This window comes from Micromonospora parva (genome assembly GCF_040649675.1).
In the GTDB taxonomy this organism is placed as follows: Bacteria; Actinomycetota; Actinomycetes; order Mycobacteriales; family Micromonosporaceae; genus Micromonospora; species Micromonospora parva.
This window is the reverse complement of record NZ_JBEZFX010000001.1, coordinates 285337-400679: the sequence shown is the minus strand read 5'-3', so window position 1 is coordinate 400679 and position 115343 is coordinate 285337. Positions and strand designations below refer to the sequence as shown.

General features: G+C 69.1%; 96 protein-coding genes, 1 tRNA gene and 1 pseudogene (2 of these 98 only partly in view). 46 read left to right on the top strand and 52 right to left on the bottom strand.

The features are described 5' to 3' along the window. The 5 genes in view from AB0C03_RS01765 to AB0C03_RS01745 are tightly spaced (at most 53 nt apart) and all read left to right on the top strand, a layout consistent with a single transcriptional unit that may run on beyond the window. Positions 1 to 273: the 3' end of an ABC transporter ATP-binding protein gene (locus tag AB0C03_RS01765; protein ID WP_357633549.1), read on the top strand. The gene continues 510 nt to the left of window position 1, outside the view; 273 of the gene's 783 nt are visible here — the last part of the coding sequence; the start codon falls outside the window, past its left edge; the stop codon is at positions 271 to 273. Further along, positions 270 to 1268 carry an aliphatic sulfonate ABC transporter substrate-binding protein gene (locus AB0C03_RS01760; RefSeq protein ID WP_357633546.1) on the top strand — a complete coding sequence of 333 codons (999 nt, stop codon included), beginning with the start codon at positions 270 to 272 and terminating at the stop codon, positions 1266 to 1268. Before AB0C03_RS01765 ends, AB0C03_RS01760 begins: the two co-directional genes overlap by 4 nt. Positions 1269 to 1290: 22 nt before the next feature. Beyond that, complete coding sequence (locus tag AB0C03_RS01755; protein ID WP_357633542.1) at positions 1291 to 2703, top strand: sulfatase family protein; 1413 nt, start codon at positions 1291 to 1293, stop codon at positions 2701 to 2703. 53 nt (positions 2704 to 2756) lie between these two features. Further along, entirely contained in the window at positions 2757 to 3068 is a 312-nt protein-coding gene (locus AB0C03_RS01750; RefSeq protein WP_357633540.1) for a YidH family protein, read from the top strand. 1 nt (position 3069) lies between these two features. Beyond that, on the top strand, positions 3070 to 3393 hold the full coding sequence (locus tag AB0C03_RS01745; protein ID WP_051708608.1) for a DUF202 domain-containing protein: 324 nt from the start codon (positions 3070 to 3072) through the stop codon (positions 3391 to 3393). 58 nt (positions 3394 to 3451) lie between these two features. Here the strand turns inward: AB0C03_RS01745 and AB0C03_RS01740 are convergent, their stop codons facing one another. The 4 genes from AB0C03_RS01740 to AB0C03_RS01725 form a co-directional block, all read right to left on the bottom strand. Beyond that, a complete protein-coding gene (locus tag AB0C03_RS01740; protein ID WP_357633535.1) occupies positions 3452 to 6085 on the bottom strand; it encodes a discoidin domain-containing protein in 2634 nt (877 codons plus the stop codon). A 75-nt stretch (positions 6086 to 6160) separates the two neighbouring features. After that, entirely contained in the window at positions 6161 to 8440 is a 2280-nt protein-coding gene (locus AB0C03_RS01735; RefSeq protein WP_357633532.1) for a family 20 glycosylhydrolase, read from the bottom strand. A gap of 31 nt (positions 8441 to 8471) precedes the next feature. Then, complete coding sequence (locus AB0C03_RS01730) at positions 8472 to 11258, bottom strand: alpha-L-fucosidase (RefSeq protein WP_357633529.1); 2787 nt, start codon at positions 11256 to 11258, stop codon at positions 8472 to 8474. 65 nt (positions 11259 to 11323) lie between these two features. Continuing rightward, positions 11324 to 14116, bottom strand: a complete 2793-nt coding sequence (locus tag AB0C03_RS01725) for a glycosyl hydrolase family 95 catalytic domain-containing protein (RefSeq protein WP_357633526.1) — start codon at positions 14114 to 14116, stop codon at positions 11324 to 11326. 391 nt (positions 14117 to 14507) lie between these two features. Between AB0C03_RS01725 and AB0C03_RS01720 the strand changes: the two genes are divergently transcribed. After that, positions 14508 to 15179, top strand: coding sequence for a FadR/GntR family transcriptional regulator (locus tag AB0C03_RS01720; protein ID WP_030333654.1), 672 nt, complete (start codon positions 14508 to 14510; stop codon positions 15177 to 15179). Positions 15180 to 15322: 143 nt separating this feature from the next. Here AB0C03_RS01720 and AB0C03_RS01715 read toward each other — a convergent pair whose 3' ends face one another. After that, the gene (locus AB0C03_RS01715; RefSeq protein WP_030333656.1) at positions 15323 to 16054 is read right to left on the bottom strand and encodes a FadR/GntR family transcriptional regulator; all 732 of its coding nucleotides are present in this window, start codon (positions 16052 to 16054) and stop codon (positions 15323 to 15325) included. Between the two features lie 138 nt (positions 16055 to 16192). Here AB0C03_RS01715 and AB0C03_RS01710 point away from each other — a divergent pair, with 138 nt between their 5' ends. From AB0C03_RS01710 to AB0C03_RS01675, 8 genes are all read left to right on the top strand, one after another. Beyond that, a complete protein-coding gene (locus AB0C03_RS01710; RefSeq protein WP_357633523.1) occupies positions 16193 to 17818 on the top strand; it encodes an ABC transporter substrate-binding protein in 1626 nt (541 codons plus the stop codon). 105 nt (positions 17819 to 17923) lie between these two features. Continuing rightward, positions 17924 to 18880 carry an ABC transporter permease gene (locus AB0C03_RS01705; protein WP_357633520.1) on the top strand — a complete coding sequence of 319 codons (957 nt, stop codon included), beginning with the start codon at positions 17924 to 17926 and terminating at the stop codon, positions 18878 to 18880. Further along, entirely contained in the window at positions 18880 to 20838 is a 1959-nt protein-coding gene (locus AB0C03_RS01700) for a dipeptide/oligopeptide/nickel ABC transporter permease/ATP-binding protein (RefSeq protein ID WP_357633517.1), read from the top strand. The genes AB0C03_RS01705 and AB0C03_RS01700 overlap by 1 nt, the downstream gene beginning before the upstream one ends. Then, on the top strand, positions 20835 to 21902 hold the full coding sequence (locus AB0C03_RS01695; RefSeq protein WP_030333665.1) for an oligopeptide/dipeptide ABC transporter ATP-binding protein: 1068 nt from the start codon (positions 20835 to 20837) through the stop codon (positions 21900 to 21902). Before AB0C03_RS01700 ends, AB0C03_RS01695 begins: the two co-directional genes overlap by 4 nt. After that, positions 21899 to 22837, top strand: a complete 939-nt coding sequence (locus AB0C03_RS01690; RefSeq protein WP_210863453.1) for a dihydrodipicolinate synthase family protein — start codon at positions 21899 to 21901, stop codon at positions 22835 to 22837. Before AB0C03_RS01695 ends, AB0C03_RS01690 begins: the two co-directional genes overlap by 4 nt. A 2-nt stretch (positions 22838 to 22839) precedes the next feature. Beyond that, complete coding sequence (locus AB0C03_RS01685) at positions 22840 to 23775, top strand: ROK family protein (protein ID WP_030333669.1); 936 nt, start codon at positions 22840 to 22842, stop codon at positions 23773 to 23775. Next, a complete protein-coding gene (locus AB0C03_RS01680; RefSeq protein WP_030333671.1) occupies positions 23772 to 24470 on the top strand; it encodes an N-acetylmannosamine-6-phosphate 2-epimerase in 699 nt (232 codons plus the stop codon). Before AB0C03_RS01685 ends, AB0C03_RS01680 begins: the two co-directional genes overlap by 4 nt. A 27-nt stretch (positions 24471 to 24497) precedes the next feature. Further along, on the top strand, positions 24498 to 25463 hold the full coding sequence (locus AB0C03_RS01675; RefSeq protein ID WP_357633512.1) for an acetylxylan esterase: 966 nt from the start codon (positions 24498 to 24500) through the stop codon (positions 25461 to 25463). Positions 25464 to 25484: 21 nt separating this feature from the next. Here AB0C03_RS01675 and AB0C03_RS01670 read toward each other — a convergent pair whose 3' ends face one another. Together AB0C03_RS01670 and AB0C03_RS01665 are read right to left on the bottom strand one after the other, a co-directional pair. Next, positions 25485 to 25940 carry an RrF2 family transcriptional regulator gene (locus AB0C03_RS01670; protein WP_030333674.1) on the bottom strand — a complete coding sequence of 152 codons (456 nt, stop codon included), beginning with the start codon at positions 25938 to 25940 and terminating at the stop codon, positions 25485 to 25487. Positions 25941 to 25947: 7 nt separating this feature from the next. After that, positions 25948 to 26940, bottom strand: coding sequence for a helix-turn-helix transcriptional regulator (locus AB0C03_RS01665; protein ID WP_030333676.1), 993 nt, complete (start codon positions 26938 to 26940; stop codon positions 25948 to 25950). Positions 26941 to 27143: 203 nt separating this feature from the next. Between AB0C03_RS01665 and AB0C03_RS01660 the strand changes: the two genes are divergently transcribed. Beyond that, complete coding sequence (locus AB0C03_RS01660) at positions 27144 to 27920, top strand: glucose 1-dehydrogenase (protein ID WP_357633507.1); 777 nt, start codon at positions 27144 to 27146, stop codon at positions 27918 to 27920. 115 nt (positions 27921 to 28035) lie between these two features. Here AB0C03_RS01660 and AB0C03_RS01655 read toward each other — a convergent pair whose 3' ends face one another. Beyond that, complete coding sequence (locus tag AB0C03_RS01655) at positions 28036 to 28467, bottom strand: SsgA family sporulation/cell division regulator (RefSeq protein ID WP_007457244.1); 432 nt, start codon at positions 28465 to 28467, stop codon at positions 28036 to 28038. Between the two features lie 294 nt (positions 28468 to 28761). Here AB0C03_RS01655 and AB0C03_RS01650 point away from each other — a divergent pair, with 294 nt between their 5' ends. Further along, a complete protein-coding gene (locus AB0C03_RS01650; RefSeq protein ID WP_400447582.1) occupies positions 28762 to 29385 on the top strand; it encodes a PGPGW domain-containing protein in 624 nt (207 codons plus the stop codon). Positions 29386 to 29435: 50 nt separating this feature from the next. Further along, positions 29436 to 29507: transfer RNA gene (locus AB0C03_RS01645), tRNA-Val, on the top strand. 210 nt (positions 29508 to 29717) lie between these two features. Here AB0C03_RS01645 and AB0C03_RS01640 read toward each other — a convergent pair. The 6 genes from AB0C03_RS01640 to AB0C03_RS01615 all read right to left on the bottom strand — a co-directional run bounded on the left by AB0C03_RS01640 (position 29718) and on the right by AB0C03_RS01615 (position 35453). Continuing rightward, positions 29718 to 30536: an aminoglycoside phosphotransferase gene (locus AB0C03_RS01640; RefSeq protein WP_357633504.1), complete on the bottom strand. Its 819-nt coding sequence runs from the start codon at positions 30534 to 30536 to the stop codon at positions 29718 to 29720. 131 nt (positions 30537 to 30667) lie between these two features. Further along, complete coding sequence (locus AB0C03_RS01635; RefSeq protein ID WP_357633502.1) at positions 30668 to 31321, bottom strand: GNAT family N-acetyltransferase; 654 nt, start codon at positions 31319 to 31321, stop codon at positions 30668 to 30670. A 34-nt stretch (positions 31322 to 31355) separates the two neighbouring features. Then, on the bottom strand, positions 31356 to 32003 hold the full coding sequence (locus AB0C03_RS01630; RefSeq protein WP_357633499.1) for a hypothetical protein: 648 nt from the start codon (positions 32001 to 32003) through the stop codon (positions 31356 to 31358). 347 nt (positions 32004 to 32350) lie between these two features. Next, a complete protein-coding gene (locus AB0C03_RS01625; protein ID WP_357633497.1) occupies positions 32351 to 33028 on the bottom strand; it encodes a GOLPH3/VPS74 family protein in 678 nt (225 codons plus the stop codon). A gap of 11 nt (positions 33029 to 33039) precedes the next feature. After that, on the bottom strand, positions 33040 to 34053 hold the full coding sequence (locus AB0C03_RS01620) for an acetamidase/formamidase family protein (protein ID WP_357633494.1): 1014 nt from the start codon (positions 34051 to 34053) through the stop codon (positions 33040 to 33042). Further along, entirely contained in the window at positions 34050 to 35453 is a 1404-nt protein-coding gene (locus tag AB0C03_RS01615) for an APC family permease (protein ID WP_357633492.1), read from the bottom strand. Before AB0C03_RS01615 ends, AB0C03_RS01620 begins: the two co-directional genes overlap by 4 nt. 555 nt (positions 35454 to 36008) lie before the next feature. Here AB0C03_RS01615 and AB0C03_RS01610 point away from each other — a divergent pair. Continuing rightward, positions 36009 to 36614, top strand: a complete 606-nt coding sequence (locus tag AB0C03_RS01610) for a hypothetical protein (protein WP_357633488.1) — start codon at positions 36009 to 36011, stop codon at positions 36612 to 36614. Here AB0C03_RS01610 and AB0C03_RS01605 read toward each other — a convergent pair. Next, a complete protein-coding gene (locus AB0C03_RS01605; protein ID WP_357633485.1) occupies positions 36604 to 36873 on the bottom strand; it encodes a hypothetical protein in 270 nt (89 codons plus the stop codon). The two genes, AB0C03_RS01610 and AB0C03_RS01605, sit on opposite strands and share 11 nt — an antisense overlap. A gap of 213 nt (positions 36874 to 37086) precedes the next feature. On the opposite strand from AB0C03_RS01605, the gene AB0C03_RS01600 reads away from it, so the two are divergent. Next, entirely contained in the window at positions 37087 to 37674 is a 588-nt protein-coding gene (locus AB0C03_RS01600) for an HD domain-containing protein (RefSeq protein ID WP_357633482.1), read from the top strand. 8 nt (positions 37675 to 37682) lie between these two features. Further along, positions 37683 to 38651, top strand: a complete 969-nt coding sequence (locus tag AB0C03_RS01595) for an aminoglycoside phosphotransferase family protein (RefSeq protein WP_357633479.1) — start codon at positions 37683 to 37685, stop codon at positions 38649 to 38651. A 212-nt stretch (positions 38652 to 38863) separates the two neighbouring features. Here the strand turns inward: AB0C03_RS01595 and AB0C03_RS01590 are convergent, their stop codons facing one another. The 3 genes from AB0C03_RS01590 to AB0C03_RS01580 form a co-directional block, all read right to left on the bottom strand. Further along, positions 38864 to 39529: a 2'-5' RNA ligase family protein gene (locus tag AB0C03_RS01590; RefSeq protein WP_357633476.1), complete on the bottom strand. Its 666-nt coding sequence runs from the start codon at positions 39527 to 39529 to the stop codon at positions 38864 to 38866. Further along, entirely contained in the window at positions 39526 to 40881 is a 1356-nt protein-coding gene (locus AB0C03_RS01585) for a helix-turn-helix domain-containing protein (RefSeq protein ID WP_357633473.1), read from the bottom strand. Before AB0C03_RS01585 ends, AB0C03_RS01590 begins: the two co-directional genes overlap by 4 nt. 458 nt (positions 40882 to 41339) lie before the next feature. Next, positions 41340 to 42683 (bottom strand): hypothetical protein, encoded by a 1344-nt coding sequence (locus AB0C03_RS01580; RefSeq protein ID WP_357633470.1) that lies wholly within the window; start codon positions 42681 to 42683, stop codon positions 41340 to 41342. A gap of 1058 nt (positions 42684 to 43741) precedes the next feature. Here AB0C03_RS01580 and AB0C03_RS01575 point away from each other — a divergent pair. The 3 genes from AB0C03_RS01575 (at position 43742) to AB0C03_RS01565 (ending at position 47415) form a co-directional block, all read left to right on the top strand. Continuing rightward, positions 43742 to 45424 (top strand): Eco57I restriction-modification methylase domain-containing protein, encoded by a 1683-nt coding sequence (locus AB0C03_RS01575; RefSeq protein WP_357634458.1) that lies wholly within the window; start codon positions 43742 to 43744, stop codon positions 45422 to 45424. A 36-nt stretch (positions 45425 to 45460) separates the two neighbouring features. Beyond that, positions 45461 to 46183: a PaeR7I family type II restriction endonuclease gene (locus AB0C03_RS01570; RefSeq protein ID WP_357633467.1), complete on the top strand. Its 723-nt coding sequence runs from the start codon at positions 45461 to 45463 to the stop codon at positions 46181 to 46183. 473 nt (positions 46184 to 46656) lie between these two features. Then, complete coding sequence (locus tag AB0C03_RS01565) at positions 46657 to 47415, top strand: PaeR7I family type II restriction endonuclease (protein ID WP_357633464.1); 759 nt, start codon at positions 46657 to 46659, stop codon at positions 47413 to 47415. Positions 47416 to 48111: 696 nt separating this feature from the next. Here the strand turns inward: AB0C03_RS01565 and AB0C03_RS01560 are convergent. Genes AB0C03_RS01560 through AB0C03_RS01545 form a run of 4 tightly spaced genes read right to left on the bottom strand, consistent with a single transcriptional unit; the run spans position 48112 to position 52920 of the window. Next, a complete protein-coding gene (locus tag AB0C03_RS01560; protein WP_357633461.1) occupies positions 48112 to 49497 on the bottom strand; it encodes an AAA family ATPase in 1386 nt (461 codons plus the stop codon). Further along, positions 49494 to 50954 carry a hypothetical protein gene (locus tag AB0C03_RS01555; protein ID WP_357633458.1) on the bottom strand — a complete coding sequence of 487 codons (1461 nt, stop codon included), beginning with the start codon at positions 50952 to 50954 and terminating at the stop codon, positions 49494 to 49496. Before AB0C03_RS01555 ends, AB0C03_RS01560 begins: the two co-directional genes overlap by 4 nt. Further along, positions 50951 to 52147 (bottom strand): hypothetical protein, encoded by a 1197-nt coding sequence (locus AB0C03_RS01550; protein WP_357633455.1) that lies wholly within the window; start codon positions 52145 to 52147, stop codon positions 50951 to 50953. The genes AB0C03_RS01555 and AB0C03_RS01550 overlap by 4 nt, the downstream gene beginning before the upstream one ends. Beyond that, positions 52144 to 52920, bottom strand: a complete 777-nt coding sequence (locus AB0C03_RS01545; protein WP_357633452.1) for a hypothetical protein — start codon at positions 52918 to 52920, stop codon at positions 52144 to 52146. The genes AB0C03_RS01550 and AB0C03_RS01545 overlap by 4 nt, the downstream gene beginning before the upstream one ends. A gap of 360 nt (positions 52921 to 53280) precedes the next feature. Between AB0C03_RS01545 and AB0C03_RS01540 the strand changes: the two are divergent. The 3 genes and pseudogenes from AB0C03_RS01540 to AB0C03_RS01530 form a co-directional block, all read left to right on the top strand. Then, a pseudogene (locus tag AB0C03_RS01540) lies at positions 53281 to 53406 on the top strand (AAA family ATPase); the annotation flags it as partial. A 60-nt stretch (positions 53407 to 53466) separates the two neighbouring features. Further along, positions 53467 to 55152: an ATP-dependent nuclease gene (locus AB0C03_RS01535; protein WP_357634455.1), complete on the top strand. Its 1686-nt coding sequence runs from the start codon at positions 53467 to 53469 to the stop codon at positions 55150 to 55152. Further along, on the top strand, positions 55149 to 56867 hold the full coding sequence (locus AB0C03_RS01530) for a UvrD-helicase domain-containing protein (protein WP_357633449.1): 1719 nt from the start codon (positions 55149 to 55151) through the stop codon (positions 56865 to 56867). The genes AB0C03_RS01535 and AB0C03_RS01530 overlap by 4 nt, the downstream gene beginning before the upstream one ends. Positions 56868 to 57570: 703 nt before the next feature. Here the strand turns inward: AB0C03_RS01530 and AB0C03_RS01525 are convergent. After that, the gene (locus tag AB0C03_RS01525) at positions 57571 to 58068 is read right to left on the bottom strand and encodes a hypothetical protein (RefSeq protein WP_357633446.1); all 498 of its coding nucleotides are present in this window, start codon (positions 58066 to 58068) and stop codon (positions 57571 to 57573) included. Between the two features lie 842 nt (positions 58069 to 58910). Here AB0C03_RS01525 and AB0C03_RS01520 point away from each other — a divergent pair. Then, positions 58911 to 59210 (top strand): NIPSNAP family containing protein, encoded by a 300-nt coding sequence (locus AB0C03_RS01520; RefSeq protein ID WP_357633443.1) that lies wholly within the window; start codon positions 58911 to 58913, stop codon positions 59208 to 59210. Here AB0C03_RS01520 and AB0C03_RS01515 read toward each other — a convergent pair. Beyond that, on the bottom strand, positions 59205 to 62726 hold the full coding sequence (locus tag AB0C03_RS01515; RefSeq protein WP_357633440.1) for an nSTAND1 domain-containing NTPase: 3522 nt from the start codon (positions 62724 to 62726) through the stop codon (positions 59205 to 59207). The two genes, AB0C03_RS01520 and AB0C03_RS01515, sit on opposite strands and share 6 nt — an antisense overlap. A 443-nt stretch (positions 62727 to 63169) precedes the next feature. Between AB0C03_RS01515 and AB0C03_RS01510 the strand changes: the two genes are divergently transcribed. After that, positions 63170 to 63838 (top strand): HNH endonuclease family protein, encoded by a 669-nt coding sequence (locus AB0C03_RS01510; protein WP_357633437.1) that lies wholly within the window; start codon positions 63170 to 63172, stop codon positions 63836 to 63838. A gap of 56 nt (positions 63839 to 63894) precedes the next feature. Here the strand turns inward: AB0C03_RS01510 and AB0C03_RS01505 are convergent, their stop codons facing one another. Beyond that, positions 63895 to 64020 (bottom strand): hypothetical protein, encoded by a 126-nt coding sequence (locus tag AB0C03_RS01505; protein ID WP_357633434.1) that lies wholly within the window; start codon positions 64018 to 64020, stop codon positions 63895 to 63897. A 558-nt stretch (positions 64021 to 64578) separates the two neighbouring features. Between AB0C03_RS01505 and AB0C03_RS01500 the strand changes: the two genes are divergently transcribed. From AB0C03_RS01500 to AB0C03_RS01470, 6 genes are all read left to right on the top strand, one after another. Then, positions 64579 to 64926: a hypothetical protein gene (locus AB0C03_RS01500; RefSeq protein ID WP_357633431.1), complete on the top strand. Its 348-nt coding sequence runs from the start codon at positions 64579 to 64581 to the stop codon at positions 64924 to 64926. A 216-nt stretch (positions 64927 to 65142) separates the two neighbouring features. Next, positions 65143 to 66882, top strand: coding sequence for an Hsp70 family protein (locus AB0C03_RS01495; protein ID WP_357633428.1), 1740 nt, complete (start codon positions 65143 to 65145; stop codon positions 66880 to 66882). A gap of 1 nt (position 66883) precedes the next feature. After that, positions 66884 to 68980 carry an AfsR/SARP family transcriptional regulator gene (locus AB0C03_RS01490; RefSeq protein WP_357633425.1) on the top strand — a complete coding sequence of 699 codons (2097 nt, stop codon included), beginning with the start codon at positions 66884 to 66886 and terminating at the stop codon, positions 68978 to 68980. Positions 68981 to 70294: 1314 nt separating this feature from the next. Then, positions 70295 to 72463, top strand: coding sequence for an AfsR/SARP family transcriptional regulator (locus AB0C03_RS01480; RefSeq protein WP_357634452.1), 2169 nt, complete (start codon positions 70295 to 70297; stop codon positions 72461 to 72463). 215 nt (positions 72464 to 72678) lie between these two features. Next, complete coding sequence (locus AB0C03_RS01475) at positions 72679 to 73983, top strand: hypothetical protein (protein ID WP_357633422.1); 1305 nt, start codon at positions 72679 to 72681, stop codon at positions 73981 to 73983. 141 nt (positions 73984 to 74124) lie between these two features. Beyond that, the gene (locus AB0C03_RS01470) at positions 74125 to 74919 is read left to right on the top strand and encodes a hypothetical protein (RefSeq protein WP_357633419.1); all 795 of its coding nucleotides are present in this window, start codon (positions 74125 to 74127) and stop codon (positions 74917 to 74919) included. A 30-nt stretch (positions 74920 to 74949) separates the two neighbouring features. Here the strand turns inward: AB0C03_RS01470 and AB0C03_RS01465 are convergent, their stop codons facing one another. From AB0C03_RS01465 to AB0C03_RS01360, 22 genes are all read right to left on the bottom strand, one after another. Next, complete coding sequence (locus AB0C03_RS01465; protein WP_357633416.1) at positions 74950 to 75771, bottom strand: HNH endonuclease; 822 nt, start codon at positions 75769 to 75771, stop codon at positions 74950 to 74952. 445 nt (positions 75772 to 76216) lie between these two features. Then, positions 76217 to 76570 carry a hypothetical protein gene (locus AB0C03_RS01460; protein ID WP_357633413.1) on the bottom strand — a complete coding sequence of 118 codons (354 nt, stop codon included), beginning with the start codon at positions 76568 to 76570 and terminating at the stop codon, positions 76217 to 76219. Positions 76571 to 77632: 1062 nt separating this feature from the next. Continuing rightward, positions 77633 to 79264 carry a VWA domain-containing protein gene (locus tag AB0C03_RS01455; protein ID WP_357633410.1) on the bottom strand — a complete coding sequence of 544 codons (1632 nt, stop codon included), beginning with the start codon at positions 79262 to 79264 and terminating at the stop codon, positions 77633 to 77635. Positions 79265 to 79275: 11 nt separating this feature from the next. Then, entirely contained in the window at positions 79276 to 80424 is a 1149-nt protein-coding gene (locus tag AB0C03_RS01450) for an AAA family ATPase (RefSeq protein ID WP_357633407.1), read from the bottom strand. A gap of 412 nt (positions 80425 to 80836) precedes the next feature. Beyond that, a complete protein-coding gene (locus AB0C03_RS01445; protein WP_357633404.1) occupies positions 80837 to 81931 on the bottom strand; it encodes a DUF4314 domain-containing protein in 1095 nt (364 codons plus the stop codon). Between the two features lie 68 nt (positions 81932 to 81999). Continuing rightward, positions 82000 to 82671, bottom strand: coding sequence for a hypothetical protein (locus AB0C03_RS01440; RefSeq protein WP_357633401.1), 672 nt, complete (start codon positions 82669 to 82671; stop codon positions 82000 to 82002). Between the two features lie 100 nt (positions 82672 to 82771). Continuing rightward, positions 82772 to 83863 carry a peptidoglycan DD-metalloendopeptidase family protein gene (locus AB0C03_RS01435; RefSeq protein WP_357634449.1) on the bottom strand — a complete coding sequence of 364 codons (1092 nt, stop codon included), beginning with the start codon at positions 83861 to 83863 and terminating at the stop codon, positions 82772 to 82774. 114 nt (positions 83864 to 83977) lie between these two features. Continuing rightward, the gene (locus AB0C03_RS01430) at positions 83978 to 84391 is read right to left on the bottom strand and encodes a hypothetical protein (protein ID WP_357633398.1); all 414 of its coding nucleotides are present in this window, start codon (positions 84389 to 84391) and stop codon (positions 83978 to 83980) included. 136 nt (positions 84392 to 84527) lie between these two features. Continuing rightward, positions 84528 to 84926: a hypothetical protein gene (locus tag AB0C03_RS01425; protein ID WP_357633396.1), complete on the bottom strand. Its 399-nt coding sequence runs from the start codon at positions 84924 to 84926 to the stop codon at positions 84528 to 84530. Positions 84927 to 85144: 218 nt separating this feature from the next. Then, positions 85145 to 85732, bottom strand: a complete 588-nt coding sequence (locus AB0C03_RS01420) for a hypothetical protein (RefSeq protein ID WP_357633394.1) — start codon at positions 85730 to 85732, stop codon at positions 85145 to 85147. 106 nt (positions 85733 to 85838) lie between these two features. After that, positions 85839 to 86516, bottom strand: coding sequence for a GGDEF domain-containing protein (locus tag AB0C03_RS01415; RefSeq protein ID WP_357633391.1), 678 nt, complete (start codon positions 86514 to 86516; stop codon positions 85839 to 85841). A gap of 94 nt (positions 86517 to 86610) precedes the next feature. Further along, positions 86611 to 87519 carry a MarR family transcriptional regulator gene (locus AB0C03_RS01410; RefSeq protein WP_357633388.1) on the bottom strand — a complete coding sequence of 303 codons (909 nt, stop codon included), beginning with the start codon at positions 87517 to 87519 and terminating at the stop codon, positions 86611 to 86613. Between the two features lie 158 nt (positions 87520 to 87677). Then, positions 87678 to 88070, bottom strand: coding sequence for a hypothetical protein (locus AB0C03_RS01405; RefSeq protein WP_357633385.1), 393 nt, complete (start codon positions 88068 to 88070; stop codon positions 87678 to 87680). Next, a complete protein-coding gene (locus tag AB0C03_RS01400; protein WP_357633382.1) occupies positions 88057 to 88779 on the bottom strand; it encodes a hypothetical protein in 723 nt (240 codons plus the stop codon). The genes AB0C03_RS01405 and AB0C03_RS01400 overlap by 14 nt, the downstream gene beginning before the upstream one ends. Before the next feature lie 354 nt (positions 88780 to 89133). Then, positions 89134 to 89850: a hypothetical protein gene (locus AB0C03_RS01395; protein WP_357633379.1), complete on the bottom strand. Its 717-nt coding sequence runs from the start codon at positions 89848 to 89850 to the stop codon at positions 89134 to 89136. Between the two features lie 473 nt (positions 89851 to 90323). Further along, on the bottom strand, positions 90324 to 91199 hold the full coding sequence (locus AB0C03_RS01390; RefSeq protein ID WP_357633375.1) for a replication-relaxation family protein: 876 nt from the start codon (positions 91197 to 91199) through the stop codon (positions 90324 to 90326). A gap of 210 nt (positions 91200 to 91409) precedes the next feature. Further along, complete coding sequence (locus AB0C03_RS01385; RefSeq protein ID WP_435823357.1) at positions 91410 to 93857, bottom strand: type IV secretory system conjugative DNA transfer family protein; 2448 nt, start codon at positions 93855 to 93857, stop codon at positions 91410 to 91412. Positions 93858 to 93913: 56 nt separating this feature from the next. Beyond that, positions 93914 to 95704: a VirB4 family type IV secretion system protein gene (locus AB0C03_RS01380; RefSeq protein ID WP_357633369.1), complete on the bottom strand. Its 1791-nt coding sequence runs from the start codon at positions 95702 to 95704 to the stop codon at positions 93914 to 93916. Further along, on the bottom strand, positions 95701 to 96624 hold the full coding sequence (locus AB0C03_RS01375) for a PrgI family protein (protein WP_357634447.1): 924 nt from the start codon (positions 96622 to 96624) through the stop codon (positions 95701 to 95703). The genes AB0C03_RS01380 and AB0C03_RS01375 overlap by 4 nt, the downstream gene beginning before the upstream one ends. 35 nt (positions 96625 to 96659) lie before the next feature. Next, positions 96660 to 97574, bottom strand: coding sequence for a conjugal transfer protein TrbL family protein (locus AB0C03_RS01370; protein ID WP_357633366.1), 915 nt, complete (start codon positions 97572 to 97574; stop codon positions 96660 to 96662). Positions 97575 to 97579: 5 nt separating this feature from the next. Continuing rightward, on the bottom strand, positions 97580 to 97960 hold the full coding sequence (locus tag AB0C03_RS01365; RefSeq protein ID WP_357633363.1) for a pilin: 381 nt from the start codon (positions 97958 to 97960) through the stop codon (positions 97580 to 97582). Between the two features lie 745 nt (positions 97961 to 98705). Then, positions 98706 to 99584, bottom strand: a complete 879-nt coding sequence (locus tag AB0C03_RS01360) for a hypothetical protein (protein WP_357633360.1) — start codon at positions 99582 to 99584, stop codon at positions 98706 to 98708. Between the two features lie 814 nt (positions 99585 to 100398). Between AB0C03_RS01360 and AB0C03_RS01355 the strand changes: the two genes are divergently transcribed. The 8 genes from AB0C03_RS01355 to AB0C03_RS01320 all read left to right on the top strand — a co-directional run bounded on the left by AB0C03_RS01355 (position 100399) and on the right by AB0C03_RS01320 (position 107355). Further along, positions 100399 to 101331: a class I SAM-dependent methyltransferase gene (locus AB0C03_RS01355; RefSeq protein WP_357633357.1), complete on the top strand. Its 933-nt coding sequence runs from the start codon at positions 100399 to 100401 to the stop codon at positions 101329 to 101331. Beyond that, a complete protein-coding gene (locus tag AB0C03_RS01350; protein WP_357634444.1) occupies positions 101315 to 102304 on the top strand; it encodes a TRM11 family SAM-dependent methyltransferase in 990 nt (329 codons plus the stop codon). Before AB0C03_RS01355 ends, AB0C03_RS01350 begins: the two co-directional genes overlap by 17 nt. Further along, positions 102301 to 104040 (top strand): hypothetical protein, encoded by a 1740-nt coding sequence (locus AB0C03_RS01345; RefSeq protein WP_357633354.1) that lies wholly within the window; start codon positions 102301 to 102303, stop codon positions 104038 to 104040. The genes AB0C03_RS01350 and AB0C03_RS01345 overlap by 4 nt, the downstream gene beginning before the upstream one ends. Continuing rightward, entirely contained in the window at positions 104037 to 104588 is a 552-nt protein-coding gene (locus tag AB0C03_RS01340) for a DNA cytosine methyltransferase (RefSeq protein WP_357633351.1), read from the top strand. The genes AB0C03_RS01345 and AB0C03_RS01340 overlap by 4 nt, the downstream gene beginning before the upstream one ends. 223 nt (positions 104589 to 104811) lie before the next feature. Next, positions 104812 to 105282, top strand: coding sequence for a hypothetical protein (locus tag AB0C03_RS01335; protein ID WP_357633348.1), 471 nt, complete (start codon positions 104812 to 104814; stop codon positions 105280 to 105282). Between the two features lie 109 nt (positions 105283 to 105391). Then, positions 105392 to 105775 carry a helix-turn-helix domain-containing protein gene (locus AB0C03_RS01330; RefSeq protein WP_357633345.1) on the top strand — a complete coding sequence of 128 codons (384 nt, stop codon included), beginning with the start codon at positions 105392 to 105394 and terminating at the stop codon, positions 105773 to 105775. Then, a complete protein-coding gene (locus AB0C03_RS01325; RefSeq protein ID WP_357633342.1) occupies positions 105763 to 106899 on the top strand; it encodes a tyrosine-type recombinase/integrase in 1137 nt (378 codons plus the stop codon). The genes AB0C03_RS01330 and AB0C03_RS01325 overlap by 13 nt, the downstream gene beginning before the upstream one ends. 18 nt (positions 106900 to 106917) lie before the next feature. Then, positions 106918 to 107355: a hypothetical protein gene (locus AB0C03_RS01320; protein ID WP_357633339.1), complete on the top strand. Its 438-nt coding sequence runs from the start codon at positions 106918 to 106920 to the stop codon at positions 107353 to 107355. Between the two features lie 76 nt (positions 107356 to 107431). On the opposite strand, the gene AB0C03_RS01315 is transcribed toward AB0C03_RS01320, so the two are convergent. Both AB0C03_RS01315 and AB0C03_RS01310 read right to left on the bottom strand, forming a co-directional pair. Continuing rightward, on the bottom strand, positions 107432 to 107938 hold the full coding sequence (locus tag AB0C03_RS01315; RefSeq protein WP_357633336.1) for a hypothetical protein: 507 nt from the start codon (positions 107936 to 107938) through the stop codon (positions 107432 to 107434). A 106-nt stretch (positions 107939 to 108044) separates the two neighbouring features. Then, positions 108045 to 108296 (bottom strand): transcriptional regulator, encoded by a 252-nt coding sequence (locus tag AB0C03_RS01310; protein ID WP_357633333.1) that lies wholly within the window; start codon positions 108294 to 108296, stop codon positions 108045 to 108047. A 53-nt stretch (positions 108297 to 108349) separates the two neighbouring features. Between AB0C03_RS01310 and AB0C03_RS01305 the strand changes: the two genes are divergently transcribed. Beyond that, positions 108350 to 108997 (top strand): hypothetical protein, encoded by a 648-nt coding sequence (locus AB0C03_RS01305; protein WP_357633330.1) that lies wholly within the window; start codon positions 108350 to 108352, stop codon positions 108995 to 108997. A gap of 9 nt (positions 108998 to 109006) precedes the next feature. On the opposite strand, the gene AB0C03_RS01300 is transcribed toward AB0C03_RS01305, so the two are convergent. Genes AB0C03_RS01300 through AB0C03_RS01290 form a run of 3 tightly spaced genes read right to left on the bottom strand, consistent with a single transcriptional unit; the run spans position 109007 to position 110768 of the window. Then, the gene (locus AB0C03_RS01300) at positions 109007 to 109756 is read right to left on the bottom strand and encodes a hypothetical protein (protein ID WP_357633327.1); all 750 of its coding nucleotides are present in this window, start codon (positions 109754 to 109756) and stop codon (positions 109007 to 109009) included. A gap of 36 nt (positions 109757 to 109792) precedes the next feature. Beyond that, on the bottom strand, positions 109793 to 110110 hold the full coding sequence (locus AB0C03_RS01295) for a hypothetical protein (RefSeq protein WP_357633324.1): 318 nt from the start codon (positions 110108 to 110110) through the stop codon (positions 109793 to 109795). Next, a complete protein-coding gene (locus AB0C03_RS01290; protein ID WP_357633321.1) occupies positions 110103 to 110768 on the bottom strand; it encodes a hypothetical protein in 666 nt (221 codons plus the stop codon). Before AB0C03_RS01290 ends, AB0C03_RS01295 begins: the two co-directional genes overlap by 8 nt. A 1119-nt stretch (positions 110769 to 111887) precedes the next feature. On the opposite strand from AB0C03_RS01290, the gene AB0C03_RS01285 reads away from it, so the two are divergent. The 3 genes in view from AB0C03_RS01285 to AB0C03_RS01275 are tightly spaced (at most 2 nt apart) and all read left to right on the top strand, a layout consistent with a single transcriptional unit that may run on beyond the window. Continuing rightward, positions 111888 to 112658, top strand: a complete 771-nt coding sequence (locus AB0C03_RS01285) for a hypothetical protein (protein WP_357633318.1) — start codon at positions 111888 to 111890, stop codon at positions 112656 to 112658. Beyond that, positions 112655 to 113977: a ParB N-terminal domain-containing protein gene (locus AB0C03_RS01280; RefSeq protein WP_357633315.1), complete on the top strand. Its 1323-nt coding sequence runs from the start codon at positions 112655 to 112657 to the stop codon at positions 113975 to 113977. Before AB0C03_RS01285 ends, AB0C03_RS01280 begins: the two co-directional genes overlap by 4 nt. Before the next feature lie 2 nt (positions 113978 to 113979). Next, a protein-coding gene (locus AB0C03_RS01275) for a DEAD/DEAH box helicase (RefSeq protein WP_357633313.1) crosses the window boundary here: on the top strand, positions 113980 to 115343 show its 5' portion. The gene runs 526 nt beyond the window's last position; 1364 of the gene's 1890 nt are visible here — the first part of the coding sequence; it begins with the start codon at positions 113980 to 113982; its stop codon lies off the right edge, out of view.

Sequence of the window (115343 nt, the reverse complement as noted above, 5' to 3'; positions counted from 1 at the left end):
CGGGTGCAGATGCAGGACCAGTTACTGGACACCTGGGGCACCGAGCGGCGAACGGTCATGTTCATCACCCATGACGTCGACGAGGCCGTCTACCTCGCCAACCGGGTCGTCGTCATGGCCGCCCGTCCAGGTCGGGTGCACGAGGTCATCGACGTCGACCTGCCGTACCCGCGTACCGAAGCGGTCCGTCTCTCCCCGGAATTCTCCCGGATCCGCAATCGGGTCTGGCGCGCCGTCTACCACCAGACCCCTCAGGAAGGTGCATCCCGATGAACCCTCTCTCCCGTCGTGCCGTGCTGGCCGGCATCGCCGGTCTCGGCGCCACCGCGGCCCTCGCCGCCTGCGGCGACGACGAGTCCGGATCCGGCGGTTCCGCCAGCGAACCGGTGAAGCTCGGCTACATCGCCGACTTCACCGGCGCGAGCCTGATGGCGATCGCCGACGACAAGAAGCTGTGGGACAAGCACGGGCTCAAGCCGGACCTGAAGGTCTTCACCAACGGCCCCCTGCAGGTGCAGGCGCTCGGCGCCGGAGACCTCGACTTCGGCTACCTGGGCCCGGGTGCGATGTGGCTGCCGGCCTCCGGCAAGGCCCGGGTCATCGCCATCAACTCGCTCGGCTTCGCCGACCGGGTCATCGCCAAGCCGGGCATCACCTCCGTCGCCGCTCTCAAGGGCAAGAAGGTCGGTGTGCCGGAGGGCACCTCCGGCGACATGATCGTCCGGTTGGCCCTGCGGCGTGCCGGGCTCTCCATCGACGACGTCGAGAAGGTCACGATGGACGCCAGCACGGTGGTCACCGCGTTCGGGTCCGGCCAGATCGACGCGGCCGGCATCTGGTACCCGCTGATCGGCACCATCAAGAAGCGGGTGCCGGACCTGATCGAGCTGGCCAAGAACGAGGACTTCTACCCGGACATCAGCTTTCCGTCCGCCTACGTCGGGCGCAACGACGTGGTCACCGGCAAGCCGGAGCTGGTCAAGAAGGTGCTCGCGGTGCTGCGCGCCGCCAACGACGAGCGGGCTGCCGACGTGGACCGTGCCGTCGAGGTGACCGCGAAGTTCCTCAAGTCGGCGCCGGTCGACCAGCTGCGCGCCGAAGCCACCAACGCCCGGTTCCTGCCCTCGGCCGAACTCGCCGCCAAGTCCACCGACGGCACCGTCGCGGGCTGGCTCACCGGCCTCAACGGCCTGTTCAAGGACCTGGGCAAGCTGCCGGACGTGGTCGACCCGAGCGCCTACTACGACGCCGCCGCGTACGCGTCCTGAACCGGTGAGAAAGGACCAACCCGTGCGGCCCAACATCGTCTTCATCATGGCCGACGACCACGCCGCGCACGCTGTGGGCGCCTACGGAAGCAAGATCAACGAGACGCCGCACATCGACCGCATCGCGGCCGGCGGCGCCCTGCTGGAGAACTGCTTCTGCACCAACTCGCTCTGCGCGCCCAGCCGGGCCACCATCCTCACCGGCACCTACAACCACGTCAACGGCGTGCAGACGTTGTCGACCGAGTTCGACAACCGGCAGCTCGTCTTCCCGGAGCTGCTGCGCCGTGCCGGCTACCAGACCGCGCTGGTCGGCAAGTGGCACCTCGGGCACGGCCCGGAGCACGACCCCCGGGGTTTCGACTACTGGGAGGTCGTGCCCGGTCAGGGTCGCTACCGCGACCCCGTGTTCATCGGCATGGACGGCACCGAGCAGGTCCGCCCCGGCTACTGCACGACCATCATCACCGACCTGGCCGTCGACTGGCTCGACCAGCGCGACCAGCAGCGCCCCTTCTGCCTGCTCGTGCACCACAAGGCCCCGCACCGCAACTGGGAGCCCGACGACAAACACCGCGACATGTACGTCGACGACGTGGCCGTACCGGGCTCGTTCGACGACGACCACTCGGGGCACGCCGCCGCCGCCCGGGCCGCCCGGATGCGGGTGGACCGGGACCTGACCGCCAACGACATCAAGGAGATGCTGCCGCCGCACCTGGACCCGGACGAGGCCGCGCTCTGGACCTACCAGCGGTACATCAAGGACTACCTGCGCTGCGTCGCCAGCGTCGACGACAACGTGGGCCGCCTGCTCGACTACCTCGACGAGCACGGGCTGACCGACGACACCATCGTCGTCTACACCTCCGACCAGGGCTTCTTCCTCGGCGACCACGGCTGGTACGACAAGCGGTTCATGTACGAGGAGTCGCTGCGGATGCCGTTTCTGATCCGCTACCCGGCGGAGATCCCGGCCGGCTCCACCACCGGCGCGCTCGCCATGAACGTCGACTTCGCCCAGACGTTCCTCGACTACGCCGGCGTGCCGGCCGACGGCCGCATGCAGGGGCGCTCACTGCGACCGCTGCTGCGCGGCGAGGCCGTCGACGACTGGCGGCAGTCCGTGTACTACCGCTACTGGGAGCACGACGACGACGAGCACCACGTGTGGGCGCACTACGGCGTACGCACCCACGACCACAAGCTGGTCTACTACTACGCCGACGGGCTGGGGCTGCCCGGCACCTCCGCGACGGCACAGGAGCCGGAGTGGGAGCTGTTCGACCTGCGGGCCGACCCGTGGGAGATGCGCAGCGTCTACGACGACCCGGCGTACGCGCGGATCCGGACGACGCTCACCGACGAGCTCGCCCGGGTCCAGCGGGAGTGTGGCGACACCCCGTGGCAGCCGTCGGCACCGGTCACCGGGTGACGGAGGAACCGACGGGACGAGCCGACCGCCGCTGGCCACGGCGGGTGTACGGGGTGGGCACGGAGCCGGACCCGCGCTTCACCCTCGCCAACGAGCGCACGTTCCTCGCGTGGCTGCGGACCGCGCTGGGTCTCATGGTGGCCGCCGCGGCGGTCAAGGCCTTCGGTGCGGACGGCGCGCAGTGGGCGGCGGTCGTGCTGGCGGTGCTCGCCGTCGGGGTGGCCGTCGAGGCGTTTCCCCGGTGGAGCCGCAACGAACGGGCGCTGCGGCTCCAGCTGCCGCTGCCGTCCACCCCCGTCGTCGCCGTGTCGGCGGCGGGGGTGGTCGTGGCCGGCGTGACGATCGTCGTCGTGGTGCTGATCTGAGGTGACGGAGCCGCCGCGTCTCGCCGACCGGGGGGCGCAGGCCGAACGCACCCTGCTCGCGTGGCTGCGCACCGCGCTGGCGACCGCCGCCGTGCTGCTGGCCGTCGGCCGGGAGCTGGTGCCCCGTCATCCGATCGCCGCGGGGCTCGTGCTGGCCTGCGCGCCGCTCGCCGCCGCGGTGGCCGTGCTGGCGCGACGCCGGTATCGCACCGTACGGCTGCCCACGCACCTGGGCCACCCGGAGGGCGCCGCCCTGCTGGCCGTCGGCACCGTGCTGGTGGTGGCGGGGGGCGTGGCGGTCCTCGCCCATGTCCTCGCCAGGTGAGGTGGGATGCGGCCGTCCCGGGGCGGCGATAGGGGCGCCCCGGGACGGCCGGTACCGGTCAGGCCGTCGATCCGTACAGATTGATCTCGGCGGCGGAGGCGTACCCGGCCCCGTTCGTGGCGCGGGTGGTGCGCAGGCGTACCTGCCGGGCCGTGGTGGGCGTGAAGACCGCTGTCTTCACTGTGCTGCCGGCGCCGAAGGTGCCGGCGGTGACCTGGGTCCAGGTGGTGCCGTCGGTGCTGGTCAGGATCTGGTAGTCGGCGATGGTGCCGTTGGTGCCGCCGTCCTGGCGGGGTAGGTAGTCGAGCCTGTCGATGCGATGGTTGCCGCCGAGGTCGATGGTGATCTGGTGCGGCATGGCGGCGACCCCGCCGACGTAGCGGGTGTGCCAGATGGTGGCCGGGTTGCCGTCGATGGCGTTGGCGGCGACGCCGTTCTCGCCGACGGTCTCGACGCTGTCCGCCGTCGCTGTCCACCGGGTGCGGGGCAGTTGCGGGCTGCTGCCGCCGCCGATCGGCTCGTCGGTCGGGGTGGCCTGGAAGACGGCGACCTCGAACGGCGCGAGGGTGATGCTCACCGGTGCGGCCGGACCCGACACGAAGCCGCCGCGCCGCCCGTCACGCTCGGTGAACCGGTACCGCTGGTGGGTGCCACCGGGCAGCTCGAAGACCGTCTGCGGGTTGACGGTGAAGCTCTGCGCGGACGCCGACGGGTTGCGCAGCATCAGCATCCCCTTCGACGCGCCGGCCGAGGAGTTCCAGGCGGCAGTGCCGTAGACCGCCCCGGCGGCCGGGTCACCGCCGACCCAGTGCACGTCGCTGAGCAACCCCTGGTTGGCCCGTGCCCACCGGGCGTTGGCCGCCACGGTGTCCCAGAACCAGGCCGCGCCCGGCCGGTTCGCGTCGACCAGTGTGTTGCGGACGTACAGCTCCTGGAGGCTGAGCCCGAGCGCGAAATAGGCGCGGATGTCCTGCGACACCTCGGCCTGGACACTGGGCTTGGTCAGGTCGTAGTCGGCGGTGAACTGGGGTGTCCGGTCGGAGAAGATGATGCCGTGGTTCATCAGGCTCAGGATCGGAAACAGCGGGTTCTGTCTGGTGTTGTTGCGGAACGTCTCCGAGTCGCGGTAGTTGACGTAGCGCTGCTGCGCGCTGCCCGCGCCGACCAGGCCCGCGTCGTGCCCGTCACGCCAGATCGAGTCGGTGAACCACAACCAGTACGGCGACCCCCAGGTGCCGACCGTGGCGTTGACGAACACGTCCTTCTGGTGCGCGCGCAGGTCGCCGGTCAACCCGAGCAGGGCCTCGTAGTCGGCGATGTAGTTCGCGTTCGGGCCGGACTGGTAGAGCCCGCCGCCGATGCCGTCCAGCTTGAAGCCGCGTACCCCCTGGTTGTCCATCATGTCGAAGGCGACCGACCGGAACCGGTCGTAGTAGCGGTCGCCGCCGAGCTTGAACTGGCCGCCGCTGTGGGTTTCCAACCGCTGGTCGGCGGGTTTGCTCGCGTTGATGGCCTGGCGGGTGGCGGCGCTGGTGCCGTACCCGCCGAAGGGTGACATCCACACCGACATCGAGGCCCCGTACTGCGCGGCGGCGGCCTTCTGCGGCGCGAAGCCGGTGGGGAACTGGGTCGGGTCGAACGACCACACGTTCAGGTTCGTCTCGTCGACCCGGGGCGTACGCAGATAGTCCCAGCCGTCGTCGACCCAGAAGCTGTCGATGGTGGCCCCCCGGTTGCGCAGCTGGGTGCCGAACAGGTTGATGGCCCGGGTCAGCTCGGCGCTGTCGATGACCTCGCCGGGTGGTTTGAGGTCCAGCCAGCTCTGGTAGTGCAGGAACGTCCGCCGGTCGTGGGCCCGCTCGCGTTGCAGGTAGTACTGGAACGAGCGGCGTAGCTGCCCGGCCGGGGAGACACCGGTGGAGGCGGTGTAGACCCAGGACGTGCCGGCGGTGAGGTCACCGGCGCGGGGCACCGCGATGTCGACGGCGGACCCGTTCACAGTGGCCTTCGCCATCGGGTTCTCGATGCCGACGAACACCGTCTCGCTGCCGGCCGCGCCGTGCACCACCGGGCTGCCGTCGTCGCTGCCCAGCACCCGGGCGTTGGTGAGACCCAGTTCGACCAGGCGCACCGACGTCACGTCGAACGTGCCGGCCACCGAGCGCACGGTGAAGCTGTGCTGCACCGAGTTGGCCCCGCCGCGCAGCCGTACCTGCCACTGCACGTCGAGCGTCCGGGTGCCGCCGCCGTACCGGAAGGTGGTGGTCACCGCCTTGCCGGCGAAGCGTTCCGCCAGCCGTGCCGACCCGGCGTTCGCCGCCAGGTCGCTGACCACCGGACCGGCGGAGACGCTCGTGTTCGCCGCCGTGATGGTGCTGCCGTCGGCCAGGGTGAGGGTGAAGAGCCCGCGCAGGCTCATCGGGACTGTGGCGTTCGCGGCCCGGTTGTCGAACCGGGTCAGCGACACCGTGCTGCCCTGCACGCTCCACGTGCTCGACAGCGCCGCGTTGGCCAGTGTGAAGCTGCCGCCGGAGAGCGACGCCGTCGCCGCGCCCGGCTGGACACCGGGGAAGACCAGGCCGGCGGCGTCGGTGTAGGTCGGGTCCGCCGGGACCGCCGCGCCGGCCGGGGCCGGCTGGCCCCCGACCGTCGCGACGGCACCGGCGACCAGAGTCAGGACGATGGTGGGCACGACGAGCCGCCGTGGCCGTGGTGGGGATGGGGGTGGCAGTGGCGTGTCGTGCGGCATCGTGCCTCCATCGGTGGGTCAGGCGGTGGGGGTGCTCCAGCGCTGGTTGGCGCCGTTGGTGCACGGCCAGAGGATGAGGCGGGTGCCGTTGGCGGTCCCGCCGCCGTTGGCGTCGAGGCACTTGCCGCCGGTGCGGTAGCTGCTGGTGGCGGCGTCGTAGGTCCAGCGCTGGTACGTGGCGGTGGAACAGGTGCGGATCACGATCGCGGTGCCGTCGGTGAGGCTTCCGTTCGCCGGCTCCAGGCACTTGCCCAGTGCGGTGAGGGTGCCGTCGTTGCGGTGGGTCCACGTCTGGTTGGGCCCGCTGTTGCAGTCCCAGAGGTTCACCGCGGTGCCGTCGGTGGTGTTGCTGCCGGGGATGTCGACGCAGCGGCCACTGGCGGTGCCGGTGATGGCGCCCTTCTTCGGCCCGTAGACCTCGAACTCCCAGAGCGAGTAGCCGAAGGTGGTGGCCCGTTGCGTGCCCTGCATGCGCACGTACCGGGCGGTGGTGTTGAGGGCGTGTTCGTCCACCCCGCCGTCCCCGGCGGTGACGGTCACCGCCGTGGTCCAGGTGGTGCCGTTGGTGGAGGTCTGGATCTGGTACGCCCGCGCGTAGGCGGCCTCCCAGCGCAGTGCGACGCGGGACAGTTCCTGGCTGCTGCCGAGGTCGACCTGGATCCAGCTCGGGTCGGTGTAGGCCGACGACCAGCGGGTGCTGATGTCGCCGTCCACCGCCGCCGACGCCGGGAAGCTGGCCGTCTCGGTCGACGACGCGGTCACCGGGCGGTTGGTCGCCAGGTTGCCGGTCGCCACCGCCGGGCCGCCGGGAGCCCGACCGATGCGGTCGATGATCGGGGTGAAGGCGGTGTACGTGGCGACCGGCTTCGGTGAACCCCAGGTCTGCTGGGCGATGACGCGCAGGATGGTCCGGATGCCGGCGGCGATCTGGTCCTCGGTCTCCGCGTCCGGGTAGTCACACCAGATGTGCAGCACCGTGCCGAGGTTGCGGGACGGAGCGTTGACGGTGTTGTTGCCCTGGAAGCGCTCCGGGGTCCAGGTCTCGTACGCCCACGTCACGTTCGGCTTGCTGATGGCGGGGACGTAGTAGGTGGGATCCCACGCCTGGTTGGAGATGGTGTGCCCGCGGTCCAGCAGGGCCTGCGGGGTGATGCCGTAGTTGTACCAGACCTCGACGTGGATGTTGGACGCCGGCCGGATGGTGCCGTCGGTGCCGATGCCGTCGTTCCACATGCGGGTGGTCTTGCCGCCGGCGCGGACGATGTCGTTGGCCCAGTTGATGAAGCCGTAGTAGGTGTCCTTGGCGGTGGCGTTCGTCCCGTAGGTCGCGCGGGCGTACGTCAGCAGCTGCGGGTAGGCAGCGTAGTTGCCGACGTACTCGTCCGCGCCGATGTGCCAGTACCGGCCGGGGAACAGCGGCAGGAACTCGGTGATGAGGTCCCGGGTGAGGGTGTACGCGCCCGGCTTGGACAGGTCGAGGTAGTAGGGGTTGCGGTTGCCGTTGGTGTCGGCGAGTTGCAGGTCCGGGTGGTCGGCCAGGATGGCGTTCATGTGTCCCGGCATGTCGATCTCGGGAATGACCTCGATGTGGTACTGCGCGGCCAGGGCGATGAGGTCGCGGATCTGCTGTTTGGTGTAGTACTGCTCCGACACCACCTCCGGGTGGGTGGTGCTCTCCAACCGGAACCCGAACGTGTCGGACAGGTGCAGGTGCAGCCGGTTCATCTTCAGGTAGGCGAGCTCCTTGACGTGCTTGCGGAGCCAGTCGACGGTGAAGTACTTGCGTCCGACGTCGACCATCATGCCGCGTTCGGACTTGGTCGGGGCGTCGGTGGTCGTACCGGCCGGCACCGTGCTGGACTGCTTGAGCAGTTGCAGCACCGTCCGCGTGCCGTAGAAGGCGCCGGTGTCGGTCGAGCCCTGGATGGCGATGCTCGACCCGACGGTCATCGTGTAACCCTCGGCGGGTTGGCTGCCGCCCAGGGTCAGCCGGATGTCGCCGGTGGCCGCGGTTCCGGTGGTGACCGCGACGGTGCGGCCGGTCAGGTCCCGCAGGTCGGCGGCGAAGGTGGCCGCGTCGTCGTTGAGCTGGGCGGTGTAGGCGGGGTCGACAACGATGCGGGTGGCGGCCCCGAAGGTGTAGCTGCCGGTGCCCGCCGTCCACTGCTTCAGTGCCGGGATCACCTGGAGGTCACCCGGTACGGCCGAGGCCGGGGTGACCGCCGTGACCGGCACGGTCAGCAGCGCGGCGGCCAGTGCTCCCACCGCTCCGGTGACGCTGATACGTCGAAGACGCATGAACCGTTCCTCTCGGGAAAAGGGTTGGGAATCAGCAGGACGCCGGGTTGGCGGTGCTGTCGGTCGCGTACGCGGTGAGCGTCGCGATCTGCGGTACGCCGCGCGCGGCGGTGACCCGCAGCCGCAGCCGGTCACTCGTCACGGCGGTGGACAGCGCAACGATCCGCTTGTAGCCGACCGTCGCGGCGGCGGCGACCTGTTGCCAGCCCCCGTTGATCCAGGCGTCCACGGCGAACGCCTCGACGCGCTGGCCGTTGCCGACCGACTCCTGCACCAGGACCCGGTCGAACGTGCGGGCCCGGCAGGCGGTCAGCTCGACCGCGCCGGTGAGGGCGCCGCCCGAGGGCGACCAGGACGTGCCCAGGCCCGCGTCGGTGAGGGCGGCGTGGGTGCCGGTCGCACCCGCCTTGGCGAACAGCTCCCGGCCGTACCGGGCGCGTTGCGCGGTGCCGAACCCGTCGAGGGCGCTGACGTCCGGCGCGTCGATCACGCCGGCCCGGTTCGGCGGGACGTTGAGCAGGAGGTTGGCGTTGCGGCCCACCGCGTTCTCGTAGAGCTGCATCAGGGCGGCCGGCTGCTTGACCGAGCCGTTCTGGCCGGAGTGCCAGAACCAGCCGGGCCGGATCGACACGTCCGCCTCGGCCGGGTACCACGACAGGTAGGTGATCGAGCCCAGGTTGCGGCCGATCAGCGCGCTGGAACCCAGGTCACTCGACGCGGCGCCGGTGAGCATGTCGTCGTCCCGGTTGAGCGCACCGGGATCGGTGCCCCGGAACGGCAGCGCGCTCCACTCGTCGGCCCGGAACGCCCCGGACTCGGAACCGACCCAGCGCACGTCCGGCCCGTTGATCGCGATCGTGGCGTTCGGTTGCAGGGCCCGGATCAGGCGGTACCAGTCACCGACCTGGTACGGCTGCGGGTACGCGGTGTACGGGTTGGCGCCGTCGAACCACACCTCGGCCATCGGCCCGTACTCGGTGAGCAGCTCGTAGAGCTGGTTGAGGAAGTAGGCGTTGTAGTCGTCGGCCTGGTACGCGTACGTCTGGGTCGGGGTGCGGGTGTCCCCGGCGACGAGCGTCGGGATGGTGACGCTCCGTTTGGCGCTGCCGTTGCCGAACCGGTCGCCACCGCGTCGGCCGGGGATCTCCGCGCCGTCGGCGGGGGAGAGGTAGAAGCCGACGGCGAGACCTGCCGCGCGGGCGGCGTCGACGGTGGCCCGCAGGATGTCGCTCTGGCTGGTACGACCCCACCAGGGGCTGCTGCGCACCGAGTGGGTGCTGTAGCGCGACGGGTAGAGCAGGAACCCGTCGTGGTGCTTGACGGTGAGGATGACCTGCTTGAACCCGTTGCGCTTGAGCACGTCTATCCACTGGGCGGGGTTGACTGTCGTCGGGTTGAACTGGGCCGGGTCCTCGTTCCCGCTGCCCCACTCGACGTCGGTGAAGGTGTTCATGCCGTAGTGCAGGAACGCCGTCAGCTCCCGTTGCTGCCAGGCCAGTTGGGCGGCCGACGGGGTGACCTGGGCGGCCTTCTGCCGGATCCGGTCGAGGGTGTCGCACCGCTCGACGGTGATGACGGTGGCCGGGGTGACCGGGCCGCTGCTGCCCGGGTCGCCCGCGCAGCCGGGCGGCGGCGGGGTGCCCCCGCAGACCGGCGCGTCGAGCTGGAAGTCGACCGGACCGGCGGCGCCGGTCATCGTCGCGAGGGCGATGGCGTCCACAGTGCCGTGCCAGCCACGGTTGCGGGTTCCGGCGTCGTTGCCGAAGGTCAGCAGACCCTGCGACGCGTTGGCCGCGGCCACCGGTGTGGTGACGGTGCTGCCCACCTGGCAGCCGTTGACGTACGCGACGAGCCGGGCCGCGGTGTCGCTCACGTACTCGTAGGCCAACGCCACGTGGGTGTCCTGCGTGTCGGCCAGGTTCGGCCCGCTCTGCCGGGTGTCGTGGTACGGCGCGTCCGGTCCGTACATACCGAACTCGGTGGTGGTCTGCGAGCCGTTGGAGTAGCGGTAGTAGCCCCCGCCGGCGAGGCTGAGCACCGTGTCGAAGCTCAGCGTGGCGGCGCTCTGGCGGCGTACCACCGCCTCGGCCAGCAGGCTCCGGTTGACGTACTTCGTGCTGGTCACCGGGATTCGTGGGGAGAACCCGACGCCGGTGCCACCCCCGGTGAGCGTGACGGCCGAACCGCTGATCGTCTCGCTGCCGGCCAGTCGGGTGAGCTGCCCGTCGACCAGCTCACCCGTCGACGGCGTGTAACCGGTGGTGGAGGTGAAGGTGCCGCTGAAGCCGACGTCGAGAAGCGGTTGGTAGTCGGCGGCGGCGACCCGCCACTGCTGGTTGGTGGCCGTGCCGCAGGGCCAGAGGATGACGGCGGTGTTGTTGGTGGTGCCGCCGCCGTTGGCGTCGAGGCAGGTGCCGGTGGCCTGGTTGCGCAGCGTTCTCGCGGTGGTGTCGTACGTCCATCGTTGGCTGGTGGCGGTGCCGCAGGTGGTGATGGTTGCTGCGGCACCGTTGGTGGTGCTCGCGGCGGCGAGGCACTTGCCACGGTTGCGGATGGTGTTGTCGGCCTGTCGGGTCCAGATCTGGTTGGTGGCGGCGGTGCAGTCCCAGAGGATGAGGGCGGTGCCGTCGGCGGTGGCACCGCCGGGCACGTCGACGCAGCGCCCACTGGCCACCCCCGTGATCGTGGCGTTCCCCGGGGCGGCGGCGGCCGGTGCCGCCGGTGGGGTGAGCTGGACCAGGCAGGTGGCGAGCACTGCCAGAGCGGCCAGGGCGGCACCGCTCGCGCGCGCGGGATGGCGGCGCAGGGTACGGGTCATGGTGGTGTCCTCTCCGGGAACGGGCAGGGAGGGGCGGTGCGGGTGGGTGGCGGCTGGGCCCGGCGCTACATCAGCCACTGCTGGTTGGTGGCGGTGGTGCAGGGCCAGAGGATGACGGCGGTGTTGTTGGCGGTGCCGCCGCCGTTGGCGTCGAGGCAGGTGCCGGTGGCCTGGTTGCGCAGCGTTCTCGCGGTGGGGTCGTACGTCCATCGTTGGCTGGTGGCGGTGCCGCAGGTGGTGATGGTTGCGGCGGCACCGTTGGTGGTGCTCGCGGCGGCGAGGCACTTGCCACGGTTACGGATGGTGTTGTCGGCCTCGCGGGTCCAGACCTGGTTGGCCGCTCCGGAGCAGTCCCACAGGATGAGTGCGGTCCCGTCGGCGGTGGCCGCACCCGGCACGTCGACGCAGCGTCCACTCGCCACACCGGCGATCGTGCCGGTCGCGGCCGTGGAGACGGCCTGGTAGCGGTGCCCGGCCACGGCTGTGAACGTCACCTGGCTGCCCGATCGGGTCACCGGCACGGTCTGGTTGGTGGTCAGGTCGACCAGCGACGCGGTCGCCAGCATCGGGTTACGAACCGTCAGGGTGCCGCCGCTGCCGGCGGTCAGCGTGATCCGCGTGGCCAGCCGGTTGCGCCACTCGGTGTCCACAGTGACGTTGCCGCGTGCCCGCAGACCGCTGACCGAGCCGGTGGGCCAGGCCGCCGGCACGGCGGGCAGGACGTCGACGACGCCGTTCTGGCTCTGCAACAGCATCTCCGCCATTCCGGCGGTGGCCCCGAAGTTGCCGTCGATCTGGAACGGCGGGTGGGTGTCGAACAGGTTGGCGAGCGTGCTGCTCTTGAGCTGCTCGCTGAGCATCTTGTGGGCGTGGTCGCCGTCGAGCAGCCGAGCCCAGAAATTGATCTTCCAGGCCTTGCTCCAGCCGGTGCCACCGTCACCGCGTGCGGTGAGGGACACCTTGGCGGCGTTGGCCAGGGCCGGGGTGGTCAGCGGTGAGATCTGCCGGCCCGGGTGCAGGGCGTACAGGTGCGAGACGTGCCGGTGGTCGTTCGTGGGGCTGTCCCAGTCCGCCTTCCATTCCTGCAACTGGCCCCAGGATCCGACCCGCAGGCCGGGGTCGAGTTTGCTCAGCGTGGTCTGCCACTGGGCGCGCAGGGTGGTGTCGACGCCGAGCGTGCTGCTCGCCTCGATGGTGTTGGTGAGCAGGTCCCAGACGATCTGCTCGCTCATCGCCGCGCCGGCCGAGAAATCACCCTGCTCGGGCGAGTAGCTGGGCGTCACGACCAGTTTGCCGTCGCGCGGGTCGACGCGCAGGTTGGCCCGCCAGAACTCGGCGGCCTCCTTCATCGCCGGGTACGCCTGATCGCGCAGGAACGTGGTGTCGCGGGTGAAGCGGTAGTGCTCGTAGAGGTGCTGGCACAACCACGCGGCAGCCTCCGGGAACCAGAAGGCGGTGGCCCAGTCCTGCACGCCGGTGAAGCCGTACGGGTTGGTGCTGAGGTGGGTGACCCAGCCGGTCGTGCCGTAGATGTTCTGCGCGGTGGCCCGGCCGGGTGCCCGCAGCGCGTCGATGAAGTCGAACAGTGGCGTGGCGGTCTCGGTGAGGTTCGTGGTCTCCGCCGGCCAGTAGTTCATCTGGACGTTGATGTTGGTGTGGTAGTCGGCCTGCCAGGGCGGGTTGTTGGAGTTGTTCCAGATGCCCTGGAGGTTGGCCGGCAGCGAGCCACCGCGCGACGACGCGATGAGCAGATACCGGCCGAAGGAGAAGTACAGCGACTCCAGCGCCCGGTCCTGGGCCCGTCCGGCGGCGCCCGTGTACGCCGACCGCAGTTCGTCGGTCGGGATGTTCGGCATCTGCCCGCCCACGTTGAGCCGGACGCGGTCGAAGAGGTTCTTGTAGTCGGCGAGATGGGCCGCGCGCAGCGCTGCCCAGGTGGAGGCCGCCGCGCCGTCGACCGCCTGGGTGACCCGGGCGTGCGGGTCCGCGCCGCGGTAGGTGGGGTAGGTGTCGGCGTACGACGTCGCGGCGGACAGCACGATGAACGCCGAGTCGGCGCCGGTGACGGTGATCCGGTCGGTGCCGTCGGTCCGGGTGCCGCCGGTGGTCACCACCCGGTACTGGGTCTCGTGGATCAGCCCGTTGCCGGGCAGTGCGCCCCGGGTGGTGATCCGGCCGTTGGCCACCGTCACGGTGGTGCCGGACTGGGCCGAGACGGGACGCAGGACGAAGGAGACCTTCCCGGTCTGGCTGGCCGAGAGCCGGGAGGCGATCACGTTGCGCGGGTAGCTGGCGAAGTACTCCCGCTGGTAGGTCACCCCGCCGTGGGAGTACGCGACGCGGGCGGTGCCCTCGGCGAGGTCCAGCTCGCGTCGGTAGTCGCTCACGGTGGCCGGGGCGCCGGTCATGTCGAGGTACATGTCGGCGAGGTTCTGGTAGGAGCCGAACCCGGTCGCCGGTTGCCCGAGCGCGGTGGCGACCGCGCCGGGCGCCATCCGTCCGTCCCGGTCGATCTGGGCCTGCACGCCGGCCAGGGCTCCGGGCCGTGGTGACGTCCAGTTGCCGTGGTGGTATCCGGTGGCGCCGGGTCCACCCGTCCACAGGCTCTTCTCGTTGAGCTGAAGGCGTTCGGTCTGGACGCCCCCGAAGATCATGGCGCCGAGCGCGCCGTTGCCCACCGGCAGCGCGTTGCTCTCCCAGTTGGCGGCGGGTTCGTCGTACCAGAGCGCGAGGGCGGGGTCGCTGGCGGCGGCCCCGGCTGGAGCCGCGCTGACGGACACGGACGTCAGGCACGCGGCCACGAGAAGGGATGCGGCTGCGGCCCGCAGGACCGTCCGGAAACTGCCGGTCTCGAACATAGGGCCTCCTCTATGTGAGAGGAGTTAACATGGGATGTTTATTTTTGTCAATGGATCGGATTCGTCCACATGATGCGCTGACTTGCGGAGAGGCGGCGACCTTGACGGGCAGCCCGTCAGGTCATCTCGATCTGTTGCCGGATGGGCGAACACCTGATACACATCAGATGTCGGAGGTCGTAGACGCGGAAACACCCGATGTTTGCGGGAGGCGGCTGGTCCTGTGGGTTGACCTGACCGGCCCCGGGGCGGGGGCCGGCGTCACGGCTTTCGACTGCCGATCTGCCTGCTCGCCGGCAGCTGCGGGCGGGGGCACCGCCGCGCGCGTCTGCCAGCTCAGGGTGTAATCCTCCCGGTCACGGCAACGGCTCACCCCTACCCGGAGGCAGCGATGGCGCTCACCGACGAGGCGATCGGCAAGATCAAGAACATGATCACCTCGGGCGAACTCGGCCCCGGCGATCGACTGCCCAAGGAGGCGGACCTGGCCCGCCGGCTCGGCCTGTCCCGCAACTCCCTACGGGAAGCGGTGAAGGCGCTGTCCATCATCCGTGTCCTGGACGTCCGCCAGGGCGACGGCACCTATGTCACCAGCCTCGCCCCACAGTTGCTGCTCGACATGCTCGGCTTCGTCGTGGATTTCCACCGCGACGACACCGTGCTGGAGTTCCTGGAGGTCCGGCGGATCCTCGAGCCCGCCGCCACGGCGTTGGCAGCGCAACGGATGGGTGCCGAGGCGATCGCCAACCTTCAGGCCGTCCTCGACGACGTCGGCGACACCAGCGACGTGGAGACGCTGGTCGCCAACGACCTGGAATTCCACCGCCAGATCGCCGTCGGCGCCGGAAACGCCGTGCTGTGCTCGCTGCTTGACGGGCTCTCCGGCTCCACCACCCGGGCCCGCATCTGGCGTGGTGTCACCCAGGAGGGCGCCGTCACCCGAACCCGTGAGCAGCACCAGGCGATCGTCGACGCGATCACGGCCGGGCAGGCCGATCTGGCGCGCTCCTGGGCCACAGTGCACGTCGCCGGTGTCGAGGAGTGGCTCCGCCGGGCACTGTGACCGATCCCGCTCGGTGCCGCGGCGATCCCGGCGCTGCGGTGACGGTTCGTCGAACGTCTCAGGGCGGCGACGGTCTCCTGTGTACGAGACACAGGGGACGGTGCGCCGCCGCTGGACCGCGGATGGACGGCGGGTGCCCGACGTCAGGCCCGCACGACGCGGGCGATGCTGGCCCGGATGGGCGCGTAGTGCTCGGCGATGGCAGCCTGCAGACGCGCCACGTCCCCGGCGGCGACCGCCTGCACGATCGCCCGGTGCCGCTGGGCGGTGATCAACCGGTCCTCCGGCTCGGTGCGCAGCGTCGGAGCGACGATGGCCTGCACCTGCCAGAACGCCTCGGTCAGCTGGAGGATCAGGTCGTTGCCGAGGGGTTCCAGCAGCTTCACGTGGAAGGCTCGGTCGACGTCGAGGAAGTCCATGCCCTGGGCGGCCAGGCTCTCCATCTCGTCGGCGAGCGCGGAGAGGGCGGCCTGGTGCTCGCTGTCGAGGACGGCGATGACCTGGGCCGCCAGCCCCTGTTCGAGGGTCTGCCGGACGTCGACGACCTGCCCCAGCACGTGATGGTCCTCCTCGCCGCTGAGCAGGCCGCGGAAGGTCAGGCCCTCCACGAGCGCGGCGAGGGACATGCGGCCGACGAAGGTGCCGTGCCCGTGCCGCACCTCGACGATGTCGAGGGCGGAGAGAATCTTGACGGCCTCGCGGACGCTTGAGCGGCTCGCGCCCACCGCCTCGCACAGCTCCGCCTCGGTGGGCAGGATGTCCCCCGGCTTGAGGCGGTTGCGCAGGATGTACTCCTTGATCTTGGCCCCCACCTCCTGCCGGCGGGGACCGGGGCGCTCCGCACCGCGTAGCGGGGATGCGTCAATGGTCGTCATCTGCCACTTGCCCTTCGTTCACGGATCTGACACGCTCACCCTATCGGCATCAGATGTCTGACGTCAGACCCCATTATCTTCGAATCCCTCAGCGCGAGCAGCACCGCGAGCGCATGAAGAGCCTATGGAGGCAGCTACGTGAGCACCACCATTGAGCCAAAGGAGAGTCGGCGCTGCCCCCCGCGCCGGCTCCGTTCGTTGGCAGTCGCGTCCACCGCGGCAACCCTCGCTCTCGGACTCGTCGCCTGCAGCGGCGGCCCGGCCTCGACCAACGCCGTCGAGGGAAGCGGGGGGAAGAAGTCCATCGAGACCACCCTCGCGTTCACCCTCTCTAGCGGGTTCGACCCGGGGAACGCCTCGTCGGCGGTGGCGACGGCGGTCAACCAGCACATCTTCGAGGGCCTGATCGATCTTGACCCGGTTACCCGGGAACCTTACCGCGCGCTCGCCAAGGAAGACCCGGTGGCCAGCGCCGACGGGCTCACCTACACGGTGGCGGTGCGCGACGGCGCCAAGTTCTCCGACGGCACCCCCGTCACCGCCGAGGACGTCGCCTGGTCCTTCACCCGCGTGCTGAAGCCGGCCGACCCCAAGGCCCCGCCGCTGATGCAGGGGTTCGTGTCGTTCATCGACTCGGTGACCGCCAAGGACGCGACGACGGCCGAGTTCAAGCTCAAGTACCCGTTCGCCCTGTTCGCCGAGCGGATCGCCGTCATCAAGGTGCTGCCGAAGGCGAAGACCGCCGACCCGGCCGCGTCGAAGGCGTTCGACACGGCGCCGATCGGCTCCGGCCCGTTCAAGCTGGACAGCGCGTCCAAGGAATCGGGCGTCAAGCTCAGCACGAACCCGAACTACAACGGCCCGCGTCCGGCCAAGGTCGAGACGATGACCTGGAACACCACCTCCGAGGCCTCCGCCCGGGTGTCGGACCTGCAGGGCGGTCGTGTCCAGGCCATCGAGTCGGTGCCGTACCTGAACGTCGACTCGCTCAAGGACAAGTACACCGTCGATGTGAAGCAGGCCTTCAACCAGGTCTTCCTCATGTTCAACTCGTCGGCGGCGCCGTTCAGCGACAAGCGGGTGCGCCAGGCGCTGCACTACGCGATCAACAAGGACGAGGTCATCAAGACCGCCCTCAACGGCTACGGCACCCCGGCGACGAGCTACCTGGACGAGGGCAACAAGGACTACCAGAAGGCCGCCACCGTCTACGACTACAACCTGGAGAAGGCCAAGAGCCTGCTTCAGGAGGCCGGTGTCACGAACCTGTCGTTCCAGCTCGACACCACCGACAACTCGGTAGTGAAGGACGTCGCGCCGCTGGTCATCGAGCAGTGGAAGAAGATCGGCGTCACCGCCAGCCTCAACACGGTGCCGTCCTCGGCCATCTACGGTGACATCGTCCCGAAGGACACCTTCCGGGTGCTGATGGCCACCGGTGACCCCAGCGTCTTCGGCGTCGACACCGACCTGCTGATGCGCTGGTTCTACTACGGCGAGACCTGGCCGGGGCAGCGTTACCGGTGGAGCGCCGCGGACCGCAAGGCCATGGCCGACCTGCTCGACAAGGCGGCGCAGACCTCCGACGAGGCGGCCCGCAAGGCGCTGTGGAAGCAGGCCCTGGACAAGGTGGCCGACGAGGCCCCGCTGTACCCGATCCTGCACACCAAGGTCGTCACCGCGTACGACCCGGCGAAGCTCTCCGACTTCTCGGGCGCGGCGACCACCGGTCTGTACTTCCTGGGCTCCAGCCGAAAGGGCTGAGCTCCGCCTCGGGGGCCCGGACCCCGACCCCTCCGCGTCCCGCCCAGCCCCTGTCCCTCGGGCTGGGCGGGACGTCCCGGCGGCCCTCGACGAGAGAAAGACACCATGCTGAGCGTTCTGAGCCTGGTCACGCGACGACTCCTGACCCTGATACCGCTGGTGCTGGGCATCACGATCTTCGTATTCGTGATCATGCAGTTCTCCCCGATCGATCCCGCGCTGTCCGTCCTCGGTGACCAGGCGACCCCCGCACAGGTGGCCGCGTTCAAGGCCGCCAACGGGCTCGACGACCCGCTGCCCCTGCGCTACCTGCACTTCCTGGGTGACCTGCTCCGGGGTGATCTCGGCGTGACCTTCCCGCCGTCCGTCCCGGTCGCCGACAAGATCGCCACCGCGCTGCCGCTGACCATCCAGCTGACGGCCCTCGGGATCGTCGGCGCGCTGGTCATCGCGCTGGCCCTCGGCATCCCCGCCGCGCTGTACCGCGACCGCTGGCCCGACCAGGTCATCCGGTTCGTCTCGATGGCCGGCATCGCCATGCCGTCGTTCTGGCTCGCCCTCCTGCTCATCCAGGAGCTGTCGGTCCGCCGCCCCGTCTTCCCGACCGGTGGGTACGTCAACCCCGGCGACTCGTTCTCCCTCTGGTTGCAGTCCCTCGCCATGCCCGCGCTGGCGCTCGCCGTGCCGGTCGGCTGCTCACTGGCCAGAATCGTGCGCACGTCCATGGTCGAGGAACTCGACAAGGACTACGTGCGTACCGCCATCGGCGCCGGGCTGCCGCCCCGCGTGGTGATCGGACGCAACGTGCTGCGCAACGCGCTCGTCAATCCGCTCACCGTGCTGGGCCTGCGGATCGGCTACCTGCTGGGCGGCACCGTCGTGATCGAGGCGATCTTCTCGTTGCCCGGCATGGGCACCCAGATCATGAGCGCGGTGCAGCAGAACGACACAGCCCTCGCGCAGGGCACCGTGCTGACCATCGCCATCTGCTTCGTCCTCGTGAACCTGGTGGTCGACATCCTCTACCTCTTCGCCAACCCTCGACTGCGCGGAGCCCACTGATGCGTCGCACACTCACCGCCCGGCTGTCGACCCCCGGCATCGCCTTCAAACGGCTCAGCGTCACGGCCCGGATCGCACTGAGCTTCGTCCTGCTCATCGTCGTCGTGGGCATCTTCGCGCCGCTGATCCTGCGGCACGACCCCGCGCAGGCCGGGCTCGGTCCCGCGCTCACCGGGCCGAACGGTGACTACTGGTTCGGCCTGGACAAGCTCGGACGCGACGTGTTCTCGCGGCTGGTCGCCGGCACCCGACGGTCGTTGATCGTGGGCTTCGGCAGCGCCGGTATCGCCCTGGTGGTCGGCGCCATCCTGGGCGCGCTGGCCGGAACCAGCCGGCCCGCCGTCGACGAGGTGGTGATGCGCTGCCTCGACGTCGTCATGGCCTTCCCCGCCATCGTGCTCTCCGCCCTGCTGATCATCTCGTTCGGCAAGAACAGCCTCGTGGTCCTCGTGGTCGCGATCGGCTTCGTCTTCGTGCCGTCGATCGCGCGGATCGTGCGCGCCAACGTGCTCTCGCAGTACCGCGAGGACTACGTCGCGGCCGAACGGATCATCGGCGCGCGGCGACCGCACATCCTCTGGCGGCACATCCTGCGCAACTGCGCCGCCCCGATCCTCGTCTTCGTCACCGTCATGGTCGCCGACGCCATCGTGTTCGAGGCGTCGCTCTCCTTCATCGGTGGCGGGCTGGCACCCCAGGAGGCGGCGTCCTCGTGGGGCTCGGTGATCGCCTTCGGCAAGGAGATGGTCCAGATCGGTGGCTGGTGGGCCACGTTCTTCCCCGGCCTGCTGATCCTGCTCACCGTGCTCGCCCTGAACGTGCTCTCCGAGGGGATGTCCGACGCCTGGGCCGCCCCGGCGGCGCGGCGCGCCACCACCACGAAGAAGGGCGACGCGCAGGAGGAGGCGCAGCCCGGCTCCGGTGAGGTGGTGCAACTGCCCGGCCTGGCCGAGGCGGCGCAGCGGCTGCGCGAGCGGGCCCGCCCGCTCCCGCAGGGCGAGCCCGTCCTGGAGGTCCGCAACCTGTCGATCGGGTTCGAGGGGCGCCACCGCGGCGTCGACATCGTCGACGACCTGACCTTCGACGTGCGCCCCGGCGAGGTCCTCGGCCTGGTGGGGGAGTCCGGCTCCGGCAAGTCGCTGACCTCCCTCGCCGTGATGGGCCTGCTGCCGCAGGGCGCCCGGGTACGCGGCGAGGTCCGCTTCGCGGGCACCGACCTGCTGACGGTGAGCACCAAACGACGCCGTGCCCTGATGGGGCGCGAGATCGCGATGGTCTACCAGGACGCCCTCTCGGCGTTGAACCCGTCACTGCGCATCGGCCCCCAGCTCGCGCAGATGATCAGCCGTGGCGGCACCCGGTCGGCCCAGGAGCTGATGGAACTGGTCGGTCTGGACGCGCAGCGCACCCTGTCCGCGTACCCGCACGAACTCTCCGGTGGGCAGCGGCAGCGTGTCGTGATCGCGATGGCGCTGTCCCGGGACCCGCGGCTCATCATCGCCGACGAGCCGACCACCGCGCTCGACGTCACGGTCCAGGCGCAGGTCATGGAGCTGCTGCTGCGGCTGCGCGGCCAGCTCGGCTTCGCGCTGATCCTGGTCAGCCACGACCTCGCGCTGGTCAGCGACGTCGCGGACCGGGTCGTGGTGATGTACGGCGGGCAGATCGTCGAGAGCGGCGTCACCGCCGACGTGGTCGGCGCGCCGGCGCACCACTACGCGCGTGGACTTCTCGGTTCCGTGCTGTCCCTGGAGGCCGGCGCGGACCGGCTCACCCAGATCCGCGGTGTGGTGCCGTCGCCAGCCGACTTCCCGGCGGGGTGCCGGTTCGCCGACCGCTGCCCGATGGCCAGCGAGGTCTGCCGGGAACAGACGCCCCGGCTGGAGGGCGACGCCGCCCACCGGTACGCCTGCCACTACCCCGCCGTCACCGTCAGGGAAGAGGAGCTGACCCGATGAGCGCGTCCCACCAGTCGATCGTCGAACTGCGTGACGTGCACGTGGTCCACCGCACCCGAGGGGGTGGCCTGTTCGGCCGCGAGCGGGTGTACGCCCTCACCGGCGCGGACCTGAGCGTGCGTGCCGGCGAGACGATCGGCGTCGTCGGCGAGTCCGGCTGCGGCAAGTCCACGATGGCCAAGGTTCTGGTGGGCCTGCAACGGCCGACGAGCGGCACTGTCGCCTTCGCCGGCAAGGACGTGTGGTCGATGAGCGCGGCGGAACGCCGACTGCACATCGGCGCCGGCGTCGGCATGATCTTCCAGGATCCGGCCACGTCGCTGAACCGGCGGATGCCGGTCCGCGACATCCTGCGCGACCCGCTCGACGTGCACCGTCGCGGCACCCGCACCACCCGCGAGGAGCGGGTCAGGGAACTGATGGCGCTGGTGGGGCTGCCCCGGTCGGTCGCCGACGTGCTGCCCAGCCAGCTCTCCGGTGGCCAACGCCAGCGGGTGTCCATCGCGCGCGCCCTGGCCCTGGAGCCGGGGCTGGTCATCGCCGACGAGCCGACCAGCGCCCTCGACGTGTCGGTCCGGGCGCAGATCCTCAACCTGCTCCTGGACCTCAAGGAGCGGCTGAACCTGGCCATGGTCTTCGTCTCGCACGACATCCAGACGGTCAAGCGGATCAGTGACCGGGTGGTCACCATGTACCTCGGCCGGATCGTGGAGCAGACACCCGCCGCCGGGCTCCCCGAGGTCGCCCAGCACCCGTACACCCGGGCGCTCTTCTCCGCCACGCCGGGGCTGCTCTCGCCGCTCGACCCGATCCCGCTCGTCGGCCCCGTCCCGCTCGCGACCCGCCCGCCCACCGGCTGCCCGTTCCGCACCCGCTGCTGGAAGGCCACTGACGGCTGCGCCATCGAGATGCCACCACCCACGACGGGCGACGGTGGCGCCGGTTACCACGAGTTCCGGTGCTACCACCCCGTTCCCGCGGGATCCAGCAACGCCGAACTGGTCGAGCTCGCCCGAGCGTCGACCGGTCGCACCACCCCCCTACATGTCGAGGAGTCAGCGTGACCACCCCTGCCCCGCGGTTCGCCGGAGTCGTGCCGCCGGTCGTCACCCCCCTGACCGAGGAGGGCGCTGTCGACGTCGCCTCGCTTGAGCGACTCGTCGAGCGGATGCTCGCCGCCGGCGTCGACGGCATCTTCGCCCTCGGCAGCTCCGGCGAGACGGTGTTCCTCACCGACAGTCAGCGGGACCAGGCTCTGGAAACCGTGGTGAAGACCGTCGGCGGGACCGTACCCGTCATCGCCGGGTGCATCGAGCCGACCACCCGCCGGGTGCTCGACCGGGCCGACGCGTCGACGCGGCTGGGTGTCGACGGGCTGGTGGCCACCGCCCCCTTCTACGCCATCGTCGGCCCGCACGAGGTCGAGCGGCACTTCCGGTCGCTCGCCGCGTCGGTCGAGCTGCCGCTGCTGGCGTACGACATTCCGGTCTGCGTGCACACCAAGCTGTCGCCGGGTCTGCTGAGCCGGCTCGCCGTGGAGGGCGTCCTCGCGGGCGTCAAGGATTCCAGCGGCGACGACGTCTCCTTCCGCCAGCTGGTGCTGTCCATCGCGGAACACGCGCCGGACGCCGGCTTCAGCCTGTTGACCGGCCACGAGGTGGTGGTCGACGCGATGATGCTCGCCGGTGCCTCCGGTTCCGTCCCCGGCCTGGGCAACGTGGACCCGGAGGGTTACGTGCGACTGCACCGGGCCTGCGTGGCCGCCGACTGGGACACCGCCCGCGCGGAGCAGGACCGACTGACCCGGTTGTTCCGGATCGTCGACGCTGCCGACCCGGCGACGGCGGCGGGGGCGACCCGGGGCGTGGGCGCGTTCAAGACCGCCCTGGCCCTGCTCGGCGTCATCGACAGCAACGCCGTGTCGCTTCCGCTGCGACCGCTCGACGCGGACGAGACGGCGCGGGTGCGGGGCCACCTGGAACTGGCGGGACTGCTCTAACCATGTCCGAGGTACGCACGCCCCCGGTTGTCGCCGCGCTCGACATCGGGGGCACCAAGACGGCCGCCGCCCTGGTGACCCGCCAGGGTGAGGTCGTCGACCGGATCACCGTCCCCACCCCCGGCCGGGCCGGGGCGACCGCCATCATCGACACCGCGGCCGACCTCGTCGCTCGGCTGCGGGCGAGGGCGATGGGAACCCGCGTCAGTGCCCTCGGCGTCGGCAGCGCCGGGGTGATCGACCACCGGACGGGTCGGGTGCTGTCGGCCACCGACGCCCTGGCCGGGTGGGCCGGCACCGACCTGAGCGGCCGGCTGCGGGCCCTGCTCGACCTGCCCGTCACCGCCATCAACGACGTGCACGCGCACGCCCTCGGCGAGGCGCGGCACGGCGCGGCGGCCGGCCACCAGACGCTGCTCCTGATCGCGGTCGGCACCGGTATCGGTGCCTCGTTCGTCGTCGACGGCAGCGCGCTGACCGGTGCCCACTCCGCCGCCGGCCACGCCGGCCACCAACCCTCGCCGTACGCCGGGCGGTTGCGGTGCACCTGCGGCGGGCAGGGGCACCTGGAGGCGATCGCCTCCGGGCCCGGCCTGGCCGAGGAGTACGCGCGGCGGACCGGCCAGCCGGTCGGTGACCTGCGCGCGGTGGCCGTACGCGCGGCAGACGGCGACCCGATCGCCCGGGAGGTGGTCCTGCTGGGCGGGGCCGCCGTCGGCTCGGCGGTCGGCGGGCTGGTCAACATGCTCGACCCCGCTGTCGTCGTCATCGGCGGCGGTGTCGCCGGCCTCGGCGACGCCTGGTGGCAGGCGCTGCGCGACGCCGTACGGCGGGAGACGTTGCCCGTCCTGGACGACGTGCCCGTCCTGGCCTCGACCCTCGGATCGGACGCCCCACTTCTCGGCGCCGCCGCACTCGCCTGGGAGGGCACCGCATGAACACGCTGATCGCGCAGCTCCGGCACCGCCTCGTCGTCTCCTGCCAGGCGTACCCGGGCGAGCCGATGCGCAGCCCGGACACGATGCGCCGGGTGGCCCTCGCCGCCGCCCACGGGGGCGCCGCCGGCATCCGCGCCCAGGGCCTGGCGGACATCTCGGCCATCCGGGGGGCGGTCGACCTGCCACTGATAGGGCTGTGGAAGGACGGGGACGACGACGTCTTCATCACCCCCACGCTGGAGCACGCGCTGTCGGTGGCGCGGGCCGGCGCGCACATCGTCGCCCTCGACGGCACCGCGCGACCCCGGCCGGACGGCCGCACCCTCGCCGACACCATCGCCGCCGTCCACCAGCTGACCGGGGCTCTGGTGATGGCCGACTGTTCCACCCTCGCCGAGGGGATCGACGCCGCGGCGGCGGGTGCCGACCTGGTCGGCACCACCCTGTCCGGCTACACCGCGTACACCAGCAAGCAGCCCGGCCCGGACCTGGACCTGGTGGCCCGGCTCGCCAGCTCGGTCGACGTGCCGGTGGTCGCGGAGGGCCGGATCCACACACCGGCCCACGCGGCCCAGGCGCTGCGGGCCGGGGCGTGGACGGTGGTGGTGGGTACGGCGATCACCCATCCCAGCACCATCACCGGGTGGTTCGCGGCGGCGATGGCGAGCGTCGCACCCACCCCCACGAACATCTGACAATCCTGCTGCCGTGGAGGCGAAGCTGTGGCTCTGAGCGATCTCACCGTCGCCGACTGCTGGGCGTACCGACCCGACCTGACGGTTCCGGACGACCTGGACGCGTTCTGGAAGCGGACGCTCGGTGCCGCCGAGGCCGGGGCGGCGACGTACGAGCCCGTCGACACCGGGCTCACCCAGATCCGCACCTTCTCGGTCACCGTCCCCGGCTTCGGCGACGAGCCGGTGCACGGCTGGCTGCACCTGCCGGCGACCGCCACCGGGCCGCTGGCGTGCGTGGTCGAATACCTCGGGTACGGCCGGGGCCGGGGCCTGCCGCACGAGAAGCTCTTCTGGGCCTCGGCGGGCTTCGCGCACCTCATCATGGACACCCGGGGGCAGGGCTGGAGTGCCGCGCCCGGCAGCACCGCCGACTCGCACCGGTACCCGGCGGGCACCGTTCCGGGGTTCCTCACCCGTGGGGTCACCAGCCCGGAGGACTTCTACTACCGCAGGCTGATCACCGACGCGGTCCGGTTCGCCCAGGCCGCCCAGGAGCATCCCGCCGTCGACCCCGACCGGGTCGTCGTCACCGGCATCAGCCAGGGAGGGGGCCTGTCGCTGGCGGTGGCCGCGTTGTTCCCGGGCGTGGCGGCGGTCATGCCCGACGTGCCGTTCCTGTGTGACTTCCCGCGCGCCGTCCGGGTCGCCACCGAGGGCCCCTACGGCGAGGTCGCCGAGTATCTCGCGCTGCACCGCGACCAGAGCAGCCAGGTGTTCCGCACGTTGTCGTACGTCGACGCCGCGGTGCTCGCACCCGGCGCGACAGCGCCCGCGCTGTTCTCCGTCGCGATGATGGACCGGACCTGCCCACCCTCGACCTGCTTCGCCGCCTACCACCGCTACGGGGGCGACAAGGACGTGCGCGTGTACGAGTTCAACGACCACGAGGGTGGCGAGGCGCACCAGCAGCTCGAACAGCTCGCCTGGCTGCACAAGCTCTTCGGCCGCTGAGGCGGTGGCCGGCGGCTGGCGTCAGCGCGGCTCCCACGCGTCGGGCAGCGCGGTGAGCTTGCGGACGTGCGCGGGCAGTCGACCGCTGACGATCTCGGCGAGGCTCACCTCGTCGACGACCCGCCGCACCGCCGCCCGGACGGCCACCCACAGGCCGGGCAGGTTCTCCGCGGAGCCTTCGTAGCGGGTTTCCTCGGGACGCAGCCCGCGTACCCCGGCCAGGGGACCCTCAACTGCGCGCAGCACCGCGCCGACCGTCACCTCGCGGGGCGGGCGGGCGAGCGTGTAGCCGCCCTCGGCGCCGCGTTGGGCGCGGACGATGCCGGCCCGGCGCAGATCAGCCAGGACCGCCTCCAGGAACTTGCGGGGCATGTCCTGCTCCGCGGCGATGGCCTGGGTGGACAGCAGCGAGGGGTACGCGGTGGCGAGGCTCAACGCCGCCCGTACCGCGTAGTCGCCGCGCGCGGAGATCTGCACCCTGTCATCATGCCCGGCCGGTGACGCCCGGCCCTCCGGCGGGCGGCAGTGGTCTCATCGGGTGCTCACCGTTGGCGGAGTCACCGGCGCTGCCGAGGCGGAATCTGCCCCCGTTGGCGGCCGTCGACTCGGCCGGCGGTCGCTGTCGGATCACCCGATTGGCCGCCGGTTGGTCCCGTGCGGCCCGGAACGCGCCGGGGCTGACGCCGATTTCGCGGGTGAAGAAGCGGCCGAAGTTGGTGGGTTCGGAGAAGCCGAGCCGCCGGCCGATCTCGGCGATCGGCAGATCCGTGGTGGCGAGTAACCGGCCGGCCTGCAACGCGACCCGCTCGTCGATGACCTGCTTGGCGCTGCGCCCGGTGACGGCCAGGCAGGCCCGGGTCAGGGTCCGCACGGAGCAGCCCAGCTCGGCCGCGTAGTCCTCGACCCGCCGGGTGTGCGCATAGCCGTGCTCCACCTCGCGGCGGAACCGGTGGAACGTCTCGTCCTCGGGCCGCGACGACGGCCGGTCGGCGTGCGGCAGGGCCAGCCGCAGCAGCAGCACGGCCAGCTGGTGCCGGAGCAGCACGCGGGCGGTGGGACCGTCGGGGTGCCGCCGACAGTCCACCGCCAACTGGCTCACCTCGCTGATCACCGCGTCCTCGTCCTCACCGGCCAACTGCCGCCAGGTCGCGGTGGCGCTCAGGTCGACGTCGAAGTCGCGTACCGCCTCGGGATCCCAGGCGACCACCGTGGCGTCGAACTGGGGGCCTGCGCAGCGCAGCACCTGGCCGGGGCGGACCCGCAGCAGCGTGCCGGGCCGGCACAGCAGCAGGTGAAAGTCGAGCTCGGCGTCGCCGTGCCCCCGGGTGGTGAGAATCAACAGCTCCCGCTCGACGATCACCGGCCGACGCCAGCCCGGGTCGCCGGCAAGGTCGGCCAGCGCGAACGTGGCTATCTCGTCGGGCACGCGAGACGCCGTTCCGATCGATGGCGCGGGGGAGGGATCGGTGGAGACCATCGCCTGCGACGGTAGCCCGAACCGCAGGTCACCGCATCCCGGTCACCGTTCGGAGCGGAATCCGCGGTGCGCCCCGGGCTTGTTTCGGTCCTGGCGGCCAAGCTACGTTACCCGACGGTAGCGCCGCCGGTCCGCGGTCCACCCGGCACTCGCCGGTCACCCCGGCCGGCCGGCGGCCCCCGCCGACTCGCGATGGGATGGGCATGACGCAGCTGTTCTCGGTCGAAGGTAAGACGGTCCTGGTCACCGGCGGGTCGCGGGGGATCGGGCTGATGATCGCCCAGGGCTTCGTCCGGGCCGGCGCACACGTGATCATCTCGTCGCGTAAGGCGGACGTCTGCGAGGCGGTCGCCACCACCCTCTCCGCCGAGGGGCGCTGCGAGGCCATCCCCGCCGACCTCAGCGACGACGCCGGCGCCGAGACACTGGCCGCCGCCGTGCGCGAGCGCTTCGGTCAGCTCGACGTGCTGGTCAACAACGCGGGCGCGACCTGGGGCGCACCGCTGGAGGACTACCCCGAGGCCGCGTTCGACAAGCTCTGGGCGGTCAACGTCAAGGCCGTCTTCCGGCTCACCACCGCGCTGCTGCCGGCGCTGCGCGCCGCCGCCAGCGCCGACGACCCGGCCCGCGTGATCAACATCGGGTCGATCGACGGCATCCGGGTGCCGATGATGGAGGTGTACGCGTACTCGGCCACCAAGGCGGCCGTGCACATGCTCACCCGCAGCCTCGCCCACCAGCTCGCCGGTGAGCAGATCACCGTCAACGCGATAGCGCCCGGCCCGTTCGAGAGCAAGATGATGGCGTTCGCGCTCGACGACCCGGCGAGCCGGGCCGCCATCGAGCAGCAGGTGCCACTGGGCCGCATCGGACGCCCCGAGGACATGGCCGGCACGGCCATCTACCTCTCGTCACGCGCCGGCGCGTACCTCACCGGCGCGGTCATCCCCGTCGACGGCGGCATCACCACGCACGGCTGAGCACCGGCCGACCCGGGGCGCGCTGTCCGCGTACCCGATGGGCGTGTGCCGGGGCCGCGCGGACTCGGCAGATCCGCGCGGCCCCGGTGTGGCCGGTGTTGCAGTTTTCGGTTGGTCAGCGACCGGCGAGCAGCCGGTTCACCGCCGTGTCGACGTCCAGGTGCTCGGCCTCACGGCCGCGCGGGACGACGACGTAGGTCCGTCGAAGGAAACGCACCAGGACGCTGCGCGGCACCTCGAAGAGGGCGTTGCCGTCCGGTGACGAGAGGGCCAGCGCGACGAAATCGCCGCGCGGTGTGGCCCAGGGCCAGACCCGCACATCCCCGATGCCGGCCGGCTCGTCCAGGCCGGTGACCAGAAGTTCGCGAGCGAACGACCAACTCACCGCCTCGCCCCCGGCCGATTCGGCATGGAACAGGACATGGACCGCATACGGGTCAGCAGGGTCGTAACGCAGACTGGCACGCACCGGCAAGGCGGTGGCGTCAGGTGCGACGAGCCTTAGCGACGTCTCGACCTCTACGGTCGTCGGTCGGATGACACTCATGGACGTTCTCCCCCCGGCACCGCTGCGGAACGCGCGTGTCCCGCTTTTCCCATACTCAGGTGCTACTCCTGGCTACGCTCCGCCATACGCTGACTTCACCCAGTGGTGGGAAGGGGGACGGAAAGGCCGCGTGAATGTGAGCATTCATGTAGGATTTCCGGTTCTGCCCAGTGCGTGATCCCGCCCGGCATCGGGTGGCTCAGTCGTCGACTTACTCCGGTAACGTCCAGTCGGCCGTTGCAGTGACGGGCCCGAGCGACACTGGGGGGTGAAATGGTGACGAAGCAATCCTCATTGGATGCGGCGGCGGCGCCCGGCCCGCCGAAAGTCGCGGTCCGAGCAGCCGAAAAGCGGGGGTACGGAGTGCCGATGAAGCAGCCCGAACGGGCCGGTCGGCCGGCGTCCGACGCCGGTCGTTCCGGTGGCGATGACGCCGGTGCCGGTCGTCGTGGTGGCGCCGGTGCGGATCGCGGCAGCGATGCCGGTGGCGGCGTCGTCGCCGTGCAGGACCCACCGCGCCGCCCCCGCTGGCGCGAGCGGATCTCACTGACCCTCGACCTCATCCGCGCCAACCCCACCGGCCGGATCGCCCTCAAGATCTTCATCGCGATCGCCGGGGCGCTGGTGGTGACCATCGGCATCGCCCTCATCCCGCTCCCCGGGCCGGGCTGGCTGCTGGTCATCGCCGGCCTGGGCATCTGGGCCGTCGAATACCACTGGGCCCGCCGGCTGCTCGGCTTCACCCGCCGCCACGTCCACGGCTGGACGCGCTGGGTGACCAGACAGTCGCTGTTGGTGCGAATTGTGCTCGGCTCCGTCGGCCTGGTCTTCGTGGCCACGGTGGTCTGGCTGTCCCTCAAGTACAGCCTCGGCATCGACGTGGTCGCCGAAGCGATGCGGTACCTCGCGACGCACTGACCCCGGATTTCCGGTCCGGTTCCACGATCGGGTAGAGTCACAGGCGCTGAGGGCGATTAGCTCAGTGGGAGAGCGCTTCGTTCACACCGAAGAGGTCGCTGGTTCGATACCAGCATCGCCCACTCTCAGTTTTTGCAGGTCAGAAGCCCGTTACCGGAGTCATCGGTAACGGGCTTTGCGGTATGTGTGGCTTACATTGGGAGCAGATTGGGAGCAGCGCGGCTGGTTCTCGGTTCGGGCCGCCATGGACCTGCCCGGCTGAGTGAACTGATTTGCGGTCCCGAGTGGGCCTGCTGGCTGGTTGAGGAGTTTCACCGTTGCCGGCGCCCACATCACGAGAGCGTGCCCCCGCGCTGTGGCTCGCGGGCTGGCTGATGGCCGTCGGTCCGGTGATGCGCCCACTCTCCGGTCCACATTGCGAGGTCACGTACCCAGCGCTCGGTGTTCTGCCGGGACTTGGCCGCCCACTTCGTTGCGTTCTTTGACGCGAAGTCGTTCAAGACCTGTCGGTCGGTCGCTGTCCATGCGGGAAGCTGCGCTATCCACTCTTCTGCCTGCTCCGCACTGTGGCCGCTGCCGATCAGCCGTGGGGCGAGCAACGCGAGTTCGACCCATGCGGCGGCCTTGGTTGCCCACGCCCAGTCCACGATGCGTAGGCCGAGTGGTGTCACGATCAGGTTCGCTGGGTTGAGGTCCGTATGGATGAGTGTCTCGCCGTCCATCGCCGGGTGCGCGAACCCGAGCCGGGTTGCCGGGGTGAACCACGTCTCGCCGGGCGCCGGCGTCTCCTGGAGTGCTTTCAGTGCGGCTAGGAGCAGATTGAGATCCGTGCTGCCGGGTGACAGGTCGGGGTGGGGGCCGGCGAGATGCTCGGTCCCCACCACCAGCCAGCCATCGGATTCGAACTGCCACAGGACTGCGGGCGGGTGCCGGTCGATGGCCCGGGTTACCGCCACTTCGTAGCGCAGCGACCGAACGCTCAACTCGCCGGAGGCCGCTTTGATAAAGATCGGTCCGGCGGGTCCTCTCACCGTCGAGGCGATCTCAGCGTGGTCGCCACTGGAGGCTTGGGCGACGTCGAAGGTTCCGCCGACCCGTTCGGCGATCGCTGCCCTGACACTCTCCGGCAGGGCGGTCCAATCGCTACGCATCGGTTCTCTTCTCTGCTACTTGCCTGGCTTAGGCCGGATTGGCGGACAGCAGGGCTCAGCCTCGCCACCCCAAAATCCGGTGTCCACCCGGTAGCCGGTCTCATGTCTCGTCCTCGCGAGTGGCGGATGGGTCATGGTCGGAGACCTGGATGACTGGTTTGGCCCTCGGTCGCAGTCGTCCTGGTTGGCTGGATGTCGCCGTGGAGAGGGCTGCGGCGCATGGAACAGATGACCGGACCTTCAGGCAACTGAATCGCCGATCCTGGGATGTAGCCATGCCGGACATGCAGGCTCTGGGCATCGGGGGTGGTGCTAGTCCAGGACAGTAGGTTCACGTGGTCGAGTCGGCTGCGATGGTGGCTGAGCAGGGACGTGCCGCGTCCTGACCGCTCGGCGCTGGGCGACACGGCGAGGAACGCGAGGTGGTAGTGGGGCTCACTGGGTCGATCTTTGGCGAGTAGTCGATCGAGTAGGTCGAAGCGATCGCTGTGGACGCCTGCGGCATCGCCTAGGCGAGTCGGGTAGTTCGCTGGTGGCGGGATGGGGCGGTATCGGTGGAAGCCGACGGTGACGGCGGTGGCGTCGTCGGTGAGGTGGACGTCGCCGTAGAACAGGGCGTGCTCGACCCAGATGGCGAGGACGTCGGTGAGGATTCGACGTCGTGGGCCCGGGTCGGGGATCAGCCATGTTGCGAGCGGGCTGGGATGGAGGGCGTCGGCGATGAGTGCGGCGACGTGGTCTTTGTCCGCCCAGCGGGCGGTGCGGATACGCGGGACAGTGTCCATGCTGAGGTTCCTTAGAGGCTTCTTCGTTGCGGGGTCAGGAGTTGCCGCTGCCGGCGGCACGGGTGTGGACGAGGAACAGGTGATAGTCGTCGACCAGAGGGCCGATCCGGTCGCTGCCGGGTGGCGGTGTAAGCGCGGCTCTTTCGTAGGCGAGTAGTTCGCCGGTGGCGGGGTTGAGGATCAGCAGGAAGCGGATGGCGTCGGAGGTGGCGCTGACGCCGACGCCGGTTCGGCCCGCCCTGTCGGTCACCGAGCCGTGGTACGCGATGCCGGGGGTGTCGCGCAGGACGGTGATAACCGCGGTGCGGTCGGCTTGGTTGGGAGTGCGCCAGCCGAGCAGGCTGACGAGGCCGCGGATGACGGCGGTGGGTCCGAGGAATCGAGGCTGGGTGGAGTCGATGTGCGCGGTGAGCGCCGCCGGGTCGGCGGCGATCGGTCCGATGGGTCCGTCCAGCTCACCGGGGTAGTAGGTGCTGTCGTCGGCGGGCTGCTGATCGGTGGGGTAGCGGCTGCGGATGACGCGTCCGGAGGCGTCGTCGGCGCGCCAGCGTTGCTCTTCGAACAGCACGATCCCCGTGGTGGTGCTGTTGCCGGCGATGGTGGTGTCCGTGGCCCATTGCAGCAGGTGGACGTAGGCGAACCGGCCCGGGATGGAGTCGCAGCCGGACGGCCCAACCGTCACCGTTTTCAGACCATGCCGCGCCGGGGTCGACTCCGGCAGATGCGTCGGCGATGGGTCGAGTTTCTGCTGTGCGCGTGCCTTGAGCTGTGCCGCCGTCAGGGCGGCAGGTGACAGACACGGTGCCACGGCCGACTGGGACGCGGCAGTGGTGGAGGGCGGGGATGGGGCTGGCGCGGCGGCACCCGTCCAGTTCGGAATAGCTGTGGCGGTGGCGAGCAGGCCGAGCGCGCAGGCGGCGGCAGTGACCTTTACGGCTCGCCGGCCCACCGGGTGGGGCGTCTCGGCCGCGGATCGCACGTGAGGCAGGTTGTTCACGGTGGACTTTCTCGAGGTGAGGTGAATTGGGGCTAGCGGTAGGCAGCCGTGGCGAGGTCACCCACGGCGGCGTCCACGGCGGCGGTGATGTCGCGGACCGATTGGTAGTGCTGCCCGGCGATGGCCTTCAGACGAGCGGCCAGGGCTGGGGTGTCGCCGTCGAGGTAGAGGTGGCTGGTAAGGCCGAGGTCGGCGACGAGGCCGGCGAGAGCGGCGGTGTGGTTGTCGGGTTGTTCGCGGCCGCCGGCGAGGTAGCGCAGGCGGGAACGGGCCACGACGGCCCATTTGCTGTCGGTGGGCAGGTAGGTGTCGGCGCGCATGAGGCCACCGAGGCGCCGTCGAGTGTGGTGGCGCAGGATCCCGCCGGCGACAAGGCCGGCGCGGGTGCGGTCGTACAGGTCGTCGGAGAACCCGCGCAACCACCCCCGCAGGGGTGGGTGGGTGTGGCGGATGGTGGCGGTCGCGGCGTCGGCGATCAGGTCCCCGACTGGCCGGTCGACGTGCGGGTGTATCCGTTGGTGGTTGGCCGGGCGGGTGTCGTCGTTCGGGTCGAAGGTCACCCGCCCGGCCAGGTAGAGGTCGATCAGGACCGCGCCCGCGAGCCCGAGTGCGAGGGTTTGCCGGTGCACGTGGGGGTGTCCGGTGTCGTCGTCGTGGCCGAGGAGGAACAGGTCATCGCGCAGCGGCAGGCGCGGGATCGACGCGATCATCGGCCCGGCTCCTACCGCAGCCCGGCGGTAAGCCGCCGCAGCCGCTCGTGTGCCCCGCCATAGGCGGGTCCAGGGGCGGGGAGCAGCGTTTTGTCGACGGCGGCGAGGACGGTGTAGTTGGGGTCGCACACGTTGCCGATCGGCGCCCGCCCCGCCTGCGACACGAGCTGGTAGGCGTCCAGGGTTTCCAGGCCCGTCAGGGCGCTGGCCCAGCCGACGAGGTCATGCTGGGCGATGCGGTAGGCGTCCTCCAATGGACGGGCGCACCCGATGGTCAGGATGTCCCGGTCGGTCTCCAACCGAGGCCATGGAGTGGTGACGCCTTTGATGACGTCGATGGCGAGGGTGGTGGTCGTGGCGATTTCCACGCCGACGCCGCAGGCCTCGCCCTCGCCTTGGCGGGCGTGCCCGTCGCCGAGCGCGAGCATCGCCCCGTGGACGTTCACCCCCAGGTAGAGGGTGGTGCCGACCCGCAGACGCGGGGTGTCGAGGTTCCCGCCGTGGGTGTCGGGCACGAGTGTGGATCGGGCCTCGAACCCGCCGGGGGCGACACCGATCGTCCCGATCATCGGGTCCAGCGGCAGGTCAACGCTGTGGTCGCTGCGGATGGCCTCAAACCGTACGGTCCCGGCCTGCCGGTCGATGCCGTATACCCACACCCGCTCCTCAAGCGGCGGCTGCAGGGTGGCCGTGTGGGCGGTGGACGTCAGTGCCCCGAAGTGCGGAAACGTCGACGACACACCCCAGTCCCGCGCGGGGACGATAGAGGCGAGGTGGACGGCGAGGGTGTCGCCGGGCTCGGCGTCCTCGACGAAGAACGGCCCGGACACCGGATTGAGGTACGGCATGCGGCACACCTGCGACGGCAGGTCCGACGGCCCCCTCACGAGACCACCGAAGCAGTCCTCCGTCACGACGGTGAACACGTCGCCGCCGCGCACGTGCGCCACCGGCATCCGACCGCCGAAGGTGTAGGCCAGCTCATCTCGGGCGGGCCGGTAGGTAAACGTCTCCATGCCGGTCACACCCGCTCCACGTGACGCGCCTGCGGCTGTGCGGGCGCCAACCCCGACAGTGCCGGCCGGCGGCCCGACAGGTACAAGCCGGCCAGGACGACCATCCCGAGGGCGAGCCACGCCAGGCCGAGGCGCTGGGCGGCGATGTTGGCGTTGACCACCACCCACACCAAGATTGCGAAGCCGACGGCGGGCATGACCAGGTGCGCCCACCAGTTCCCGCTGCGCTCCCGGATGAGGTGATGCACCACGACCGAGACGTGCAGGACCAGGAACGCGACCATCGCCCCGAAGTTGATCAGCGACGACAGCAGGGTGATCCCATCCCCACGGGTCGCCATGTACAGGCCCAGCGCCAGGGACACCGCGCCGGTGAGTAGCGTCGCGTTGATCGGCACGTTGCGCCGGATCGACACCTTCGCCAAAAACGCCGGCAGCTGCCGGTCCCGGGCCATCGCGAACAGCAGCCGAGACGTCGCGACCTGCGCGACCATCGAGTTCGGCAACCCCCACGCAATCGCCGTCGCCACCGCGCACACCGTCGCCAGCCAACCCCCGCCGGCCAGGGCGGCGGCGTCATAGAAGGCAGTGCCGTTCGGATCACCCTCCGCAACGAGGGTGCCGGGGTCGGGGACGAGCATCGCGGCCAGCCACGTCTGCGCGATGAAAAGCACCCCCGCCAGGATCAGGACGGCGGCCATGGCCCGGCCGATCTGACGGGAACCGCCCTTGGTCTCCTCCGCCAGCATGGAGATCCCGTCGAAGCCAAGGAAGGACAGCACGGCGATCGACACCGCACCCGCCACCAGCGACCAGGTGAAGGTGTCGGAGTTGTAGAGGGCGTCCCAGCTGAACCGGCCCCTACCCGAGGCGAGTGCCCAGGCGGCGACGGCCAGGAACACCGCCAGGACGATCAGCTCGCCGACGAGCATCACCCGGGTGACGGCCGCCGTCATGCGGATCCCCACCGAGTTAACGATCGTGTTCACTGCGACGAACCCGAGCAGCCACAGCCACACCGGCACCGCCGGGACCGTGGCGTGCATCGCCACCGACGCCACCAGATACAACAGCCCCGGGACGAGGACGTAGTCGAGGAGGATCACCCAGCCAGCGAGGAACCCGACCGGCGCGCTGATGCCGCGCCCTGCGTAGTTGTAGACGCTGCCCGACATCGGGAATGCCTTCACCATCTGCGCATACGAGAACGCCGTGAACACCAACGCCACCACACCGACCGCGTACGCCAGGGCGACCATCCCGCCGGAGCCGGCGTACACGCTGCCGAAGATCGCCATCGGCGCGATCGGCACCATGTAGACCAACCCGTACGCGACCAGATCCCGGAACCTCAACTGACGAGCCAACTCCTGGCGGTATCCATAGCGGGCCAAATCCTGCTCGTACACAAATTCCTCCGCGGGTTTCAATAATCAGTGATTGGAATATTGCGTCTGCCAAATACGCCGACCGAGTGAAGCAGGCCATCGATGCACCTGCTCGTGGACAGGCCCGTCGGCGGGAGAGTTGCCGGCCGATCGACGCCAGCAGTTGCGGCGCGATGACCGAATGCGCCACCAGCGGTGGGATCAGCAGGAGCATGAGCCTCCTGGCAACAGGCACCGCCACCTTCCCTCGGTGAGTTGGCATCGCTGGCTGGTGACTACAGCGCAGCGGCGGCGATGACGCCGGCATAGAGCGACCTAAGACGAAATTGATCAATGTCGGCCAGTCCTGCCAGGGGGTTCTGACAATCCACTGACAATCCCGGCATCGCCAACATCCGCCGTAGATACATGTCAGCGAATTGTCGGAGATGAACGGCAGCCCTTATCGACACGGCCACCGACGACTTCTGATGTTTGAGTCAGCGCCCGCGTCGACGTCGCTGGCGATGAGGGACCGCAGCCGCGATGCGGCGTGACGGTCTGCCGTGTCCACGACCCCATGGGAGGGCATACACCATGGCCATTTCATCCATGCCGGAGGTCGGAGAGGTTGGCCGTCGGGCCGCCGAGATCCTCGACAAGATGCAGGCGCACCCGCTCTACGGCAGGCTGAAGAGCTCGTCGATGAAGTACTCCACGTGCTGGGCCACATTCACCGGCTACCCGGCAATCAGCCGTTGGTCGCTGGAGCGCGATGCCGCGCCGCTGCTGGACGAAGCGCTGCGCGTGCTGGCGCTCAAAGCTGCCGTGTTCGATCTTTCCGGCGGCGACGAGCGTGCCGCTGAACTTCTGGTGCCGGCGCCGGTGGACGAGATGATCCACGCCGTGCTGGCCCAGTTCACGCTGATGACGCGCCTGCAGAGCGACTTGGGCGTCACCTTCCCCCATGCCACCGAGTTGGAGGAGTTCACCTACACCCGCGGCGGGATCACCGACGCCTACTACGCCGCCGCCGGGTGGGGAGAGCAACCACTGCGGTACTGGCTGGACTCGGCCGAGGTGAATCGACGTCTCGGGCTGCTCAACGAGCGCTACCAGGCGGCCGGCCTCGGCCGGGATGGACGCAGCCACGACTTCGACTTCGACCGGAACGAGCCGGTCGGCGCCGGGGTCAGCGGTTAGCCAGCTCCACCGACAGCACCCGCCGCAGGGCCGTCACCGCTTCTTTCGCTCCGAACCGTTCGGCGGCCAGCCGCTCGGCGCGGGCAACAGCGGCGAAGATCCCTTCGGCGGGTGCCTGCCGCAAGACGGCTACGAGCCAACCATCCAGATCGACCACGTCGGCGGGCAACTCCAGCGCCGCCGCCGTCGGCGCCGGTCGGGGCGTCTGATCGGGGACCAGTTCCCCGGCCGAGGCGTACCGGCCGGCGGGAAGGCCCACCCGGAACGGATGAACGCAGACGGCGACTCCGTCCGCGGTTGCCCGCCACCCGAGGTCAGGTCGGTACGCGAATTCGGGTCCCGGCCGGTCGATGACATCGAACTGGCCCGGCCCGAGCTGCTGAGCCGGACACACCACGCAGGTTTGTTCACACCATTGCGGAAGGGGCCCCGGCATGCCGCCGATCGTACGGCAATCAGGAGGTACCAGGGTATGACGGTCTTATCGCCTCCCCGCCCCGCCGCGATCGAACGCGCCCTCCGCGACGCTCGAACGTGGTGCGCGGGGCACACCATCGACGACCGACCAGCCCTGGTCCACGCGCTGCGCGTCGCAGTGACCATCGGGCAACACGTCCCCGCCCCAGGACAGGACGTTATCGTCGCCGCGCTTCTGCACGACGCACCGGAATTCGCCCCGACAGAAACAGACATCTACCAGACCCTCACCGCCAACTACGGGAGCGAGGTCGCCCGGATCATCGCCGCCCTTCAGGCCGAACACCGCGCCCTTGATGAACCCGACCCGCCCATCCGCGTCGACGACCAACCGGTGCTATTGGCCTCCACCGCCGACAAAATCGTCGCCCTGACCTCGCTGCTTCGCCGGGCCCAGAGCACCGGAAATGCACCAGCCTTCATTGACCGGCGCCCGGTGCTACGCGGACTTCTACCGCACTTCCGGGCCTTCCAACGCGACGCACATCCTCGGGTGCCCGCCAGCATGTCGGCGCACCTCGACGCCGCCCTCACGTCGTTCGAGCGCGCCACCGCTTATCCACAGCGAGTGGGTGCGCGGTGAACAGCCCCATGCTCGACGAGCAGCTCCGCACGCAGCTACGAGTCGACCTGCTCGCCGCATTACGACGAGTACCGACGCGCCGACACATCATCCAGACATGGGAGCTCTCCTCGGTCGAGCGCTGGGTCTTCCCCGATGGCAGCAGCCTGATCTGCAAGATCGCCACCGCACCGTTCACCGGCGAAGCGACCGTCCTTCGCGCGCTCAACAACCAGCAAGCCCCAGTCCCGCTGCTGAACGGCTACACAATGCGCCCTAACGGTCTGGGCATGCTGATGGAAGATCTTGGCGAGCCGAGCCGGACCGCGACGTCCGCGGAGGCTGCCACCACTGCCCGATGGGTTCACGCCACTGCAGGCCTCCCCAACCTCCTGACCTTCGACGAAGAGGGCTTGGCGCGGCTGCCAGAGCAAGGTCTGGACGCGTTAGACGAGCTCCGTCGACAAGGGCGCTTTACCCACGACACCGCAGGGATCGAGGCGGTGCTGCAGCGACTCGCTGCCACCGCACGACACAGAGCCGACGGTGCCGAGCGACCACCGTTCGGGCTATGCCACGGCGAATTCCACCGCACTTCGCTGCACGTCAGCCGCACCGGCTGCCGCCTCGTCGACTGGGCCAAGGCGTTCACCGGACCGGGCCTACTCGACCTGGCCACCTGGTTCGGCACCCGCAGACCAACCGAACCCCGACTCCTCAGCAAACTCATCCACGCCTACGTCGCCGCAGGCGGCCACCCCGATGCCGAAGCCGACCGGGGCGGGCTTTCCGCTGCCCGATGGGCGCTGGGCTGGCACCGGGTGTGGGCAGCCTGGTGGCTGCTCACTACCGCCGCCGCTGGCCACCACCCTGCCGCCGCCGACCGGCGCCATACCCAAGTCGTCCTCCGGCAACTCCACGGCGCACTGGACCTGCTCGGGACACCCTCGCCTATCAGCGCCAGCCGCCCATCACCTACTGCAGGAAGATCCTCGTGAAGCGCCTTATCGTCGACACCGACGCCTCGTTCTGCTACTTCCGCACCTCCGTCGGAGGCGACGGGCGCAAGGCGTTGGTGCAGTTCACCGAACGGTGCAACCCTGCACGCGCCCATTGCTTCGTCTCCTCGAATGCCGCCGGGTCCGACCTGTGCCGGGTCGACTTCATCGCCCCGTGCTGCCACGGCTTCTCGCCACCCGCGTCGAACGCCTCACGCGCCCAGGGGCGTAGTCGCCACTGTCGTCCACCGGTAGCTGCGGTGTTCCCTACGTAGCGCAATCAGCGATGCTTGTCGGATGGTCACCCGGGCGGGTTGCTGGTGGCGGAGGTCGTTAAGGCGGGTGCGGATTGGTCCGGTCGGTGCCTGACCGCCGCTGTAGGCGATCGTCACATGTGGCCGGAATCCATCTGCGGCCTCCGGCACGGTCTGCCATACCGCGCCGATGGCACCTCGGATGGTGGCGCGGAGGTCTTCGAGGCGGTCCCAGGGACGGACGAGCAAGCCGATTCCTTCGGCGTCGGGGTCGACCGGCCCGAGCGTCAACTCCAGCGGCGGCAGGCCGGCGCAGCGTCGGCGAGTCTCGGCAACTACCGCTGCGACGTCGGGGTTGGTGACCTCATCAGTGAAGCCGAGACCTTGCATGGTCAGGTGGAGCCCGTCGAGCGGCACCAAGTCCAGTCCGGGCAGAGCGAGTTGACGTTGCAGGTCGGCGACGAGGTGATGGAGTTCAGGTTGATGTTCGAAGGTGAGGTGCCAGGTGTAGAACTGGCGGTCGGCACGCCAGCCCGGGCGCCAGTACCAGTGGTTGGTGAGTCTGGGCAGGTCCTGGTAGGCGGTCCAACGCTGGTGCTGGCTGGCCAGTTCCCGGCTGCTCATGACAGCGATGGTAGAGCGGCCTGTCCGATGCCAGCGACCGGTGTGCGGTCGGCGAGCAGGTCGGCGACGTGCCGTAGCTGCGGGTGGCAAGCGAAGGGGTGGGCGGCGGCGAGGAACTGATGGGCGCGTTGGTTGACCGATTCGAAACGCTGGTCCGCGGTGAGGGTGAGCGCCTCCACCGCCAGTGCGCCTGCTTCCTCAGGGTCGGGGCTGTTGGCGTGCAGGTGCGCGGTGGCCAGGTCGAGGCGGCAGAGTGCACGCGGGCCAGCCAACCCTGCGGTGTCGAAGGCGGTGATCGCGGTGGTGAGATGGTTGGTGACGCCCGCGGTGCGGCCGAGCGCCAGGTAGGCGGTCGCCGCGTTGGCTGCGGTCCTAGCCGGGCAGTAGGGGCCGAGGGCGAGACTAGCGCTGACCGACGAGTCCGCCGGGTAGTCGGACAGCATGGTGAACGCGTGGTCGACGGCGCGGTCGACGCCGTACCGGTCTCCGAGACGGGCGAGGGCTCGCGCCTGACCGTTGATCGTGAGGCGGATGCGGTGCCCGCTGGTGCCGCCACGGCGCAGGCCGTCCTGGGCGTAGGCCAGCGCGTCATGGTAGTCACCGGCGTAGAAGGCGATCAGGCTTTGCGTGGCCCGTGCCCAGGCTTGCGCTTCGGACTGCTCGGCGGCCTCGGCTAGGTCGAACGCTTCGGCGGCATAGGCGTGAGCCGCGCCGAATGCGCCGAGGTCAAGGGCGAGTGCGCCGAGAAGCCCGGATAGGTGAGCAGCGACGGCATAAAGCCGGGCGCGTTGCGGTGGGTGCTGCCGGCCTTCCATGAGCTGGTCGACGTAGGAGCGCAGCGGTCGCATACGCGCTATGAGGATTACCGGGCTGAGACGCTCGTTGTCGGCGATTGCCTGGCGGACCTCGTTCTCCAGATACGCGAGACGAATGTTGTCATCGACGGAAGACTTCAGTGCCAGCCGGCGGGCATCGATGCGGTCCTCGCGTTCCCACAGAACGGCACCGCCATTCGCTCCAAAATCGTCGTGGCCAGCTTCGGTCGGCGTCGCCAGCCCCGACGCGCTCCTGGCCTCCTGGATCGCCGATGAGCGTCGTCGTTGACGGTTGAGCTCGGTGATGCGGTCGTACTCCCTGACGAGCATGCCGCCGGCCTGCAGCACGGTGTCGCAGCGCGCCCAGAAGGCACGGTCCGGGTGCTGGTGACCGGTCTCCGTGTTCGCCACGGAGCTGCGGCCGTACTGCACGAGCCGCGCCAAGTCGTGCTGGGTGTGACCGCCAGCCCTGCGCAACTGCGCGAGCCGGCGGCCGAGCTCGCGGCGGGCGGCCTTCGTCTCGTCGCTGTCAGCCATCGCTGTTAACCCCCGGTCTACTGCAGACGTGTGGTTACGATGTGCGCAGACGATAGCTGCTGCCTGTGAAAATCGTTCCGGGTCGACCGAGCAGCGCCAAGCATCTGAGCGAGCACCGGCGCCGCCGACGGCCGTTACGCGATCGGGCAGCATCGTCAGGTCCCCATTGTCGATAGCGGCGGCAGCCCGTGGCAGGAGCGGAATGTCGAAGTTTTGTCGGAGTTTGATATCGGCATTTGCTGACAATGTCGGCGTACTGCTGTTTGGGGCTTCCAGATAGCTGAGCAGGCGTGATGGCGTCTCAGGGGGTCCGAGTGGGACCGGTTCGAGGCGTCGGCAGCCGCGGGCGGAGGAGGCCTTCATGGCTGTGGGGTTGGTGCTTTCGGTCATGCGGCCTCGGGTGCGGGCGCCCATGAGCAGGGCGATGGCATCGAGCCAAACAGCCGGCGTCCGGACAATCAGGCCCAGGCCTTGGCCTCCCTGGCAAAGCACGGCCAAGGCCGGGTGCCGGCAGCGAACTCACCGCTGAGCATCGCGGCGACCTGCTCGCTCCAGGTGCGGAGATCGATCAGCTCGAGCATCAGCTCCGCGATCGCGGCGAAGTTCAGGGACGTCGACCATAGCCGGTTGCCCGACCGTACGGCGACGTTCAACAACGGCTTCGAGGGGTCCTCGGTGCCGTCGAGAAGCTGCAGCCAGGATGCTTCGACACCGGCCTTGGCCAACGAGTCGATGATCTTGTTTGGATTCATGCAGACGGCGAAGAACATGCCGTCGGCGATGAGGCTGGCCGCGACCTCGGCCTCGAGCGGGTAAATCGCCCAGGGTGGGCGTACGAGGGTACGGCCGGATTGGTCGATGCTCAGCAGCGTCAGCGTGTGCCCGGGGTCGTCGGCGCCGATGCGGCGGCGGACCCGGGCGAGTTCGGCGCCGAAACGACTGCCGAACTCCTCAGCGGTGTACCGGCCAGCGGCGGCGAACTGACTGGCCGCCACGACCGCGCGGCCGGACGAGACCACGCCTCCGGCGATACCTGTCCGTGCATGCGCCAAGCCGAGGATGTCACGTAGACCCGCCAAGTCGGTGCGGTAGTCGATGGTGGTGCGCACTGGTGCGTAGCCGCTGGGCAACTTGCCGGTCTCGTCGGCGAGGACCTGCGAGGTGTCGGCCAGCAGCCGCTCCTGGGCAGGAACCCGATACCGCTGGTTGGTCTTGATCTCGCGGAGCCAGGCCCAGCCGTCACGGTCGAGGACGGTGACGTCGCCGACACGGATGACGTTGGTCAGGTCGTGGTGCAGCACGAACTCATGGTTCTCGCGCCACGCGGTCTCGATGACCTCGAGCTCTGCGGCCAAGCCGGTCTTGCCGTACATCGGGCCGGGAGCGTCGGCGCGCGACAGCGCCACGATGATGTTGCGCTGGTAGCCGAAGACTTTCCAGGCGAGTGCGTCCGCGATCGACTTGAGCTGGCGCCAGATCCGCTCGTAGACGTCGCCTTCTACTACCCAGGATTCTCGGTCGGTGCGGTCGAGGGCTGTGCCGAGTTCGGGCGCGTCAGCGGTGAGGCTGCGGTGTCTATCCAGTCGTTTGATCTGCTGGCTAATCGCGGCGCGACGCTGCTCGGTGTCGAGGACCATGCTGCGAAGCCGACTCTGAAAGTGGTACAAGTCCTCGGCAGAGTGGCAGGCGCGTAATGCCCGGATCAGATCGATCATAGTGCGCAGGTTCTGCTGGTGCGCCGGATGCGTCAGGATGAGGTCGATCTGATCGCCGTCTGCACGATCCATCAACGTGGCGCGCACCATGCCTCCTGCACTGCCGACCGGTTGGCATCGCATCATCCGGACAGCTCACCGTATCGGCAACGGGTTTGCCGCTACGTAGCGCCGGCGGCACTGTGCCCGTGCCGGAAGCGACCCGCGGCCAGTGACACCACGGGGATGTGCAGTAGAGCGCTAACACTGGCGAGCCTGTCGCGCCGCTAGTGACGTTCGGTGCGTCGCGGTGTGGCATTCAGCGGTCGTCGCCTCCTCCCTATAGGTGCTCGGGGAGCAGCGACGGGACTGGCATTCGCACCAAGTCGCCCACACTCTCGGCCGACAGCACGTCGCTACGTCTGCTCGTCAACGCTGACAGCCGAGGGGTCAGCCAGCCGAGGGTTGCCGATGGGTTGTCGTGAAAGGACGTGGTCGCGGCGAACAGGCCGGCCGGGATTCAGACACCGCACGTATCCTGCCCATGGTTGCCGGTAGCAGCTACCACAACCGCTGGGCACAGCAACAGAGGCCTTGGACTACTTCGCGATGAACAACGGGGAGTAGTGGGCGTCGAAGTCGTCCGGGTCGACTGCAGCTTGGATGCATGAACTCGCGGCCTGGACGGCTCGATGGGCGGCCTATCGGTGCCGAATTGGCAAGACTGCCTAACGGATCAACTCTCACCGCTGACCCTGACCGTCGGAGCGCACCGTCTCCGCGGTGTCTTGATCAGCGAGCGTCCCGCTTCGACCCTCCTCGCCGAGTAGCAGCGGCACGTCGTGCACCGACACCCCGGGCAGCGCGGCTGGTGGCGGACGCGGTGGCGCCACCGCTGGTGCTCGTAGGCCACGTCAGCTTGGATCGACACGACCATGTTCGGCTCTACCTGCACGTACCGCAGCGGCTCCGGCCAGGGGTGCAGTGCTAGGGCACCGAGGCGTTGCGCCGCCGGGGGCGCATAGAGGGCCCGGCCGCCGTCCGCGCTGCCCTTGGTGGCCGGCCGGCGACCTGGACTGGTTCGTAAGATGTTGCAAACCTCTCCGAGCGCCCGTCTCGCCCGACTCGGACATGCCGTCAACGTCGTCTAGCCTAGGGCCGTGACGATGACGGTGACTGGCCATGTTTCATCGAGGGCTGGCCTCCGCGACCCCCGGGCTTCTGGCGTTGGCCAACATGGCGAGGTCTTCACCCGCCAGTGGGTCGTTGATCTCATCCTTGACCTCTGCCGGTACTCGCCCGACTCGGACCTGACCACGTGGGTACTCCTGGAGCCGGCAGTTGGTGAGGGAGCCTTCCTCATGCCGGCGCTTGAGCGCCTCCTTGCTGCCAAGTCCAAACACGCACCCGACCTCCCGTGGGATGAGTTGTCGGGAGCGGTAATCGCAATGGATCTGCAGCAGGGCCATGTGGTGACTTGCAGGACACTGGTTGTTCAACTCCTGCAGCGAGAAGGGTGTCCGTCTGAGATTGCCGTCTCGTTGGCTCAGGCCTGGATCAAGCAGGCTGATTTTCTACTGGCGGACATGGCTGGTCTTAAGGCAGATGTCATTGTCGGCAACCCCCCATATATTCGGATTGAAGATATCGACGCGCACCTGCTAAGGATGTACCGTCGCGCGTGCCCGACAATGGGCGGACGAGCCGATATCTACGTGGGCTTTTATGAACGGGCGCTCAATCTGCTTAAAGCCGAAGGCCGATTGGGCTTTATCTGCGCCGACCGCTGGATGCGGAATCAATATGGACGAGGTCTGCGGAGCAAGATCGTTGGGGGCGGTTTCGCCATGGATGCCTGCCTGGTGATGCATGACACACCAGTGTTTGAGACCCAGGTGTCCGCATATCCTGCGATTACCGTCCTGCGACGCGGAGAGCAGGGTTGCGTGGCCACCGGTGATGCAACCGGGCTATTCGACAGGCATGCCGCGGAGCGATTCGCTTCTTGGGCCAGTACCTCGACTGCCGGCATCATTGATGAACCTTCTACCCAGGCCTCTTGGTTGCCCCGCTGGCATTCCAGCTCGGACTCGTGGCCTGACGGCAGCCCGGCGACTCTTACGTGGCTCGAAGAACTTGCCGACCGATTCCCGCTTCTCGAAGACAAGGAAACCGGAACTCGTATTGGCATTGGTGTAGCCACAGGTGCTGACGCCGTGTACGTAACCCGAGACGCGGGGGCCGTAGAACCGGAGCGGATGCTGCCGCTAGCGATGTCGGCCGACGTCAAGAGCGGGCAGTACGAGTGGACCGGGCATTATCTTGTGAATCCGTGGGACGAAAACGGCCTGGTTGACCTCGACGACTGGCCAGAGCTTCGTGCTTACTTAACGAGGCACTCAGGCGCCGTGCGGGGGCGAGCGATCGCACGAAAGAACACCGGTTCCTGGCATCGCACTATCGATCGAGTAACCATGTCCTTAGCCCGCCGACCGAAGTTGTTGCTGGAGGACATGAAGGCGCGGCCCAATCCTGTGTTGGAACCCGGCAGCTACTATCCCCACCATAACCTCTACTACTTGATATCGGACACTTGGGACCTTGAGGTTCTTGGGGGACTTCTGCTGTCCGATGTGATGGAACGACAGATTTCTGCGTACTGCGTCAAGATGCGCGGCAAGACGCTGCGGTTCCAAGCGCAGTATCTTCGACGAGTCCGTGTGCCCCGCCCAGATGCGCTCAGCAGCGAGGTGCGCCAAGGTCTTGCCGCAGCCTTCCGCGCGAGAGACCGCGCCGCCGCGACTCAGGCGGCGCTCGGTGCCTTCTCTATAGACACTCTTCCCCGATAGGCTCCAAGCTCAGCTTTCAGCGAGCAAGGAGCATCAATGAACTCCACAACGGACCGTGTCGGTGTGGCCCTTCAGTCCTGGGTGGACGTGCGACGAGAGCAGGCAGCACGCTCGGAGGCAGGAGGGCGAGCCCAGCAGGGAAGGCGGTCTGCGGTAACTGGAGGACTGCACCTGGCGGCCCTCAATCAGTTGGTCGTTGACGAGATTCACCGTACTGGCGCCACCGATCTAAGGCTATTGACTAATCGGCAGGCTACTCTGGCGAGCTATTACCGCTCCAGCAAATCATGGGACCTTGTCGTTCTCAAGGGTGATGTCCCGATCCTTGCCGTGGAGTACAAATCTATGAGTGGCAGCGAAGGGAAGAACCTGAACAACCGGGCCGACGAGGTTTTCGGTATCGCCGAGGATGCTCGACAGGCGGAGCGGCATGGGATTTTGCCGGCCAATATGCGACGCGCCTATATCTTCGTGATGGGGATCAACCCTGATAGCGCCAGGCCGGTTGGTGTAGGCAGCCCTCTCGGGTCGCCCGACCCAATCTTCAAAGGCGCTTCCTACCTGCAACGCACCGCGATCATGTGCAAGCGAATGCGCGACTCCGGCCTCTACCACCTCACCTGGGCTGTCGGGGTCACCGAGGAGCCATTTTCCTGGACGGAACCTGATCGGGAAGTGGGTTGGGATAGGTTCGTCGCGGATCTCCGCCGAGCGTTCCCGGGTGGCACGCCCGCTCCAAACCCCGAGATTGCCCGCTGAAGGTTGCGCACCCTTGTGCATACCCAACTTGCAGGCAAGCTGTGAGAACAGACGGGTAAGGCTCAGTCGGAAATTGCCCTTTCCTCGTGCCACTTCAGGACGCGCCGGCCTGCGGTGGGGTTGCCGTTCGACCACCTAGGTCACGTCGTGTGCCACCGGTGTCCGTCGACAATGTTGGCGGTGGCGGCAACGTCGCGGCAGTCGCGGCAGATCCGTCCGGGGGCACCGTGGACCCGAGAGCCATCGCGCGCGCCTGCCGGTCGTGGTGAGGTGTCTTGATGTGCCGAAGGTGAGGGCACTCGAACTGCTCCTTGAGCGTCGGTAAAGCCTGGAGGCTCCAGTCGGCTATAGGTCAGCTAGAGTCGAAGTCTTCATCGGTCACCTATCGATGTCGTGTGCGGTGCACCCTTATTCCGCTGGATAACGGCAGGTCAGGCGAGGCGAGGCTGCTCTGCTGACCAATAGGAGCAATCATGGTGAACCATCAAATTCTGCAGACCGCGTTCGCTGAGTCTTGTCGATCGTATTGGACGACACGGGACAGGCAGTCGATTACAGGAAGGGGTGAAGGGCTTGCCGCTGCAGTCCGAGCCGGAAGGCACTTCGGGTCCCTTCAGGCATTGGTTGAATCGGTATTCATCGACTGCGGCTATGGCGAGCGTAATTTCCTAAGGAATCGTTCGGCTACCGTTCCTGGATACTATAGGGTGACCAAGAACTGGGACCTAATTGTTTACCAAGACGAAACGCTGATTGCGGCCTTGGAGCTAAAATCGTTGGGCGCGAAAAGCGCCGCCAACAATTTTAACAACCGCACTGAGGAGGCCATCGGTAACGCTACCGACCTCCGCCTCACACATGCACTGACAGGCATGTACGGCGATTTAGGCCCATGGGCAGGCTTCATGTTCCTGATCGAGGAGAGTGTAGAAACCATCTATCCGGTCGGCGGCCTCCCTAGCAAGTGGCCCGTGGACGAGGACTTCCTCAACTCTTCGTACCTCAAGCGGGGGGAAATTCTGTCGTGGCGTATGCTGCAACAAGGTCTGTATGACGCCGTATGCTTCGTCACGAGTAGCCAAAATCCTGCGCAGCCTCCGTGCGAGCCTATCGAGGAATTATCTTGGCTCAATTTCGTCGAAGCAATCCTTGCTCGTGTTCGAGAGGTGCAGGCACATTTGTCGCCTCCTGGCCCATCCACGCCCTACGGCAGCGGGCGAGCTCTTTTCTAGGACACCTGATACGTGCAGTAAGTTATTCGCGTCCGTTCGTCGCCGAGGCGGGGCGTGCCTCGTTGATCGCGCCGCGGGTATGAAGCGCCGCGGACCACCCGAGCCTGGTCAAAGCGTGGGCCCGACGGCGGGTACATCACTGCTGCACCCGACATGGTGCCGGCCTCGGCATCGACGGACGATGAGCGGGCCCTCGCGCCATCCCGCAAGGGCTTCCACGCCCAGCCCCGCAGCTGGATCTTGGCGAGTAGTTGGAGCCGGTTGTCGACTGCGACGGTGGTCCAGGATGCCTTATGGGGATCGATCGCGGTGACGACTGGGCGGGTTCCATGGGCTGTGCGGCGGGCACGGAATCTTCTTGCGGGACCGGGAACGAGGGATCCGGCGAGGAGGGCAGACCAACTTCGGGCTAATACAGGCCTCTCTCGAGTCACTCTCGCGGGCGGTCGTGACCGGGGCGCAGGCCGTTCGAGGGCCAGCCCGAAGGCCGCAAGTGTTTCCCGAGCGACCCCGACCACAAGCTCTGCGATCATGGCTGCAGACCCTGATCTTCGCCACAATTCAAGAAGTTGGAGACTGCTCTGCTACCGAGGCCCTGACAAAGAGAAGTGCCGTTAGCGGGATAGTCCACACTATTGCCTTGAAGCCAGCAGTGGGGCCGCGAACCGTACCACACAGGCGAAGCGTGCCAAACAATCAGAAGGCAGGGACGCGGTGGTGGGCGAGATGGTCGAGGACATTCCAGTGAGCGGTGTATCCATCGACTTCTGGTTGGTTCTCGCCGACGATCAGTTCGGTGTTGTCGGGGTGGCTGAGCAGGATTTGGTCGGCGCCGGCTCGGCCGACGACGATGCTGGCGTGCCGGTGTCTGGAGAGCATGACGCACATGCGGCCGGGGTCGAGGTGAAACTCGGTGGCGTCGACTCGGCCGGCGAGCGGGTGCCAGACGAGGGTGATCGCGAACTCGCGGCCTTGGATTTTGTTGGCGGTGGTGACCGTCATCCGGTCAAGGTCGACGCCAAGGTCCTCAAGTTTAGCCTGGACAAGATTCGCCTGATCGTTGTGGGCGGTGACAACAGCGAGATCCTCAGGACCCAGCCGGCGGCCGTTCTGGTCGCTGATCAATTCGGAGGTAATGGTGGCCTGCCGGTCGAGGAGCGCGATGGTCAGGTCGGTGAGCGTTTGTGCGGTCTGGTCGTCGGCGCGGGCGGTGTGGCGGCTGGTTAGTTCCAGGTAGGCCCAGCCGGTTCTGGCGGCTTGATCGAGAGCCGTGTGTATGGCTGAGTCGGCGGCCACGCGGGGGCTGAAGCGGCGGTTGGTGAGGCGCAGAGCCCGGTGGGCCGCAGCCGTGCCGGGGATGAACGGCACGTCCGGGTAGAAGCAGTCGGACACCAGTCCCGCGGCTGACGGCGGGAGCCGCCAGGAGACACCCATGTTATGGACCGGTACACGCGGGTGGTTGGTAAACAGGATGTCCATGGCCGGCCGGATTGGAGAGTGCGGCAGTGCCTGCCAGCGGTCGGTGTCGAGCTTGGTGAACGGTGAGAGCTGGCCGGGATCGCCGATAAGCAGTATTTGTTCGGCGTGGTTGGCAATGGCATAGAGGGCGTCGGCGCGCATCTGGTAGCACTCATCGATGATCATCCGTCGAAAAGGTGCCGCAGGATGTTCGTACGCCCATTTCGCGGCAGGCGCGACGATGATCCGGGCGCCGAGACTCAACAGGTCGGAAAGCTTCCCGCCGGTCTGCAGCCGTCCGCCGCTGTTGATCGTGGACGCCGCTACAGCGACGCCGAGCCCGTCCGCGCCGTGCAGACGGGCGACGGTGAGCGCAGGGTTTTCGCGGTGAAGTGCAAGGACCAAATCGTCGGCCTGTGCGTTGGTCTGCGTGACGATCGGGACGACGCCGCGGCGCTGCAGGAGTCGGGCGACACCGCGGACCAGGGTCGATTTCCCCGCGCCGGGAGGGGCTTTGACTACCAGTGCCCGATCGTCCCGTAGACCGTCGAGCAGCGTGGTAACGATCCGCAGGTCCCGTTCGGCGACCTCGGCGTAGTTGGGTGTGGCGGCGGGCGCGATCACGCGTCGGGTCCTTCCTGGCGTGGCTGGTGGGTCCACGGGGCCTCGTCGGCGCGTGGTGCCGGCGCGCCGGATCCTGGGCTGAGCGTGGCGAAGGTGTGTCTGTCACCGGCGGCGGGCAGCGGGTTCTTGGCCATGCCGCTGAGGACGGTCAGGTTGATCAGGTACGGGCTGTCGTCCAGGTCGTCGCCCAGGCCTGAATAGGCGGTGCGTACTGACCGGATGCTGCACTTGATCGCCGGGTTGTCCGCCCACCAGACGGTGGTGCCGGTGGGATGTGGCGGTCTGGAGGCGGTGCGGACGGTGATGATCGGTACCCGGACCCGGTTCCGTCCGCCGGGGCGTACCTCGCGGTTGTTCTCATCGACGGCGACCACGTCACCGGTGAAGGCTTGGCCGACGTCGACGTGCTCGGCCATGATCAGCGGATCGTCGTACGCCATCTGGGCCGGCACCAGGTCCGCTGGACCTTCCAGGTAGGCAACGGCTCGCTGAGCCGACTGGGCGGTGTCTCGGGCGGTGAACCGGGGTGGTTCGGCGGCGTCGCTGCGGCGAGCGTGCGAAGCCCATGCCTTGCGGTCTTCGACGCGGCGGGCGAAGGCACTGGGCGCTGGTGGCCGCGTTCGCAGCAGCCGGAGCGCTCGGTGGGTGCCGCGGTACGCGGCGACCAGCTCGGGCAGGACTTCGTCAGTGATCCGCTGCACGGCGAGATCGCGGGCGCGATCGCTCCGGGATCGGTGGTAGGACCGGATCAGGTCGATCAAGCCTCGGTCGAAATCGGGAGACCGCAGCGGTCCCCACGTGTGTTTCTCTGCGATCGCGATCGCGTCGAGCCGGTCGGCGCGACTAGTGTGCGCCGCGTCGGGATCGATCCAGGCGAGCAACGCGGCAAGGTTCTGGTTCTCCAGGTCCGCCTGTCCGGTCTCCCAGTGCAGAGACAACAGGTTGGTCGCGGCAAGCAGCAGTGACTGTCCGGCGAAGTCGCGGTGCTGGCCGATCATGGTCAGGTGCGCGGCCGCCCACGCGGCCGCAGGCGGGGCTCCCTGGGCATAGCGGACACCGCGGCCGGCCATGAGCACGAGTGCTTTCGCTGAAGCGGCATCGGGGACGACGATCTGCGGGCAGGTCGCACATTCCGGGTACTGCACGCCCCGACTCGAGGTCTCGATCGTGTAGGCCAGGTGCGGCTTGAGGTACTCGTTCAGGGCCTGGCCGAACTCGGCGAGACCGGCGTAGCGCAGGTCGCGGTTGCGGGGCTCCGGGATGACCGTGTGCCCGGCGGGTTCGCGGGGATCAGTGCCCCAGGTGATGCCGAGCGGCGCGAAGGGTTCGCCGGCGAGCACGTTGAGCGTGATGACCAGCGGAGCGTCGTCCAGTTCAACGTGCCGACGGCTGGCCTTCGGCACGGCACGTGCGGTGTCGAACGCCTCAGCGCGGCGTAGGGCGGCCAGGGTGCTCATGCTGCTCCGTTCCGGCGGCGGGCGGCGGCTTCGGCTTCCCGCTGGATACGTGCGGCGCGGCGCAGCGCTACCTCGGTTTCTGGCAGAGCGGCATCAGCGGGCTGCGGTCGGCCGTGCGCGATCCGCACGGCCTGCCGCAGGTCGGTTACGCCAGCCAGCGCATCCCGGGTGGAGGGGCCGAGCAGCATCGGGTTGCCGGATTCGACGGCCTGCCGGTGGCAGAACTCGCCGAACCCGCATTCGGATCGGCACCCCGGCTGGTAGTTGGCCGGGATCAGCCGAAGGCGCGCGGCGAGTTCCTCTGCCTTCTGCTCGTCGGTGAGGCCGGCGAGGACCGGGTCGCTGGGGTCGAGGGTGAAGCCGGGCGGGAGCCGGTCGAGGATGTCTCCGATCTTGGTCACCCGGTCCAGCTGCCGTTCCAGAACGGCGACCCTCGGTCCGACCGGCAGCGGGTTGCCTACTGCCTGCTGTGTGGTGGTGTTCACCGGCGTGATCAGAACCGCCTCGGTGGATACCACCTCGGGTTTGTGGCCGAGCGCGACGGCGGCCTGGCGCAGCGCGTAGACGTAGACGGCGACCTGCTTCGCGGCCGCGGCGGCCTTGGCGCCGTCGATGATCCTGTCGACGGAGGCGAAAGATTTGATCTCGGCGGGGATGAGCCGTCCGCCGACCGCGGCGAGTGCGAGCGCATCCGGTTCGACGAACACCTCGACCCCGGCGATGGTGAGGGTGAGGACGGGGTGATCGAGTACGGCGGGGGCGTCCGGGTCGCCGGACAGGATCCACCGCAATGTCTGCCGGGTGCGGTATGCCCGGGCGCGGATCGCAGCCGGTCCGGCCGGCTCGTCACTGCCGAGGTCCTGCACGCTGTAGCGATCCGGCGGTAGGCCGATCGCCTCGGTGAGGATCGTGAACAACATGTCGTAGTTGGTGCCGCGCTTAAGCCGGTTCTCGAACGCGTTGCCACGGGTGATCGCGAACGGCGACTGACCGAACGGGGCATCGATCCCGGCCGCGGAGGACAGCCGTTCCTTGTTCACCTGGGCGAGGTCGGTGACGGTACGGCGGTCGCAGCCGGGATTGCTGGACAGCGCGGCGGCGGTCCGAGCGTTGAGCCGAGCCGGTTTCTGGCTGCCGCGGACGTCGTAGAGGCGTGGATCGCCCGCCACCCCCACGGTATTGACGGCGGTCATTCATCACCGCCGACGACACGCAGATTGGGCTTCGGCGTGCCGAACATCCGGCGGCTGAGGTCAGATTCCTGCCCGAGGCGGGCGGCGGCCTCCTCGCGGACCTCGCGGTCCTTCTCCTCAATGAGGGCCAGCTGGTTGCTGATTGCGGCCCGGGTCGTCGCGATGTCGATCTCGTTGAAGCTGATCCCGTCGAGGCTCGACCCGAAGGTCCGCAGCACCTGAGTGAGAGCGTTCCGCCGGTCGGCGTCGCTCTCCGGCAGGGTTTCGAGGTGATCGAGCATGCGGCGGACGACGTACAGGTGGTTAACCCGCTCGCTGTAGACGCCGGTGATCCGAAGCCAGTCGGGCCAGGTCGACAGTGCCAGCAAGCCCCGGGCAGGTGCCAGCTGGGGAGTGAGGGTTGGAACGACGAGCACCTCACCCTCCAGGGATCGGCGGGCCTCGTCCCGGCGCAACGACGCCATCCCGTATGCGGTGAGGTCCGACTCGAAGATGGCCTGGTGGTAGGCGCTAATCAGCGGAGCACTGGCCGGAACGCCGAGGTCGGACAAGGCCTCGATCACCTGAGCGCGAACAGTCCGCCGGCCACCCCGAGCCTGTCCGCCGGTAGTCCGTGCCATCCGCCGAACCGTCCGGCGGGCTGCGGTGAGGCTGTCATCGATCGCACCGAGCAGACCCGGGTCGAGATCGGCGCCCCCGGCCCGCTCAAGGGCGCGCTGCAGGTTCGCGACCGCGGCCGCCAGGTCTTCCGGGGTGAGGGCTTCATCAGGCACGACTCAGAACGTACTCCTGATAGTTGCAAGATCGCCATACCTAATCATGGTTTCCAGAAATTTCCAGAATCCGAACAGCCCGACATCGGCGTGCACGAGGCTCCCTGCAGGGGCCGAGCCGTCCGTGGGCAGCTCTGGAATCGCAGCGGGATGGCGAGGCGGACGTTGTTGTACTTGGCGGGTTGCCGGGTGCGCCCGGGCTGCACCATTTGCCTGCGCGTCGGCGGGACGCCGGGCGGTTCGTTGCCGGCAGGTGGCGGAGTGCGCCTCGTGCGTCCGGCGCCGGGAATCGGACCTGAAGTCCGAGGTTCATGATCGGGCTCGCTGCGATCATGAACGTTCGTACTCGTAGGGGCGGTCATGTTCGTTTCCAACATCACGATCGGGAACTATCGGTCGTGCCGGCAGGTCAGCGTCCGGCTGCGCCCCGAGGTCACTGTCCTGGCCGGCGAGAACAATGCGGGCAAGACGACGGTGATCGACAGTCTGCGCCAGCTGACCGATGCTCTCGACGGACGGCGCGGCCCGGCGCTGGCCGACGGTGACATGTTCGACGGTGCCGGCCCGGATGATCAAGTCCAGCTGCGGGCTGTTCTGTCGGACATTGACCCGGACCATGCCGGCGCCTATCTGTCGGCGTTTCTTCCCGGCGCGACCGCCGACGGGAAACGCTCGGCGGCGTGGGCCTTGACGTACACCCGGCCGCCGCTGGGGCGTCGTCGAGGCACGACGACGTGGCAGGTCGGCGAGGACAAGGAATCGTCTAGCGAGCCGTCTCTGCGCACCGCGATCCGACACGTGCACCTGCCCGCGCTGCGCGATGCCGTCCGCGATCTCGGCGTCGCCGGCGGCGCCCGGATCCGGGTGATGCTGGAGGCGCTGCTCGGCGGTCAGGACAAGGTCGACGCCTTCGTCGGCCGTGCCGCCGGGCACTTCACTGCACTCGCACAGGACGATGCGGTCCGAGCCGTCGGTTCGGCAGTCAGCGGCTCACTCGGGGCGATCACCTCCGGGGCGCACCGTCAGCAGGCCGGTCTCACGGTGACGGATGCCAACCTGGGGTCGATCTCGCGGGCACTGCGGATGCTGCTCGGCGACGCGGAACTGCCGCTGACCGCGTCGATCGACAACTCCGGGCTGGGCTACGCGAACGCGCTGTACATCGCGACCGTCCTGGCCGAACTCGAGACCGCCCGCGAGTCCGACCTAACCCTGCTGCTGATCGAGGAGCCGGAAGCCCATCTGCACCCGCAGTTGCAGACCCTGCTGCTGCGCTACCTCAAACGGCGGGCGGCAGCCTCCCGGCAGCGTACGGTCACTGATCCGTCCCAGCCCGCCGGGCACATCCAGGTCGTGCTGACCACCCACTCACCGGTGCTGTCCGCGGCGGTCAGTGTTGAGGATCTCGTCGTGATGACCCGCGGACCGCTTACGGAAACCACCGGATGGCAGGCCCGGGCCGTGGCGGTCGCCGACCTGGGCCTCAGGATCAAGCAGATCAAACAGCTCGACCGGTTCCTCGACGTCACCAAGAATGCGCTGCTCTACGCGGCACGGATCATCCTGGTCGAGGGCCCGTCCGAGGGGCTGTTGCTGCCGGCCCTCGGCGACCTGGTGCTGGCCGCGCCGGCTGGCGCCGGCGAATCGCAGCTCCAGGCAGCGCAGGAAGCTATGGACCGCTTCCACGGCGCGACGATCGTCCTCGCCGACGGTGTGGGATTCGGCGCCTATCTCAAGGTGCTGCTGACTGCCGTCAGCGGTGCCCGGATCGGCCAGCGGATCGCGGTGATCACCGACTCCGACAAGGCGGGGACCGACGAACCGAAGCGGGTTATCGACGCTCGCGCGGAGGCCACACGACTCGGGGCCGGGCCTGAGGTCATCGAGTGGTTCGTCGCACCGCGCACCCTCGAGCCGACCCTCATGTGCCCGCAGAACGAGGTACTGCTGCACCAGGCGTTCCTGGAGTGTGCACCCAGGTCGGAGCATCGGTGGGTGCCGATCGCGGCCGCTCCCGTCGCCCAGCGGCCGGAGATGTTCCGGATGTTGTTCATCTCCAGCTCTGACGATGCGGCAGCTGAAGGCTCGGCCATCTCCAAGCCGGAGTTCGCGCACGCCCTGGCCGACCGGCTGGTTCCCGGATGCGAGTTCGTCGTGCCCGAGAACCTTGCCGACGGTATTCGCTACATCGCCGAGGCTTCCCCTCCGGTCTGGCCGACGAGCGCCCGATGACGACGGCGTTCGAGCAGGCCGTCGCGGCGCAGGAACAGGCTATCTCCGCGAAGGCGCCGCTGTTCGTTCGAGCCTGTCCCGGCGCCGGGAAAACCTACGTGATCGTCTCCCGGCACCTGCGTGGACCTGCGGTCACGCTGCGCCGCGGGCGGGCGCTGCTGTCGTTCACCCGGGCCGCGGCGACCCAGATGCGTCGCCGCTGCCACCGCGACGGCCGGCCCGACGCAACTGCCTTCCCCCACTACATCGGCACCCTGGACGCTTTCATATGGGATGCCCTGGTGACACCGAACCTGCCGTCGAACCAGCCGTTGCAGCTAATCGACAGCTGGGACCGGGTGCAGGCCGCAGTGGAACTCGACCGGCAGATTCCGCTGAACGGATTCACGTTCGTATGGGATCCGCGCACCGGCCAGGAGTCCATCCGGCAAGACCTGCTCTCCCGGGAACACACTCTGCTGATCAATGGCAGCAACTACGGGTGGGACCGGTGGGCGCATGCGGCGTTCACCGTCCGGAACGCCCACTACCAGGACGGATATGCCACAGGGCATGAGAGCCGGCTACTGGCGCTGAATTACCTCGCCGACGGGGAGAGCGTCACCGGTCCGCTGCGCTCACGGTTCGCCGAAATCGTCGTTGACGAGGCGCAGGACTGCTCGGTGACCGACCTGGAAATTATGACGGCACTGCACCGCGTCGGGATCCCGCTGGTCGTCGTCGCCGACCCTGACCAGATGATCTACAGCTGGCGCGACGCCGAACTTGGGGTACTACGGGCTCTGGCGGCCGAGCTCGGGCAGACCGTCGAGCTCACTGGGAACTGGCGCAGCTCCCGGACGGTCTGCCAGGCCGCCGCGACCCTGCGCTCCGGTGCCCGCCCGCCTGATTGCGCGGTCCGGCCGCCGCAGCTCGAGCCGCCGTTGATCCTGCTGCCGACTCGGTTCCCGAAAGGCCGCACGGCGAAGCACGTCCAGAGCGGCCGGCCGGTCGTCGACGTGTTCCTCGAGCACGCCCAGGCCAACGGCATCGAGGCAGTGGACTGCCTAATCACCGCGCACAGCCGGACCTACCTGCCCGCCATGAACCGGCGCCCGTCCGGGAACAACGCCGTCATGCTTGCCTACGCCCGGCACGTTGTGCATTCCGGGACCGCTGACCATGCCCTCATCGACGACGCATGCCGGCTCGCCGCCAGGATGCTGCTGCGGTACTGGTACCCGGACACTCCCGCCCGCGGCAGTGTCGAAGCACGCTGCACCGCCGCCGCTGTGGACTTCACCGGCATCATCCGGCGCGCGTACCGATTCCTGTACGGGTTGCCGGAGCCGCACGCAGGCTGGATCGCCGACGTGAACGCCGAACTCAAGAGGGCGCCGCAGCCGCCGGGCGCGCGACCGAGCCGGGGCACCGGCCGGCTCAGCGGCAAACCACCGACGCCACGTGCTGCAGACACTGCAACGGTGTCGTTTCGTTCCGACAACATCCATCAGGTCAAAGGCGACGAACATCTCGCTGTCATGCTGCTCATGCCCGACAGCGACGCGAGTAGCCGCTGGATCAACGGCGACCCGGACACCGACGAATCCCTACGCGGCTGGTACGTCGCGGTCACCCGAGCACAGCGCCTCGTCACGATCGCCGTTCAGGCCGAACAAATCGAGGCGCTCACTCATTTTCTGGCCGCCCGGCAGGTCGCGACACTCATCGGATAACGTACTCTCCGGACATGTCAGCGGCCCTTCCATCCAGTCCCGTATGATTATGACCAGGTGATCTACACGGATCCGGCCCGCTTCGTGCGCGAACCTAAAGCATTGATCGATTGTGGAGCCTTGCCGGTCTGATTCGGGACTTCGCTCCGGAAGATCCAGGCAACAGCAACAGCAACAGCAACAGCGCGGGTCGGAGGTGGACTCCTGGTTGAGAATCTACGACGCGGGGGAATGGCCACTTACCGTTCCGATGCTTCCGCTGACCGGCCGGAATACGCTTGATCGCCTGCTGCGCAGAGTTTGATCTGTTGCTGTTGACGTCCTCCGGTAGTACCGCGAGTTGTCGTCTGATCGCCGCGACCTGCAGCAGCGCCGAGACAGCCGCAATTCATTGGCCGGTCAGGGCTTTACCTATTTGGGTATGGCTCGGAGGTGTCTGACTCTGGCCAACGCGGGTCAAGGTTGGGACTCATCAGACGCAGCAGACTCCTCTTGATCCTGAAAGGCTGGAGGAAGGCGATCTGTGACATAAACGATTTTATCTTTGATGAAGCCTCAGCCGCCCCACGGAGTCGAATATCCACGCCACCCAGTGCCCGAGGTGTCTGAAGACCGTCTGCGTCGCAGGCGGCGTATGCAACATAGTGACCCTTATAAACGCTGCGGGTTCGTTCAGCTCACCAACTTCCTCGGGCGGGACAGTCTAGTTGCGACGCCAAGAGACCACTGCGAAGATCACTGAGGCCACGCCAATCGCAACCAACGCCATCGTGAGGAGGACCTTGCCTTTCTCTAGCGGTCCGTCGTTGTTGACGATCCCCACAATTTCTTGAACTGCGGTGCCCATCAGGGCGCCGCCAACGATATTTAGGATTGCTTTCCAGGTGGGAGCGTCCGCGCGCCGGAGACTGATTGCTGCCCGTCGCACATGGTCCGCAGAAACAGAGTCAAGGCGATCCCGTTTGGCCAGAGATATTGATTCTTCGCCCAGTTGGCGGAAGTACAAAGTTTGGCCCTCATTCAGAGCGGCCGCTGCAGGTTCGGAGAACCCGTCCATCTCAAGCTTCTTGAGCTTTAACTCTAGGTCTCTGGTGACTCGCGAAAGCTGCGCCTTGTCGATTATTTGGCTCAGCTTGTTCCTATCAAGCCTGCCGTATTCTCGCTGCTGAGCCAGGCGCCGTGAGCTGCTGCCCGCCGCCATCGATTACACCGATCCGTGAGTCTTGGCGCTGCGGGATCCAGGAGCGACCATGGGCAAATCGGCTAGCAGCCGAAATTGCGTCTCCAATATGTACGGCGTGATGAGGGACGCCGCGATTTTAGGTCCCGGATCGGTGGACCGGGATCGGAGGATGTGGATGTTCAGTGCCCCAGGGGATAGGAAGGCCGTGAGGGTCAAAGCCAATGCGACTACGGAAGCGGAGAAAAGAGCAAACTTCCAATATGCTGGGCCTCCGCCGAGAAGGAAGCCGGCGGTGAATATCGTAGATAATAATGTTGCAAGCAGGCTCGCGACTGTGCCTACTCGTGCTCCCATTGGCCCCACCATCTCCGCGGCTTGGCTTTGAGCCCAGGCTATTGGTGTTCTGCGTCCTGCGCAACAGTGGCCATCTGCGGAGGCTCGGCTGCTGCCCCTGCCACCCCGCGTCGCGGACTTGTGGTCAGGCTTCAGACATGTGGGCAGGGCCTGTCAGCCGAGCGAGGTGCTACGGCGCCAGCTCCACTCCACGCCAGGTTGAATCCGGCCGTCCGCACCGATTGACCTCAAGGAAAACCTTCCCATGCGACAGCGGCGACATCCCGTAACGGATGATCCTTTTTGGCGGTAACTGACGGCCCGGCGCAGCGCTCTGATCACCGCTGATCGTTCTGGCATGCTGCGGCGATGGTAGACAGGCTGGCGGGATAGCGTCAGGAAGAGAAGTGCCTCGACGCGTCGTGCGACGTCGTGCAGCGCTGATTATGTTGCCGGCTTGGCTCCATCGCGCCAACTAGGGTCGATGGCGTAACGCTCTGGGTTGCGCCACGGATGAGGTGACAGGTATGGCACGGTCGGTGCAAATCCGTATCTACACGATCCGGGCAGGGCTGCTGGATGAGTGGGTGGACAGGTGGCAGCGTTTGGTCGTCCCGCTGCGCCGTGATCTTGGTTTCGAGATCCTTGGGTCGTGGAAGGACCGGGCGCGGAATCAGCACGTCTGGGTGATCTCCCATGATGGCCCTGAGTCGTTCGAGGATGCCAACGCGGCCTACTGGGCCTCAGAGCGTCGTAAGACGCTCGGCCTGGACCCGGACGATTACCTGCTGGGCGAGGAGACCCGCGAGGTCGAGCAGACCCTATGAGCCCGCGTCGCTAGGCAATAGGTGCGCCTGCCTCTCGTCGTCGGTGAGCGCCCGGAACACCCGTGAACGCGCTACTGCGGTTAGCTCGGCCAAGTCGACCGAGTCCGCCCAGACGCGCGCAGTGCCGTCCGCTGAACCCGTCACGACCTGCCGCCCGTCCGGCAACCACGCGAGGCTGGTCACGCCGTCGCGGTGAACGCCGATCACCTCGCACTGGTCGTCGTTCGCGCAGTCCCAAATTCGTACGGTGCGATCGTCGGAGCAGGATGCCAGGCGCTGGCCGTCGGGAGCCCAGGCTACTGCGCGGACGCGCTTGTCGTGGCCGGTCAGGACCTGCGGCTGGTCGGTGCCGGTGAGGTCCCAGACGCGGACGGTCCAATCGGCAGAGCAGGTGGCGAGCCGACGCTCGTCGGGTGCCCAGCTGATTCCGTCGATGTAGTTCTGATGGCCGGAGTGGACGGTGCTGTCGCCGGGGTTTTCGATGTCCCACACGCGGACGGTTCGGTCGTCGGAGCCGGAGGCGAGGTAGCGGCCGCTCGGGGACCAGGCGAGCGCTCCTACCCAGTCGGCGTGCCCGCGTAGGACGCCGGCGGAACTGCGTGTGCGGACGTCCCATACTCGTACTGAGTTGTCCTTGCAGCCTGCGGCCAACCGGGACCCGTCCGGTGACCAGGCCAGCGATTCGACCTCGGCCCCGAAGCGAACGTCGCCGTCGACGCCGGCCAGGTGGGCCGAGCCGTCCCGCAGGGCCACGGCGATCACGTTGGCTGTCGGTGAGCAGGCAAGGGCCACGACCGGTTCCGGCCAAGTCGCGACGTCGGCCGTGCCGTCCGGCCGCCAGGTTCGTACGGTGCCGTCGGCGCCACCGGTCGCGATCCGCGCCATCCAATCCAGCGTGAGGGCGGTGACCGGTCCGTCGTGTCCGGCGAGGAGCCGTTGTTCGGCGCCGCGCGGCTGGATCGTCCACAGCCGGGCGGTGCCGTCACCGGAGCCGCTGAGCACCCGACGCCCGTCGGGAGACAGTGCAACGGACCAGGCAACCTGGGAGTGCCCGCGTAGCTCGGCTACCTCGCGCAGCCGGCGGACGTCCCAGGCGCGGATGCTGCCGTCGCCGCTGGCAAATACGACGGTGCGACCGTCGGGGGACCAGGCGACCGACCAGACGGGGGATCCCTGACCACCGATGACATGTCGAGGTTCACCGGTCGCCCGATCCCAGATCCGCACGGTCTGATCGCCGGACCCGGTGACGAGTTGGCTTCCGTCGGGGGACCAGGCGACGGCCTCGACGAAGTCCCCGTGCCCCGTCAGTCTCTGCTCCGCTGTAGCGGTGGTGAGGTCCCAGACGATGACGGACCGGTCGTGGGATGCGGAGGCCAGCCGGCGGGAGTCGGGGGCGAACCGCAGGCCCCACACGTCCCCTTCGTGGCCAACCAGATGGGCGGCAAGCTTCCAGGTGGCGGTGTCCCATACCTGGACCGTCCGGTCCCGGCTCGACCCGGCGAGGCGGGATCCGTCTGGTGACCAGGTGACACCGCGTGCCACGTCGCCGCAGGGCAACACCGCGACAGGTTCCGCCGTTGCTGCGTCCCACACCCGGACCGTGCCGTCCCGGGAGGCGGTAGCGAGCCGGGTGGCGTCGGGGGACCAGTCGACGGCGTCCACCATGCCGGTGTGCCCGCGTAGCACCCGGACGACGGTGCCGGTGTCGGCGTGCCAGATTCGCGCGGTGCCGTCTCTGGACGCGGTGGCCAGATGCGCGCCGTCGGGTGACCAGGCGACTCCGCGGACGGCGTCGGTGTGCCCGGTGAGTACCGCCTCGGTGTGGCTGAACGCCAACGCTGCCATCAGGGCCCGGCGGGCGACCGGCGTTGGTGGGCACTCCTGCAGGGCGGCCGAGGTCAGCAGCACCGCGAGCTCTGGGTATCGGTCGACGTTGCTGAGCGCGAACTGACCGATCGTCTCCGACACCCGGTGCAGGAACGCGGTGTCTCGGCTGCGGGAGGCGTTCACCAGGGCACGCGCGGTAGGGCTGTCCTGGCCGGCCGACTCCATCGCTTCAAGCCACTGCCCGGCCAGCGCAAGCCGTTCCCCGGTGAGCAGGTAGTCGGCGCTGCGCCCGGCGTGGACCCAGTCCGCCGCCCACCGTTCCAGCTCGGTACGCCGGCGCAGTTGCTCCGCCCGCGCTTCGACCTGCTGGCGCAGCGGCGCCCACCGGCGGAACAACGCCTCGTGCGCGACCTGCGCGCACGGCTGACCGTCGATCACGTCGGTGGTCAGAAGCCGAGCATCGGTGAAGACGGCAATCACCCGACGCTGATCATCGGACAGGTCCCGCAACGGCACCCGGCGTCGAGTCGGTTCGGTGCCCTCCATCGCTACCAGACGGAGCAGGGTGTCCAGGACGTCCTCGGTGCTGCTCTCGCGCCGCACTTCAGCCATCACGCTGTCGGCCTGGCGGCCCAGCGCCCCCGCGACGCCGCCGAGTGCCTGGTACGCCTGGCGGGTAGCCGTCTGCCCTGGGCCCGCCGCTCGGTGCAGCTCTGCAAGCAGGTACGCCAGCAGTGGCAACGCGTCCGGTGTAGCGGTGTCGGCGACGATTTGGTCGACGAGTCCGTCTTCGAAGCGCATTCCGGCGAGCTGGGCGGGCTGCTCCACAACCGTGACGAGGTCCGCCGGCCGCATGGTCCCGAGCGCGACCGGGCTAGCGAACAGGTCCGGGCGCGGCCCGGCGAGGAGACCGGCGAGGAACTCGACGCGGAGCGTCGCGACAACCCAGAGCCTCCGGTCGGTGTCGAGGGCCGTCGCGATCTGCTCCAGGAACGTCGCCTGTTCAGCAGGGCTGGACAGGGTTACCAGTTCCTCGAGCTGGTCGAGAATCAGCAGGACGCGTCCGCGCCGATGGCCCTCGCGAGCCCGCCAGGCGGTTAGATGACGGGCGAGGCTGTTTGGGCGGGACCGCACCTCCCGCAGCGCGGTGGCCCGGTCGACGGCACCCAGCGTGACCGCTAGGTCCGCGAGGACACCGAGCGGTTCACCCGCCGGCGTGACCGCTGGCAACACCTGCCACCGTCCCACTCGCAGCCGGGGAACCACGCCAGCATGCAGCAGCGAGGATTTGCCGCTGCCGGAGGCACCGGTAATGCAGACGAAGCGGTCGGAGCCGTCCAGACCAAGTTCATGCAGGCGGCGCACCAGCTCAGCGACCTGCTCCTCTCGGCCGAAGAACACCGACGCGTCCTGCTCCGTAAAGGCAGACAGCCCGGGATAGGGGCTTCGATCCGACCGCCACATGGGCCGCGGACTACGGGGTGCCTGCCACCACAGCACTAGGCCGTTCCCGACGATCAGCACCACCAGCAGGACGATCAGCGCCGGACCGGCAACCTGGCGGATCCCGGCGGACAGGGGTGACGTGTCGGCATTGGCGAAGAAGTTCGCCGCGATCTCCAGCAGAACGGCGATGATGAGCAGCGACAGCTGAAGGGCGATGGGTGGACGTCGACTCGGCCGCACCAACCCTCCCAGCGATGATCCCCGATGGGTTTACGGTAGCGGGTACACGCCCGTTGCGCGTATCACGGCTGGGTAGTGCGGACCGTGATACGCGACGAGAGCCACGGCGTCAACCAGGGCTTCTCGGTGGCGCGTCACTTGACGAGCACCGCAGCTGCGCCAACTCCGGGAGAACATCGCGGCGATGCGGGCCAAGCAGGCCCCGATCGACCTGCGCCGCCGGGAGATGGGCGCACAGTCGTTCGACAGCAGACGCCGTACTTCGCGTACCCGGAACAGGCACCCGGCGAGGCTGCGTTGAGCCGACCCGGCTCGTGCTCGCACGCCAGCCGCAGAGCGTTTCAAAGTTTCCTGGCTGCTTCCTCACCCCTTCACAAACACGCCCTTCGATGGCAACGATCGTCAGAGACGGTTGCCGTCCACCCAGTGCCGAGGAGGCCCCTATGCGGGTAACCCCAGTCTCTGCCCGTTCCCCACGCATCACGCGCTACGCCGCCACAGTCGTCCTCGCCGCCGTCGCCGCCCTGGTCGGCGTCAGCGCGCAGCCCGCGTCCGCCACACCTCCCGGGATCCCATCGAAGGCGACGGCCCAGTCGCAGCTCAACGCCTTGACCGTGGCGACGCAGGGCTCAACGAGTGGCTACTCGCGGGACCTGTTCCCGCACTGGATCACGATCAGCGGTAGCTGCAACACCCGCGAGCAGGTCCTCAAGCGCGACGGCACGTCCGTCGTCGTCGACAGCGCCTGCGCGGCCACCTCGGGTCGCTGGTACAGCCCGTACGACGGAGCCACCTGGACGGCGGCCTCCGACGTTGACATTGACCACGTCGTGCCCTTGGCGGAGGCGTGGCGCTCCGGCGCCAACTCGTGGACGACCAGCCGCCGGCAGAGCTTCGCCAACGACCTCACCCGCCCGCAGCTGATCGCGGTGACGGACAACGTCAACCAGTCCAAGGGCGACCAGGACCCTTCGACCTGGCAGCCGTCCCTGTCGTCGTACCGGTGCACCTACAGCAAGATGTGGATCACCGTGAAGTACAACTGGGGCCTGACCCTGCAGTCGTCGGAGAAGTCCGCCCTGCAGAGCATGCTCAACACCTGTAGCTCCTGACCACGATCCCGGCTGGCGGTCCGCGGCCTGTGGGGCTGCGGACCGCAAGCCAGGCGCTATGCCTGCTGTGGTGGCTGACTGTCGCCGGACTGCTTGCGCCACTGGCCGCCCGCGTCGGCGGCGAGGAGGCGCTTGACCATGGCGAGGGCCTCGCCTTCGGTGTCGAACTCCCACCGCAGCACCCGGCCGGTGTCGGTGTCGCCGGCTCGGGCGGTGACCTTTCATCGGACCTCGCGGGTGAGCCACACATCTCGGCGGCCCAGGCGTCCCCAGATCCCGTTCCACCAGCGCGCCACGATGTCCTCCACCGGAGCATCGTACAAGTGTTCGATTGACTGTTGGTCTTGGGTGGCGATTCGGTCAGGCCGGAATTATGCCGTTCTGTGCTCGGCTCACGAGCCGCTCCGGCTTTGTCGGTTGGCAGACCGTGCCAATCTCACTGGTCCTGGAGTAGAGGCCCGTCGTACTGGAAGGTCGGCACGTCGTCCGTGCCGTCATAACGGAAATCGCGGTGCTGCCCCTCGGGGTTGGGCTGGTCGATCCACGGACCCGCTGCCTCGGAAGAGCGGCGTGGAAAACCTTCGGCGGCCTGTGGATCAGGCGTTTGGTTCAGGCGTATGTGTGGTGGGGCGGTGCGTAGCCGACGCGCACGGAGCCCGACGCATCCGGCATGTCATGGCTTGCACTGACGATTGGGATTGATGAATCTTGGCTGATCACCGCAGGGTGGGAGGTAACCGATGAGCCCGTGGACCTTGGACGAGGTGGACCGGTGGTTGGGCTGGATACACCAGCGCCACAACGAGTTCGACTACCGCTACATCTATCTCGCGTACCTCGCCGCGGGTGTCCCCGTGGCACGTCAGGGCGAGATCACCGTGACGGTCCATCCGGACGGTAGTTGTTTGCTTCGGGCAGGCGCTGATGATCGCGGGCTCGTGCTGGCAGGCGACCAGGAGCGGGAGCGGTTCGCTGAGCATCTGCGGCGGCGGTACTGCGGTGACCGGTATCCGAGCATGCGGGCGTGGGAGACGGCCCAGCACGAGGATTTCCTCGATGAGGTCCCTTGGCGGTTCGGCGGCCGGTGACGCTGGTGCGGTTTCGCCTGACCTCTGCTGGCCGTGAGTGATTGACAGGTGACGTGAATGTGATCCTCATGTTTGACTATGGACATGGGGTCGGGGGAAGCGCGGTTGTCGATCGACTGCGGCAGCGCCGGCACCCAAGCCGTCCTGGCGTGGGCCGACGGCAACGCGCACGTGCTGTCATTCGCGGCGAATCCATCCCTACACGGCGCGTCGTCTATGCCCGCGAACGGACAGGCGGCGGGGCAGCCCGCAGCGTTCATTCCGGGCCCGCGCCACCCGGTGGAGGACGCGACGGCAGGTGACGCTGGCGGCGACGCGCTGGAGGTGGCGGCGTCGCCACTACGCAGGGTCGCCGCCGAAGCCGAGCGGGTCGTCGGTCAGCCGGTGCGGGATGTGCGGGTGATAGTCCCGGCGGGGTGGGGGCCCAGGCGGCGGACCTGGATGCGGCAGGTCGCGCACCGGGCGGGGTTGCCGCAACCGCGTCTGGTGGAGGCCCCGGTGGCGGTCGCCGAGTATCTGCTCGCCACTGGTGTGCGGGTGCCGGTCGGTGCGTTCCTTGTCGTGTGTGACGTCGGCGCTGGCGCGGAGGTGACGGTGCTGCGCCGTGGGCCGGCTGGATTCGAGGTCCTCGCGACCCTCGCGGACGCCGCGGCTGGCGGCGCGGCAGTCGATCAGGCGCTCGCCGACGCCCTCATCGGCGCGTCGATGGGAGAGGGTCAGGGCGCGTCGCGCGCGTCGGTGGCGCACAGCGTCCGGGTCGCCAAGGAAGCGTTGGTGAGCCATCCGGCTGTCACGGTTCCGCTTCCGGACCGGCCGCCGGTGATAGCGAACAGCGCGATGCTCGACGAGGCCGTCCGGCCGGTGGCGTGGCGCGTGGCGCAGTTGACGCAGGAGACAGTCGCCGCCGCCGAGCTCACGGTCGGCGACCTCGCCGGTATCTACTGTGTGGGCGGCAGCGCCCAACTGCCGCACCTAGCGGCGGCGATCGCCGAGCACACAGGCGCCGCACCCATAGTCGTGCCCGAGCCGGAGCTGGCCGCGGCTCGAGGCGCCGCTGACGTCGGCGCCGTCGATGCCGGAACGGTCGAGCGGGTGGAGGTGGCGGTGCCGCCCGTGCGGCGGGCGGCGGCGATCGCGGTGCCCGGCTTCGCGTCGCTCGCCCTGATCTGGCAGTGCCTCCTGACCGCCGAGGAGCACGGGGTGCTCGGTGTGTACTACTCGGTGAGTGTGAACTGGGGCGAGTTCACGATGGCGGCCGTGATGGCCCTGCTGGCGTGCCTGGCCGCGGGCACAGTCCTCGGCTCGCTGATCGCCGCCCGCAGTCCCACCCCCGGCACCCGAACCGAAGGGGGAAGGGTCAGCGTCGGGATCCTCGCCGCGGTGTCCCTCGGCGCGGCGATCGCTGGCCTGTACGCGGTGGTCACCAGCCAATACTTCGGAATGCCCGTCGGCCCGTACCTGAAGTGGGCGCTGTGGCCGATCGCGCCGGTGTCGGTGATGGCCGTGGCGATGGCGGTCGTCGCCGCCCGGCAGTGGCGTTCCCCGCACGGCGGCTGGTCGGCGTTGCTGGCCGCGCCGACCGGATCCATCGTCGCCGCCACCCTCGGCATGGGGTTGATCCAGTACTCCCTGACCGCCGACCGGTGGCCGGACCGGATTCTGTGGATCGACATCGCCGGCCGCGTCGGCGGTCTCCTCCTCGGCGTCGCCGTAGTCATGGCAGTGGTGACACCCCTGATGTTCCGCCTCATCCTCGCCGCCCCGCTGGCGGTGATCTTCGCGGCGATCGTCAGTAGACGGGCCGCCGGCATGCTCGGCGTCATCTACGCCATCGCCGTCGCGACCTGGTGGGCTACTCGGCTCTGGAGCCGAATCCTGCGCCCCGCACCGCGCACCCGCACCGCACCGCCCACGGCACCGGTTCGGGCGGACATGTCACCGGGTGGAGGCGGGTGACATGCGGTGGCCGCGGCAGCTGATGTCGCTGCTGTTCGTCCTCACCCTTCTGGCCGGCCCGCCGATAGTGCTGCTGTTCCTGGTCGGGCCACCCGCACTGGGTTGGCCGACCGCCGCGCAGGCACGGGAGTGGGTGCAGGACCCGTTGACCGAGAAGACCCTCACCGCCGCGCTGACCATCGCGGCCTGGCTGGTGTGGCTCCTGCTCGCCTACACGGTCACGATCCGGGTGCTGACCCGCCTGAGCGCGACCGTGTCGTGGCTGCGGCGCATGCCGCTACCGACACCCTGGCAAGCCACCGCCGGTGGCATCGCCGGCGCAGCCGTCCTCGGCGTCAGCTCCCACGCGATCACCGCACCGCCACCGCCGCCCACGCAGCCGGTAGCGGCAGGAACCCTCGATGAAGCCGGCAACCTGACGCCACCAGACGGCGCCACCCTGGCCGACGCGGGGATCAGCGTCGCCGGTGGCTGGCTGCCGCGCGAGACAGCGGAGCAGGTCAGCGCCGCGGCGGCGCTGGTGTGGCTCCGCCGCCGCCGCTCCTACCGGCCCCGCCCGCCCGGCCCACCGAGCCGCGAGGACACGGACCTGGCGCCCCTGCCCCCCACAGTGACGGCCGTGCAAGCCGCCCTCGCCGATTCGACACCGCCTGGCGAACCCGGCGCCGCATCGGCGGGCTCGTCGCTGCTCGACCGGCCAGCCGTTGGCGGGGCTTTCCCCCGCGCTGGGGTCGGTTTCACCGGGGCGGGGGCGCAGGACGCGGCGCGAGGCCTGCTCGTCACCAGCCTCCTAGCTGGGCGGCATCACCCGGCAGTGTCCGTGGTCGTCACCCGATCCGTCCTGGCCGGGTTGCTCGGCCCGACCGCCGAAACGCTGGCCCGGCACCTGCCCGGGCTGGCCGTCGTCGACAACCTCGGGCAGGCAGCAGGGTTCTTCTCCGGAGACCACCCTGGTCGTGGTCTGGCCGGACGAGACCCGGCACACCGAGACACGCAGGAGGGCGCCGGCCCACCCGGACCAACCCTCATCGTCGATGTTGCGTCCGCGACGGACAACGCCGATGTCCTGGTGAGTCTGGCCATCACCTCCGCCGCGGTGGCCGTGCTCGGACGGTGGCCGGCCGGCCAGACATGGCAGATCGACCCATCGGGGCACACCCACCACCAGGACAGCAGCGGGTCAGCCGGGCCACGGATGTGCGTCCTTACCCAGGTCACGGTCACCGACCTGCTCACCGTCATCGCCCACCCCGGCACGGCGCCGCCAGAGCCTGGCACCTCCGGCCCGTCGCGCAACCCCGCACTGGCAGGCCGGTCCCCGCAGTGGGAGGCCACCGCCCAGGACCACCCCGTCCGCTCCGGCAACGACACACGACGCCTTCAGCTGCGCGTGCTGGGCGAACCGACACTGCTGCTGGACGGCCACCCTGTGGAGATCCGGCGTACCGCCGCGCTCCAAGTCCTCGTGTTCCTCGCCGCCCACCCCGACGGAGCCGACACCCGACAACTGACAGACGCTATCTGGCCGGGCCTGCCCCGCCGCTCTCTCACTGGCCGCCTCTACACCACCCTCAGCGACCTCCGCGCCACCATCCGGTCCACTGCCGGGGTGACCCTCATCGAGCACAGCGACGACCGTTACCGCCTCGATTCCACCGGCGTCACCGTCGACCTGTGGCACTTCCACCACGCGGTCCGCGACGCCACCACCGCCGTCGCCACCGACGCGACGACCTGGAAGGCCGTCATCGACGCCTACCCCGCTGACCTCGCCGCCCGACGGACCTGGCCCTGGCTCGTCCCGATCCGCGAGGCCACCCGCCGGCACGTCATCGACGCACACGCGGCTCTCGCCAGCGCCAGCCCTGACGCCCGTCAGGCCCTGGCATGGCTGCAGGCCGGCATCCGCATCGACCCGTACAACGCCGAACTGCACACCCGCGCAGTCAGCGCATTCATCACCCTCGGCGACCACGACGCGGCCGACCACCTGCGGAAGGATTACGCCCGTCGTCTCGCCGCAGCGGGCATCGTCCCCACCGAGCCGGCGCTCACGACAGCCACCCACAGGGACCATCCCGCCATCCCTACCCGGTAACGCCGCCCGTTCCGAGCGCACTGGTAACCCAGTTCGGGAAGGCCCGAACCGTGCTACCCCCATGCGCTTCCGGCTCCGTTTCCGCCTCCGGTTTCCCCGTACTCGGTCCCAGACAGCCAGCTCGTCCTCCGGGCAGAAGCCGCGTCCTGGCCTCAGCAGACGCCGCCGATCGCACCGTCTCGACTCCTATCGACTGCCTGTGAGCTGGGGTTGTGAGGTCGTGTGAGGTCGTGTGAGGTCCTGTCAGCCAGCGGGACCGCGTCGTCTTCTGCCGCTCGCCCTACGGTCGATTCGGTGGCCAACGTTTCACGGCGTCGCCCTAACCGGCTCGGTGCCGGTCGGCGTCCGGGTTCCGCACACGGCAGCAAGGGAGGGGCGATGAGGTCCAGGGTCGCTTCGGCCGGTCACACGTCGGCGGTCACGCTGCTGCTCGTCGCCGTGCCGGTCACGCTCGTCCGCGTCGGCAGGTGGCCACGCCCGCAAGGCTCGTGGACCACCCTGCTCCGCGACTGGGTCGAGGAGCCCCTCAGCGGCGGCTTCCTCGCCGGCATCGCCTACCTCGCGGCGTGGCTGCTGTGGGGGATGCTCGCCGCCGCCATCACGGCCCGCCTGTACGCCCAGGCCGCCCGGATGTCACGGCGACTGCCACGGCTGCACATGCCCGGGCCGCTGCAGGGCATCACGGCGGCTGTCCTGGGAGCGACCGCCGTCAGCACGGCGGCCACCGCGACGCCCGCCCACGCCAGCGCGACCACAGCCGCCGCCGCGGAGACGACCCATGCACCGCACGGGCCAGCAGCCACCGTGCGTGCCCACGCCGACGACCAGACCGCCTCACCGCCCACCGGCAGGGACCAGGCCAAGCACACCTACACGGTGCGGCGCGGCGACACCCTGTCCCGCATCGCCCAGGACCGCCTCGGCGACGCGGACCGCTGGCCCGAAATCTTCACCACCAACCGTGGCACCCGCTTCCCCCACACCGGTGGGACACTTCGCGACCCTGACCTCATCTACCCGGGCTGGAAACTGCGACTACCTCCCACGGTCGAAGCACCACGCCCGTCGCCCCGACCGGCGCCTGCCCCAACGCCGACGACATCAGCTCCCTCAGGATCGCCCAGCAGCCCGACCGGAACGGACACCGACGACGGCCTCGTGGAGTCCGCCCCAGCACCCACGTCCGCGCCAACCGACCATGCTTCGGCGTCGGGACCGGCTGCCACACCCACCACTCGCACCGCCGACGAACGAACCGCCCCAACGCCGCGCCCTCAGCCCGGTGTGTCGCTCGGCACGGGTAGCTGGCTCGACATGGGACTCGCCGCCGCAGTCCTCGCCGCGGTTGCCCTCGTTTGGGCACACCGCCGTCGCCGCTACACCCCCCAGCAACCCACCGCGCGCCCACGCCTCGACGACCCGAGTGTCGAGGCGATGCCGGCGGTGGTCACCCGGATCCGTCGCGGCCTACGGGCCCTGACCCCGAGCGCGAAGACGATTCCTGACCCCGACCCCGACCTCGACCCTCCGCCCGACGAACCCCTCGTGGACGCTGACTCGGACCCGGCAGACGCGGCAGACGACGAGACCTCCACGCTCACGGCGCACGAGTCGCAGCCGCCTATACCCGCGCCGACCCGCCCGCTGATCGAGGTATGGCCGTCTGCGGGACTCGGTCTGATCGGGCCCGGAGCCGAGGCAGCGGCCCGAGGCGTGCTGGTGGCCGCCCTCGCCGCCGGCGGACCAGATGACCCCCATAGCCGCCACCACGTCGTCATCGCCTCGGACACCCTCGCCACGCTGTTAGGCACCACCACAACCACACTGACGGACACCCCGCGGATGACCATCACCAGCGGACTCAGCGACGCTCTGACGCTGATCGAAGAGCAGACGCTGCACCGCGCACGCATGTGCGGCGACGACGAGGTCGACACGATCGCCGACCTGCGCGACCGGGACCCGATCGCCGAACCCGTGCCGCCGACGGTGCTGATCGCCGCCCCCACCACTGCTCATGAGCGCACCCGCATCGCCGCGCTGCTCACTCAAGGACACCGACTCGACATCCACGGCGTAATGCTCGGCGCCTGGCCCGATGGCGACACCATCCTCGTCGCCGAAAACGGCTCCACCAGCATCATTAAGCACGACGCGAAACAGCACAGCTGTCCTTCCGCCGTCGGCCGCCTGAGCGTCATCAACCACAGCGAGACCACCGAACTGCTGCGGCTCCTCGCCGAGTCCCATACCGGCGAGCCTCAACCGCCAGCACCCGCGCAGCGCACACCACTACCCGCAACCGTCAGGCACCTCGACCCCAATATCAGTCCGACATCCCCGAGCGACAAAGAGGCTGTCCCGCGGCCCGGCCCGCGCCCCGCCAACGCTGGTCGCCTCAACGTCCTTACTCCGGCCCAGGGAGTCGACCTTCCCGCCGAAGTGCAGCCCAGCGAGCCCCGCGCACCGGCACCGACCGCACCGCCGCGCCCTGTCACCGGTCAGGGACCACGACTGGCCGCAGCCAGCGGCGCCATCACCGGCCTGCCCGATCACACCGATATGGGCGACCCCGACAGGCTGGTCGGCGCCGCCCACGACCCGAACCCCGCACCCGAGAATTCCGCCGCCGCACACCCGCACGAGCGCCGCGATCACGCCGGGAATGAACCGCACCCGGCGGGCGACGACCAGTCTTCCCGTACCGGCGGACGCGTCGACGTTCGAGTGCTCGGCGGGGCCCGCATCGTGGACATGGACACGACCACGCCGCTGCGCGCGAAAGCCTTCGAACTGCTGGTCTACCTCGTCGTTCAGGACGGCGAGGCAGCACAGGACAACATCCTCGACGACCTGCTGCCCGACGCCCCCGCGTCGAAGGCGCCGCACCGCCTGCACACCTACGTATCCGCACTACGCAAAACCCTTGTCCTCACCGGAGGACCCGCCACCTACCTCACTCACCCGTCGCGCCGCTACGCCCTCAACCGCGACGCCCTCGACACCGACCTGTGGCGCATGCGCGACGCGCTGCGCGACGCCGCGCTCGCCACCACCGACAACGACCGCACCGCCGCACTGCAGCGCGCCGTCGACGCCTACGACGGCTCACTCGCCGACGGCTTCGACTTCGAATGGATCGAGGCATACCGCGAGGGCATCCGCCGCCAAGCCCTCGATGCCCACCTCGCCCTCGCCGCCGCTACCCCCGACCCGAAACAAGCCCTGGCCGTCCTGGAAGCCGCGATGCGCCACGACCCGTACGCCGAAGCCTCCTACCAGCAAGCGATGCGCGCCCACGCCGCACTCGGACACCTCGAGCAGATCCGCTCCCTACGCCGGACCCTCACCCGCAGGCTCGACGAGATCGACGCCGAACCCAGCGAGGACACCCTCAGACTCGCCGACCGCCTCATCGCCGACCTGCGCCGCCAGAAGCCGACCGGGAAGCCCGACTCTCACGACAGCGGACTTCACCCATGACGCCGGACCCTTCGGCGGCACCCGACGCACGTCGTGGCAGCCCGCACGATCAGCCCAACCGCAGCGGCGGCGGCCCGCAGGCGACGAACTGGGACCGCAAAGACACCGACTGGGCCCTGCGAGCATCCGTGCCCACCGGACATCCTCGGCCCGCCCGCAGCCCTCAAGGCGGGCCGGCGCATCGACAAGCTTCGTCCCCGACGACCCTCGACGCGGTGGACGCCGACCTGGCCGCAGCAGTCCGGCAGGCCGCCTGGATACGCCAGGTGTTCTACGTCCTGGTGCTGCTGGTCGCCCTCGTTGGACAAGTCGCCGGCGCCGTCCAAACACTCGGCGTACCGGTGGCCGTCGCGGTCCCCGCCGTCGCGGCGCTCGAACTGGGCGGCGTGGTCGTGATGGCCAACGCCGACGTGCGACGACGCCTCGGCGAGCGGGCGATCGGATCACGCCTCCTGTCCGCCGCGATCGCCGCCGGAGCCGTCACCTTCAACGGGGCCGCCCACCCCGACCACCTAGCCGGCGGTTTCTACGCAGGCATGTCCGCCCTCGGATACCTCGTCTGGCTGATGCACGCCGGCAACCAACGCCGCGACCGGCTGCGCGTCACCGGGGGCCTGCCACCCACACCACCCGCCTACGAGGTGTTCGGGCATTGGATCTGCCACCCCGCTATCACCGCCCGGGCGCGGTCCATCGCCAAGGCCGACGGCCTCGACCTGTACGAGTCCCTCGCAGCGGCCCGCACCGCGATCGCCCGCCGACGGCGCGACGCCGCGATCGCCAAGGTGCTCCATCGCAAGATCAGAGCGGCGATGGACCCCACCACCGCCGACATCGCCGTGCGCGTGTACGACCTAGACGAGATCGCCGCACGCCTCGCGGCCACCGCCGACTACGACGGGCTGACCATGGTCCTGGCCGCTGATCTCACCCCAGAACGGATCATGACGGCTCACTTTGCCCGTCGCCGCCGTCGCCGGTTCAGGCAGGAACGCCTCGCCGACACCCCGCTGGTACCCGCGCACGCCCCCTCCCCGCCGCAAGCCGCGACCAGGTCGGCAATGGACACACCAGGCGATGAACGGTGGGGGCGGCAACCAGAGCCAGAGGAAGACCCTGAGTCGGCCCCGAGCAGCCACCAGCAGACTGCCGACAGCCGCGATGCTGGCCCGCCCGAAGCCGTGTCGCCGGACGACCCGGACGTCGCGGAACCGGCAGACGAGAGTGAGGACGTCGCGGGCGAAGACGTCGACGATGAGACGGACGACGGTGCTCAGGATGCTGTCGGCGACGACGAGACCGACGAGGAAGACTCCGAATTGCCCCAGGGAACCGCGCAGGCAGTGGCCTATTGGCTGCGCAAGGAGCCGCACCTGGACCCTGAGGTGCTTGCCGAGAGGATCGGCAAGTCGTTGCGATCGGTCTACCGATACCTGCCGCCGGACTACCCCCGCCGACCGGGGGTCGCCAGGCGACGGAAACCCGACGCCAGCCCAGCTCCGCCCAGAGTCCATAGGTAGGTGCACCGCCACGTATAGAGATCCACATGACGACGAGGCCGGGGTGGCCGGCGCGAGGCTCCGGTCCTAGTCAGCGCGCTGCGCATACCTCCAAGCATGACCACAATGGATAGCCGAGCCATGCTTGGCTACGCTGCGCCGGTGGCAGTCGTGAAGAGCGTGGGAGCTAGCACGCGCATACGTACATTGCAGTTGAACGCGGACGACGTGCGTTCCATTGAGGCGGCGCTCGGCGGCGGCACCACCACGTGGCGGGTAGGCGCACAGGTGGCTGACGGCAAGAGCTACCCGCGAACTGTCTTTTCCGAATCGTCCTCTCTCGACGAACTCATAGCCATCGCACCCAAGGGTCGCCTAGCTCATTTCGAGGTACAGCACGAGGATGGGAAAGAAATCCTGACCCTTTCTGTGCCTGGTCCAAATGCGCGATTGTCGCTCCTGACTTTTGAGGGGCCGGGCGAAGACGTTCCCGACTACTTCCGGGAGATAGCTTTCCTGTTGCAGCAAGACGAGAGGCGCGGCCAGAAGCTTCACTATGTTGGCCTCTTTTGTGGTCCCGTTCTTGCCATCACCGTTCCGCTCGGCATCCTCGATACAGTGGGGAGGCTGGGCCTTTTCTATGATGAAACTCGGCCAGTCGGGAACGTGAGCAGTGCGATCATTTCCGCGGTCGTCGTTTTCCTGTTCCTGGCTCCCGTATGCGCTGGCATTTGGTCTTGGACTACCGCGAGTTTCGTGGCGCTTCGACCACTGATCGACGCAGCCTCATTGGTCCGTCGTATGCGGGATCGAGTGGTCAGCGCGGCCGCGTGGTTTCGGTCGCTCTATCGCGCCGACGAGCTGGCCGAACAGAAGATGCTCTTTGCGACGGTCACCGCGATGTTCTTCGGCATCGGCGCTTTCATCGTCGCTGTGATCGACCTCGTCGCCAAGTAGGCGAACCGGTCCTCTTGTCGCGTCGCCGGGTCATGCCCCCTGGGCCGGGGTCGCCGCGCCACTCTTCGGGGAGTATTGGAAGAGTCCGCGCCACGTTGAGGTGCGCTCGACCTCGGCGATTCCCGCGTCGGTTAGGACGGCGCTACTCGACCAGTAAGGATCGTGCTCGTCGAGAGCGACAAGTCCTTCCGAGTGCAGCTCGGCGACTACAGCTCGCCAGGCAGCGACGTCCTCCGCCGTGAAACTGTCACCCGGAATGACTTCGCCTACGATCGCACCGGCCGCACGGTCCGTGCGTGAGGCTTCGGCCAGCCAGCCGAGGAAGAACGTACGCAAGACCAGCCGCGCTCCCTTTTCATTGAGTGCACCGTCGAACGGCTTACCTTCCTTGTCGACCACCTTGGCGTCGCTGGCTCGCTGCACCTCGATCTGCAGGGTGCCCCACGGCAGGGGGTCGCCATGGCCTCCCTTGTAGAGAAGCCGTTTGAGGTTTGCACCGATAAAGAATCCGCGCTCCATGATTCCGGTGATGTAGGTGCCGAGATACTTCTGTGCGTCGCGCTGCTCTCGGATTGAGTGGAGATCCTCCGCAATGTCGGCGTAGTCCCTGACGTTCTGCAGGAACTCGATGATGAAGTCTTCGTCGTCCTCGCTCAGGTGATCGGCGTAGGCGTAGCTCGTTGCCGCACTCTCAATGATCATGTTCCAGAGCTGATTGCCTGAAGTGATCATGTTGAGCTGAGCATTCTGCGGATATCGCGGGTCCGGCACGAAGCGCGGCAGCTCATCGCCGCTGGTTAGGGAAGCGTTCCATTCGACGTGGCGGCGCTTAATGTCGAGCAACCGCTCCACAGTGAAGTGTTTCGGCTGGTCGTCGACCTGCTTGTGGTGCTTGTTGCAAGCAAGATCAGATTCTTGTGACTGTTGATCTCCTCAGTCGGCAGGCCACCCGCTCTCGGTCCTCCGGGGGATCGAGCCACGATGTGGGCTTCTTCGCCAAAGACGGAGGGATCATCTGTGTCCGTGCCGGGAGTGAGGACAAGTGTTCGGCAGATCGCGCACCGTCCACCCGACTCAACCCACAGAATCCTTCGCGTCTTGTCGGTGATCCCCATTGCGGCCCCTCCTGGGCTGAGCCGGCTCCTGTGATCCCTCGCCTGTCAGAGGGATCATCCCCGTGCCGATACGGATGCTCAGGCGGTCCAGAATAGATTCACCAGTGCGCCCGACGAAATGCGAACGAGCCCCGGCTCTGCTCCAAGCGAGGCGAGGTCGGGGCTCTTTCTGTCGTTGCGCGTCAGTCGATCGAGCCAGCCAACCGGCGCAGCTCGGCGAAGCTCTCGGCGATCCGTTCCATGTCCGGCTCGTCGATCACAGGCTCTCGGCCGTACAGCCCGACCTCGCGGCCATCCGGCATCGTGCTATCGAGCGCAAAGCCGCCTTCGCTGTCCTCGCTCGGCTCCCAACCTCGGGCGTCGAGGTCGCGGATCGCCGCGTTCCAGTCGGCCTCGTGCGCCGAGAGAGCCACGGGCACCTTGCCAGGCTTGACGGGCGCGGCCACGTCGCCCTCCGGTAATGACCGGACCAGTAGGCCGGAGCCGTTCATTGGGTCAAGGTAGGCGGTTTGGCAGGCGTAGGCGAGCGTCTCCACTGATCATCCTTCCGAGCTGGTCAACGTATCGAGTCCGCGAGCACGGTCAGCCTGAGCCAGCCGCACGCAGAGTCACCGAGAGTGGCGCAGTAACCGGCGCTAGTGCGGACCCTGCTTGCAGATGACGCAGCGCGGACCGTGGCCGTAGACATCGACGACCGGCGGATCGAAGGCGTGAGGGAAGTGCGGCGCGTGGCCCCAAGCCTCCTGCTTGCAGGCTTCCCCGCCCGCGCACCGGCCGCAGCACGAGTGCCCGATGTCCCGGCTGAGTTTGGGACTCTGGTGCTTGAGGCAGCCGTTGTGCTCGCAGGTCCAAAATCCGACCTCTGTCACTGGACGTTCCTTCCGGGCTGGTCAAGATCGGCTTTCATGGTGCATCCGTCGGGCTCGGTTCCACATCCACCGATCGATCCGGAGCCGTGGACCGAACCCCGACACCACCAACACAACCGACGCACATGCCGGTTCGCCTCGGGGGAGTGATGCCCTCTGCCTTTGCAGCAGAAGCTCTTCCGGAACGGCCACACCCAACATCTCAGCGCATACATCGGGTCTGTCCAGCCAACGGCTCTGGCTCACTGTCGGTGGTCGCAGACGGTGATGGCTCATCTGTCTGGTCAGCGCGGTCGCCCGAATTGGTGCAAAGAGAGCAAAGATCGCACCAGGCAGAGCCCCCGGCGATGTCCGGACAGAACCGAAGCGCCGGAAGCGGGCTGTCGCGCGCACCGACGGTGCCGCTACGGAAAGTCACCACCGAAGGCGAGCCAGAGCCCTTAGCGAGACAGCCCCGCACTTCGCAGATTCCGACTTCTCATCAACCGTGTGCCGCCATGCCCGAGCCCGTGGGGTCGCCTTGGTGAACGGCGCGACGTCTGGTCCGAAGGGCTCAGGCGATTGACGCTCTATGCGGCGATGGCGACAAGTCGTGCGCAGGGTTCGTCTGTGGGCCTGCGGGCTGCGGGTCATGGACCCTCGGGTGGACAGCGGGGACGGTCCAGACGTGTGGTCGGGCTCCGTCCCCGCTGTGCCCTCTGTCGACGAGGCCCCGCAACGGGTGCGGGTTCAGGCCCTGGTCAGGGCGTCGATGGCTGCTTGGCCGATGAGGTTGACGCAGGTGGTGGGGTCGTCGACGGTGATGGTGGTGGTGTTGTCGTAGACCCTGGGCGGCCAGCCTTTGTTGTCGGGTGCAAGCCAGAGGACGGCGCAGCCGGTGTGGTGGAGGCGGGTGAGGGTGGCTTGGCTTTCGTCGGGGTTGACGTAGTGGCCGTCGGAGACGACGACGAGCAGCCGTGCGGTGCCGGGGGTGGACAGGTGTAGGAGCCGGTCGGCTTCGGCGCAGGCTTCGACGAACCGTTCCGTGCCGGCGTCGGCTTGCATGTCGCGGACCGTGGTCGGGCGGCGGCCGGGTGGGATGAGCACGGTGATCCGGTCGCCGTAGGCGAGGGTCGCGCTGGTGGCTCCGGCGCGGGTGGCGGCCTGGGCCACGATCCACGCGGCGGAGGACATGGGTTTCGCGAAGTCCTCCATCGAGCCGGATGCGTCGATGAGGATGCCGACGGTCAGCTCGGGGTCGGGGACGGGGCGGCGTACGGTGCGCTGCCACGGCTGGGCGGTGGGGATGGCCCCGGCCGCGCGCTGGGCGGCGAGGGTGACCGCAGCGCCCGTTCGCAGCCGCCCGGGCGGTGCGGCGCTGGGCTCGCGGGTGCGGGCGGGTTCGCGGTGGCGGGCGCGGCGCAGCAGGACGGTGAGGCGGTTGGCGGCGTGGCGTTCGGCGTCGCGGGCGTCGCGTTCGGCCCAGGTGATCGGCGTGTCGGTGTCGACGTGGATGCCCGGTCCGTGGGGACGGCTGCTGTCGCTTGCGGGTTCGGGGGTGTCGGCAGGGTTGTGGAGGATGGTGTCGAGGGCGCCGGAGATGGCTGCCGCGATCGCGCTGGTGGCCGCGTCGTCGGCGGGCAGGCCCGGGGTGATGGTCGGGTCGATTCCGAGTAGGCGGCACCAACGTTCGCCGAGTTCGATCATGCGGGTGGTGTCGGTGTCGCCGACGGTGTGGGCTTCCCGCCAGACGGCGCGCAGGCCCCGGATGAGTTTGCCTCCGAGGACCGTGGTGATGGCGCGTCGTGCCTCGCGAACGTCGGCGGGGTAAAGGATCCGGGCGTCGACGCGGGCAAGGAGCAGTCCGGCGCCGTAGGCGGCACTCCACAAGGTGTCGGTAGGTGTGTCAGTGGGGTCGATGATGCTGGTGACGGCGCGGCGTAGCCACCGCCGGTCGCGGGGTCGAGTGTCGCGGTAGCGTCGTTCGATGCGTGACTCCTCGAGCAGGAGCGCGGCTTCCCGGACGACGGGCGCCACCGTGGGCGGTGGATCCCACTGGGAGTGGATGACGTGGGCGCATTCATGCAGCAGGACGCCGTAGGCGACGGGAACCTTCGACCGGTGCCCCGGCCGGCGAGGGTCGGCGATCGCCGGGTCGGCGATGAGGTCGGCGTCGACCTGGATCTGGGCGGTGGCGGGGTAGCTGAAGCCGGGTGGGCCGCCGTCGGCCGCGGTGACGGTCACGCTGGCGTCTGGTCGGCCGGTCACTGTCGCGGCCTGCCTGGTCCAAGCCGCTGACCACCGGCCCCATGGTGAGGCGGCCGGGGCCGTGGAGGCGGGGCTGGCGCCGGAGGGGCGCAGGTGCGCGGAGACGCTGGTCATGACGGCCTGCCTTACTTCTGCTTGCCGAGGGTGAGGGGGGTGATGGTGGTGCCGCGGTAGGCCCGCTGGAGGGCTTCGACGACGGCTTGCCGGTCGGCCTCGGGTGCGATCGCGGCGAGGTTGGCCACGGCAGCAGTGAGGCCGAGGCTCTCGGCGACGCGCTTGAACGCCAGCAGCTCGCGCAATTGCGGCGCCCAGTCGATTTCGTGCTTGCGCATCCGTGTGTTGAGGGCGATCGCCGCGTCGATGGCGCCGTTGGGTACACCGAGCGAGCGGGCGAGCTGGAAGTCGGTGGTGACCTCGATATGCACGGAGAACCGGGAGGCGAGGGCTTCGGTGAGGATCGCTCCGTGCACGCCGGGGTTGTGGCCGGCGCAGACGAAGAACCCGTCGGTGGCGGTCACGACTTCGTTGTGGTGGGCGGCGATGGTGATGGTGGCCCGGCCGTCCATCGCCGGATACAGGGCGGCGAGGACGCGGGGTGGGATGAGGGTGGCGTCGTCGATGAACAGGGCGCGTCCGGCGCGCATGGCGGTCACGAGCGGCCCGTAGGCGAAGGCGAAGCCGCCGTCGGGCAGCGGGACGTAGTTGCCGACGAGGTCCTCGACGGTGGTGTCGCCGTGCCCGGCGACGGTGATCGCATCGGGGTGGGCGGCTTCGATGAGGCTGGTCTTGCCGGTGCCGGGTGGCCCGTAGAGCAGGACCGGGATGGTGTCGCGGCGCAGCTGGCGCAGCACCTCGACGTCGGTGCCGTCGCCGAGCTGGCGGGGCAGGTACCAGACTCCGTTGGGGCGCAGGACAGCGCCGGGACGCGGGGGAACCGGGCCGCTCGGAGCAGGTGCCGGCGCGGCGGTCGCCGTGGGCGTGGGGGCGGCAGCCGAGGGAGCGCGGCTGCTGCCGGCTCCTGCCGTGAACGCGTCGATGCCCTCGGCGGTGATGGTGTATCGGCGAGGTGACCCGGTGGACATGGTCGCCCAGCTGCGGTCGACGAGGCGGTTCAGGACGGACCCGATCGCTCCGGACGACCGGCCGGGCAGTTCCTTGCCTAGGTCGCCGATGGAGAAGGCGCGGTGCGGCTCGGCCGCGAGTAGGGCCAGGACCGGCCCGAACATCGGCCGGGGCTTGGCCTTGGGCTTGGCGGGTCGAGCGGGCGAGGTCACCGGGCACCTCCGACGATGGCTGCGGTCAGGGTGCAACCGATACCCGCGCTCCCGGAGGTGATCAAGTCGTATCCGCGCAGCCGCGGCGCTGGCGTATGGCTGACTGATCGGCGGACTGGTGTGCTCAGGTGTGGCATGGGGTGCTCCTTGGCGAATAAGGCCGCCGCGCGCCCCTTCCCGGGCGCGCGGCGGCGTTGGTGGGCCACAGCGGGCGGGAAGAGCGCGCGTAGCCGTGCTCGGCTACGCGGAGCGGTGTTCAGGTCGAGCGCCTACCGGTGGGGAAGGCACGGTCGGACTCGGGAGTCGCAGGCCGGTGCCCGGCCCGCGTACGGTGCTTCGACTGCTTGCGTGTCGGTGTCGCCTGTCGGCGGCGGTTGTGCCGGTGCCAATCTGGCCTTGGTCAGGTCTTGGCCTACGCCTGGTCGGGGTCGGGCAGGTCGCCGACGATCCGGTCGCAGGCGTACGGGTCGACGGCCTCCCAGCACCAGTTGCGGCCCATCACCACGTACCGGCCGTCACCGTCGGGGGCGATGCGTTCAATGGCGTCCGGGTCGTCGGACAGGGCGCGCTGGTCGGCGACGATGACGTCACCGTCGAAGGACAGGTCGGCCAGCGCGGCGTCGACCCGCCGGTCCAGTTCGTCCTCCGGCACGCCCTCGTCCCGGAGGCTGTCGCGGTACTGGTCGCGGTGCAGCTGCTGGTCGGTGACGATCGCCTCGGCCACGGCACGGGTGCAGGAGAACACCGCCCACCCGTTCCAGTGGTCGATCAGGGTGCCGACGAACCCGACCGCGAAACGGTCGCCGCCGTCCGGGCCGGCGGTGCGCGCCCAATCGCCGGAGAACACGCCGACGTCGCCGACACGGACCCTCTCGGGGCGCAGGTGGGACACGTCGCGGCCGGTGGGGCTGGCCGCGAGGTGACACAGGTCGGCGATCCGGCCGGTGGCGGCGGTGTCGAAGGCGTCGCGGTAGACGGTCATCGCGTCGTCGCGCTGCTGGATGCGCAGTCTGAACCAGCCGCAGACGTCCCCGGTGGCGTCGGCGAACAGCTCCCATCCGGCGGTGTCGACCGCATCTCCGGCCAAGGTGAAGCGGGGCAGGGCGTCGAGGACGGCGGGGTCCCCGTCCTTGATGCCGGCCAGGACCCGGCGGGCGGCCAAGCGGGTGTCGCCGGTGACCCGGGCGCCGATGGTGTCCTGGGCCCACCATTCGGCTGCGGTGTGGCCGGCCTCGGTGCCGGCGGCGCGGACCCGCTGCAGTGCGGCGGCCCATCCGGTGGCATCGTCGACTGGCCCACCGATGGGCGGCGGGGTGGTGGTGACCGGTTGGATGCGGTCGCCGGCGTCGAGGCACATCGACAGGGCCGAGCCGCTGTCCCAGGTGACCTCGACGATGTTCTGCTGCTGGTCGTGGCGGCTGACGGTGCCGGTGTCGCCGGGCCGCAACTGGGTGTGCGGGTCGCTGGTGTGGACCAGGGCGACGCGCTGGCCGGGCTGGTAGGTCATGGTGCTCTCCGATCGGCGAGTGGATAGGCCGCCGCTTGTGGGCGGCGGTGGCAGCGGGTCGCGCGTGTTCATCGGGTGCCGCCTTTCGCGTCACCCGTGGTGGGGGAGTGCGGTGGCCAGGGCTTGCGGGTGAGGTGGGCGCCGAACATCGGGTCGGTGGCGACCGAGGAGCCGCAGCGGGTGCAGCTGGTGGCGGTGTCGTGGCCGTAGCCGGCCATGGACGGGACCTCGACGTGGTCGATCTCGTCGACCGCGCCGCAAACGGTGCACACGGTCATCTCCGACCCGCCCTCGTCGAGGGCGGGTGCAGTGACGAACAGGTCCTCGACCGGGTCGAGGTGGTGGACGCTGTGCCGCAGCCAGCGGCCGTGGACCGTCGCCTCGTACACCATCAGCAGCCGCTGGTCGGGGCGCAGCAGGTACATCCACTCGTCGAACCCGTCGAGGTCCTCTCGCAGCGAGCCCTGCCGGATCGTGTTGTTCCCGGTGACGGCCGGGTAGCCCAGCCCCGCTACGGGCGGCTGTCGGTGCCATCGCCGAGGCTTGGGGTTGACGGCGAGGCTCCACCAGTTACGGGCCAGCAGCGCGGCGGCCAAGGCGTCGGTGTCGCGGCCAAACGTGTCGGTCCAGATCCGGCGCAGCAGCGGCACCAGGACCTCCGGGTCCTCGCCGAGCTGGATGGAGCGGGCGGTGTACCTGCCGCGGAGCGCGGCAACACCGATCAGGACGGGTGTGCTCATGTGCCATTCCTCCTTGGGGATGTGTGGATGGGGTTGCGGCGGTCGTCCGCGAGCGCGACGGCCGTCGAGTCGGGTGACCATGAGGCCGCCGGTATCGCCGCTAGGGCCTGGTGGCGAGCGGGGCGTCATGTGCGGCCATGAAGGGCACCGGGTCGATCGCGCCGTTCGGGCTGGCATCGCGGTTGTGGTGCACCTCGTAGTGCAGGTGCGGGCCCGAGCTGTGGCCGGTGGAGCCGACGACGCCGATGGGCTGGCCGACGGCGACCGGCTGCCCGACCGTCACCATCGGGGGTTGGTCCATGTGGCAGTAGCGGGTGAGCAAGCCGGCGGCGTGGTCGATGTCGACGTACCAGCCGCACCCGCGCGTGCGAGCGGGGTCGCCGTCGCGGTCGCAGCCCCAATCGGCGCCGGTGTCGGCGTAGACGGCGTTGCAGCGGACGGTGCGGACGGTCCCGGCGGACGCGGCGCGGATCATGGTGCCGCGCGAGGCGCTGAGGTCGACGCCGTCGTGACCGGGCCGGTCCGAGCTACGAAAGCCCGACCCGACAGGGGCGAGGACCGGCTGCGTCCACGGGCCGGTGGCCCCGCACCCGGCCAGGCCGTCGGTGGGAAGGCCCGTGGTGTCGGCAATCGCGATCACCAGCTGAGTGGCCGGTCCTTCCCATGTCGCGTAGGCGTCGGGGAAGGCGCTGACCTGCACGGCCTGGGCGGCCTCGGTGAGCGGCATCGCCTGCCAGCCGCTGATCGTGGCCAGCTCGCCGAAGAACTTCTCCGACGCGTAGACGGGGTCCTGAAGCTGGGCGGAGGTGCCCCACCCTTGACTGGGGCGCTGCTGGAACAACCCGACCGAGTCCCGGTCGCCGCCGGCCAGGTTCCGCAGGCTGCTCTCCTGCATGGCGGTGGCGACCGCGATCACCCAGCCGCGCCCTGGTAGCCCGAGGCGAGCGCCGGTGGTGACGATCGCGGCGGCGTTGCCGACCTGGTCGCTGTCCCAGTCACCGACCGCCGACCGCCGAATCGGCGGCCCGGATGGCGACGTGGAGCTGTCTGACACGGACTCGGGAGTGGCGGCCATGGGGAGGCATCCGGCGGTGGCCGAGCCGCCGGCGAGTAATCCGCCGAGCCCACCGGCGCAGAGGATTAACACGGCGACGAGCGCCACCGCGACTGACACCAGAGATCGGAGCCTCACGTCGGCCCCCAACGGACGAGGGGATAGGTGAGGTAGGGAGCGCGGTAGGGCGTGGAGTGGCGCTGGACGAGGTGAGAGTCGTGGCCGGGCATGACTTGTCCTCCTGGTTGCCGGCTAGCCGAGGCTGTGGACACCGACCGGATCGCCGTCGCCGGTGTGCACGGTGACGGTGTCGTCGGCCGGGCTGATCACGTAGATCCACGAGGCGTCGAGGTCACCGGCGCGGCTGAGCGGGAAGACGGTGGCGGGCTCCGGCTCGGTGTCGTCGAACGTCACGCCGACACCCCCGACGGGGTGCTGGTGGGGGAACGACCGGGTGTCTGGGGTGACGTCGGATCCGAGGTAGTACCAGTCGTGGGCGAGGACCGCATCGATGAGGGCTTGAGTGTCGCGGCGGGCGGTGGTGGCCCAGATGCCGCGCAGGTGCGCGATGAGCGCCAGGGGGTAGCCGTCGAAGTGGACGTAGCGGGCGTGGACGGTGCTCGGCTGGGCGGGAGCGATGGCGCTGACGTAGCAAATGGTTCCCACGGGTCGTGTCTCCTCGTCGTGGTGGTGTGTTTGGGTACGACGACGACCGCACGGCCGTGAATGGGCCACGCGGTCGAAGGTCGTGAGGTTCCTTGGTTCGGGCCGGGCGGCGTTTGGTCGTTCGTGTGGGCTGCGGCTACGCGGCGTAGGCGGCGGTCAGGGTCGCGCCGGGGACGCGGCGGGGAAGCCGCTGCGGGACCCGCGGCAGTAGTTGCGTGGCAGCGGCGGCGAGACCGTTGGTGAACCAGCCGACGAATCCGACGGAGTCGCGGGCCGGCCGTTGTGGTGTGGGTTCACGGGCGGGTGCCGGCTGTGGCGGTGGTGTGGCTCGCGCGGCGCGCATCGCCCGTTGTGCCTGCCTGGCAGCCGAACACGGCCCGCTCTGGTCGGCGCACTGCAGGTTGGCGCACCGGTTGCCGGGTCCGGGTTGGTGGGCGGTGAGGACGTCCACGGCCAGCCGCCACAGCAGGGGGTCGGTGACGTCACGGGGGAGGAAGGCGCGGTGGGACGGTCGGGTTCGGCTGCGGTCAGACATGGCGGGTGACCTTCCGTCGGGGTTGTGGGCAGGGGTCACCGTCCGGTCGGCGCGGGTCGTGTTGTGCCTGATGGCAGCCCCCGGACAATGACCCAATTGATCGACGCTTCCCTCTCGATGAAGGTCAAGTCGTCTGCCTGGGTGGTGCCGTAGGGCACAGGTGTGCGGCGCGCGGGCGAGGTCGGGACCCGCGCTCCCAGCGGGGGCGTCGGCGGCCGTCAGGAGGCCGTCGGCGTGATTCGGCCGGGCCTGCTGGTGGTCTGGACGAGACGTGTCAGTGCGGAGCGAGTGGCCGGTGCGTCGTCGTGGTCGACGTGGTCGTCGACGCGGACCACGGGGTGCGGATCGCCCCGCCGCCTCGTGATCCGGTAGCCGCGGAGGTCGGCGTCGACTGCGTCAACGCGGCGGATCTCGTGCAGGTCGTCGGACTCGACGAGGACGTCCTCGTAGCAGACGGCCCAGGCCAGCAGGCGGAGTCCGGGGGTGGGATCGGCGAGGAGGTTCGCGATCAGGCCGATGTCGACGCAGGCCGCGAGGGTGGGCCGGGCGGCCGCCTGGTTGATGTCGAGCGCGGTGGTGAGGTCCGGCAGGAGGTCGGCGAGTCCGGCGCGGTAGCGGCCCATGCGGGTGTCGTTGAGCGGTAGGTGCACGGCCCGCATCTGGCGTCTCGTGCCGCGCGGTGCGGTTGGGGCCGGCCGGTCCTGGACGAGCAGAAGGAGAGGCGGGCGGCCCCAGCCGACAAGGTCGGCGCTGGCCTCAATGTGCAGCAGGCACCCGGTCAGGGTGTGAACGGTGTTGAAGGACATCACGGGGATCGGGCTCCTTGACATACGCAGAAGCCCCGCAGGCCGGATCGGCCTGCGGGGCTTCTGGTGCGTGCGGGGACGTGGTGCGGTTGGTGCCGAGGGCGGGTTACCGCAGGTCGCGGTAGCGGATGACGATTCCCGGCGGCTCGGCGTGGTCCGGGTCGTGGGCGCGGACGCCACAGCGCTTGCGTTTGGCCAGGTACATGGCTTGGTCGGCTGTGTGCAGGAGGTCGCGGGGCAGCATGTCCGGCTCGGCGAGCGCGTAGCCGACGCTGGCGGTGACGATCACCTGCTGCCCGGCGATCTCGTACGGGAACTCCGAGATGCGCCGGTGGGCGGCCTGGGCGGCAGTCTCGACCTCACCGTCGTCGCCGTGCACGACGAGGGCGAACTCGTCACCGGCGAGATGCGCCGCCAGGACGACCGACGGCCCGAGGGCCCTCAGGCGGCGCCCGACCTCGCGCAGCAGGTCATTGCCGTGCTCATGGCCGTAGGTGTCGTTGACCTGCTTGAACCGATCCAAATCGATGAGGACGAGCCCGAGCGGTTCCCCGAGCGAGAACGTGGCCTCAAGGTGGGTCCACAGGGCCCGCCGGTTCGGCAGGTCGCTCGTGTCGTTGTGCGTGGCCAGCCGATGCCAGTAGGACCGGTCACGGTCGCGGGCAGCCAACGCCCGCCGCTGATGGGAAATGATGTGCCGCTGCCGGGCGAGCAGTGCCGCGGCGACGGCGAGACCAGCGAGGAATCCGCCAGCCACCGTGAGGTACGAGCTCAGGTGACACACTTGACATCGCTCCTTCTGCTTTAAGGAGCACCGGGGCGGGCGTGGTACCGCCAAGTTCGACGCCCGCCCCGGGCTACCAGCGGTAACGGGTCTGCTAGGTGGTTGCCGGGGCGAATTGGAACGTCGCTGGCCTCTCGGCGACCTGAACGGCGACTCCGTCGGTGACGAGCTTGTGCACGGCGTTGACGACCGCGCCCGCGCTGGCCTTGGCCGAGTCGGTGCCCTCGTTCGCCTGGTCGATGGCCTTGCACAGTTGGCTGGTCTTGAACGGCTGGCCGGGGTGGGCTTCGAGCACGTCGAGGATGGCCCCGCGCAGGCTGCCCTTGGACCGGCGCGGCTTCCCGCTGCCTGACGCGCTTGGTGCCTCGGACGGGCTGCTGGGCGCAATGGGTTCGTCGCTGCCTGTCGGGTCCAGACTGGGCCGGGGTTCTGTCTGACCAGACGCGTCGGCTGCGGGCGGATTCTCGGCGTCGGCCGGGGAAGCTTCGCTCGCCTCCGTTGTGGTCGGTGCGTCGGGGACGTGGTCCGGCTTGGCGGGTTGGTCCTGTAGGGCTGGCCGGCCCGCGTCGCTGTCCGGCGCTGGCCGGCGTTCGTCGTCCGGCTGGAGACTGGTCGACTCGTCGTCCGGTCCCGCCGCCATGGCGGTGTTCGCCGCCTCTGCCGGGCCGAGGGCCTCGTCCGGTCCGTGAGCCTCGTCGGCGTCGTCCGTCAGTGCGGGGGGCGGGTCACGCCTGGCGTCGGTCGTGGTCGCCTGCGGGTCGCCGCTATCGGTGCTGGTCGCCGTGTTGGGCAGGTGCCGCCAGAGCGTGCGGCCGTCGTCGGCGCGCAACGATTCGGCCTGGCCTGCCTCTGCCAGGGTGCGAAGTCGTTTGGTGGCCGTCGAGTAGCCGACGCCGGCGCCCTGTGCGATCGCGGCGGCCGTGTCCTGGCCAAGTGCTGCCAGAGCGGCGGCGACCTTGTCGAGGGCGCTCGGCGCCGCAGTCTGATCGGTGGGGTTGTCCATGAGTCCTCCCTGTGGCTGCTGTTGCGTCTGCCGGGATGTGTCGTGCACTGATCCACGCTTCGACAGCGCCTCGTGATCAAGTGCGGGTGACGGATCTTGGGATGCCGTCAACGCTCGGGGCGGAACCTGCGGGGCCCCGTGCTGGTGGGCGGTGTCGGCTATGGCTGGCCGAAGACGTGGTCGCAGCGGCTCGGGTCGACCGGTAACCACGCCAGGCCCCAGCCGATCCGGTACCGCCCGCCGGAGGGCTCTACGAGGTGGACGCCGCCGCCGAGGGACACCGGACGGGCGATGGTGAGGGTGTGTCCGTCGAAGCCGACGGTGCGCCAGTCATCGCCGACGTAGGTGGCCATCGCGGCGAACGTCTGGGTCAGGGCGGTCACGGCCTCGTGGTCGAGGGCGAGATCGAAGCTGCCGTTCCACCAACCGGTCACCGTCGCGAGGTATCCCTCGTGGTAGCGGTGGAAGCCAGGGACCGGTTCGTAGCGCAACCACCGACCGGAGAAGATGGCCGTGCTGCCCTGACGCGGCGCGTAGTCAGGAGCCGTCACCGCTGGCCTCCTGGCCGTCGGTGCCGTCGGCGGTGCAGGAGGCGCCGAGGTGATTCACGGCCGCGACCTTGCGGGCGCTGGACCAAGCCAACCCTGACGCCTGCGCCGACTGGGCCAGCCAGTCAGCCGCGTCCTGCAACCATGCGTGGACGTCGTCAACGGCGTCGATGACCTCGCTGTCATCAAGGCTGGCGAGGTGTGCATGGCGGGCCTGGTTGAGCAGGTGGGACCCGGTCTGTGCGTGCACCCGGGCGAGCCGCCGGATATTTCGGTGCAGGTGTCCGATCAGGGATGCGACGTCGGAGGGTGCCGGCAGGGTGAGCAGCGCGCTGAATGGGCCGGTGGCCGTGTGCAGCCAGCGGGTGAGGTGTTCGGCGGCGGTGATGGCGCTGCCCAGTCGGGCGGGGTCGTAGGGACCGTCGACGGCGAATAGGCGGCTCATGTCGTCCAGCCAGGTATTGGTCTGACTGTCGACCGGAAGCGGGTCGGCGACGAGGGCAGGCTGGGAGGGTTGGCCGTCGGCAGCCGCGCAGATGGGGCTGTTGTCCGCCAGATGCCACCACGGACTGCCGCCGCGGTAGGCGTTGGTCCAGTGCGTGGCGGGCTGGTCTGCCACCGGCTCGTTGCAGACGGGGCAGATCGGAAGTTGAATCATAAAGCGGTGTCCCTTCAGACAGGGTGATGACGGCGACCAGGGCCTGGTCGCCAACGGCTCGATGAGGTGCCCAGGGGTGGGTGCCGGCGCTCGCCGGCTTACGCGCAAGAGGGAAAAGCGGCCGTCTCGCTGGCCCGCAGCGCAATCAGCGCCCCTGCCAGAGGCGGCTGGCACGCCGGGGCAAGATGCGGCGGCTCGCGGGTATCTGCCGACACCGTGAGCCGGCAGCCAGGATGATGAGCAGGGCGGTGCGCCAGCGCGTGCGGCGGCCGAAGCCGTGCGATGAGGTGCGCGTGGACGGCTGGCGGTCCGTCGCACTGCGGCGCGGGGCGCGGACGCAGGCGCTCGACCTCGTCGAGCAGGACCATGACGGGCCGTTCGGGCGTGTCTCGTTCTTGGCCGGTTCTGTCAGAGCGCGACCGCGAGCAGTCGCTGGTCGGGGTCGATGGCGTCGAGCAGCCGGTTGGCCTGTTCGAGGTAGGTCACCCGGTCGGCCATGGCGTCGCTGGCCGGGGCCAGCTTCGCCCCTTCGGCGGTGATCAGCGCGTCGCCCGCGAGGGCGGTGAGGGCGCTGTGGTGCTGGTAGGCCATGCAGCCGGCCTGGTACATCTCCAGTTCGCTGAGGCGGATCTGCCCGGCGCCGTAGGTGGCGGCGTTGTGCATCCGGATGGCGTTGACCCGGGGCTGATGGGTGAAGTCCGCGACGGCCGTGTCCCACGGGTACTGCTGCGGGTCCGCCAGGTGGCGGGCCTCGTAGACGTGCCACGGCGTGGCGTTGCGGGTGCCGTGCACGGCGCGGCTGAACACCTGATGGCGGATGCCCGCCCCGACACCGGCGGCTTGGCGCATGCCGGTCAGGTCGAGCAGTCGCGCTGGTCCGCCAGCGCAGTAGGCCGGGCGGCCCTTGCGCAGTCCGAACATCTGGCTGCGCTGCCACAGGCGCAGGGCGGGGCTGGCCCAGAAACGGGGCGACAGCGTGCCCTGCACGCCGAAGTTGCGGTCGAGCTGGTGTGCGGTCAGGGATTCGCGGGGCAGGTCGTCCAGCACGCAGACGATCATGGTGCGGATAGTCGCCGTCGGTGTGACAGCCGGCGAGGTGGCCTTCCGGTTCGGGTTCTTGGGCATGAGTGGTCCTCCTTGGGGGTGGGCGCGTCAGGGCGCGCGCAGATGACCGGCCCACTGGGTGCGTGGGTCGGTTGCGGGAGAGGTCCGGGTTGGTGCGGTGCGACCTGGGGTCGCCGCGCGGCGCGGCGCCGACCGGCCCCGGGCGGGGCGGGTGGGCGAGGCGCACCGGTAGGTGCGGCGGTGGTTCCGAGGTGGGACCGGACCGGGGTGGAGATTTATGAGGTGGTGTTGTGCCGTGAACGGTAGCGGCCTGTTCTGTCAGGCCGATCCGACGAGTTGATCGCCGGAAAGTGGGGTTGGCCTGCGCTGTGAGGCACTCCGGCTCGTAGCGGAGCCCTCGTCGGCGCGGACGCTGTGAGCCTTCACGGCTCTCACAGATGATCTTGTTTGCTGACAGACGTCGCCGACGGTGGTCGGATTGCCGGCGGTGCTCACTCTGGCAGGTGTCGGCGCGCTGGCCTGCGGTGTGAGTTCTACGGGCGGTCGAAGCGCCGTGGGTTGGTGACCGTGTCGGGGCCGTGGTCGCAGGGCAGCTCGTGCAGGTACCGCCGGTGGGTGGGGTCCGACGCGAGGGTCCAGACTCTGCCGGCGGGGTCGGGGCCGTGGACGGCGGTGGCGATCGGGCTGGCGGTGCGCAGTCCGGCGAGCACGCCGAGGAGGCTGGCCTCGCGGCGCCGGCTGGGGACCCAGAACAGCACGGGGTAGCGGGGGCCGAAGGTGGTGAGGCGTTCGTAGCCGCGCAGCTTGGCCACGACCCGGGCGAGGTTCTCGGTGTCGTTGTCGTGCTCGAGGAAGAAGCCGGTCGAGGTGTCGCCGACGGTCCATACGCCGTGCCCGTCGGGGCGGATGCCGGCCTGGGCGTAGACGGTGGTGGCGTGCTGCTCGGACCACCAGCGCGACAGCCGGGCCTCGGGTGTGTGGCGGGCGGTGGCGATGAGGTCGGTGAAGAACTGGTTGACGCCGAGCAGGTGGTTGACCTGGCCGCTGGCGGCGATCCGCTTGGCGCGTTCCAGGGAGCTGCGTGGCGCCTTGCCGCCAGTGCCGGTCGGGTCGTGGTAGACGGTCGGGTGTAGCTGCAGTCCGACGGGGCCGAGGGTGTAGAGCAGCGACCCGTACCGGCCGTGGGCGCCGCTGCGGCCGAATCGGTGCAGCACGTCGAGGCGGTGCAGGATCGTCAGCCGTCGTTGGGCGGTGCGCCGGGTGTCGAACAGGGCGCTGGTGATTTGGTCGGTGGACAGCAGGTAGTGCTCGGCGAGCAGGGTCAGGAGGGCGTGGTCGCGGGGGACGATGCGACCGAAGACGGCCAGGGGATCGGGGTTGCTGGAGGCGGGGGGAACACGGGAGTACACGCGGTTGCTCCTGGGCAGGATGGGGTTCCCCTCCCGATCGGGAGGGGTGTCTGGGACGAGGGAGGTCGGTGCGGAGGGCCTGTCACGGGGTGTGTGCGGCACTGACAGCCCAGGTCAGAGCTGTGCTGCGGATGCCCGGCGGTCACCGGTGACGATCCCGGTGACGAGCCGGTGCGCGACCCCGGCGACGCCACCGTCTGACAGGGACAGTTAGCTCCGGTCGCTCTTCGGACGGGATCGACGTTCGTCGGGTTTGCGGCTGAGTCGTTCGACGAGGGCGTCGACGGCGCTGGTGTCCTGGCTCGGTACCGCCGCGGCGGTGGCCTGGCGGATGGCGGTCGCTTCGCCGACGACCGGCTTCGGCGGCCGGGTCTTCATCGTGAACGCGGGGGTTTGGCGGCCGTTGACGACCAGCCGTGCGGCGGCGGTGTACGCGTCGAGGTGGGCGAGGTCGTGCTCGCCCAGTTCCGGGAGGGTGTGCCGGGACAGGACTTTCGCGTCTTCCGGCGCCACCGTGAAGTAGATCTTGTTTCGGGCGTTAGCCGAAGCGGCGGCGAGGAGGTCGCGGGGGAACTGGGCGAGGTCTTGGTGGGCGAGCACGAGTGACAGCCGGTACTTGCGGGCTTCGGCGAGCATCGTGTCCAGGGAGTTGGCCAGGGTCAGGAAGTTCTGGGCCTCGTCGATGATCAGGGTCGCGTCGCGGCGCCGGTCGGGTTCGACGCCGGCGCGGGCGGTGGTGGCTTGCCATACCTGCGCGAGGATCAGGGAGCCGAGCAGCCGGCTGGTGTCCTCGCCGAGCACGCCCTTGGGGATGCGGACGAGCAGCACTCCGCCGTCGAGGACGCGGCCCATGTCGAAGCTCGATTTGGGGTAGCGCATGGTGCGTTTGACGAAGTCGCGCAGCAGGAACGCGCGCAGCCGGGCGAGGACCGGTCCGATGACCTGCGAGCGGAGGCTGTCGTTGAGGCTGTCGTACCACTGCCAGAAGCCGCTGAGCCCGGCCGGGTCGTCGAGGTCCACCGTCATCGCCGAGCGGAACTGGGGGCTGTTGAGCAGCGGGGGGATGTGTTGCAGGGTGACGTTGTTGTGGCGCAGCAGGGTCAGGCAGGCCACCCGCATGACGTCGTCCATCCGCGGTCCCCACGCCTTGGCGAAGATGTTCCCGAAGATCGACACGAGGTTGTCGACGACCAGGTCGGGGTCGTCGCCTTCGAGGGGGTTCAGCGTCGGCGGGTTGTCCTGGTCGGGGTCGAAGAGCACGACGCGGTCGGCGACGGTGGCGGGGAGCCGGTCGAGGATGTCCAGGACGAGGTCGCCGTGCGGGTCGATGACGACGGTGCCGCGGCCGGCGTTGATGTCGTCGAGGGCCATGTTGACCAGCAGGGTGGTCTTGCCGGAGCCCGTGGAACCGATCACATGCATGTGATACCTCGCGTCCGCCACCGTCAGCCCGACACTGTGGCCGCCGATTTCGGCGTCGCCGAGCATCTTCACCCCACGCCCGCCGCCGGGGACGGCGACCGATGCCGGCATGGACGCGGCCCGCGCCCGGTCGAGGCCGGGCACGGCAAGGTCGCGCGGCAGGGCGGCGAGGGCGGCGAGTTCCGGGGCGGAGGTGAGGAATCCGGGGCCGAGGCGGCGTGCGGTGAGGACGGCCACCGGCGCTCGCATGCGGGCGCGGTGGGTGAGCCGGTTGCGGCCGGTGTGGATGGCGAACGCCGAGGCGAGGGTGTCGGCGATGCCCCGTAGCCGGCCGGTCGGGTCGGCGCCGGGGCGCCGGTTGGTGGTGGCGACGGCGTACCGGATGCCGGTCTGCCACAGCGGGTGCGCGGTCTTGTCCAGGATCGCCCGGACGTCGCGCTCGACGGTGGGATCCCGACGGGACGCAGGCGCCGTAGCGCGGCCGGTGGGGCCGCTGCTGGGCAGGAACGCGTCCAGCAGCCACAACACCGGCGCGGCCGGGTTGATCGCCGGTACGGCGCCGGCCCGGAGGCGCCCGGCCGCGCGGCGGGCCCGTGCCGCTCGCCGGGGTGTGGCTGGGCGGGCGAGGATCTGCACGCAGGCGTACTCGCGGGGTTTGAGCTGCGCGCCGGCGGCCATCAGCGGGCGCAGCGGGTCGGTGTCGTGGTCGGTGGCCAGCGGCAGCCACTCCGCGTACACGGGCAGCAGGTGCCCGCCGGCCGCGGGATGCGCGTCTAGGGGGATCGGCGGTGCCGGGTTGTCGTCGGTGGTGGTGGCCGAGCTGGGCCAGGCCGCCCGCACCGCGGCCTCGACCGCCCCCGGGGGGATGGTGCCGGGTACCCAGATTGAGATGAGCAGTTGCCGGCCGGACCACGTGTACTGCCACACGACGTGTGGGGCGCCGTGGAGCAGGCGCCGCCGTCGTGACGGGGTCAGCACGCCGGCCAGGTTCGCCCACAACGCGCCAGCGCTGTGCGGGTCGACTTCCGGTGGCGGCGCGATCGTCACGAGGCGCGCGCCGCGGGCGTGGTGGCGGTGCCGCCCGATCTCGACCAGGTTGCGGGCCGCGATCCACACGATCAGCCCGCTGGCGGCGACAGCCGCCAGCCACGGCCGCTGTGTGGCCCACACCGCGGCGTCGAGCAGCGCGGCCGCTGCTCCGGTGGGGGGTGGGATGGGGCCGGCGCCCGGCCCGATGGTGGGGCTGGGCGCCGGTGACACGAGCGTTGAGCTGAGGGCTTCGGTCGGCGGTGTCACAGATCGCCCTCCTCCTCGTCGAGGTCGGCCAGTTCGGCCGGATCGGTGGTGCACAGGGCGTGTTCCGCGTCGGAGGCGATCGATTCGAAGCTGGTCCTGCTCGCCCCAGAGATCAGCAGCCCTTGGCCGCGGCGGGTCGAGAGCAGCAGGCGCCGTTCACCGTCGGTGAGCCCGAACGCCTCGCCGACGGCGTCGATGGCTTGCGGCGCCTGCCGCAGCAGCACCTGGGTGGAGGCGTTGGACACGACCGCCTGGCCGAGGTCGGTGCTCAGCACGTCGGCGGCGTCCTGGGTGATGACGGTCAGTCCGGCGTTGCGCTTGCGTGCCGCTTTTGACATGCGGAACAGGAAGCGGGCGCCTTCGCCGTCGCGCATCAGCAGCCACGCCTCGTCGACCACCACGAGCCGCCGCCGCGAGGGGCGTTGTGGGGCGTCGACGGTGCGCCAGATCGAGTCCAGGGCGAGCAGGGTGCCGACGGTGCGCAGTTCGTCGGGCAGGTGCCGCAGCGACCACACGACCAGGTGTCCGATCGGGGCCTGGGTGGTGGGTGCGTCGAACAGGTCGGCGAAGCTTCCCTGCACCCACGGTGCGAGCCGGGCGGCCAGCGTCGCGGCGGCCAGGTCGTGGTCGGCGCGTAGCGTGGCGGCCAGGTCGCGCAGCAGCGGCGCGGGCCGGTGGTGCGTGGCCGGGTCGGCGGTGATTCCGGCGGCCCGGTAGACGGCGAGGATGGCCCGGTCCAGCGCGGCTCGCTCCGCCGGTGGGGGTTGGTGGCCGAGCAGCACGCTGATGAGCGTGTGCAGGAACAGAGCGCGGCGGGTCAGCGTGTCGGGACGCTGGTCGCCGACCGGCAGGTCCAGGGGGTTGATCTTCACGCCGGGCAGGCCCAGTCGGACGATGCTGCCGCCGACGGCGTCGGCCAGTCGCAGGTACTCGTCCTCGGGGTCCACCACCGCGACCTGCACCCCCTGGTACAGGTTGCGCAGGATCTCCAGCTTCACGAAGTACGACTTCCCCGCTCCGGAGCGGGCCAGGACGATCGAGTTGTGGTTCTCCTGCGTCCAGCGGTCCCACCAGACGATGCCGGCGCTGGCCGGGTTGATGCCGTAGAGGACACCGCCGGTGGCCGGCGGGTCGCCGGGCAGCGGAGCGGGCAGGTCCGGGCTCGACAGCGGAAACGCGGCGGCGAGCGCCTGGGTGTCCATGGTGCGCAGCATCCGCAACCCATCCGTCGCGAGGGGCAGGGTAGTGGTCCACCCGGGAAGCTGCCGCCACGTCGCGGGCTGCACCTCCAGAAGGGTGGACGCGGCGGCGGCCCGGACCTGCGCGCACGCCTGCAGGAGTTCGTCTTCGGTGCGGGCGTGCACGGTCAGGTACAGGCCGACGCGGAACAGCTTCGCCGCGCCTCGGGCTAGTCGCTCGGCCAGGTCACCGGCGTCATCTGCGGCGGCGTCGACGTAGGGGTCGGCGAGCTTGCCGCGCTCGGAGTCGGCCCGCCGGGACGACTCCAGCCGTGCTCGTTGTTTGCGGAGCCGGTCGGCGGCGATCGGTGCCGGCAGCGGCTCGATGTGCAACGCGAGGTCGAGGCGGCCCGGCCAGGACAGCAGCGGCTCCAGCCACGCCGGGCCGACCTCGGCCGGGTAGCCGGTCACGGCGAGGGTGGCGGCGAAGCCGTCGCCCACGCGCAGCCACCGGGGTGTGACCTCGACGGTGGCCGGCGCGACCGCCGACGCCAGCGAGCCCGGCTGCGGCGGTGCGCCGTCGTCGCCGGACCGTCTCTTCCTCATCATCGTTGGCTCCTTGTCCTGCGGGTGGGGGCAGCGGCGGTGATGACGGCGTCGGGCGCGGCCAGGCGGCCCGGCTGCGGTGGCCGGTACGGGTCGGCGGCGCCGGCCAGGGCGGCGGTGACCGCCGAGCCGTCCAGCACCCGAGGACTGACGCCGAGGCCGGCCAACGCCCGCACCGTGTCATCGGCTCGCCGCCGCGCGGCATGCGCGCGCTCGCCGGCCGCCGTCCGGGTGACGACCAGGACCTGCCGACGCAGCGGGTCCCGGCGGGCGGCGAGGTCGCCGAGGAACTCGGCGTGATCGGCGCACGCCGCGCGCAGCCGCGGATGCGGCTGGGCGTCCACGGCGGCGGCGAGAGCCCGGCTGTGGGAGGCCAGGTCGACCGGTTGCGCGGACACGACGATCTGCGTCGGCGTCGACAGGCTGTTGAGCCACCGACCCCACCCCTCGATCAGGGCCGCCTGCTCGGCGGGTGTGCGAAGCGCGAGGTTCACTGTGGTGGTGCCGACGATCGCCGCCCGCGTGTCACCGAGGCTGACCCCTCCGTCGTCGTCGATGGCGTCGGCGGGCAGCCGCAACGGCGCCGGCAGCGGCAACCGGCCGCTCTTGGGCGTGTCGACCCAATCTGGCGCGCCGGTTTCCGCCGCGACGGTGGCGTTCGACAGTGACCGGGGGGTGCGCGTGTAGCGGATCGCGTGCAGCAGCCACACATCCAGCGACAGGCCGTCGCGGCGGCCCAGCGCTAGGCCGATGACCAGCCCGCCGAGCACCACACCAGCACCGATGAACACCGGTGCCGGAACGACATCGTGCAGCGTGCGCCACGCGGCGTAGAACAACAAAGCGCCGGTGGCGACGATCGCCAGTTGGTGGAACGTCAGGCCGTAGGCGACCTTGTCGGGGGCGTCGACGTCGGCGGGCATCCGTGCCCGCATTGGCGATTCGGGATCAGGTCGAGTCATGTGATGGTCCTCCGAAGGGTGTTCAGGCCGGGGACGGTGCGGGCGAGTTGCTGCACCACGACGACGCGGACGACCGCGCCGAGCATGGTGCTCGTGCTACGTCCGGTCTGGCCCGCCCAGCGGGCCAACAGTGTGGGGATCTTGACGGTGGTCCAGAGCAGCACCACCACGACCAGGAGGTTCAGCGTGCCGCCCGGGTCGACGGGCAGGCCGAACACGGGCAGCATGGTCGCCGGGTCGAGCAGTGTCTGCTGCCCCGCGGTGAGGAAGAACGCCTGCGCCACGGGGATCGCCAGGCATCCGGCGTAGGCGCGCCACCACAGCCGGGCGAGGCCGTCGGTCTGCGGCAGCGCGTGGCAGGCCAGCGCCAGCGGCGCGATGCTCGTCATCACCAGCAGCGCCACGAACCGGCCGATCAGCTGAAACGCCGCCGTCACGACCAGGACGGTGATGAGCAGGATCAGGATCAGGAACAACAGCGGGACGGTGCGGTCCTGTGCCGCCGCGAGGTGGGTGCGGATCGCGGTGAACGCGCCGTCGCCGTCGTAGCCGCCCTCGCTGATCGCCGAGGTCAGGGCGTTGGCGAGATCGATGAGCTGGTCGCAGGCCAACTGGGAGAAGTGCGCGGCGGTGAACCCGACGACCAGTCTCGGGAGGAGGTCCTTGACCGTGTAGCGGGATTGTTCGTCGCCGCCGGCGACCATGACGAGCACGCCGGCGGCGACGAACGCCAACACAAAGACGGTGTCCACGATCCAGATCGACCGGCCGGTGAGCGCCTGCACCTGCGGCAGCACGGTGACCTTCGGCGTGGTGAGCAGAATGCCGGTGATGAGGTCGAAGATCGCGTTGAGGCAGGCCAGGATCGCCGTGGTGAGCCAATCAAGAACATGGTCGAGGACCCATCCCATAACGATCAGCCCCCCACGATGCCCCGGACGACCTGCAGCAGGATCGGTGCCAGGACGGCCAGACCGTAGCCGACCAGCGCGTTGCGGAACGCGATTTTGCCCTTCTCAACCTGCGACGGGTCACCACCGGCGGTAACCCGGTATACGGCGGCCAGAACGAGGAAGAGGGTCGCGACGGCGCCCAGGATGCTCATGACCCAGGCCTGCAGGTTGGCGATCACCACCGGCAGGGAGTTCGCCGCCAGGTAGACAGCGCCGCCCGGATCGGCATACGCGGCGGCCGGGAGGGCGAGTGACAGGCCGACGCCGGCCAGCGGTACGGCGACACGGAGTGCGAGACGAACGACTCGCGGGATTCGGGGAGTGTGCTGTGGGGTGCGGGACATTGCGGTTCACCTCCCGCCGCGCCCCGGCCACGAACAAGCGTGACCGGGGGCGGCGATTGCTCGAAGCGGTCCGATGGGACCGCCGCCGGGCGCAGGTGAGAAGGCGCGAACCGCGTGAGCCCCGGGAGGAGCTCGTCCTCCCTCATGGGTGGGTTGCGGTCATCGATGTGGTGTCAGCGCATCAAGTGGCGCGGCACCCGAGGCGCGCGGATCGCGGCTGCTCGTGTCGCTTGGCGGCGGGCGGGACCGACCAGCGGTACAGCTCGCTGAAAGTCCCGCACCCCCAAACCGGGATTTGTGAGCCCTGGCGAACACTTGCCGCGCTCACCCAGCTCCGGGCACGGCTCACAGCACAGGTCGGCACCCTCTTCACCGCCGACAGCGCGGCCCACGGGCGAAGACTCCACAGCCGGACCGAGACGGGCTGTCTGTGGGCGCTGTGAATGCAGCCGGCGCTCACAACCCTTGACACGGCCGCGTCGGTTCGCCCGTTCCGGGTGCTCCAGACGGTGACGGAAAGTTTCTGCTCGTCGGAGCGGAGGGGACGACCGAGCGGCGCCCGCGCCGCAGAGAACGTGACGGCGGGGCAGGTCGGCTGGCAATCCTGCACCGATTCTCTCCGTCACTGTGCTGCCAGCGCGCTGCGCTGCCTCCAGAGCAACCTCTACTAGCGACGGGTGCTCGGCACACGGAAACGGCTGTGGCCCGACGTGCACCGTCGGGCCACAGCCGTGCCGGTGGGCTGTCAGGCGGCTGCCGCAGCGTGCTGCTGGGTGGCTTCGCGGCGGGCGGCCGCGGCACGTCCCGCACGGCGCCGGCCGCGCTGCTCGGCCCGCTGCCGCAGTCGCGCCGTAGTCTCCGGCGACGCGACCCCGGTCAGCAGCCCGTCGGTGAGGGCCTCGGCGATGCGGCTGTCGATGCGTGACAGCCGCATGCGCAGGGCGTCGACGCTGACGCCATTCCTCGCGGCGATGGGTTCGATCGCCCGGCGACCGAGCCGCACGTCGATGTAGGGCTGCTCGTCCTCGGGGTCGAGGATCCCGAGGGTCACCGCGCGGCGGACCAGGAGGTCCGGATGCCCGTACGGCACCGGCGGGGTGCGGGAGCCGGAAACGAGGTGCTCGATGTCCTGCACCGGCAGGCACTGATGCTGCTGCAGCCGCAGGTCCCGCCCGGCCCGCCACGCCGCCTTGCACAGGCTCGCGTACGGCGCGGGTTTGGTCAGGTCGGCCCGGTCGCGGAGCGCGGTCAGAAAGCCGGTCAGGATCTCGGCGTCGATATCGGCAGGGTCGCCGGTGTAGCCCTCGCACAGCTGCGCCGCGTACTGCTGCAGCGCCGGCATCGCCATGCCGACCGCGGCGACGACCCAGTGCGGCCCGTCGAGGCGGGCGCGTCGGATCAGCTTCCGCCACACCTCGTCACGCGTCGTGTAGGCGCGGGGGTGGCGCAACAGCCAGTCCCGCAGCGCGGGCAGCGGCATCACCGGTTGCGGCAGACACGCGTCGGAGAAGAACGCCGTGCAGTCGAGAGCCAGCGGCGCGGGCTCGCAGGTCAGTGCCGCGTAGGCGGTCGCCGCCGCGTCGAGGGCGGAAGTCGGCCAGTTCGTAGCGTCGGACGCGCTCATGTCAACACTCCTGTGACACCGAAGGGATGCGAATGTCGTCGCCGGCGTTGTCACGGCGATCGGTGGCATCGATTGCGCCACAGAGGGCTCACATGGTCCTGACAGAGCCGCTCAGGGCGCTGTTCGTCGCCTCGACCCGGGCCTCTGTAAGTGGCCCACCCGCACGGCGCGCCATCGTCGCTGATCGTTGGCAAGAGTCTGACAAAGGCCGGTTGACCTGCCCTGTGACACCCTGACAGAGCCCCTGAACGCGCTGTTCGGAGGTGATGGCACTGGCCCACGTCGTAATCCGCGAGACGGCGCGGGCGGGCCCGCTGTGACAACCGGGTCGGCTCACAGCGCCACTGTCACCGCTCGCCGGAGACGGCCCGCGCGGACTACCGACGTACCGATGACAGTCGCGCGCACGCTGTCACCGCTGAACATCCCGCACCCTGTGACAGGCGACGCCGCGCCGATGACAATGGCCCCGCACACACGGCGCTCGGCGACGTCTCCCAGGGCCGGTCAACGCTCATGTCTACGTCGACGCCCGAAGCGTTCTCCCTAACCGACGCCGGCACCGTCAGCGCCTTCTGTCAGTGAACCAGCGTCACTGACGGAAGTGAGTGGTAACGAAGCTGGTCCCGTTTAGGGCGAATGCCGATGGCTGCCGCCGCGTCCCGCGCAGCAGACGGGACGAGGAAAACCGGGACAAGCGGCTGCCGGGTCGCGCGTTGTGAGCGGTTGTGGGTTCGGCAAGTGTTCGCCGGGGCTCACAAAACCCGGTTTGGGGATGTCAGCGCTTCACGGCGCGGCGCGGAGCCGACAGCACATGAGCGAGCACACGCCGCACCCGCACCAGCAGGCCGACCACAGCGAGCCGGCCGACTCCACTCTCATCGACCTGATCGCCGGCGATCCGCCGGTACCGATCACGGTCTGGCGCACGGCCCGTACCGACGCCGACCCGCACACCAGCCTGCCCACCCGTCTGGCCTACCGCCTCGTCGCCGCCTACAGCCGGCCCGGGGAGGCGGTGGCCGACCTGACCACCCACCACGTCCTGGCACCGATCTGCGCCCTGGGCGGTCGCCAGCATCACCGCGCTTGGTTTACCGACAGCTCCAGCCTGATCATCGGACCCGCCACCGCCGGCCCGCCGGCGGCCACGACCGCAACCAACCCGCTCACCGCGCCCGGCGAGCCGGAGGCCGGCGACGCGCAGGACCCGCCCAGGCTGGTCGACTGGTTCGGCGACGACCTCACCGACCCGGACCTGCCCGGCGCCGACGCCGCGGTCATCCGGCCGCCCGACGACGGGCCGCTGGACGCGGCCATCAGCCTGGTGGTCGCCTCCTGGCCGCTGCACGAGGCCGGCACGACGGCCCGGGTCCGCCTCGCCTGGCTCCTCGCTGCCTGCGCGCGGCTGCTGCGCCCCGGCGGCTGCCTCGTCCTCGTCGTCGGCGTCCCCGCCGGCACGCAGCCCACGCCGGAGGACTTCGGGCCGCTCATGGCCGCCGCCACCGCAGCGGGACTGGGCTACCTGCAGCACATCGTCGCCGTCGAGGCCGACACCGACGGCGACCAGTTCGTCTACTACGGCACGGATGAGGAGCTGCTCACCCTGGCCCACGCCAACCCCGAGCAGTGGTCGGTCGCCCACTTGCGGGTGCACGCCGACCTGATGGTCTTCACTCCACTCTCGACTCCAGCGGCCGGGGCGGGACGGCGCCGTGGCCGCGACGGTGGTGAACGCCGTGGCTGAGCACACCACTGCGGGATCCTCCGGTGCGAGCGAGCCGGACACCAACAGCTCCACCGTGGGCGAGGACTACCCGGTCCGGCACCGCGAGTACGAAGGCCGCCACCGCGCCGATCCTGGGGGTCTGTCCGTCTGGGCTACCGCCCAGTCGACGGGCCCTGTCCAGCGACGCGGCCGGTACGTGCCGGAATCGGTCAGGCATCCCGCCCGGATGCTGCCCGCGATCGCCGCCCACGCGATCGCCGCGTACACCCAGCCCGGCGATCTGGTCCTGGACCCGATGTGCGGCATCGGCACCACCCTGGTCGAGGCCGTCCACGCCGGCCGCGACGCCTTCGGCATCGAATATGAGCCGCAATGGTCGAACATCGCCGACGCCAACATCCGCCACGCCCACGACCAGGGCGCCAGCGGACGCGCATCCGTCATCCGCGGCGACGCGACACGGCTGATGTCGCTGGTGCCGAAAGCCCTCACCGGGCAGGTGGCGCTCGTGGTCACCTCACCGCCGTACGGGCCGACCGTCCACGGCCTCGTCCGCCCCGGCGAACACGGGGTCGTCAAGTACGACGACCGGTACAACGACGGCGAGGACAAGGGCAACCTCGCCTACCGCGACCTGACCGGCCTCACCGACGGGTTCGCCGAAATCCTGCGCGGCTGCGCCACCCTGCTACGACCCGGCGGCGCCGTCGTGGTCACCGCCCGCCCGTGGCGCAAACGCGGCGAGCTGATCGACCTGCCCAGCGCCGTCATCGCCGCCGGCCTGCGCGCCGGACTCGCGCCGACCGAGCGGTGCGTCGCCCTGCTCGCCGCCGTCCGTGACGGGCAGCTCGTCGCCCGCCCGTCGTTCTTCCAACTCCAACAGGTCCGCAAGGCCCGCACGTCCGGGGTGCCGATGCACCTCATCGCCCACGAAGACGTTCTGATCTTCACCAAAACGCGGCTTGAGGACGGATCCGGGGTGGTCGCGTGACCGCACCCACCCATCGCTACCTGTCCCTGGGCACCGGTGTGCAGAGCTCCACACTTTTGCTGCTCGCCGCCCAGGGCACGATTCCCGGGTTCGAGGCGGCGATCTTCGCTGACACCTCCTGGGAGCCGGCAGCGGTCTACCGGCACCTGGACCGCATGACCGGCATCGCCGAGCGGGCCGGAATCGAGGTGGTGCGGGTCAGCGCCGGTGACATCCGAGCTGACGCGCTCGACCCACGCCACCGGTTCGCCTCCATGCCCCTGTTCACCCTCGGCCCGAATGGTGAGCGGGGAATGGCCCGCCGGCAGTGCACCTCCGAATACAAGATCAAATCCATCAAGGCTGAAGTGCGGCGCCGACTGGGCTACCCACACCCGAGGCGCGTCCCGGCAGGGGTCCGTGCAGAGGTCGCGATCGGGATCAGCCTCGACGAGATCGGTCGAGCCCGCGACTCCGACGTCGCCTACATGCACAACGTGCACCCACTGCTCGACGTCGGCTGGCGATGCATTGACTGCCTACGCTTCCTGGCCGAGCAGCTCGACAGCCTGCCCAGCACACCGCCAGAGAAGAGATGGACACATTTGCTGTCCACCCCTCACCAGCATGCCTCCATCGGCCCTCTCACCCTCCCGGACGGGAACTCAGTCGTCGAATTACTGGTCTTCGTCCGGGACCATCAGCCACTCGCCGGACAGCCGCTCCCGCACCGCTTGCACCGCTTCCGGAATTCGGCCATGGACCCACAGCCACGTCTCGCCGTCATTTCGCAGCAGCACATCAGGACCGAAGAACCAGCGGACTCCCGGCCCGTCCATCCCTGCCCAGAAGGGAAAGACCGGCAGCGGGAGTCGCGCGAACGCTGCGCTCACCAGCGCATTCGCGGTGTCGTCCAGCTCCCGGTTGTCGACGTGGCGCTCGTCGGCAGAGAACATCGCCTCCGACAGCACCATCTCGACAAGCGCGACCGAGAGCCGATCAGCGTAGGGCACCCAGCCGTCCCCGACGTTCACCACGACCGGCGGATCGTCCTGACCGATCGCAAGGGCAGAAACGCCCCACGATGCGCAGCCCTGCGCCTCCACCCGAAACACCAGCACGCCATCAGGGTCGACCTCAAGACTCTGTGGCGATACCAAGCTGTCCTGAGAGGCGGTCAGGTCCCTTCGGTGACCGAACAGCAGATAGGCCTCACGCAGCGGGGCCGGCAGCGCGAAGCCGATCCGGTCCTCGCCCACCTGCACCAGGGCTGGGTCGACACCATCGCCCTCGACAACTGGACGGTCAAACGCCGCGGTCAGTGCTCGAACGAACTCCCACCCTCGGTGGCGGTCGCCTGCGGCCAGTTCGTCGAGACCCTCGAGCATGTCGATCACCATACAGACGCCCAGCTCACTTACCCAGAAGAGTCGATCTTCGGGGAGCTGGTAGGCCAATCCCACCTAACTTGCCCGTTCCACGACGACGGCTTCTGGTTCGCCCTGCGCGAGCACAGCCCGCAGGAGTGGGCGGACGCCGTCGCCTTCGACCGGTCCATCCGCAACGGCTCCGCCCGGGCCAACGCGGACGGACACCCCTTTCGCGGCCAGTTCTTCCTGCACCGGCAGCGAGTGCCGCTCGACCAGGTACAGCTGCGCCCACCTCCTCAACCCGCAGAAGCGCCTGGTTGTGGCCCGTGGTCCTGCCCGAACGGCGAGCCGGTGACAGGCGACGCCGGGCGCGGGGAGGTGGCGTGAGCATTGCCCACACCACCGCCCCCCGCATCGGATCGCTGTGCACCGGCTACGGCGGCCTCGACATGGCCGTCGAGCTGGTGCTCGGCGGCCAGCTCACCTGGTACGCCGAAACCGACCGGCACGCCGCCACCGTCTGCGCCCACCACTGGCCCGGCGTGCCCAACCTCGGTGACATCCGCGCCGTTGACTGGACCCGGGTCGAGGCCGTCGACGTCCTCACCGCCGGGTTCCCGTGCCAGGACATCTCCAACGCCGGCAAGCGCGCCGGCATCACCGGAGAGCACTCCAGCCTGTGGAGTGCCGTCGCCGACGCCGTTCGCGTTCTTCGACCGCCGCTCGTGTTCGTGGAGAACGTCGCCGCCCTCCTGCGGCGAGGATTCGACGTCGTCGAAGCCGACCTGGCCACGATCGGGTACGACACGCGCTGGCTATGCCTACGCGCGTCCGACATCGGCGCCGCCCACCGCCGCGATCGGCTGTTCCTGCTGGCCGCACCCACCCCACAACGGGGCGGAGGTGCGGACGCTGCCGACACCGTGCGCCCGTGACGGCAAAGGACCCGGCCACCAGCACGGCCTGCCCGACCTCATCGAACCGTCGGGCTCCACCCACAGCCTCCTACCCACCGCCAGCGCAGGGCGCATCGCTCGCACCGGTCAGCACGCGCACACGCGCATCGACGCCGGACGGCTACTGCCCACCCCCAGGGCGAGTGACACCGGCACGCCCGGACGACGCGCGGGTGCCGGGTTCCGGCCCCCACTGTCTGAGGTGCTGCTGCCCACCCCGCGGGCCACCGACGGCGAGAAGGGCTGCCCAGGGCAGCGCGGCTCGCACGGGGACCTCACCCTCCCCTCCGCGGCGGTACGGGTCTTGCCCACCCCGCGCGCGTCGGACGGGCGCGGCCCCGGGCGCCACGGCAACGGCGGCGCGGACCTGCGCACCACGATCGCCGCACTCGGGCAGCCCGACGAGCAGCGGTGGGGCGGCTACGCCGACGCGGTCGCCCGCTGGGAGCTGCTGCTCGGCCGCCCCGCACCCGAACCCACGCAAACCGGCCGGCACGGCAAACCCGTCCTCGCACCGCCGTTCGTGGAATGGCTCATGGGCCTGCCCGAGCACTGGGTCACCGACCCCGCGCTCGGGCTGCCCCGCACCACCGCACTGCGGGTCCTCGGCAACGGCGTCGTCCCCGCCCAAGCGGCGACCGCCCTGCGACTGCTGCTCTGCCAGCACACCTAGCCCCTGCCAGCCCACGGTGGCTCGTCGCGGCGCATCCACACACCGTCCGCGACGAGCCACCACCCGGGGTGTCCAGCCGCCAGAACCTCCGACGTTCGGGAGTCCACCCATGCCTGCCAACCTGCCCCGCGCCCGACGGCGCCCGCCGCCGGCCGCCCCCACCCTCCACCACACAACAGCGGGCCACGACGAGCAGGATCCGCGGCTCTACACCCCAGCCGAGGCTGCCGCCCGACTACGCGTGCCGGAGTCATGGCTGCGCCGACGCGCCGGCCGCCGCCAGATCCCTTGCACCTTCCTCGGCAAGCACCTGCGTTTCTCATCCGCCGACCTCGCCGCCATCATCGCCGCCGGCGCCCAACCCCCCACCGGCCGGCGCGCCACCCGCCGCCGCCGGCACTCCACCGGCGACTTGCCTCACCCCGACAGCCACGGGTCAATCACCCCCGCACCCGACACCGACCGGACGGAGACCACACCATGGCCTGGGTAGAAAAACGCGGCACCCGATTCCGCGTACGCCTGCGCATGCCCGACGGCACCGTCACCACCGATTCAGCCCACGACCTGCGTGCCGACGCCGCTATCCGGGCCAAGGAAATCGACGTCGAGTCGGCCCGCGACACCTACATCGACCCCCGCGGCGGACGCATCCCCCTCGCCGACTGGGTCCCGATCTGGGAAGCAACTCACCAAGCGGGCCCTGCCACCTGGGCCGCCTATCGCAGTCACCTACGGCTGCACATCCTGCCCGCCCTCGGCACGCTGCCCCTGGTCGACATCCGCCGCCAACACGTCAAAACCCTCGCCGTCACCCTCGGCAAACGCCTCTCACCACGATCCGTCGCCGACGTGATCATGGTCCTGTCGATGGTCCTGCAAGAAGCCGTCGAAGACCGCCGCGTCCCCTTCAACCCCTGCCGAGGAATCCGCATCCCCAAAGGCATCCGCGCCGAGCGACCGCATGCCACCGCCGAGCAGGTCGCCGCGATCGTCACCCGCCAAGCCCGCCCCAGCGACGGGCTGCTCATCCTCACCGCCGCGTACACCGGCATGCGGTGGGGAGAACTCACCGGCCTCACCCGCGACAACGTCGACCTCACTATCGGCAGCATCCACGTCCACCCCGACGTCGGCGCGCTACACGAAGTCGAAGGCAAGCTGTTCCTCGGCCCACCCAAGACCAACGACTCCGTGCGCCACATCCGGCTGCCCCGCTTCCTGACCAACCTCCTCGCCGTCCACCTCTCCGAACAACCCCACGACATCGTCTTCCCGGGCGCCCGCGGTCACCACCAGCGACGATCCAACTTCAACCGCCGCGCCTGGACCCCCGCCGTCGCCGGCAACCCTCAACAGGGCATCCCACCGGTCCTGCCCGGCATGCACTTCCACGACCTGCGCCACACCCACAAGACCTGGCTCATCGAGGACGGCATCCCCGAGATCGCCCAAGCCCGCCGCCTCGGTCACCGCCTCACCGGTGTACGGGGTATCTACAGCCACGTCACCGAGCCAATGATCACCACCGTCGTCGAAGCGCTACAACGTCGACGGGAAACCACCCAGCCCGACCGTAGCGGCGACGCCGTCCGACGACTGCGCGCCGTTGCCTAACAGGGGAGAGGATGAGTCATGCTCCAGGCCTTCGTAGCGGAACCACCGTGCGCGGTGTGTGAGCGACCGGCAACACACGTCGAACTCATCGCACCTGGTACCCGACCTGCGCACTGGCAGCGCTGGTCACCGCAGGAGCGCGACGCCTACAACGCTGCCCGACAGCGTCACGACGGCCAGCATTGGTGGCTGCTGTTCTCTGGGATCGAGGCGGGCAACGGATCCGGCCGACCGGTGGACCTGGCAGAAGCACAACGGATTGCCAACGCCTTCGCCCAGCCGTACCGGTACGCCGCCGTAACCTCCGCGGGCTTCTACGACGACGCCGGATTTTGCGGCCAGTGCGACGCCCCGTACTGCTACCACCACTGGAACGTCTCCAGCACTGGCTACGGCAAATGCCCGCGAGGCCACGGCAAGAGCCTTGATCCACACTGTTGGCCCGATGACCTTTAGGAGCCTTAGGCCGCGAACCCAGTGGGAGCACGTGGCTAATGCGTCCGCACAGATGGCGGAGACGCCGTGGTCGCGCTCAGTGCGTCCAGCCGGCGGCGTGCAGACTGTTGTGGAACCAGCCGCCTTGACTGAACGGCCGGATTGTTCTGTCGTCGCCGACATGGTGTGGGAAGAGGGCCAGGACGTGGGCGAGATCCTGCTCGGCCGGTCGGGGCAGTTGGAGGATCGCCTCGTCGAGTGTCAGGCCGCTCGCCTTGACGAACTCGGGATGCTTCCTGAGGTATGCCACGACGTGGTCCACTACGGCGGCGAGACGCTGGCGCAGTCGGGCGGCGTCGGGTGCGTCGCGGCTGTCCCGTAGGTCAACCAGTTGCCAGGCCGGCCCGAACACCGGCACTAGTTGTGCGCCTGCCGCGTTGAAGAATTCCAGGGGCCCCCGACGGGTGTCGGCATCGCCGAACCCATCCTCGATCATTTGCCGCACGTTCGTGTAGACGTGGGCGAAGGTGTCGTCGGGGGCGATCGCGGTGATCGTGGTGATCGTGCGCGGGGCGCTGGCAATTGTTGTCGAAGATCCGTCCACTCTGCTTTCCTCCCGTACAAGCATGATGTGGAAGTTCGCCTATCTCCCACAGGCTAGGCAGTCAGGTCAACCGCTGATGCGCCGATGGGGCCCGACGTCTACGGGCTCACCTGCGTCGCATGATCGCGTGCAGTGTCCTGCTGCTCCCAACCTCCGTCACGTTAATGAGTTCCCACCCCGTGTGGCTGAGGTAGTCGGCGGCGGCGAGTGCCTGGCCGATGCTGGCCCCGCCGGGGGCGTAGGCGGCCACGGCAAGGTGCCGGTGGGGGTAGGCGCGGAGATCGACCAGCTGCTGCAGAACCGCCGCCGCGGTGATGGCGCGGGTGCGAGCGACAGATTCGATGGTCTCGCGGGGCATGCCTCGACGATAACGGTAACCAGCACGGGCGATCGCCTGGCGCAGCTGACGGTATGGTCAACAGCGTGGAAGCTCGGTCCCGGAAACGGGCGCTGGTGGTCGGCCTTCTGGTAACGCTCGCGGTTACCGGAGGGTGTGACGACGGCGGATCAGCGACGCCCCGTGCCGTCACCACCTCGCCGATCGCCGGTACTCCCGCCACGAGTAGCCCGGCGCCCGCCGTCGGCCCTTCCTACGACGCCACCAACCTCGACCTGTGCCGGCGCACGGACCTGAAGCCCCTGGCGGCCTTGTCGGTGAGGGTCGCTCGTACCGATCCGAAGCCGCCGCTGGCGCGGCAGGGCTCGTCGTGCCTGTTCGAGATGCGCACCGCGGACGACCACCAGGCGAACTTGCTAGTGGAAGCCTCCTCGTTGACGAACGCCGAGGAGGCGGGACGCCTGTACAGGGCGACCCAGCAGGTGACAGCCATGACGGCGGACGGCCCCGTCGCCGACATCGGCGAGGAGGCCGAGGGGTTCCTCAAACGGTCGGACCCTGGCTTCAAGTACACCGAGTACATGCTCCACGCCCGGGCCGCCAACCTGGTGGTGAAGGTCTGGCTCGCGGTCGGCGGCGATTCCTACCTGCCTAAAGAGGCACTCGCCGCGAAAGCTCTGACGATCCTCAAGGCGACCTTCACCGCCGTGCCGCACGCCTGACGACAGGCTCTACCCGCGGACGGCTTCGGGCCAACGGCCGCCGGGGAGCTTGGAGTAGTCACCGACCTGCGTCGCGATGTCCCGGACGTTACCCAGCGCGTCAACGAAACGTTCACCGATCCGCAGGAGAGTGTCCAACCCCGCGGTGACGATGTCGCCGACAGACTTCGCCAACGTGTCGATGGCCCAGGGAATGTTGATGACCGTCGTCGCGTCGACGGCGGCCTGGGCGAACTTACCTGCCAGGTTGGTGACGATCGTCGCTAGCTCGACGGCGTAGTCAACGTTGGCCCTAGCGATCTTGAACAGCCACTGACTGATGAACTCCGCCTTGAGAACGGACTCGTCGACCGCCGCCCGCTGTTTGACAGCCTTGTCGGCGTAGGCGCGGGCCGCGTCGCCGGTCCACTTGACCAGGTTCTGGTCGATTGGCTCACTGATCGCGAACGACAGTTGGGAGACGGGCGTCTTCACCTCGGTGATCCACCGGAAGCTCATCGAGATGAGCGATAGCACCGGCATCTGGTGCTCCATCGCGTGATCAACCCGATCCATGACCTCCCGCAGGCCGCGGCGCGCGGCATCAATGTTGTGCTTGATCCACAGCAGCGCCGCCGGGCCGATCAGCCACGCCCACTCGTTGACCCGCGAGACGACGTCGTTGAACCCCTCGACGGCAAGGTCCACGCCGACGCGGATCTGGTCGAAGGCCTTGTTGAACGGCTCGCCGTATTCCAGGTCCGGCGGTGCGGGCTGCATCGGCTTGTGTGTCCTTCCGGGTCGTCGCGTCCGTGCTTAGGCTTTGTAGATCGTGTTGAGGTCCAGCGAGATCACCTCATCGGCCCGGTCGTAGGCGTCGGCGACGCGCCGAAGGGCGTCACCGACCTGCTCAAACTCCGTCGCCGCCCCGGCGAGGATCGCGACCATGAAGGTGTGGAAGTCGCGGTACGCGGCTGAGTGGACGCCGGCGTTGACGTCGCCGATGTAGAAGGCAGACGCGTCCAAGCTCAGCCCCTCCGCGGCGCCCTTGATGGCGGCTGCGCTGTCGGACAGCTGCAACCACTTGCCGCCCTCGGTACGCAACGCGTCGGTGATGACGTTCAGCTCATCCACCTGGCCACCCCTCAAGGTCCTGTTGATCTGCCCCTGCCAGGTCGAAGGCGCGAAGGACGGACCGTGCGTCGAACTGCAGCTGACTGGTGTCGGCACGGGCGATCCGTGCCGTGTCGCCGGTGATACCGACAATGCTGTTCGCCCGAATCCGCAACGTCAGACAACCGTTGGGGCTGGTCATGACCTGCTCGACCGGGGAAACGCGCAGCTGTGCTACCCGATCCAGCTCCGCGTCGAGGCCCTGCAGCGTGCGCCAGGTCTCCCGCGACCACACGTCCTCGTCGAGTTCGGGCGACGCCTGCACCGCGGTTTGGCGTGGCGGTGTTGGCGGAGCCTGCCCCTGCTGAAGTTCCATCAAGGCCGCCTGTTCCAGTGCGGTGCCGACGGCGGCGGTGTAGGCCTCGAAGAGCGCCGCCGGGAAGCGAGCGACCCCTACCTCGTTGCGCCACTCGCGGCCAACCATGACGGCTTCAACGCGGCATTGCGCACCGAGGACTACTGCAACCGATCTGGTGGCGTCGGACCCGCGGGGACCATCGATTCGGGAATGATGCTGGTCCTCCTGCAGCGCACGCTCGACCCGCCGCTGCAGCGCCGACTCGTCACCGAGGAAGTCGAGGCTTGCCAGCAACAGGCGTGGTCCGCGTCTGTCCCTCATCCGTCCCCCATTCCCCTTAAATCAACCAGCGGCTATCCAACGGTCCGACCTCCGGAAGCAGAACTACCGTACGTGAAGGCTCATCAACTTGCGGTACCGTGCCCCACCCGCGGGTAGGACGTCGTGACCGGGGAAAACGGTCAGATTGCGCGGACTGAGCCGCTCACCGACGCCTACGCGTTCGGGCGCAAGGCCTGCAGTAGGGCCCCATGCGGCGTACGCGGACAGCCGCATCGGCGCGGCCAGCCCTAGGCGCTCCGGTATTGATCACACGTTGGAACCAGGGCACCGCTGACGATGGCGATCTGCTTGACCGGTGGCCAGCACAACGGCACCAAGGGCGTGCAGTGGGCCGAGAGTGTTAATCACTCATGCGCGGCGAAGTGCGAAACCCCGAACAAGGGACCGATCAAACCCTTGGTCAGATTCGTGCGCGAGTACGCGCCCCCAGCTACACCCGGTCCGGCAGGTCCAGGACCCACCGCCGGCCCGGGCGGTCTTCAGCGCCCGCGTCCCGTCCACGCTCGGCGTCCACCCGGACCGCCCCGCGGCGGAGCGAGGGCTTTCCCCCCGTCAGCGGAAAGATCCACTCGACGAGCTATGGGGAGCACCTGCTCCGTATCCCCTATGACCGTCGTCATGAGACGGACACTCGGAATCCTGAGACCTCCCTAGGGAGTTTCAGTCCACGACCCAAGGCCATGCCCTGAACCCGAACCACCGGCTGTCCGCGAGGGCCGGCGCTGCCGCCCGGACCGATGGCCGCGCGTCATCGGGATCTTCGTCCTTCTGCGGTAAGCCGCAGGCACAAGGCTGAGGGGCCTCCGGGCGGCCCTAGTGCTCGGCCGCAGACTGCTATTCTGCGGACCTGCGATCGTGCCTGTGGGGATGTGGGGCTCTAGTGGTCCGCAGCGACATGAAGGTGCCATGGCCTGGATCGTCAGCAAGCGCTAGTGCCGACTTGAAGCTCATTGCTCGAACGAGAACGCTCTGGTGGAGCGCCCAACGGCTTTGGTTTACTGACGAAGCTGGACATAGGGGAGGCCAACGACAGTGTTGCCGGACGACGCTGCGCCATGTCGCCATGCGGGGGCACCCGCGCCGGATGCCGTGCGGCGGGTGGAATACCTGATCCAGAACCTGGTCACAGACGCCGAATTGCTGGCCCGGTACGGGCTGACGGTCGAGGAGTATCGCGACGCTATGCCTGCGGCGATCGAAGCAGCTCGTGGCAGCATGAGCGCGAGCAACGCCAGCCGCCGTCGATTTTTGCTCGACGTCCTGGAGGCGCTGCTGGCGGCGGGGTTGGTAGACAGCGTCACCAAACCTCAGTACGGCGATGACACTGTTTACCGGCTAGCGGTCCCCGGGTTCGGCAGCGTGGCGATCATCCAGAAGGGCTGCCCGGACGGCGCGCATAGCAGCATCCGTTGGTCGGTACCGGATTGGGCACGCGAGACGTACCTCTGGTGGCTATGCGACAGCATGAAGGCCGAACCGGGCGAGCACATCGCGAAGGGAATCCAGCGCATGCGCAGCCGCTACCTCGACCCTGCCGACCGGACCGTTGATGGCGTCATCTTCCACAATCACCTCTGTGGCACGCCCAAGCGCCGTTGCCCGAAGCAGGGCCGAGCTGTGCAGATTGGCGGGCAGCTGGTGCCGCCGCCGTGCGTATATGTCATGCCCGACAACAGCACACCCGATTTGAATTGGGCGGGCAGACAGCAGCGCTTTTTTCCCGGCATTTTGCTCGGACTCTTCGGCATCGGTCAGGAAGCCCTGCCGCTATACCTTGGGCACGTCGGTTTCCAGCGCAAGAGCGGTGAGGTTCGCACCACCATTTCGGCTAGATTCGGCGTCGGCCGTTCCACCACATACAGGAGATGATCCGGTTGCCCAACCCGATGCTGGACCAGGAGCGCGTGGGGATGCTACGGGGACGTGAGCCTACGCGGCACGTACTGGTTCCGGCCTGGCCACGCGAACAGAAGGAGCTGCCGCAGGTCGAGGTTGAGGTTGCCTGGGTCCGCTTTTCCACGCTCAACCATCGCACCCAGGCCGAGCAGCGCCGTGAAATCCACCGCGCCGGACAAGCCGACCTGTTCACCGCTGACCCGCTCGGCCCTGCCGCCCAAAAGGCGCAGTACCGCATCCTCACCAGCCAGGAAGGCTTTAAAGAGCTCAAAGCCGACCTGCGGGATCGCGGTCAGCAAGAACCTGCGATCATCACCGCCGAGGGCGTACTTATCAACGGCAATCGGCGAACCGCAGCCTTGCGCTCACTCTATCACGACGACGACTGGCTCAAAGCGCGTTACGTCCAATGCCTGGTTCTGCCCGAAGATGCCCAGATTGACGAGCTCGTCGACCTTGAGGCAGAGCTGCAGATCGCCCGCGACTTCAAACAGCAGTACTCCTGGATCAATGAGGCTTTCCTCATCGAGGAGCTCTACGACCGCGAGGGAAAAGACTTCGGACGCGTCGCCCGGCGTATGCACAGTGATGTCGCAAAAGTGCGCGACTTGCACGACAAGCTTCAACAGGTACACCAACTAGTGGACCTATCGAAGGGCGCACGCCTGCACGTTGATTTTACCGAAAACGAGTCCGCCTTCACCGAGCTTGCCGGACATATTCGGAACAAGCCCGCAGCCGAGGCCGACAGCGTGCGCTCGGCATATTTCCTCGGCACCCTGGCCAACGTCGAGTATCGCAAGCTGCGGCACCTGCGACGCGCAGACGCGGCCCAACTGGTTCAGCGTGAAATCGAGCGCGATCCTGCGCTCAAACCGGTGCTCGACGCCGCCCGCTCCGCCAACGCCGCCGATTCCAGCGACGATCTGCTGGACGACCTGCTTGGCGAGGACGCACCTGCACAGCCTTTAAACGAGCTGCTAGGTTTGGTCGCTGCTCAGACACCCGACGCGAACCTGCCACTCGACAACGGCGACAAAGTCTCCACCCGTCAGGTCCTCAGCTCGCTGCGTAGCGCGATCGTCGCTGCCGCAGATGAGGCCGCAGACGAGGCGGCAGACCAGTCAGCCGTCAGGGCCCCATTGTCCCAGATCGACAAGGCGATCACCGCGCTTAAGCGGATCCGCAAGGACCTCCCGAAAGCTCGAGCTCAGGCTGAGTGGGATGAGCATCCCTTCGGTCTCAAGATGGACGAAATCAGGGGACTTCTAAACGAGATCGAGGGCCTCTAGGCGTGATTGACGCTGAGCTCTATCAGCAGGGGCGCCCGCTTGTCGTCGTTAGCCGCAAGGCCCCAGCCGTCGCCGGAGCCTGGGCCCGCTTGCAGGCTTCGATGTCCCGCGGAATCGTCGGTGGGTCAGCCGATCGGCTCGAGGTGCGCGTCGATGTATTTCTGGCTGAGCTGACGGCGCTGCGTGAGATCCGGACCATCTTCTCTGAGGAAATTCGGCTCGGACCAACGCTGCAAGAGCAGATCCGCTCGCTCATCAGTGACCAGAAACGCCGGGAAGAGGTCGCAGCCGGGGCCCAACCGGCGACACCCGACGTGCTAGCGGCTCAGCTAGCCGCTGCGGGTTTCCGCCGCCAATTGCGCAGCTTCCAGTTAGAGAACCTCGCGCAGATTCAGCAGCTCCCGCACGGTGCGGATTTCTCCGTCCCCGGTGCGGGCAAGACCACGGTTGCGTTAGCCAACTACACCCTCACGCGAATCCGCAAGGAGGTTGAGCAACTTCTCGTCATCGCGCCCCTTGCCGCCTTCGAAGCATGGCGTGAGGACTCCGCGGCATGCTTCGAGCGGCCGCCGCGTATCGCTACCCATGCCGGGGCTTCTTGGATCGACAGCGACGTTGAAGTGCTACTGACTAGCTACAACCGCGTCGCCTCCGACTACGATCGCATCCGGGAGTACGTCGGCCGTCGTCCCACCCACGTCATTCTCGACGAAGCCCACCGGGTGAAGCGTGGGGCCCAGGGCGTGCACGGCCGCGCGGTCCTGGACCTCGCCTACGCCGCTCGGCGCCGTGACATCTTGACCGGCACTCCAGCCCCCCAGGGTGCCTTCGACCTGATCGCCCTCATGCGCTTTCTCTACCCAGGGCAGGACCAAAAAATCCTGCCCGCCAGCGCGTATAACGAGCGCGCGGGTCGCGACGACGATGTGTTGAGTGAGACCAGCGCTGCGATCCAACGTTACTTTGTCCGCACACCGAAATCGCGCCTCGGCCTGCCAGGCACCACCTTCGATGTCGTGAAGCAAATGATGAGCCCGATTCAACAGGCCATCTACAATGCGCTATTAGGTCGCTACCGCGGCGACTTCGAGTTGGACCGTCAGGCCCGCCGTCAATTCGACCGGCTCGGGCGGGTCACCATGTACCTTCTGGAAGCTGCGACCAACCCCATGCTCCTGGTCGCCGGCTCGGACGACGCCGACGAGCTTGGATTCATACATCCGCCGCTCGCCCTAGACGGCAGCGAGCCGCTCGCCGAGCTGCTGGCGCGGTACCGCGACTATGAAACGCCCTGGAAGTATGAGCAGGTCAAAGCGATGGTTGAGCAAGCGCGCGACCGCGGCGAGAAAGTCATCGTCTGGTCCAC

What these genes read in the sequence shown, in the direction of transcription:
- AB0C03_RS01370 (WP_357633366.1), bottom strand. Translation starts at nt 97,574, where the DNA reads ATGGGATGGGTCCTCGACCATGTTCTTGATTGGCTCACCACGGCGATC.
- AB0C03_RS01685 (WP_030333669.1), top strand. Translation starts at nt 22,840, where the DNA reads ATGTCCGAGGTACGCACGCCCCCGGTTGTCGCCGCGCTCGACATCGGG.
- AB0C03_RS01655 (WP_007457244.1), bottom strand. Translation starts at nt 28,467, where the DNA reads ATGAGTGTCATCCGACCGACGACCGTAGAGGTCGAGACGTCGCTAAGG.
- AB0C03_RS01395 (WP_357633379.1), bottom strand. Translation starts at nt 89,850, where the DNA reads ATGCCCAAGAACCCGAACCGGAAGGCCACCTCGCCGGCTGTCACACCG.
- AB0C03_RS01640 (WP_357633504.1), bottom strand. Translation starts at nt 30,536, where the DNA reads ATGCGTAGCGATTGGACCGCCCTGCCGGAGAGTGTCAGGGCAGCGATC.
- AB0C03_RS01665 (WP_030333676.1), bottom strand. Translation starts at nt 26,940, where the DNA reads ATGGTCTCCACCGATCCCTCCCCCGCGCCATCGATCGGAACGGCGTCT.
- AB0C03_RS01375 (WP_357634447.1), bottom strand. Translation starts at nt 96,624, where the DNA reads ATGCCCGCCGACGTCGACGCCCCCGACAAGGTCGCCTACGGCCTGACG.
- AB0C03_RS01680 (WP_030333671.1), top strand. Translation starts at nt 23,772, where the DNA reads ATGAACACGCTGATCGCGCAGCTCCGGCACCGCCTCGTCGTCTCCTGC.
- AB0C03_RS01300 (WP_357633327.1), bottom strand. Translation starts at nt 109,756, where the DNA reads ATGCAGCCCGCACCGCCGGACCTGGAATACGGCGAGCCGTTCAACAAG.
- AB0C03_RS01565 (WP_357633464.1), top strand. Translation starts at nt 46,657, where the DNA reads ATGGTGAACCATCAAATTCTGCAGACCGCGTTCGCTGAGTCTTGTCGA.
- AB0C03_RS01590 (WP_357633476.1), bottom strand. Translation starts at nt 39,529, where the DNA reads ATGAGCAGCCGGGAACTGGCCAGCCAGCACCAGCGTTGGACCGCCTAC.
- AB0C03_RS01705 (WP_357633520.1), top strand. Translation starts at nt 17,924, where the DNA reads ATGCTGAGCGTTCTGAGCCTGGTCACGCGACGACTCCTGACCCTGATA.
- AB0C03_RS01425 (WP_357633396.1), bottom strand. Translation starts at nt 84,926, where the DNA reads ATGTCTGACCGCAGCCGAACCCGACCGTCCCACCGCGCCTTCCTCCCC.
- AB0C03_RS01625 (WP_357633497.1), bottom strand. Translation starts at nt 33,028, where the DNA reads ATGATCGCGTCGATCCCGCGCCTGCCGCTGCGCGATGACCTGTTCCTC.
- AB0C03_RS01660 (WP_357633507.1), top strand. Translation starts at nt 27,144, where the DNA reads ATGACGCAGCTGTTCTCGGTCGAAGGTAAGACGGTCCTGGTCACCGGC.
- AB0C03_RS01520 (WP_357633443.1), top strand. Translation starts at nt 58,911, where the DNA reads ATGGCACGGTCGGTGCAAATCCGTATCTACACGATCCGGGCAGGGCTG.
- AB0C03_RS01720 (WP_030333654.1), top strand. Translation starts at nt 14,508, where the DNA reads ATGGCGCTCACCGACGAGGCGATCGGCAAGATCAAGAACATGATCACC.
- AB0C03_RS01290 (WP_357633321.1), bottom strand. Translation starts at nt 110,768, where the DNA reads ATGAGGGACAGACGCGGACCACGCCTGTTGCTGGCAAGCCTCGACTTC.
- AB0C03_RS01330 (WP_357633345.1), top strand. Translation starts at nt 105,392, where the DNA reads ATGCCTGCCAACCTGCCCCGCGCCCGACGGCGCCCGCCGCCGGCCGCC.
- AB0C03_RS01575 (WP_357634458.1), top strand. Translation starts at nt 43,742, where the DNA reads ATGACGGTGACTGGCCATGTTTCATCGAGGGCTGGCCTCCGCGACCCC.
- AB0C03_RS01585 (WP_357633473.1), bottom strand. Translation starts at nt 40,881, where the DNA reads ATGGCTGACAGCGACGAGACGAAGGCCGCCCGCCGCGAGCTCGGCCGC.
- AB0C03_RS01305 (WP_357633330.1), top strand. Translation starts at nt 108,350, where the DNA reads ATGGTCAACAGCGTGGAAGCTCGGTCCCGGAAACGGGCGCTGGTGGTC.
- AB0C03_RS01440 (WP_357633401.1), bottom strand. Translation starts at nt 82,671, where the DNA reads ATGAGCACACCCGTCCTGATCGGTGTTGCCGCGCTCCGCGGCAGGTAC.
- AB0C03_RS01730 (WP_357633529.1), bottom strand. Translation starts at nt 11,258, where the DNA reads ATGACCCGTACCCTGCGCCGCCATCCCGCGCGCGCGAGCGGTGCCGCC.
- AB0C03_RS01530 (WP_357633449.1), top strand. Translation starts at nt 55,149, where the DNA reads ATGACGACGGCGTTCGAGCAGGCCGTCGCGGCGCAGGAACAGGCTATC.
- AB0C03_RS01410 (WP_357633388.1), bottom strand. Translation starts at nt 87,519, where the DNA reads ATGGACAACCCCACCGATCAGACTGCGGCGCCGAGCGCCCTCGACAAG.
- AB0C03_RS01715 (WP_030333656.1), bottom strand. Translation starts at nt 16,054, where the DNA reads ATGACGACCATTGACGCATCCCCGCTACGCGGTGCGGAGCGCCCCGGT.
- AB0C03_RS01500 (WP_357633431.1), top strand. Translation starts at nt 64,579, where the DNA reads ATGAGCCCGTGGACCTTGGACGAGGTGGACCGGTGGTTGGGCTGGATA.
- AB0C03_RS01635 (WP_357633502.1), bottom strand. Translation starts at nt 31,321, where the DNA reads ATGGACACTGTCCCGCGTATCCGCACCGCCCGCTGGGCGGACAAAGAC.
- AB0C03_RS01490 (WP_357633425.1), top strand. Translation starts at nt 66,884, where the DNA reads ATGCGGTGGCCGCGGCAGCTGATGTCGCTGCTGTTCGTCCTCACCCTT.
- AB0C03_RS01420 (WP_357633394.1), bottom strand. Translation starts at nt 85,732, where the DNA reads ATGTCCTTCAACACCGTTCACACCCTGACCGGGTGCCTGCTGCACATT.
- AB0C03_RS01495 (WP_357633428.1), top strand. Translation starts at nt 65,143, where the DNA reads ATGCCCGCGAACGGACAGGCGGCGGGGCAGCCCGCAGCGTTCATTCCG.
- AB0C03_RS01725 (WP_357633526.1), bottom strand. Translation starts at nt 14,116, where the DNA reads ATGTTCGAGACCGGCAGTTTCCGGACGGTCCTGCGGGCCGCAGCCGCA.
- AB0C03_RS01455 (WP_357633410.1), bottom strand. Translation starts at nt 79,264, where the DNA reads ATGACCAGCGTCTCCGCGCACCTGCGCCCCTCCGGCGCCAGCCCCGCC.
- AB0C03_RS01310 (WP_357633333.1), bottom strand. Translation starts at nt 108,296, where the DNA reads ATGCCCCGCGAGACCATCGAATCTGTCGCTCGCACCCGCGCCATCACC.
- AB0C03_RS01695 (WP_030333665.1), top strand. Translation starts at nt 20,835, where the DNA reads ATGAGCGCGTCCCACCAGTCGATCGTCGAACTGCGTGACGTGCACGTG.
- AB0C03_RS01550 (WP_357633455.1), bottom strand. Translation starts at nt 52,147, where the DNA reads ATGACCGCCGTCAATACCGTGGGGGTGGCGGGCGATCCACGCCTCTAC.
- AB0C03_RS01600 (WP_357633482.1), top strand. Translation starts at nt 37,087, where the DNA reads ATGACGGTCTTATCGCCTCCCCGCCCCGCCGCGATCGAACGCGCCCTC.
- AB0C03_RS01555 (WP_357633458.1), bottom strand. Translation starts at nt 50,954, where the DNA reads ATGAGCACCCTGGCCGCCCTACGCCGCGCTGAGGCGTTCGACACCGCA.
- AB0C03_RS01510 (WP_357633437.1), top strand. Translation starts at nt 63,170, where the DNA reads ATGCGGGTAACCCCAGTCTCTGCCCGTTCCCCACGCATCACGCGCTAC.
- AB0C03_RS01445 (WP_357633404.1), bottom strand. Translation starts at nt 81,931, where the DNA reads ATGACCTACCAGCCCGGCCAGCGCGTCGCCCTGGTCCACACCAGCGAC.
- AB0C03_RS01355 (WP_357633357.1), top strand. Translation starts at nt 100,399, where the DNA reads ATGAGCGAGCACACGCCGCACCCGCACCAGCAGGCCGACCACAGCGAG.
- AB0C03_RS01610 (WP_357633488.1), top strand. Translation starts at nt 36,009, where the DNA reads ATGGCCATTTCATCCATGCCGGAGGTCGGAGAGGTTGGCCGTCGGGCC.
- AB0C03_RS01365 (WP_357633363.1), bottom strand. Translation starts at nt 97,960, where the DNA reads ATGTCCCGCACCCCACAGCACACTCCCCGAATCCCGCGAGTCGTTCGT.
- AB0C03_RS01280 (WP_357633315.1), top strand. Translation starts at nt 112,655, where the DNA reads ATGATCCGGTTGCCCAACCCGATGCTGGACCAGGAGCGCGTGGGGATG.
- AB0C03_RS01360 (WP_357633360.1), bottom strand. Translation starts at nt 99,584, where the DNA reads ATGAGCGCGTCCGACGCTACGAACTGGCCGACTTCCGCCCTCGACGCG.
- AB0C03_RS01595 (WP_357633479.1), top strand. Translation starts at nt 37,683, where the DNA reads ATGCTCGACGAGCAGCTCCGCACGCAGCTACGAGTCGACCTGCTCGCC.
- AB0C03_RS01570 (WP_357633467.1), top strand. Translation starts at nt 45,461, where the DNA reads ATGAACTCCACAACGGACCGTGTCGGTGTGGCCCTTCAGTCCTGGGTG.
- AB0C03_RS01535 (WP_357634455.1), top strand. Translation starts at nt 53,467, where the DNA reads ATGTTCGACGGTGCCGGCCCGGATGATCAAGTCCAGCTGCGGGCTGTT.
- AB0C03_RS01320 (WP_357633339.1), top strand. Translation starts at nt 106,918, where the DNA reads ATGCTCCAGGCCTTCGTAGCGGAACCACCGTGCGCGGTGTGTGAGCGA.
- AB0C03_RS01380 (WP_357633369.1), bottom strand. Translation starts at nt 95,704, where the DNA reads ATGATGAGGAAGAGACGGTCCGGCGACGACGGCGCACCGCCGCAGCCG.
- AB0C03_RS01480 (WP_357634452.1), top strand. Translation starts at nt 70,295, where the DNA reads ATGGGACTCGCCGCCGCAGTCCTCGCCGCGGTTGCCCTCGTTTGGGCA.
- AB0C03_RS01760 (WP_357633546.1), top strand. Translation starts at nt 270, where the DNA reads ATGAACCCTCTCTCCCGTCGTGCCGTGCTGGCCGGCATCGCCGGTCTC.
- AB0C03_RS01525 (WP_357633446.1), bottom strand. Translation starts at nt 58,068, where the DNA reads ATGGCGGCGGGCAGCAGCTCACGGCGCCTGGCTCAGCAGCGAGAATAC.
- AB0C03_RS01700 (WP_357633517.1), top strand. Translation starts at nt 18,880, where the DNA reads ATGCGTCGCACACTCACCGCCCGGCTGTCGACCCCCGGCATCGCCTTC.
- AB0C03_RS01735 (WP_357633532.1), bottom strand. Translation starts at nt 8,440, where the DNA reads ATGCGTCTTCGACGTATCAGCGTCACCGGAGCGGTGGGAGCACTGGCC.
- AB0C03_RS01325 (WP_357633342.1), top strand. Translation starts at nt 105,763, where the DNA reads ATGGCCTGGGTAGAAAAACGCGGCACCCGATTCCGCGTACGCCTGCGC.